Consider the following 112019-nt stretch of genomic DNA (forward strand, 5'->3'; position numbering starts at 1 on the left):
CCGGCTTTCGCCGGCCTTTTCATTGGTCAGGTCATGTCGACCAGGTTTTCGATCTTCACATCCGGATTGACGTCGGCCTCGTAGTCGACGCCCTCCACACCGAAACCGAACAGGCGCAGGAAGTCGGCCTTGTAGCCGGCCAGGTCGCTGATCTCGTACAGGTTCTCGTTGGTCACCTGCGGCCACAGCGCGACCACCTTGCCCTGCACGTCCGCGGCCATTTCCTTGTAATCGGCACGCAGGCGGCCCTCGTCATCGACCAGCGCGACGGTATGGCCATCGCCATCGACCAGGTCGTGGCGCAGGCGATCGATCGCCACGCCGTCGGCCTTGCCGCCGTAGAGAATGTCGTACAGCACGTCGAGCTGTTCGATGCAGCCTTCGTGCGTGCCCTTTTCCTTCATCACCTTGAACAGCAGCGACAGGTACAGCGGCATGGTCGGAATGGCCGAGCTGGCCTGGGTGACCACGGCCTTCAGTACCGACACGCGTGCATCACCACCGATCTTGGCCAGCTTCTCGCGCAGGCCCAGCACCTTGGTGTCCAGATCCTTCTTGGCGGCGCCGATCGAGCCATTCCAGTAGATCGCCTGGGTGATCTCTTCACCCACGTAGGTGAAGGCGGTGGTGGTGCAGCCATTGGCCAGCACGCCGGCGTCGGCCAGCGCGTCGATCCACATCTGCCAGTCTTCACCGCCCATCACCGCGACGGTACCGGCGATCTCTTCCGGGGTAGCCGGCTGCAGATGGGTCTCGGTCAGCACTTCCTTGTCGGTATCCAGGCCACGCAGCGTGATCGGCTCGCCGATCGGCTTCAGCGTGGAGCTGATGATCTCGCCGGTCTTCGGGTGCTTGCGGCGCGGCGCGGCCAGGCTGTAGACGACCTGATCGACCTGGCCGAGATCGGCCTTGATCATTTCGATGGTCTTCGCCTTCACTTCATCGGAGAAGGCATCGCCGTTGATGCTCTTGGCGTACAGGCCGGCTTCGTCGGCGTACTTGTGGAACGCGGCGGAGTTGTACCAGCCGGCCGTGCCCGGCTTGGTTTCGCTGCCCGGGCGTTCGAAGAAGATGCCCAGGGTTGCGGCGCCACTGCCGAAGGCAGCGGTGATGCGCGCAGCCAGGCCGTAGCCGGTGGAGGCGCCGATCACCAGCACGCGCTTGGGGCCGTTCTGGATCGGCGGGCGCGCGCGGATGTAGTCGATCTGCTGCTTGACCGCGGCTTCGCAGCCGGTCGGGTGGGTGGTGACGCAGATGAAGCCGCGGACGCGCGGTTTGATGACCATGGATACCTCGGGTTGGCAGATGCGGCGCGCGGGGCGCTCAGCAGGAATACGGGCGCGCGCCTGCGCGCGCGAACCGCAGGATCGTAGTGCGCGGGGGAAGATTGCACAACCGACGCTGGCGTAGGGTGGTGTTTCTTTTGCAGGGTTGCACCCTGCACCCGCAGAGGCAACGTCAACGGCAGAAGCTGGGTTCCTGTGGGTTGGCGGGGTGGGCCCGGTTGCGGGGGACGCCGTTAACCCATCCTTGGGGGCTTGGCCGCGGCATCCATGCCGCGGACACCCCCGCAACCGGACCCACCCCGCCTTCGACAGATTTCCGCGATCTGTTGGAACGGCGTGCGGCCCTGGTAGGTGTCGACCTTGGTCGACACGGTTGAATTCATTCGATATCTGACAGATGTGTCGACCAAGGTCGACACCCACCAACAGCCGCAGGAATCTGTCAGAGGTGGGGCGGTGTCGGAGTGCGGGGTGTCAGCCGCATGGATGCGGCTGCCAAGCCTCCAGGGACGGATTCACGGCGTCCCCGCACTCCGACACCGCCCCGCCATCCCACGGAATGCACGCTGTTGCTGTTGCCGGCCAGCGGCCGGCACTACCGCGGGTGCAGGGCTGCAAGCCCTGCACACAAAAAACCCCGCTTGCGCGGGGTTCTCTGTGTGCTGCAGGCAGCAAGTGCTTACGGGCGACGGGCCAGAGCCTCGACGTCTTTCGCCTTCGGCAGCAGGTCCTGCTTGCTGACGCGCAGGAAACCGATCGTCAGCATCGGCACCGCCACCAGGATCGAGGACAGCACCACGATCACCGCACCGATCATGTGCGTCTCGGCCAGGCCTTCCATCGAGCTGCCGCCGTACATGTACAGGGCCAGCGCCGACAGGAAGAACATCACCGCGGTGATCACCGTACGCGACAGCGTCTGGTTGATCGAACGATTCAGCACTTCCATCGAGTCCACGCGCAGGCTGCGGAAGTTCTCGCGGACGCGGTCGAAGACCACGATCAGATCGTTGATCGCAAAGCCCATCACCGACAGCAGGCCGGCCAGCACGGTCAGGTCGAACTCACGGCCCAGCAGGGACACGTAAGCGACCGTCACGATCAGGTCGAACATCGCCACGATGCTGGCGGTGACCGCGAACTTCCATTCGAAGCGCACCGCGATGTAGATCAGGAAGCCGGCCAGCATGAAGATGGTGGCGTACAGGCCATTCATCGCCAGATCCTTGCCGATCTGCGGGCCCACGAACTCGTTGCGGAGCACGGTGGCCTGGTTGTCGGCGGTGGACAGTGCCTTCACCACGGCGGCGGCGGTGGCCTTGTCCTCGTGCGCGGCGTCGCCGGTACCGGCAGCGTGCTCACCATGCGGGGCCAGGCGGATCAGCAGGTCGGTGTTGCCACCGACGCTCTGCACCTGGGCACCCTCAAAGCCGTTCTGCTCGAGCTTGGTACGGACCTGCTCGACGTCCACGGCCTTGTCGAAGCGGGCTTCGATCAGGGTGCCGCCGGTGAAGTCCAGGGCGTAGTTGAAGCCCTTGACGCCGATGATGGCGACCGAGGCCAGGAACACGATGACCGTGACGACCATCGCGACATGGCGCCAGCGCATGAAGTCGATCTTGGTATCGTTCGGGAGGATGTGCAGCGGAAACAGTTTCATGTGCGTGTCGTCCCGTCAGATGGCCACGTTCTGGAGCTTCTTGCGGCGGCCGTAGATCAGCGTCGCCAGCGCACGCGACACGGTGATCGCGGTGAACATGGAGGCGAAAATACCGATGATCATGGTCAGCGCGAAGCCCTTCAGCGGACCGGTACCGAATGCGAACAGCGCCACACCGACGATCAGGCCGGTCAGGTTGGCGTCGAGGATGGTGCCGGAAGCACGCTCGTAACCGGTCACGATCGCGGTCTTGCCCGGCACCCCGGCACGCAGCTCTTCACGGATACGCTCGTTGATCAGCACGTTGGCGTCCACCGACAGACCGACCGACAACGCCAGGCCGGCGAAGCCCGGCAGGGTCATGGTCGCGCCGAACAGCGACATCACCGCCACCACGATCAGCAGGTTGAACAGCATCGCGATCGAGGTGATCACGCCGAACATGCGGTAGTAGACGCTGAAGAACACCAGGGTGAACAGGAACGCGAACACCACCGCGCGCATACCGTTCTTGACGTTCTCGGCACCCAGGCTCGGGCCGACCACGCGCTCTTCGACGAAGTCCATCGGCGCGGCCAGCGAGCCCGACTTCAGCAGCTTGGCCAGGTCCTCGGCTTCCTTCTTCTGCAGGCCGGTGGTCTGGAAGTTCTTGCCGAACACGCCGTTGATGTTGGCCACCGAGATCACTTCCTCGTTGACCTTGAAGCCACGCACTTCCTGGCCGTCGACGACGGTCACGGTCGGCACGCGCTCGGTGTAGACCACCGCCATCGGCTTGTTCACGTTGGCGCTGGTGAAGTCGAACATGCGCTGGCCGCCGACGTTGTTCAGCGTCACGCTGACCGCCGGAGAACCGCTGTTCGAATCGGTCACCGCCTGCGCACCGACCATCTGGTCGCCGGTCACGATCACGCGCTTGTTCAGCAGGATCGGACCACGACCATCACGCTGTTGGTAGACCTTGGCTTCCGGCGGGATGCGGCCGGAGGTGATCGCGTCCTGCGCGTTGCCTTCGACCACCGCACGGTATTCCAGGGTGGCGGTGGCGCCGATCATGCGCTTGGCTTCGGCGGTGTCCTGCACGCCCGGCAGCTGCACGACCACGCGGTCGGCACCCTGGCGCTGGATGATCGGCTCGGCCACGCCGAGCTGGTTCACACGGTTACGCAGCGTGTTGATGTTCTGCTCGATGGCACCGTTGGCAATCTGAGCGATCTCGGCATCCGGTACGGTGACCGTGATGCGGTTGCCGCTGACGTCGTAGCCGAGGGTCGGCTGCGCCTTGACCAGCGCGGCACGGGCGCGCTGCGCAGCATCGTCACCCGCTGACGGGCTCAGGTTGGCCACGATGCTGTTGTCAGCGCGTCGTTCCACCGACTGGTAAGGAATGCGCGCGTCACGCAGGGTGCTGCGCACGTCTTCGGTATAGGCGTCCAGACGCTTGTCCAGAGCCGCCTTCTGGTCAACCTGAAGCACGAAGTGCACGCCGCCCTGCAGGTCCAGGCCCAGCACCATCGGGCGACCGCCGAGGTTGGCCAGCCAGTCCGGCACGGTCGAGGCCAGGTTCAGGGCCACGGTGTAGTTCTCACCGACGGTGTCACGCAGGGCGTCGCTGGCAGCGGACTGCGCCTTCAGGTCCGGCAGGCGGACGATCAGGCTTTCCCCTTCCTTCTCGGCGCCGACGGTAGCCACGCCGGCCTTCTTCAGGTCGGCCAGCACACGGTCGCGCAGCGCATCGTCGATCTGCCCGCCACGGTTGGCGGTGATCTGGATGGCCGGGTCCTTCTGGTAGATGTTGGGCAGCGCGTACAGCGCGCTGAGCGCCAGTACGATCAGGATGACGACGTACTTCCAGCGTGGAAATTCGAGCATTGCTTGGGTCCCGCGCGGCGCCATCCCCGGCGCCGCGGTTGTGCATCGGAAAGGGAGTGGCTTACTTGGCCGAATCCAGGGTACCGGTCGGCAGCACGCTGCCCACAGCGCCCTTCTGCACGCGGATGCGCACGTTCTCGGCCACTTCGATGGTGATGAAGTTGTCGCCGATGTCGGTGACCTTGCCGGCGATGCCGCCGTTGGTCAGCACTTCGTCGCCACGCTTGATCTTCTCCAGCATGGCCTTGTGCTCCTTCTGCCGCTTCATCTGCGGGCGGATCATCAGGAAGTACATGATGGCGATCAGGATGATCGGGAACAGCAGCGTGGTCAGGCCCATGCCCTGCGGTTGGCCGCCGGCGGCCTGGGCGTGGGCGGCGGGAATCAGGAAGGCAAGCAGGTTCATCGTTGGTCCTTTGGTTGGGCGGCGCTCCGGCCCTTTCACGGGCACGGGGTGTCGACCGCGGATCTGGGTCAGCCTTGAAGTATGCCACGGCCCCGGGCGTTCGTCCTTGGGCCGTTTGGCAGGGGGCACTCGGGTTACAGGGGGGGAGCTACCGCCCCGCGTGCCGCGTAGAAAGACTCACGGAAGGCCAGGAAGGTTCCCGCCTCGATCGCCGCGCGGATGTCGGCCATGAGCTTTTCGTAATAGAACAGGTTGTGCAGGGTGCCCAACATCGGCGCCAGCATCTCGTTGCAGCGGTCCAGGTGGCGCAGGTAGGACCGGGTGTAGCCGCCGGTGCAGGCCACGCAGCCGCAGCCCGGCTCGATCGGGTCCATGTCGCGCGCGTACTGGGAATTGCGGATGCGGACGGTGCCGAACGAGGTGAAATAGTGGCCGTTGCGGGCGTTGCGGGTCGGCATCACGCAGTCGAACATGTCCACGCCACGTGCGACACCTTCGACCAGGTCTTCCGGCCGGCCCACACCCATCAGGTAGCGCGGACGGTCGCCCGGCAGTTCCGGGTCCAGGTGGTCGAGCATGGCGTTGCGCTCGTGCTCCGGCTCGCCCACGGCCAGGCCGCCGATGGCATAGCCGTCGAAACCGATCGCCTGCAGGGCATCGGCCGAGCGGCTGCGCAGGTCGGTGTGCACGCCGCCCTGGACGATGCCGAACAGGGCCGCGTCGTTGCCCAGCTCGTCATGCGCGTTGCGACTGCGCTGGGCCCAGCGCAGGCTCAGTTCCATCGAACGACGGGCCACGTCCTCGGTGGCGGGGTACGGCGTGCACTCGTCGAAGATCATCACCACGTCCGAGTCGAGCACCTTCTGGATCTTCATGCTCTCTTCCGGGCCCAGGAACACGCGGGCACCGTCGGTGGGCGAGGCGAAGGTCACGCCCTGCTCGGTGATCTTGCGGCGGTGGGCCAGCGAGAACACCTGGAAGCCGCCCGAGTCGGTCAGGATCGGGCCATCCCAGCGGCAGAAGCCGTGCAGGCCGCCGTGGTCGGCGATGATGTCCAGGCCCGGCCGCAGGTACAGGTGGAAGGTATTGCCGAGGATGATCTCGGCGCCCAGCGCACGCACCTGGTCCGGCAGGATGCCCTTGACCGAGCCATAGGTCCCCACCGGCATGAAGGCCGGCGTTTCCACCGTGCCGCGCGGGAAGGTCAGGCGGCCACGGCGGGCACGGCCGTCGCGGGTCTGGAGCTGGAACTGCAATCGGGACATGGAGCGGTCATTCGGGCAAATAGTCGCTCATTGTCTCCCAAAACCGGGTCGACCGCCCATTCAGGCCTGAACGGCACGGCAGTAGAGCCACGCCATGCGTGGCTTTCCTGGCCTCCAGACACCGGCAAGTGCGCACCAACGGTGCGCACCCACCACAAGCAGGCAGAGGTCAGCGCCCTACCCCGCCTGCGGGAACAGCAGCATCGCGTCGCCGTAGCTGAAGAAGCGGTAGCGCTGGTCGATCGCGTGCTGGTAGGCCTCGAATACCCGTTCTTTGCCGGCGAACGCGGAAATCATCATCAGCAGGGTGCTTTCCGGCAGGTGGAAATTGGTCACCATCGCGTCGACGCTGCGGATGCGGTAGCCCGGGGTGATGAAGATCTGCGTCTCGCCGGCGAACGGCAGCAGTTCACCATCGCGCATCGCGCTTTCCAGTGCGCGCACCACGGTGGTACCGACGCCGATCACGCGGCCGCCGGCGGCGCGCGTGCGCCGCACCTGCTGCACCAGTTCGGCACCCACGTTCAGCCACTCGCGGTGCATCACGTGGTCCTTCAGGTCATCGGCACGCACCGGCTGGAAGGTGCCCGCACCCACGTGCAGGGTGACGTGGCCAAAGTCCACGCCCTTGTCCTTCAGCGCGGCCAGCAGCGGTTCGTCGAAATGCAGGCCGGCGGTCGGTGCCGCCACCGCGCCCACTTCGCGCGCGAACACGGTCTGGTAGCGCTCACGGTCGTCAACACCCGGCTCGCGCTGGATGTAGGGCGGTAGCGGCAGGCGGCCGGCATGCAGCAGCCACTGCTCCAGCGATTCCGGCACATGGAACTGCAGCACATAGAACTCGCCATCGCGGCCCAGCACCTCGGCTTCGCCACCGGCATCCAGCGCAATGCGGCTGCCGGCCTTGGGCGACTTGCTGGCCCCCACCTGCGCGCGAGCCTGCTGGCCACCGAGCAGGCGCTCGATCAGGATCTCGACGCGGCCGCCACTGGCCTTCTGCCCGAACAGGCGCGCCGGGATCACCCGGGTGTCGTTGAACACCAGCAGATCGCCCGGCTGCAGCAGCGACGGCAGGTCACGCACCTGCAGGTCGGTGAAGGCATCCGGCGCCGGCGGCACCAGCAGCAGGCGGCTTGCGGAACGTTCGGCCAGGGGCGCCTGCGCGATCAGTTCAGCCGGCAGGTCGTAGTTGAAATCGGACTTCTTCAAGGCAGTGGGCGGCAACAGGTCGACAATGGCGCGCATTGTACGTCCAGCGTCTGCGAGCCGGCGCGCTTCGCGGCGAACGTCGCGCAAAATGCTGCTATGCAGCAGGTTTCTGCGGGGTTATCGCGCAAAAAAACAAGTGCTAGCATCGAGTTGGAAGTCCGCTGCACGAGCCTGCCCCAAGCGCGCGTGATGACGCGCGTTTTGCTTTTGAAGACCCGTGCGACCCATTGTTTCAGGAGATCTGCAATGAGCTTCATCGAACGCCTCGCCCCCCTGCGCAACCAGCCCGGCACCCGCCTCACCTCCGGCCTGGACGATGCCACCCTGACCGCCCTGTCCGCCAACCACCCGCAGCTGATCGCCGCGGTGGACGCCGCCGCCGAGGAATTCGCGCGCGTGCAGGCCGACCTGGGGCCGCTGCTGGCGCAGGACGAACAGGCGCAGATCGACGCGATGCAGGACGGTTTCGTCAATTTCTACGCCGATGACGCGGTGACCCCATACGTGGCACTGGCCGCGCGCGGCCCGTGGGTGGTCACCCTGAAGGGCGCCGTGCTGTACGACGCCGGCGGCTACGGCATGCTCGGCTTCGGGCACACCCCCGACGCCGTGCTGGAGGCGATGGCCCGCCCGCAGGTGATGGCCAACATCATGACCCCCAGCCTGTCGCAGCAGCGCTTCATCACCGCCCTGCGCGCCGAGATCGGCCACCGCCGTGGCGGCTGCCCGTTCGCCCGTTTCATGTGCCTGAATTCCGGTTCCGAAGCGGTCGGTCTGGCCGCGCGCATCGCCGACGTCAACGCCAAGCTGCAGACCGACCCCGGCGCGCGCCACGCCGGCGCTGCGATCAAGCGCGTGGTGGTCAAGGGCAGCTTCCACGGCCGTACCGACCGCCCCGCCCTGTATTCCGATTCCAGCCGCAAGAGCTACATGCAGCACCTGGCCAGCTACCGTGGCGAGGATTCGGTGATCACCGTGGCGCCGTACGACGAAGCCGGCCTGCGCAAGGTGTTCGAGGACGCCGCACGCAACCAGTGGTTCATCGAGGCGGTGTTCCTGGAACCGGTGATGGGCGAAGGCGACCCGGGCCGTTCGGTGCCGCCGTCGTTCTATGCGGTGGCCCGCGAACTGACCCGTGCGCATGGCAGCCTGCTGCTGCTCGACTCGATCCAGGCCGGCCTGCGTGCGCATGGCGTGCTCTCGGTGGTCGATTACCCGGGCTTCGAAGGCCTGGACCCGCCGGACATGGAAACCTATTCCAAGGCGCTCAACGCCGCGCAGTACCCGCTGTCGGTGCTGGCGGTGACCGAGCATGCCGCGCAGCTGTACCGCAAGGGCATCTACGGCAACACCATGACCAGCAACCCGCGCGCGCTGGACGTGGCCTGCGCCACCCTGGCCCAGCTGACCCCGCAGGTACGCGCCAACATCGCCGAACGTGGTGCCGAGGCCGTGCGCAAGCTGGAGCAGCTCAAGAGCGAGCTGGGCGGCCTGATCACCAAGGTGCAGGGCACCGGCCTGCTGTTCTCGTGCGAGCTGGCCCCGCAGTTCAAGTGCTACGGCGCCAACTCCACCGAAGAATGGCTGCGCCAGCACGGCATCAACGTGATCCACGGCGGCGAGAATTCGCTGCGCTTCACCCCGCACTTCGGCATGGACAGCGAGGAGCTGGATCTGCTGGTCGGCATGGTGGGCCGTGCCCTGCGTGAAGGCCCGCGCCGCGAGCAGGCTGCGGCGGCGTAAGCGCCGTTCTTTGTTGAGTCGAGCTTGCTCGACTCAGCCGTAGCCGCGATCTGAACGAAGCGCAGCCGAGCATGGCTCGGCTCTACAGAAGGCCTCTCAAGGCCTCATAATCCTTGGACACCCCGTCCCCTGACCGCCTTGCGGTCGGCGACGGGGCGTTTTCGTTTCCGGCCAAGAGACAGGAAGATCCATGAAATCGATCTGTGTGTACTGTGGTTCCAACGCTGGCAGCAAGCCGGCCTATACCGAGCGCGCCATTGCACTGGGCGACCGCATCGCCCGTGACGGTCTGCGCCTGGTGTACGGCGGCGGCAACGTCGGCCTGATGGGAACCGTGGCCAATGCCGTGCTCGCCGCCGGCGGCGAGGTGACCGGCGTGATTCCGCGCCAGCTGGCCGACTGGGAAGTGGCCCATCGCGGCCTGACTGAACTGGAAATCGTTGGTTCGATGCATGAGCGCAAGTCGCGCATGTTCGACCTCGCCGACGGCTTCGTCACCCTGCCCGGCGGCTTCGGCACCATGGAAGAGATCTTCGAGATGCTGACCTGGCGCCAGCTTGGCATCGGCAACAAGCCGTGCGCCTTCCTCGACGTGGAAGGATTCTATGCCCCGCTGATCGGCATGATCGACCGCATGGTGGAAGAGCGCTTCCTGCACCCGGACCAGCGCCAGGACCTGTGGTACGGCTCGGACATCGAAGAGATGCTGGAGTGGATGAAGAACTACCAGCCGGCGCAGGCCTCGAAGTGGATAGACGAAAAGCGTCGCGCCGCCCTGCGCTGATGCTTTCCTGCGCGGCGGCTCAGACCGCCGCGCAGCTCCACGGTGCGGGCCGCCCCAGCAGATAGCCCTGGCCGTAGTCGCAGCCGAGTTCGCGCAGCGTCTGCTGCTGCGCCTCGGTTTCGATGCCCTCACCGATGGTCTCGATGCCCAGCGTACGCGCCAACGACAGCACGCCCTCGACCAGCGCACGCGTGCTCTGCACTTCCGGCCCATGCAGGCCAGCGATGAAGCTCTGGTCGATCTTCAGCGTGCTGATCGGGAAGCGGTGCAGGTAGGACAGCGCCGAGAAGCCGGTACCGAAATCGTCCAGCTGCACCTGGATGCCACGTTCGCGCAGGCCCTGCAGGATGCGCAGGGTGTGCGGGCCATCATCGAGCAGCGCCACCTCGGTTATTTCCAGGCGCAGCCGCTGCGGATCGGCGCCGTACTCGTCCAGCAGGCCGAACAGTCGGCCGCTGAACTCCGCGGAGCGGAAATGACGCGGCGATACGTTCACCGATACATAGCTGCGCCCGCCTTCGGCCAGGCCGGCGATGACCTGTTCGTAGATCAGCCAGTCAACCTGTTCGATCAGGCCGCTTTCCTCGCCCAGTTCCAGGAACGCGCCCGGCAGCAGCAGGCCACGGCGCTCGTGCTGCCAGCGCAGCAACGCCTCGTGCCCCACTACCTCGCCATCGGACAGACGCACGATCGGCTGGTAGAACGGCACGAAGTCGTGGTTGTTGATCGCACGCCGCAGATCGGCTTCCAGATCAAGGCTGCGCATGGCCTGCTCGCGCATGTCCTCGTCGAAGATCGCGCAACGATCATGACCCTGTGCCTTGGCACGATACATCGCCGCATCGGCGTCGCGCAGCAGCTCCTCACCGGTCCGGTAGCGCGGGTTCCACAAGGCGATGCCAAGGCTGCCGGACGGGAACAGCTCGCGCCCGGCGATCCACATCGATTCCTGCAGGGCCAACAGCAGCCGCTGGCCGAAGTCCAACGCCTGCGCCAGGCCCTGCGGGCACTGCAGCAACACGGCGAACTCATCGCCGCCCAGGCGTGCCACCACGTCCTCGGTGCCGGCCATCGAGACGATGCGTTTGGCCACCTCCACCAGCATGCGGTCGCCCGCAGCGTGGCCAATGCTGTCGTTGACCAGCTTGAAGCGGTCCAGGTCGAGGAACAACACGGCGAACACCGGGCCGCCCTCACGCTTGGCCAGCGCAAGCGCATCCTGCAGGCGATCCAGCAGATGCAGGCGGTTGGGCAGGCCGGTCAGTGCATCGTGCATGGCCTGGTGGGTCAGGCGCTGTTCGGCACGCAGGCGCTCGCCGATCTGGCCGAGCAGTTTCTCGTTCACCTCGGCCAGTTCGCGGGTGCGCTCCTCAACGCGCTTCTCCAACTCGGCGTGCGCCGAACGCAGGCGCTGCTGGTCGCGCTGTCGGGCCAGCCCGGTGCCGATGTTCTGCGCAACGAAGGTCAACAGGCGCTGGTCGTGCACGCTGAAGATGCTGCTCTCGCTGTAGCTCTGCACCACGATCGCGCCAACCACTTCGTCGTCGCGCAGCAGCGGCACGCCCAGCCAGCAATGCGAGCGCGCACCGGATTCACGCACTTCGCCGCTGGCCAGCAGCGCGTCGATCTGCCCGCGCGAGGCCAGCAGCGGGCGCCGGTTGCGAACCACATATTCGGTCAGGCCCCGGCTGAACGGTCGCGGCGCACGACTGGCGTTGTGCTCGTCCACCGAGTAGACGAAATCCAGGCCGTTGCCGGCCGCGTTGACCAGCGCGATGTAGAAGTTGCGCGCGTCGAGCAGACGCCCAACCACGCCATGCACCTGCCCATAGAACTGGGCCAGGCTGTCGGCCGACATCGCCATCTCGGCAATGTTGTAGAGCGCGGTCTGCAGCTGTTCGGCGCGACGTCGCTCGGTTACTTCGTCCTGCAGGCTGTGGTTGGCGCGTCGCAGTTCCTGGGTGCGCCGTTCCACCTGCTGTTCCAGCCGCACCTGCGCCTGGCGCCGGTCCATCGCGGTCTGCACGTGCTGGGCAACGAATCCCAGCAGGGCCCGCTCGGCTTCGCCATAGCGCGCGGCATGTTCATAACTCTGCACCACGATGGCACCGCAGACGCGACCATCGCGCAGCATCGGCACGCCCAGCCAATCGAGACTTTCCGGACCGCGCTGCGGGTCATGTTCCTGATCGACCACCCGCGCCAGCAGCTCGCGCGACGGACCGCTGAGCGGCCGGCCATGGCGTAACAGCGCCACGGTCAGGCTGCGCGGCATTTCGCTGGCGGCGTAGCTCTGCGACGGATCGGCAACGAAGTCATCCACCTGATCGGCGAAGTACAGGAAGCGGATCTGGTCGCGCACGTCGTCGTACTCGACGATGTAGCAGTTTTCCGCATACATCAGTGTGCCCAGCACGCCATGCACGTGGCGCAGCATCTCGCCCATCTCCAGGTCGGCACCGGCCAGGTCTGCGATCTGGAACAGCGCCTGCTGCAGCCGCTCGGCCTCTTCCAATGCCTTGATCTGCCCAGCCTGGCGGCCACGCTGCAGGGCCAGCTCCATCGCCTGCCGGGCCAGCCCCCACCAGGCCGACGAAGGCGCCGCCCCGGCTACCGACAACAGCAACCGCGCTCCGTCGTATTCCCAGCCATGCTGACCCTCGCCGATTCCCGGCTCCACGGCCACCTGGCCGGCACCCACTGGCGGCGGCCAGCCACCCTGGCCATGGCCCAGCTGCGGATCGTCCCAGCCAACGCGGACCACGGCCGAATCCGGCAACAGCGCATGCAACGCGCGCACCAGCGCCGTGCTCAGCACGGCCTCGTGTGGTGGCTCTTCCGCCGGTTCAGCATGCGTGGACAAATGACAATCTCTTGGCGCCGTCAGTGCGTCGCCTCCCCTGAGCCGCCGAGCATAGCGCGCCACCCGGGGGGCAATGGAAGCCCGTAAACCCCGAATCGTGCGCCCGTACGTTTTTCCTGCTGACCGTAGCCCCTTCCGAGCCATGACCCTCGCCCTGCCCGCCCTCGCCACCGGCTATGCGCCATCGCCTGCAGGCCTTACCCTGTACGCCGTGGAAGCCAGCGCACTGCCAACCGATGAAGCCTTGATGCTGGCCTGGGCCGGTGGCGACCTGCGCGCGTTCGAAAGCCTGTATGCGCGCCATCGCAAGCGCCTGTTCGGCTTCCTGCTGCGGCAACTGCGCGACAACGCGCTGGCCGAGGAGATCTTCCAGGACGTCTGGCAGCGGGTGATCAGCGCCCGTGCTGGGTGGCAACCGGACGCGGCGTTCAGCACCTGGCTGTTCCGCATCGCCCACAACCGCCTGAACGACCATTGGCGCGCCGCCCGCCACCGGCCGGCTGCCCCGGCCGATGCCGATCTGCGCCTGGCCGCGATCGAGGATGGACAGACCCCGGAAGGTGAGCTTTCCGAATTCGAACAACGTCGCCGCATCCAGCTGGCGATGGAACAACTGCCGCCCGAGCAGCGCGAAGTGCTGCAGCTGCGGCTGGATCAGGAACTGAGCCTGGAGGAGATCGGCCAGATCACCGGCGTAGGCCGGGAAACCGTGAAATCGCGGCTGCGCTATGCGATGGACAAGCTGCGTGCGGGATTGAACGCATGAACCGAGACGAACCGCTGACGCCGGAAGAACGCGAGCTGGCCCGGCTGCTCGGCCGTCGCGCCGAACAGGCACCGCCCGCCGCACTGGACGCCGCCATCCTGGCCGCGGCCCGCGCTGCCGTGGACGCTCCGGCTGCCGATGCGGTCGCCTCTCCCGAGGCGCCACGTACGCAGCGCACACGCCCGCGTTGGCCGGCGGTGTTCGGCATCGCCGCCTCGATGGTGTTCGCCATTGGCATCGCCTGGCAGCTGCGCCCGGAACCGCCACCGGTCCCGGCCGGTGAGGCCGCTGTTGCGGCGGCACCGGCTGCGGCAGAAGACGTCGCGGCTGCCGATCAGGCCGCTGGGCGCAGTGCAGCCGACAGTGCGGTGGCGGCTGCGGAACCGGCCGCTGCGCCCGCAGCACCCGAGGCAGCCCCGGTTGCCGCTCCGCCGGCACCGGCCATCGCGCGCGCGCCCAGGCCTGCGCCCGCCGAGACCGCTCAAGCGCCGGCCCAGGCTGCACGATCGATGGCTGCGGATGCGGCCGCCGACACCTCCTTTGCGGCCCTCCCGCCCGCCCCGGCCGCAGCGCCGGCAGCAGCACCCCCTGCGCCTCCGGCTCCCACCGCCTACTCGGCACCCGCGCCGCTGATGGCGCCGGTTGTCGCCAGTGGTTCGCTGAAGGCGCGCTCGGCAGGCTCGCCAGAGCCAAACAGTGTGCAGGCCGAACAGGCCGCGGCATTGGACCGGGTAGAAATCACCTCGTTGAAGCGCGAGGCGACCCGCCGTTCGGCGCCCGGTGTCATGCAGCGCAGCAGCGATGCGGGCCTGAGCGCGGATGCGGTGCAGGCCGAAGTGAGCGCCGACGCGCGCCTGCCGCGCCGGCAGTGGCTGGAAAAGATCCGCGAACGCCGCGATGAAGGCCAGCGCGACCTCGCCCGCGCCAGCCTGGAACGCTACATCCAGCAGTACCCGGAATCGCGCCTGCCGCGCGACCTGCGCCCGCTGCTGGACGACTGAGTGCCACGGAAATCGGGAGCAACACCGTAGAATGGTGGGAATGCCCGATACCCTCGCCCAGCCGGTCAGCCATACGCTGGAAGTCAAGCACAGCCGTTTCATCGCCCATGCCGCGCCGATCGACGGGGGTGCAGCGGCGATGGCGTTCCTGCAGCAGGTTGCGGTGGCCGATGCCACGCACAACTGCTGGGCGTACCGGCACGGGCAGGATTACCGCTCCAGCGACGATGGCGAGCCGGCGGGTACCGCCGGGCGACCGATCCTGGCTGCCATTGATGGCCAGGGCTTCGACCGGGTGATGGTGGTGGTGACGCGCTGGTTCGGCGGCATCAAGCTCGGCGCCGGTGGACTGGTGCGCGCCTATGGCGGCGCTGCAGCCGAGTGTCTGCGTACCGCGCCACGCCTGCCGCTGATCGCCATGTCTCGCCTACAGCTGCTGGCTGGCTTCGAGGACCTGGGCACCCTGCATGCCGCCCTGCCCGCCTTCGGGGCCGGGAAGCGCGATGAACAGTTCGATGCCAATGGCGTGTGCCTGCGGGTCGAATTGCCTGCCGATCAGGTCGATGCATTGAAAATCCGCCTGCGCGACGCCACCCGTGACCGTATCCGCATAGAAGACGACAATCAGGATGACTGACAAGGACGACGCCCCCGCTTCGACCCCGCCGCTGCGGCGCCTCGGCAGCCTGCGCACGCTGTGGCCGTTCGTGCGCCGTCACAGCGGCCTGTTCACCGCCTGGCTGCTGGCCCTGGCGGTGTCTTCGGCCGCCACGCTGAGCCTGCCCCCGGCGGTGAAGCAGATGATCGATCACGGTTTCAGCAGTGGCGGCCAGATCAACCGCGCCTTCGCCCTGCTGATGCTGGTGGCAGTGGTGATGGCGCTGGGCACCGCCGCGCGCTTCTACTTCGTATCGCTGCTGGGTGAAAAGGTCGTCGCCGACCTGCGCAGCCAGCTGTATGCCCACCTGATCCAGCTGGGCGCCGGCTTCCACGACCGCAGCCGCAGCGGAGAGCTGGTCTCTCGCCTGACCGCGGACACCGAACTGCTGCGCAGCGTGGTCGGCTCGACCATGTCCGTAGCATTGCGCAGCACGGTCACTGTCATCGGCAGCCTGGCGATGCTGTTCGTCACCAGCCCGCGGCTGGCCGCATGGTCGCTGCTCGGCATTCCGCTGGCGGTGCTGCCGATCATCATCGGCGCGCGCAAGCTGCGCACGGTCGCACGCAACAGTCAGGACCGCATCGCCGACGCCAACAGCCTGGCCAGTGAAACCCTGGGTGCGGTACGCACGGTGCAGGCACATGCACGCGAGCCATACGAACGTGGCCGTTTCGACCAGGCGCTGGGTGATGCAATCGGCGCCGCTCGCCGCCGCATCGGTGCACAGTCGCTGGTCACCGCCAGCGCCATCCTGCTGGTGTTCGGCGCCATTGTCGGTGTGCTGTGGCTGGGCGCGCACGACGTCATCGACGGCCGCCTCAGCGCCGGTACGCTGGGACAGTTCGTGCTGTATGCATTGATCGGCGGCGGCTCGGTGGGCGCTCTGGCCGAAGTATGGAACGAGCTGCAGCGCGCGGCCGGTGGCATGGGCCGCATCGGCGAACTGCTGCAGGAAGACATCGAGATCCGCGCGCCGGCCCAGCCGCACGCGCTGCCGCAACCGTTGCGCGGTGAGATCCAGTTCAACGACGTGGTGTTCCACTACCCGCAACGTCCGGACCAGGCCGCGCTGGACCACTTCAACCTGCATGTGCGCCCGGGCGAGACCGTGGCGCTGGTGGGTCCGTCGGGGGCGGGCAAGAGCACGGTGCTTTCGATGCTGCTGCGCTTCCATGATCCAGCCAGCGGCCGCATCGACGTGGACGGCATCGACGTGCGCCAGGTCGACCCGGCCGAGCTGCGTGCGCAGCTGGCGCTGGTGCCGCAGCAGCCGACGCTGTTCGCTGCCAGCGCCCGCGACAACATCCGCTATGGCCGCCTGCAGGCCAGCGACGCCGAAGTCGAGGATGCCGCGCGTGCCGCCGAGGCCGATGCCTTCCTGCGCGCGTTGCCGCAGGGCTATGACAGTGAGCTGGGCGAGCGCGGTGCCCGCCTGTCCGGTGGCCAGCAGCAGCGTGTGGCGATTGCCCGTGCGCTGCTGAAGGATGCGCCAATCCTGCTGCTGGACGAAGCGACCAGCGCGCTGGACGCGCAGAGCGAGCACAGCGTGCAGCAAGCGCTGGAGCGGCTGATGGCGGGCCGCACCACACTGGTCATTGCCCACCGCCTGGCCACCGTGCTCAAGGCCGACCGCATCGTGGTGATGGACCAGGGCCGCATCGTCGCCGAGGGCACGCACGCGCAGCTGCTGGCCGAAGGCGGGCTGTACGCTGAACTTGCGCGCCTGCAGTTCATCGATTGATGACGTCCGGCTAACATCGGCGCGGCCAAGCTGGCCGCGCAACAGTCGCATCCGCTGAAGGAGGTGCACGATGTCGTTCCGTCAGTTTCCCGCCGTCGACAGCAACGGCGAAAGCCACATCATCATCGAGTTCAAGCCCGAGGCGAATGGCAGCGGGCACCATTCCGAAGCCACGCCGCGCTATGAGCTGGATGACGGGCGGCCGCTGGTGCGCGATGGCCGCGAGTTCACCACCAGTGGCGGTGAGCTGCGACTGACGATTTGAGGTTCGCCGGGCATGGCCCGGCGCTACCGGATTTCGTGCCGCCCCGCTCTGGTAGGTGTCGACCTTGGTCGACACGCTTTTGCCAAGGGCCGTCGAGCATGGCTCGACGCTACAAAAGGCGTGATCAATTTTTGGCCAGACATCTTGACAGCCTTTGCTGCCAAGGCCTGAGCGAGGTTATCCACACCTTTGCTCAGAAACCATCCACACCGCCTGTGGATGAATTCAGCCCAGCACCCGCCCGATGCCACTGGCGTCCACCTGGGCCGCCGCCAGCGCGATCACCACCGGGTCGCTGCCGGCCACGAATCCGATACGGAAATGCACCTCGCCCCCAGGCGTGCGTGAGGAATGGATCGATGCCAGGCTGATGCGGTGCTGCTCGAACACGTTCAGCAGCTCACGCAATGAGCCCGGTCGGTCTTCCGGCAAATGCACCGACAGCGCGTTGCGCTCGGTCAGGTCCGCCAACAGGTAACCCACGCGTTCGAAGGTGTAGTTGCCGTCAGCCAGTGCCTGCTCGCCGAAGGCACTGCGATTGGCCAACAACAGCTGTTCACGGAATGCACCGCGTGCACAGTCGTCGCCCTGCCCGACCTGCGCCTGCAGAGTCTGCAGCTGGCCGATCAACCGCTCCAGCATCGGCGCTACGTACGGGTTGCCGAACTGGATGTCTTCGTAGATCGCCGGGTTGAGCGACAGGATGCGCGAGATGATCGCGGTATCCAGCTCGAACGACGCCGAGCGGTACGGCATCATCGCGGCCAGATCACCCAGCTGCGGCTGGTACTGGCGCAGCACGCCGGCCTGGGCCAGGTGGGTGGCATGCACCATCGCCTGTACCAGCGCCATCATCTGGTCATGATGCTGCGGCGTGGCGCGCACGCACTCGGCCTGCAGTGCCGCGCACAACGCGTCGACCCACGGCTGCCAGTATTGCAGGCGCGCTTCGCAGACCACCATCACCCGGCCCTTCAGGGTCGGCGCCTTGGGTGGCGCGGTCATCGGGTGCAACCCGACCACTTCGGCCTGCGAGGCCAACATCGCCTGCACCGGCGCATCCTTCACCGAGGTCACATCCAGCCACAGCCGGTCCTGCTCGCGGCCGGCCGACTGCTGGACGTACTGTGCGATCAACGCCGGCGTGTGCCGGATCGGTGCCGAGAACACCAGCACATCGGCCTGCGCCAGCAGCTGTTCCGGCGTGTGCGAGTCCGGATCAGCCGGATCATGCCCAATCACCTGCAGCTGCATGTGCTGCTGGAAGAAACGGCTCAGCCAGCGCCCATAGGCGCCGGCACTACCGACGATACCGACCGTGCGCGGCGTACGTTCAAGCAGGCCGCTCATGCCACGCGTTCGGCGCGGAAGCGCGTGCCTTCGGCCAGCGCGGCAGGCGCCGCCGCGATCACGTCGAACTCTTCGAAGCCGTTGTCCAGGGTCGCCTCCAGCGCCGCATGGGTGCCGGCAATCGCACGCGAGATCGCCTGCTGCATCGATTCGCCGCGCAACAGGAACGACACCACCAGTGACATCAGCACGTCACCGGTGCCTGCCACGTCCACCGGCAGCAGGGGCGAGGTCCAGCGCCAGGTTTCCTCGCGGCCAACGGCCAGGGTCACCAGTTCACCCGGATTGCCGCCCACGCTGTGCGCGATCACCCAGTGCGGACCGCGGTCCAGCAGCGTGCGTGCGGCAGCGATGGCATCGGCCTCGGCGAGCGCCGGCATGCCGGTCAGGCGATTCAGTTCAAAAGCGTTCGGCGTCACCAGCCAGGCATGCGGCAACAGGCGCTCGGCGAAGATCGCTTCCAGTCCCGGTTCCACGTAGGGGCCGGTGTGGGTATCACCAATCACCGGATCCAGGCAGTAACGCAGCTGCGGGCAGACGGGCAGGATCTCGTCCAGCCAGTCTGCGAAGGCCGCACCGTTGGCGGTGCTGCCGAAGTAGCCGGAGACGAGCATCTTCGCCCGCTGCGGCAGGCCGCGCTCGTGCGTGCCCAGCAGCAGATCGGCGAACCAGTCGGCGGGCAACACCCGACCGCGCGTGGTGTCGTAGAACGGCGCATTGCTGAGCAGCACGGTCGGGATTTCCGCAACGCGCACGCCGAGGGCGCGCATCGGCGGTACGGCGGCGCTGTTGCCGGCGTGGCCGTAGACCAGTTGCGACTGGACCGAGATGACATCGATCGGCGACGGGCCGTCGGGCCGCTGGCGGCGGCCGTGGACCAGGTGGTTATCAAGGGATTCGCTCATGCCCGCATTCTACGCCCAAGGGGGTTTTCGGCAGGGCTTGCAGCCCTGCACCTGCTCAATGCAACGGCAACCGCAACGGCCGAAGCCAAAGCGGCATTCCGTGGGGTGGCGGGGCGGTGTCGGAGTGCGGGGACGCCGCAAGTACGTCCTTGTAGGCTTGGCAGCGGCATCCATGCCGCTGACACCCCGCAATCCGACACCGCCCCACCTTCGACAGGTTCACACGGCTGTTGGTAACTGCGGCTGTTGTTCCGCGCGGCTGTTGGTAGGTGTCGACCTTGGTCGACACATCTGTCAGACATCGAATGAGTCATCCACGCATGGCGTGGATCTACCGTGTCGACCAAGGTCGACACCTACCAGAGCAGTAAGCCGTTCCGGCAGATCACGGAAAACTGTCGAAGGCGGGGTGGGTCCGGTTGAGGGGGCGTGAGCGCCATGGATGGCGCGACCGAGGCTACAGGGACGTATTTACGCCGTCCCCCTCAACCGGACCCACCCCGCCAACCCACGGAAAGCCAGCTTTTGAATTTGACGTTGCCGTGGCTTGCAGCAGGTGCAGGGCTGCAAGCCCTGCAAACCAAAACCCCTCAGTGAGCAGCAGGCCGCGACGGTGGCAGCCACGCCGCCACGATGCCGAGCAGCGGCAGGAACGCGGTCAGCTGGTAGACGTACTCAATGCTGGTCTTGTCCGCCAGCAGGCCGAGCACCGCAGCACCCAGTCCACCCATGCCGAAGGCGAAGCCGAAGAACAGGCCGGACACCATACCGATGCGGTGCGGCATCATTTCCTGCGCGTACACCACGATCGCCGAGAATGCCGACGACAACACGAAACCGATCAGCACCGCCAGCACCGTGGTCCAGAACAGATCGGCATGCGGCAGCATCAACGCAAACGGGGCCACGCCCAGGATCGAGGTCCAGATGATCGGCTTGCGGCCGATGCGGTCACCCAGCGGGCCGCCGAGGAAGCCACCGGCTGCGGACGCCACCAGGAACGCGAACAGATGCAGCTGGGCCTGTGCCACCGGAATGCCGAAATGGTGAATCAGGTAGAAGGTGAAGTAGCTGCCGATGCTGGCCATGTAGAAGTACTTGCTGAAGATCAGCACCAGCAGGATCGCCAGCACCTTGGCCACGGTGCGCGGCGGATGCCGCGGCGCCATCGCAGCCGTGCTGACCGGTCGTGGCGTGCCCAGATGCAACGCGTACCAGCGGCCGACATAGGTCAGCAGAGCGATGCCGATCAGGGCGGCGCCGGCAAACCACGATGCGGCATGCTGGCCATACGGCACGATCACCGCCGCTGCAATCAGCGGGCCCAGCGCGGTACCGAAGTTGCCGCCGACCTGGAACACCGACTGCGCGAAGCCATGGCGACCGCCCGAGGCCAGCCGCGCGATGCGCGAGGCTTCCGGGTGGAAGATGGCCGAACCAATGCCGACCATCGCCGCCGCCATCAGCACCACCGCGTAGTTCGGTGCGAAGCCCAGCAGGAGCATGCCGCACAGGGTCGAGGCCATGCCGATCGGCAGCGAGTACGGCGCCGGGCGGCGGTCGGTGGCCATGCCGATCAACGGCTGGAAGATCGAGGCGGTGAGCTGGTAGGTCAGCGTGATCAGGCCGATCTGGGTGAAGCTGAGGTTGAAGCCGCCCTTGATCACCGGATAGATCGCCAGGATCAGCGACTGCATCATGTCGTTGACGACATGCGAGGTGGAGATGGCGGCCAGCACGCCGGGGGCCACCGGGCGTGAGGTCGTTGCAGGAGAAGCCAGGGTCGACATGGACACAGTCAGGTTGGGGGCGAGCCACGCATGCTACGGTTGCCTTCCCTTCCCTTCTGCCGCGTTCTGGTCATGGCCTATCGCAAAAAGGACATTGCCGGCGACGTCGACCCGGCTGCGCCATGGCGCGATGTACCGCTGCACCGCCCGGTCACCTACCGGGTTACCCAATACCCGGCCGGTACCCATATCGCGGGGCACAAGCACCAGCGCCACCAGCTGGTCTACGCCATCTCCGGGCTGATGGTGGTGCGCTCGGAAGTGGGGCGCTGGGTGGTGCCCTCCACCCGTGCAATCTGGATGCCAGCGGGCATGGTGCACGCGGTGGACTGCATTGCCGCCGTGCACATGCGCAGCCTGTACATCGATCCATCATTCGCACCGCAACTGCCGGCCGAACCGTTCGCGGTACAGGTGGCACCACTGCTGCGCGAACTGCTGCAGGCAGCCACCCTGATCAAAGGCGAGCACATCGAAGACAGCCGCGATGGCCGCGTGGTGCGCCTTCTGCTGGACGAGCTGCACCGCATGGACGTGCTGCCGCTGCACCTGCCCTCGCCCACCGACCCGCGCCTGCAGCGGATCTGCCAGCACCTGCAGAAGCACCCCGGCGATGACGCCACGCTGCAGGACTGGGCGCAGGCACTGGAGGTGGACGTGAAAACCATCCAGCGCCATTTCGCCGGCGAGCTTGGCATGACCTTCGGCCAGTGGCGGCAGCAGGCACGGTTGCTGGCGGCATTGGAGCGGCTGGCGGTCGGTGACAAGGTCATCGATGTCGCGCTGTCGATGGGCTACGACAGCCCCAGCGCATTCACCAGCATGTTCAAGCGGCAGCTGGGGCAGACACCAGCGGCGTTTTTCCGCTGACCGCAAACGAAAACGCCGGGCATCGCCCGGCGCTGCCGTTCAACGTTTGCGTTGAAAACTCAGGACGTCATCCGGTCCCAGAAGCCCTTCACGCCATCCATGAAGGTGGCCGACTTCGGCGAATGCTTGCGCGCTTCCTCACCGACGAAGGTGGCTTCGAACTGCTCCAGCAGCTTGCGCTGCTCGTTGGTGAGGTTGACCGGGGTCTCCACCACCACACGACAGTACAGGTCACCTTCGCTGCGGCTGCGCACCGAACGTACGCCCTTGCCGCGCAGGCGGAACAGCTTGCCGGTCTGGGTCTCGGCCGGGATGCGGATCTCCGCCTCGCCGCCCAGGGTGGCCACGCGGACGGTGTCGCCCAGTGCCGCCTGCGAGATGCGGATCGGCACTTCGCAGTGCAGGTCGTCGCCATCGCGCTGGAAGATCGCATGCTCGCGCACGCGCACTTCCACGTACAGGTCACCCGGCGGCGTGCCGGCCGGACCGGCCTCGCCCTCGCCCTGCAGGCGGATGCGGTCGCCGGTGTCGACGCCGGCCGGCACCTTCACCGACAGCACCTTGTCTTCCTCGACACGGCCGTTGCCGTGGCAGGTCTTGCAGGGCTTGGCGATGATCTGGCCACGGCCGCCGCAGTTGTGGCAGGCCTGCTGCATGGCGAAGATGCCGCGCTGGATGCGCACCTGGCCACGGCCATGGCACACGTTGCAGGTCTCGACCTTGCCGTCTTCGGAGCCACTGCCATCGCAGTCGCCGCACTCGGCCAGGGTCGGAATCTCGATGCGGCGCTCGACGCCGCGCACGGCCTCTTCCAGGTCCAGTTCCATCACGTAGCCGATGTCGGCGCCGCGACGGGCCTGGCGCGGACCACCGCCGCCACCGCCAAAAATGTTGCCGAAGATATCGCCGAATATATCGTTCATGTCCGGGCCGCCCGGGCCGCCACCGCCCATGCCGTGCTCGAAGGCGGCGTGGCCGTGGCTGTCGTACATGCGGCGCTTGTTGCCGTCGGACAGCACTTCGTAGGCTTCCTTGCACTCCTTGAAGGAGGCTTCGGCCGCCGCATCACCCGGGTTGCGGTCCGGGTGGAACTTCATCGCGCAGCGACGGTAGGCCTTCTTCAGCTCGTCGTCGGTGGCGGTGCGGGCAACGCCCAGCACTTCGTAGTAATCGCGCTTGCTCATATCGTGAATCGGGTTCCGGAAAGTCGGGATTCGTCAAAGCGGAAGAGCGGAACCAGGTCCGCTCTTGCGTCGGGCGCCCCGACACGCCGGTGGGCGGTCAGGACCCTGATGCGACAACGGGACGCTGATGGCCAGCGTCCCGTGTCGGTCCGGATCAGGACTTCTTGTCGTCCTTGACTTCGGTGAACTCGGCGTCCACCACGTCATCCTGCGGCTTGCCCGCATTGCCAGCGTCGGCACCCGGGGCGGCACCGCCCTGGTCGGCCGAAGCAGCGGCGAACAGCGACTGGCCGGCTTCTTCCAGTGCCTTCGACTTGGCTTCGATCTGTGCCTTGTCGTCACCCTTCATCGCGGTTTCCAGGTCGGCCAGCGCCGCCTCGACCTTGCCGATGACATCGCCGCCGACCTTGCTGCCGTGCTCGGTGATGGCGCTTCGGGTGCCGTGGATCAGGGCGTCGGCCTGGTTGCGGGCCTGCACCAGTTCCTGGAACTTCTTGTCTTCTTCGCGGTTGGCTTCCGCGTCGGCGACCATGCGCGCGATCTCTTCCTCGGACAGGCCCGAACCGGCCTTGATCTCGACCTTCTGTTCCTTGTTGGTCTTCTTGTCCTTGGCCGACACGTGCAGGATGCCGTTGGCGTCGATGTCGAAGGACACTTCCACCTGCGGCAGGCCACGCGGGGCCGGCTCGATGCCGGACAGGTCGAACTTGGCCAGCGACTTGTTGAAGCGGGCCTGTTCGCGCTCACCCTGCAGCACGTGCACGGTCACGGCCGACTGGTTGTCCTCGGCGGTGGAGAACACCTGCGAGGCCTTGGTCGGGATGGTGGTGTTCTTCTCGATGATCTTGGTGAACACGCCGCCCATGGTTTCGATGCCCAGCGACAGCGGGGTCACGTCCAGCAGCAGCACGTCCTTGACGTCGCCGCCCAGCACGCCGCCCTGGATCGCAGCACCCAGTGCCACGGCTTCGTCCGGGTTGACGTCCTTGCGCGGTTCCTTGCCGAAGAACTCGGTCACCGCCTGCTGCACCTTCGGCATGCGGGTCTGGCCGCCGACCAGGATCACTTCGCTGATGTCGCTCGAACGCAGGCCGGCATCGTTCAGGGCGACGCGGCACGGCTCGATCGACTTCTTGATCAGGTCTTCCACCAGCGCTTCCAGCTTGGCGCGGGTCAGCTTGATGTTCAGGTGCTTCGGGCCCGAGGCGTCAGCAGTGACGTACGGCAGGTTCACTTCGGTCTGCTGGGCGCTGGACAGCTCGATCTTGGCACGCTCGGCAGCATCCTTCAGGCGCTGCAGGGCCAACGGATCCTTGCGCAGGTCGATGCCCTGGTCCTTGTTGAACTCTTCAACCAGGTACTCGATGACGCGGTTGTCGAAGTCTTCGCCGCCCAGGAAGGTGTCGCCGTTGGTGGCCAGCACTTCGAACTGCTTCTCGCCGTCGACGTTGGCGATCTCGATCACCGAGACGTCGAAGGTGCCGCCGCCGAGGTCGTACACCACGATCTTGCGATCCTTGTTGTCGCCCTTGTCCAGGCCATAGGCCAGCGCGGCCGCGGTCGGCTCGTTGATGATGCGCTTGACGTCCAGGCCGGCGATGCGGCCGGCGTCCTTGGTCGCCTGGCGCTGGCTGTCGTTGAAGTAGGCCGGCACGGTGATGACCGCTTCGGTGACCTTCTCACCGAGGAAGTCCTCGGCGGTCTTCTTCATCTTCTCCAGCACCTTGGCCGAGATTTCCTGCGGGGCCATCTTCTTGCCGTCGCTGGTCGACACCCAGGCGTCGCCATTGTCATGGGCCAGGATGCCGTACGGGACGTGGGCGATGTCCTTCTGCACTTCGGCGTCGGTGAACTTGCGGCCGATCAGGCGCTTCACCGCGTAGAAGGTGTTCTTCGGGTTGGTGACGGCCTGGCGCTTGGCCGAGGCGCCCACCAGGACTTCGCCGTCCTTGGTGTAGGCGACGATCGACGGGGTGGTGCGATCGCCTTCCGAATTCTCGATGACGCGGGCCTTGCCGCCGTCCATGATCGCCACGCACGAGTTGGTGGTGCCGAGGTCGATACCAATGATCTTGCCCATGGGGGAGACTCCTGAGGATGCTTGTTGGGGTCAGTCCGGCCGTTCGGCCGGTGGATGAATACGATGTGGGGGAGGCTCGTGGAACATTCAAGCCATCTCCCGAACGCTGTGTTCAGCGCTTGGAAAACCTTGCCAGGCATGGCCTGGCACGACCGGGACCGGGCATGGCCCGGCCCGGCCGATCAATCGGCAGCCACCACCACCAGCGCCGGCCGCAGCAGGCGCTCGTTGAGCAGGTAGCCCTTCTGGAACACGGTCACCACGCTGCCGGGAGCGGCGCCCGGGGCCGGCACCTGGCTGATGGCCTGGTGGTGCTCCGGGTTGAACGGCTGGCCGGTCGGGTCCAGCAGGACCAGACCATTGTCGGCAGCGACCTTCAGCAGCTGCTTGTAGGTCAGCTCCAGGCCCTCGCGCAGCGGATGCGGGTCGTCGCCCGCGGCCTTCAGGCCGGCATCCAGGCTGTCGAACACCGGCAGCAGCTCGCCCAGCAGCTTCTCGTTGGCGAACTTGCGGGCCTGCTCGATGTCACGGGCAACGCGCTTGCGCTGGTTCTCGAGGTCGGCGCGCTCACGCAGCGCATCGGCCTTGATCTGCTCGACTTCGGCGCGCAGGCGCTCCACTTCGTCGTTGACGCCGGCGGCGGCGGCCGCATCGGCGGCAGTCTGCTGGGATTCGATATCTGGATGTTCGTGGTTCATGTCTGGGTCCCTGGCGGTCAATCTCCGCCTCCACCCACCCTAGTGTGGGCGGGATGCTGCGTTTCAAGCGTCGGATGTTCCGGGAGTACGCCCGGCCGGTGAAAAGGCCGCGCCGAGCACATCGGCAGTGGCCTGGACCAGCGGGATCATGCGGTCGTAGGCCATCCGCTTGGGGCCGATCACGCCCAGCACGCCCAGTACCTGGCCATTGGCGGTGTACGGGGCGGTGACCAGCGAGACGCCCTGTAACGGCATCATCCCGGTCTCTTCGCCGATGAAGATGCGCACGCCCGGGGCCTGGATGGTCCGCTCCAGCAGCTGCAGGATCTCGCGCTTGCTGGAGAACAGCTCGAACAGCTCGCGCAGGCGCTCCAGGTCGGACAGGTCCTGCACCCCCATCAAACGGGTCTGGCCGGCCACCAGCATGTCGTCGGCGGCCGGCTGCAGGGCCTGCTCGGCCAGCTCGATGCTATGCGCCAGCAGCTGCTCCAGCTCGGAACGGGCATCGCGCAGCTCCAGCAGCAGGCGGGTGCGGATCTCGGCCATCGGCAGGCCGGCAAAATGCGCATTGAGGTAGTTGGCCACCTGTTCCAGCTGGCCCGGCGCGAACTCCTGGCGGGTCTCGATGACCCGGTTCTGCACCTCGTTGTCGGCAAATACCAGGATCGCCAGCACCCGACGCCCGTCCAGCGCCACGAAATCGATCTGACGGAAGGCGAACTGCTCGCGCCGCGGCGCGCTGACCACGCCGACGAAGTGGCTCATCGCCGACAGCAGCTCCGAGGCGCTGCCGAGCAGGGCCTGGGTGCTGCCGCCGCCGGCCAGTTCCTGGCGCAACCGGGCCAGCTCGCCCTCGCCCGGCGGCTGCATCTGCAGCAGGCTGTCGACAAACACCCGGTAACCGTGTGCGGTCGGGATGCGTCCGGCCGAGGTGTGCGGCGACGCCAGCAGCCCCAGGTCTTCCAGGTCGCCAAGGATGTTGCGGATGGTGGCCGGGCTGACCTCCAGGCCGGCCACGCGCGCCAGCGTCTGCGAGCCAACCGGCTCACCGTCCTGGATGTAACGCGCAATCAGCGTGCGCAGCAGATGGCGCGCACGCGGGGCAAGCTGGTCGGGAGAACCGTGCATGGAATCAACCTGTGAGACACGGACACTAGATAATGGCGGCGCATCACCTTGGCAAGTCATTGGACCTCCCTCGCGCGCGTGCTAGCGTTGCGCGGCTGCTGATACCCCCTTACCCATGCTCAGACATCTTTCGATCAAGGATTTCGCCGTCGTCCGCGCCACCGAACTGGAGTTCGGGCCAGGCATGACTGTGGTTTCAGGCGAGACCGGCGCCGGCAAGTCGCTCATGGTCGACGCGCTGGGCTTCCTGTCCGGCCTGCGCGCCGACAGCGGCGTGGTCCGCCACGGCGCCGCGCGCGCCGAGCTTTCGGCCGAGTTCGCGCTGGACCAGCTGCAGGCCGCGCGCCAGTGGCTGGCCGACAACGAGCTGGACGACGAGGAACAGTGCCAGCTGCGCCGCGTGATCCGCGCCGATGGCGGTTCGCGGGCGTGGATCAATGGCCGCCCGGTGACCCTGGCCCAGCTGGGCGACCTGGCCTCGCTGCTGGTGGAGATCCACGGCCAGCACGAACAGCAGGCCCTGCTGACGCGCCCGTCGCAGCTGGCCCTGCTGGATGCTTATGCCGGCAACGAGAACGAGCGCCGCCAGGTGCGCCGCGCCGCTGCGGCCTGGCAGGCTCTGGTCGATGAATCGCTGGCGCTGTCGCAACAGGGCGACGTCAGTGACCGGATCGGCTTCCTGGAACACCAACTGCGCGAACTGGACCGCGAAGACCTGGAACCAGAGTCGATCGTGGCACTCGGTGCCAGCCACCGCCGCCAGGCCCATGCCAGCGCCCTGCTGAGCGCCTGCCAGGCGGCCAGCAACCAGCTTAATGGCGACGACGGCAGTTCCGCGCTGGACCTGCTGCAGCAGGTGCGCCACGAACTGTCGCGCCTGATCGAACACGATCCGCGCCTGGGCGAGGTGGACGGCCTGATCGAGAACGCCTCGATCCAACTGCATGAAGCCCTGTCGCTGCTGGACCGGGTGCACGACGACCTCGACGCCGACCCGGAACAGTTCGAGGAGAACGAGCGCCGCCTCGGCCGCCTTCACGACCTGGCCCGCAAGCACCGCGTGCCGATGGACGAGCTGGGCGCGCAGCGCGAGCGCATGCATGCCGAAGTGGAGCAGTTGCGCGGCGCCGACGAACGCCTGCAGCGCCTGGCCGGCGAGATCGACAAGGCCGCCGCCGCCTGGCGCGCACAGGCCGAAGTGCTGACCGCCAGCCGTCGCAGCGCTGCGGCCGAACTGTCGGCCACCACCACCGGCATCATCGCCGAGCTCGGCATGGGCGGCGGCCAGTTCCTGATCGAACTGGAACCACAGGACGCCGGCAAGCCGGACCCGCAGGGTGCCGAACGGGTGGAGTTCCTGGTCGCGGCCAACGCCGGCCAGCCGCCCCGCGCCCTGCGCAAGGTGGCCTCGGGCGGCGAACTGTCGCGCATCTCGCTGGCCATCGAAGTGGCCGCGCTGGACCTGGATGCGGTGCCGACCATGGTGTTCGACGAGGTCGACTCCGGCATCGGCGGCGCGGTGGCTGACATCGTCGGCCAGAAGCTGCGCGCCCTTGGCGAGAAGCGCCAGGTGCTGTGCGTGACCCACCTGCCGCAGGTCGCCTCCAAGGGCCACGCCCATTACCGGGTCAGCAAGGCGCCGGTGGAAGGCATGACCCAGAGCGCGGTGGAAAAGCTGGACACCAAGGCGCGCGAGGAAGAGCTGGCGCGCATGCTGGGCGGCGTGGAAGTGAGCAAGGAAGCGCGCGCCGCCGCCCGCAAGCTGCTGGTCGCGTCGAGCTCGCTGGACTGAGCGCATTGAGCCGAGCATGGGCTCGGCTCTACAACGTGCGCCCGGACGAAACCGACATGTAGAGCCGAGCCCACGCTCGGCTCCCGCGCGTCCGCGCGCGGCGTTACCCCAGCGGCCGCGCCAGATCCACGTGCTCCACCAGAAAATCGAGGAAGGCGCGCACCCGCAGCGGCAGATAGCCACCCTGCCCCAGGAACACCGCGTGCACCTCTTCCAGGTCACCGGGGTTGGCTTCCTCCAGCACCGGCAGCAGGCGCCCGGCGGCGATGTCCTCCTGCACCTGGTAGGTCGCCAGCCGCGCCATGCCCAAGCCCCCCAGCACCAGCTGGCGCAGCGCGTTGCCGTTGCTGGCGCGGGCGTTGCCACTGGGCAGCACCATCCGCTCGCGTCCGTCCTGCAGCAATGGCCAGCCCTGCATCGCACGTGCATGACCGATGTCCAGCCGGTTGTGCGACTGCAGCTCCTCTGCGCTGCGCGGCAGTCCATGACGCTGCGCGTAGGCCGGCGCGGCCACGATCATCATCCGCGTCGCGCCCAGCCGTCGCGCCACCAGGCTGGAGCTCTTCAGCGGACCGGCGCGTACTGCCACATCGGTACGTTGCTCCAGCAGGTCGATCACCTCGTCGTTGAGGGTCAGGTCCACACCCACCTGCGGGTTGCGCTCCAGGAACGCCGGCAGCAGCGGCAACAGGAAGTGCTGGCCAAACGGCACGTTGGAATTGACCCGCAGGCGTCCGCGCGGCTCGGCATGTGCGCTGGCGCAGCGCTCGGCCTCCTCCAGGTCGGCCAGCACGCGCAGGCCACGCTCGTAGAACGCACAGCCTTCCGGGGTCAGCTGCAACTGGCGGGTGGAACGCTGCAGCAGACGCGTACCCAGCCGCTGCTCCAGCCGCGCCACCAGCTTGCTCACCGCTGACGGCGTCATGTCCAGGGTGCGGGCCGCGGCGGAGAAGCCACCGGTCTCGATCACCCGCACGAACACTTCCAGTTCGCCGGATCGGTTGATGTCGGGTCGCGCCATAGCGATGAATCCAGTTCACAGATGATTGTCCATGCGCAGTCTAGTTCACAGATGGACGGAGAATCACCATGGCGCTCCCTCCTCCCGGGATTGCCCGATGAACCGCTTCAGCCAGCTCACCGCGACCGCCTTGATCGCACTGTCCAGCGCAGCCAGCGCCGCCCCCGCCCCGCACTGGGTTGCCAGCTGGCAGGCCAGCCCGCAACCGGTCTGGGGCGCGGAGTTCCTGTTCCCGACCCTTGTCCCAGCCGCACTTCAGGACCAGACCTTCCGCCAGACAGCGCGTATCAGCCTGGGCGGACCTCGGCTGCGGATACGGTTGAGCAACGCCTACGGCACCCAGCCGCTGCGGATCGGGGCGGCGAGCGTGGCCGCACGCGCGGGAGCCACCCCGCAGCCGCTCAGTTTCGACGGCCAGTCCGGGGTGCTGATCGGCCCCGGGCAGGAACGGCTGAGCGATCCGCTGCCACTGGCCACGGATGACCGGCAGGCGCTGCAGGTCAGTGTCTTCGTGCCCGGGCCGACGCCGGTGCAGACGTTCCATTGGGAGGGTCGACAGACCAGTTGGATTGCGCCCGGCGACCAGAGCCAAGCCCAGGCACTGCGCGGGGCCAGCAGCACCACTGCCCGCCTGTTCCTGGCCGGCATCGAGGTCGAGGCCGCTACCAGCGCACGCGGCGTGGTGGTGATCGGCGACTCGATCACCGACGGCGCCACCGCCAGCCTCGACCAGGACCAGCGCTGGACCGACCACCTGGCCGCACGTCTGGCACCGCGGGACATCGCCGTGGTCAACGCCGGCATTTCCGGCGGGCGGCTGCTGCGCGACGGCATGGGCGAGTCGGTTCTGGCCCGCCTGCAGCGCGATGCACTGGATCAGCCCGGCGTGGCCAGTGTGATCGTGCTGATCGGCATCAACGACATCAGCTGGCCCGTCACCGCGTTCGCCCGGAACCAGGCCCGGCCCACGCTGGCCGAACTGCAGGCGGGGTATCGCGCCCTGGCCGAACAGGCCCGCCGCCGAGGCGTTCGGGTCGTGGGCGTCACGCTGACACCGTTCGCCGGCGCCCTGCCCGGCACGCCGCTGGACGACTACTACCACCCGGACAAGGACAGCCTGCGCCAGCAGCTCAATGCCTGGCTGCGCACGGACAGCCCGTTTGACGCGGTGATCGACCTGGACGCCGCGCTGCGTGACCCGGCCGATCCGTCACGGATGGCTGCCGCCTACGACTCCGGCGATCACCTGCACCCGGGCGATGCGGGTAACCGGGCCATGGCCGAGGCGGTGGATCTGGAGGTGTTGATGGGGCCATCCACGCATGGCGTGGATCTACTGTGAACAACGAAAAACCCCGGGCAAGCCCGGGGTTTCGTCGCATCCAGCTGGCCGGAACGGCTTACTTGCGCTTCTTGCGCACGTACAGCACCAGCGAATGCTCTTCCAGCTCGTAACCGTGGTCGGCAGCGATCTTGCGCTGCAGCTCCTCGATCTCGTGGCTTTCAAACTCGATGATCTTGCCGCTGTCCACGTCGACCATGTGGTCGTGGTGGCCGCCACGGTCCAGCTCGTAGACGGCCTGGCCGCCTTCGAAATTGTGCTTCAGCACCAGGCCGGCGGCCTCGAACTGGGTCAGCACCCGGTAGACCGTGGCCAGGCCGATCTCGTCGCCATGCTCGAGCAGCTGGCGATAGATGTCTTCGGCGGTCATGTGGTGCTGGGCATTGCGCTGTTCAAGCAGCGCCAGGATCCGCATCCGTGGATGGGTCACCTTCAGGCCGACTTTTCGCAGGTCGTGGGTTTCCATAGGTCTCCGTTCATTGGCGATTTAGCGCCAGCTGCCTCGGATTGGGTCGCGGTGGCACGCCGGGAGTGTATCATCGGTTTGATTTCCCCAACCGCCAGTCCCGATGCGCAATCTCCTGTTGGTCGCCGCCGTCGCCCTGTTCACCACCGGGTGCGGCATCATCTACAAGCAACCCATCTATCAGGGCAACCTGATCCGGGAAGATGCCGTGGCCAAGCTGCAGGTCGGGCAGAGCAAGCAGCAAGTCACTGCGCTGCTGGGCACCCCGTCCATTCCTGACCCGTTCCACGCCCAGCGCTGGGACTACACCTCCAGCCAGCGCGTGAACCGCCTGGGCCGTACCGAGGTGAAGAACTTCGTGGTGTTCTTCGAGAACGACAACGTGACCCGTTGGGAAGGTGACTACTTCCCGGGCAACGACAAGGCCCTGGCCCAGCAGACCGTGCGCCAGTTCGGCCGCAACCTGCCGAAGGACAAGAAGAAGAAGGGCCGCTGAGGCCCCCTGCCCGTCCCCTGGGACGGGTCGCGGGAATCAACCGCCGAGCGCGCGTCGCCGGCGGTTGTCCTTGGGGTCGGCCTGCAACGGGCGTAGCAGCTCGATGCGGTCGCCATCCAGCAGTACCTGCTGCGGGCGCGCCAGTACCCCATGCACGGCCGCCGCCGGGCAGTCGGCACTGCCTTCCAGCGCAGCAGCGGCAATGGCCTCGGCCACGGTCGCGCCCTCGTCCAGCTGCAACCGGCGCGAGAGCACCCGCTGCGGCCAGGCCAGCACCACCTCGACCTCGATCATCGCTCAGGCCTCGTCGGCAACGCGGATGAAGTCGTTGACCATGCGGTCGGCCAGGCTCTGGAAGCCCAATGCCAGCGCCGGACCGAGCAGGCGCGAACTGGGCTCGAAGTCCAGGGTCAGGGTCACCTTGCAGGCATCTTCGGCCAGCGCATGGAACTCCCAGCGGCCGTGCAGCTGCTTGAACGGGCCATCGCGCAGCTGCATGTCGATGCTGTGCGGGCGCTGCAGGGTGTTTTCAGTCTGGAACCAGGTGCTGAACGACCCCAGGCCCAGGTCCAGACGCGCTACCAGTCGGTCCTCGCCCTGCTCCAGGATCTGGGCAGCCGAACACCAGCGGAAACGGCGCGGATAGGCCTGGACATCATTGACCAGGTCGAACATGCGCGCGGCCGAATGTTCGACCAGGGCGCTGCGGCGGATAGTAGGCATGAATACAGGACGTTTCGGCAATCGACCGGGCGGGCCCGAATCGGAGACAATACGGAAATGAGCAAGAACAGCGGCAAGGATAAAGCAAAGAGCGCGACGGCCAACAAAACCATCGCGTTGAACAAGCGTGCCCGCCACGAGTACCACATCGAAGACCGCTTCGAAGCCGGCCTGGCCCTGCAGGGCTGGGAGGTGAAGTCGATCCGTGCTGGCCGCGGCAACATCGTCGACGCCTACGCCTACGTGAAGGATGGTGAGATCTTCCTGATCGGCGCGCAGATCACTCCGCTGATCCAGGCCTCGACCCATGTCGTGGCCAACGACCGGCGCGATCGCAAGCTGCTGCTGCACCGGAGCGAGATCGACAAGCTGGTCGGCAAGGTCGAGCGCGATGGCTACACGATCGTGCCGACGGCGATGTACTGGAGCAAGAACAAGATCAAGCTCGAAGTCGCGCTGGCCAAGGGCAAGCAGACCCACGACAAGCGCGATGCCGCCAAGGACCGCGACTGGGCGATCGAGAAGCAGCGTGTGATGCGTCGCGGTAACCGCGACGCGTAAGGCGGTTGCGCATCACCCTGTAGAGTCGAGCCGTGCTCGACTGCGGTGAAGCAGCCGAGCATGGGCTCGGCTCTACAACACGATGCGGCTCAGCTGGCCAGAACGCCCTGCCTGCGCATCCGCGGCGCCAGCGCTGCGTGCATCACCGCCAGGTGCATCACCACCGCCAGTTCCGGCGCATAACGGTCATCACCTGCCCGCCATTTCCGGGCCAGTTCGGCAGCATCCGCTGGCAGCAGTGCCAGCAGCTGGGTATCGTCCAGCGCATCGGCCGCGCCCTGCAGCTGGCGGGCCACCTGCCGCGACTGCCACACATGTACGCCGATGCTCAAGCTGGCCAGCGACATCAGGACCACGGCCAGACCGTGCTCGAACCACTGCGACAGCACTTCCGGCCCCCACAGCAGGGCCGCCAGCACCGCCAGGCCCGGCAGGCGCCAGCCCAGCCAATGGGTGCGGCCGCGCTGCGACCAATGCACCACCACCGCGCTGGCGACCAGTGCCGCCGCCGCGGTGGCCGGCAGCTCGGTCAACCAGGTCGCTGCGAGCAGCACCGCCAGCACCGCCCAGACCCAGCCCGGCGGCAGCGCGCGCCGCTGGTAATCGGCACCGACCGGCCCGATCAGCTGCCGCAGGCTGCGTTGTTGGCTTGCATCGGTCACCCACAGTCTCCGTGTCTGTCCTGGCCCGGATGGTCGTCGCCAGTGTGTCGCAAATTCGTGCCCACGAAGTTAGCAATCCGCTATGACAGGCGCTCTACAACAAGTTGCGGATTGACAAGACGCGTGGGCGGCGGCGGCGCTCACCCCGCTGACAGATCCTTGCTGAGGAACACCCTGCAGGTACCGGGCGGGTCGCAAGGCACCCGACCGAATTCGGTCCATCCGTGCTTCACATAGAAGTCCGGTGCCTGGAAGCTGAGGGTGTACAGCACGCCGGAACGGCAACCGCGCCGCCGCGCTTCATCCTCTGCGGCCTCCAGCACACGCGACCCCAGCCCGTTGCCGCGGTAGGCCGCTGGCAGATGGAACAGATCCACAAACCACAGGCCCAGTGACGTTCGCCCGGCAAGGCCCCCTACCACCTCGCCACTGGCCGGATCGGTGACCAGCACCGCCAGCGTGCGCCGATCGGCGTAGCCCGCAGCGTTCAGATTGAACTGGTCCAGGCCACTGCCAATCAGGTCCAGCGCCTCGTCGCTGGGATCATCGGTTACGGCGACTTCAAGCGACATGGCGTCCTTCCATTGGCTGCGGATCGGGAATCCGAATGCTATCAACCCCGATACTCTGCTGCTGGGGTCAGGCAGAACGCCAGGGCCGCCCGTCCCGCCCCCATCAACCGAAGGGTGTCTATACTCGGGACTGGCTCACCTTTTCATGGGAAGTTCGCATGACTGCGACGGCCTCCAATCCTGACGATTCGATCGACCCCACCTACTCCGGCTCTACCACTGAGCGCAGTGTAAAACTGCCGGGTGACCGCGCTTCGATTACCTGGACCGCAGACGGCGCTGTAAAGGTTGCCGGACGTAGTATCGAGAAGACTCAGGCAGAAGTGGCTCTTGCGGGTGCCACGTTGAAGAAGGTGACAGAGGTAACGGGTACGGCAGGCGAGAACCATATCGAGCGCGAACGCATCACCCAGTTCAGCCTTGAGGCGTCGGTTGCAGTTGGCGCACGTGCCGAAGTCGAGGGCAAAGAGCGTCTGGCCGGTGTCGAGCTTGAAGCCGGGTCGCAGGTGGGTGCCCGTGTGCGCTATCGCGTCTCCCTGCCTGACACCAACGCACCTGAAGCGGGAAAATCCACTCCTGCATCGGCTGAGCAAGCTGCCAGAGTGAACCCTTTCAACCCGACCACGCTGCCGATCGGTGGCCGGGTGATGCTGGATAGCCAGCAATTCCAGCAGAGCGAGTTGAAAGTGGCGTTCCGCCACATCGCAACGGTGAACCAGCTCACTGAAGCGGAGGGGGTCGGTGTCGCGATCAGCCGTTTGGACGAACACCATGTACGGGTCGTTACCGGGCCCAACAAGGCAATCGAATCCCTGCAGGGCGCGGGCGTCGATCTAGGCATTGCGCGCGTGATGGCCGGCCGCCAGGATGCGCTTGGACAGTCCAAACTGCAGACCGCCGACTTTGACCTGCGCGACCCGGACGCGCGTGCGGCCTACATCCGAATGCTCGCAACAGGCCAGGTGGCCGATCAGACGCCCGGCGTGAGCAACGTGGCTCAGCTGGAGCGGTTGGACTACAGCTCCCAGCAGCGGCTGCAAGTGGGACTGGTCAATGACCTGGTGAGTGCCGATATCGCGGGGCGCCGCAATACTGGCACGGCGATCCAGAGCACGGCTCCCGACGGCAAGGTCACAGTTACCCAGCAACTGAGCTACGACGACAACGTGAAGCTGACGATTGTGCGCGCCTTTACCCGTGACGGAGAAACGCTCCGCGAGGACGTGGATGCGCGCAGATATCAGTTCCTTGTCGACACGGATGTGCCGACCCCGGGCTTTATGGACAGGGTGATTGGTGGCCGAAACGAAGCCGTTGAGGAGCGCAACATCGCCACCGGGTTGAACCTGGCTTTAACTGGATCGACCGAGGGCCCGGGACAGATCCATCCCGGTGAAAAAGTCTCGGTCAGCTTCAGCGAAGCGCAGATGCAGGAATTCATGCAGCGAACCCAGAAGATGGTCGAGCGCCCCCTCGGACATCTCGATCCATTGGCAGGTATCGCTCGCGCTGGCTATGGCGACCAGCCGCAGCGTGATGGTCTTGAGTTCGCAATCGGGATAGCCCGTAGCCTGCAGGGTAATGCCGATCAGTTCGGCAAGCATCTACAGCGTGTGGCGCAGGACGGTGACCCGCGTGGGCCTGTCCACCCGATCAATGCGCAACTCACGCGTTCAGACGGCACGCTGCTCAATGCGCCGGCTCAATCGCAGCAGCAGGCTCCGGCTCCCCTTTCACCGGCTGGCCGCACCGCCACCCTCGATCCGCGCGATTCGGACCACGAGGCGAATGCCATCTACAAGCAGAATTTCCAAGCGGCAGAAAGGCTGGCGTGCACCCAGGGCGGATTGCCGGATCAGGCAGTTGAGCGTTTGGCGATGGCCGGAACCATCGCAGCCCAGCAGGCTGGGTTGAGTCAGGTGGATCACCTTGTGGTCGGAAATCGTGGCCAAGCATTTGTCGTGCAGGGGGCACTCGACTCCCCGGCACATCTACGGGCGGGTTTCGACTATCAGACTGCGTTGAATACGCCGATCGAGGACAGCTTTTCCAGATTGCAGGTGGCCTCTGAATCGCGTGCACAGAGCGATCTGCGTGTTCAAGAGCACGAGCATGAGACGCGACTGATGGCGGCACGAGGACCATGACCTATCTCCGGGTCAGAAGGGCTTGCGCTGTCCAGGGACGCCGATGAGCTGCCACTGGCGTATGTCTGACCATAGCTGAATCATGCCGCTTTCAGCGGCGTCGGTTCCTGAAGGGGCCGCCGCGGCGGCCCCTTGGACCTTACAGGTCCGGCAGGCCCAATCGTCTCCGCAGCGCCGCCACTAGAATGATCGAGATCTGCGCCAGCGCATGCTGGTCACGCGTCAGCTCGTCATACATATCCAGCAGCTCCGGTGGGATCTTCCCCATCCGGGCTGCCTTGAAGGCCTCCATCGAGACCACCTGAGCCTTATGGCGCTCATCTTCCATGTCCTTCTCCAGCGTCTGGCGGCGAGAGTGCCGCCCTCTGCATGCCTTGGACCCGCCTCCAAGCCTGTTGCAGGGAAAAGAAAAGCAGCACCACCATCCATGGACTAGCCCTTCTCCTCCAATGGCCACCGGTTCTCAGCGTGATGGCTTCACAGAAGGATGACCGTTTGATCTTCCACAGGATTTTTAAGCGGTATGTCATTGATTCAATCGAACATCGAATCGATCTTCAGGGATAGGGGGGCTTGGAGGGTTCGAGCAACGGGTGTGCAACCTCCCTTGACGCCCCTCTGCAAAAGCAGCCCGCCAGGAGGTAAACGTGAAATCGATCAGGACCTTCTCCGCTTTGCTCGTTATCTCGTTGTCCAGTCCGTTCCACTTGGCTTACGCCCAGTCCCTTGTGCAAGGCGGCGGCGCCTCGGTGCCGGCAAATCTCTACAAGGGATCAGCAGACAGCATTCTTCCAAACAGCTTCAGCTACGCCGTAACGGGCTCCGGCAAAGGGAAGAAAGCGTTTCTCAGCAATGATCCCAGTCTCTTCGGGAACATCGGCACAGTACATTTTGCGGCAAGCGATTCCGTTCTTACGGCGACCGAGTTGTCCGACTACACCAACGCCTACAACGTACCCACAACCAACCAAAAATATGGAGCGCTCATCCAGATTCCCACGGCGCTCGTACCAGTCGTAATCCCCTTCAACAAGCCTGGCGCGAAGCTTGACCTGTCCATCAACGAGATCTGTGGTGTCTTCTCAGGCAAGATCGCGGACTGGTCTCAACTATCATCGGGTTTGTCGTCGGGTCAGAGTGGCCCGATCACTGTGGTTTACCGCTCGGAGAGCAGCGGTAGCACTGAAGTTCTCACGCGTTTTCTGTCTGCGGCATGCAAGCCAGTTGACCTGTTCGGGACTAGTCTCAAACCGCAAAGCAACTGGAGTGGATCGGCGCCGGGCTTCTCGATCCAGACGAGCTTCGCCGGCTTGTTCTCAAACAACACGGCGCCCTCAAACTTTCTCCCTGCCGTGGCAACGGGAGACACCTCGCTGCTTGATACCGTCAATTCTGGTAATGGCCGCATTGGATACACTGGCCCAGACGTGATGGCCAACCCGGACGATGCGACGAAAGTGGCCCGCGTGATTGGGTTTTCGCCCAAAGATGTGAGCATTCCCGCAACGATCGGTGCCGTTAGTCCGCCCACAAGCGCGCAAGACATTGCAGACCCCTTGAAATGGGTACCCAACATTGCCTATCCATCCACCGGCTACCCGATTGTCGGCTTCACCAATTTGATCATTGGCCAATGCTACAAGCGTCCGATTGTTGCAAGCGCAATTCGTTCATTCCTTTTCAATCACTACGGAAGCGCAGGTGATTCCAGCCAGGATCAAGGGCCCAATGACGCGACATTACGGGCGCACTGGTTCTACCCACTGGATAGGACTTGGCGTGAGGCGATCCGGACACGATTCGCGCTTGCAAGTAGTTCGACCGGACTGAACAACCCGGGCGCTTGCAATGGAATTGGGCGTCCCTAGCAGGGATTCGACATCACGACGTTGGAAAACAGGGCCGGCTGTCATGCCGGCCTCTGCCCCGCGGCCTGCCGCTGGACAGCAGCGGCGGCTGAACGATTTCAGCGTCGGCCCTGACCGCGCGTGACTGTTCAGGAAGATTGCCGTAAGATCCGTTTCGTTGGGCAGGGTCGGTGTCAGCTTTTTGCCAGCATCGACCCCAGAAGCCTTGCAATGCTTGAAGAAACCGGGGGTGCATTGGTTTCGACGGGGGTTGTGAAGTCGCCTGGCGCATGCCGAGGGGGTAGCTTTCCTCGTAAATCCAGCTGCAAAACTCTAGTTGCCAACGACGACAACTACGCTCCGGTCGCTCTCGCAGCCTAAAAACTGCGGTGTGTGACCTTCTGCCGACTTAGGCGGAGCCTCGAAACTGCTTGTGTCCATGCTCGCAGCGTAGAGTCATTATCATGGAATCGCGCTGGGCGGCTGCCTGTCAGTCCGGCACTAGAACACAACAGGCTGGTTCCCGGGTGCGCTTTGCACACCGTGCTGCTCGGGGATGAGATTCAACGGTGAGCTAAGCATGTAGTGCTGGGGATGGAGTGCCTTCGGACGGCGGTTCAATTCCGCCCACCTCCACCAATACCGGGTCCGCAAGGGTCCACGAAAAGCCGGAATCCCTCGTCAAATAAGGGGTTCCGGCTTTTTCGTTTTCCACCCTTGTCCATGCCGTTCCGTTGCGGGCTATGAGACGGTGGGGGGTATATCTAGGGGTATCGCACCGCCCACGAAAAGCCGATACCCCCATGCCCCTGACCGACGTCGCGATCCGCCGCGCGAAGCCAGCCGACAAACCCCAGAAGCTGTCCGACGCTGGCGGCCTCTACCTCTACATCACCGTGGCCGGCGCCAAGAGCTGGCGCTGGAAGTACCGCTTCGCGGGGGAAGGAGAAGGTGCTGGCGCTGGGCTTGTATCCAGACGTGAGCCTGGCCAACGCCAGGGAGGCGCGAGACGATGCCCAGCGTCTGCTGGCCGGAGGCATCCACCCGGGTGCTCAGAAGAAGGTGCCGTCCTCGCCCACTCCGCCCTCGGTTCAGACACGCAAGCCGATGGATGCTCATGGAGTTCCCTCGCAACTGTGTCTGCAGGTCACCTTTGCCTTCTGGGTTGCCGATTACCCATCCCCTTCGACACACTAACCCTGCATCCAGTTCATACGTCTGGCTTCCCTGGATTCATTCATCCATCACGACTTGTCTTAGGGAGCACTTTCTGCCGATCAGCGACAACTGTCACAAAATCGGGCATCCACGGTTCAGAAGCTCCAGCAAAGGGCCGCTAGACATCCTTGAATCCAAAGCCCAAGTGAAAGTTGACATGAAATCGGCAAAATTCCTATTCCTTGCAATAGCAGTGAGCGCATTAGCCGCCTGCGCCCCAGTCAATCACAATGTTGTGTCTACAGACCCAAGCCTCATTTTTGTGGGCGAGAATCCACCGCCCGGCTTCCCCAAAGAGCACATTGAACACAAAGACCGATTCTGCAGCCGTATCAAAGAGTGGTGGGAACCCGGTCTCATGGTGAAGGGCCAGAAGACTTGGCGAAAGATCTCAAGGGTGGAAACCGTCGAGTGCCCGGCAGGTTGAGATTTTTCTACGAGCAGGGTGGAACAGAACGAAAGGAGCCCACCCGTGAAATCGAGCCACTGGATGACCCCGTACTCGACCTTGTTGGGTAATAGCGGTACCGAACCGGCCGTGGTCGCCGGCCTGCTCTCGTTTATCGGTGCCGACTACGCGTCGCGGAAAGCCTTAACCGCTCTATTCTGTGTTCGGATGACTTGAGGGCTAGAACGCTGTGGCTCGATTGGACCAGCGGCAATAACGGTTCGTCACGAACCGGAGAAGCCCGGAAATTCCACCAACGTGGGTTTCCGGGCTTTTTTATTTCACGATGACTCCAGCACCGAAATTCGCTGGACTACGCCACAGCAAGATACAGCAGGTTTATCAATAACTTAGGCGAGTTCAACATATGCCGGTGCTTTCCGAAACCTGACCTGACTTCCAACCGCCTGACTCCTATCCGGCCCTTGGAACCGGGTCGTTCCAAGGAGTCATCATGGCTAAGATCAAACTCACCAAGTCCGCTGTCGATACGGCGCAACCCCAGGCGGAAGCCGTCGAACTCCGCGACACGCTGGTGCCCGGCTTCCTGTGCAAGATCACCCCGGCGGGACGAAAGGTGTTCATGCTCCAGTACAGGACGAACGCCGGCGAGCGTCGCAAGCCCGCGTTGGGGCTGTACGGAGAGCTGACTGTCGAACAGGCGCGGTCGCTGGCGCAGGAATGGCTCGCCCAGGTTCGCCGGGGCGGCGATCCAGCCGCTGAGAAGGCGCAGGCGCGTCAGGCTCCCACTGTCACGGAGTTGTGCACGAAGTTCATGGAGGACTACTCCAGGAAGCGCAACAAGCTCAGTACTCAGGCCGGCTATCAGGCCGTCATCAATCGCAACATCATCCCGCTGCTAGGCCGCAAGAAGGTTCAGGACGTGAAGCGTCCCGACATTGCCGGGCTCATGGAAAAGCTCTCTTACAAGCAAACCGAGGCGAACAAGGTCTTCAGCGTCTTGCGAAAGATGTTCAATATGGCCGAGGTATGGGGCTATCGGCCCGACGGCACCAACCCTTGCCGCCACGTCCCAATGTTCCCTGCCGGCAAATCCACTCACCTCATCAGCGATGAAGAAATGGGCGACTTGTTCCGGCAGCTCGACAAGATCGAGTCGGAGGGACTAGAGAACTACGTCATCCCTTTGGGCATCCGCCTGCAATTCGAGTTCGCCGGCCGTCGCTCGGAAATCATTGCGCTGGAATGGAACTGGGTTGACTTGCAGAACCGGCGCGTCGTCTGGCCTGACAGCAAGACCGGCGGCATGTCCAAGCCCATGAGCGAGGAAGCCTACCGGCTACTCTCGACTGCACCCCGGCAGGAGGGCAGCCGTTTCGTGCTGCCCTCTCCGAGCCATCCTGGCAAGCATCTGACCACGGGTGAGTATTACGGCGGCTGGAGCCGTGCGCTCAAGGCGGCTGGCGCCAAGCACGTGGGCACGCACGGCATCCGCCACCGCTCTGCGACCGACATTGCCAATTCGGGCATCCCGGTCAAGGTCGGCATGGCGCTGACGGCGCACAAGACCGTCGTGATGTTCATGCGCTACGTTCATACCGAGGACGGCCCGGTGCGGCAAGCAGCCGAATTGGTGGCAAATCGGCGCAAGAACGTGGTGGAGGCGCAGAGCGGCAAGAAGTTACCGTATGACTCGTCGCAAGTCACCAGCCCGGCAATATCGACCCGGCTTGCATCATGAGGGGTTCATTTTGATGTTTGTAATTTATAAGTTACAATGAGGTCTGAGCCATGATTGAAGTCCGGCGATACCAACGCGTGGATGGTGCCGTGCCGCTGGCCGACTGGTTGGTCGATTTGCGGGATGCGCGGGCCCGGGCAAAGCTGGAAATCCGTTTCCGACGGGTGTCCTTGGGCATCTTTGGCGACATCAAGCCGGTCGGCGAAGGTGTCCTGGAACTACGCGAGGACATCGGCCCCGGCTACCGCGTGTACATCGGCCGGCACGGCGCGACGCTGGTCATCCTGCTGTGTGGCGGCGACAAGCGCTCGCAGGATGCGGACATCCAACGGGCCAAAGAATACTGGTTGGATTGGAAACGGAGAAATAAATGAGCAATCGCAAACATGCCGCTTCGGTCTCCCATAACGAAGCCACCATTGCCGAGTTGCGTTCTGATCGAGGCTTTGCGGTGGAGTACCTGAGATCCGCACTGGAGGAACTGGACAGTGCGGAGCATCGCGCTGTCGGCTTGCTCGCTCTGCGCGACGTGGCCGAGGCTTACGGCGGACTGGCAACAGTCGCCCAAGAGGCGGGTATCACCCGTGAAGCGCTCTATCGGGCGCTGTCACCGACAGGCAACCCGACGCTCAAAACCTTATTGGCCGTTTTGCATGCCGTTGGCATGCGGCTGTCTGTTGCGCCGGCTGAGCCGGTATCCGCATACAACTGACCTGTCTCAGGAGTCCGAACGGCCCACGAATAGTTCACTGCCAATGCCAAAATAATTCAGACAGCGGTGGTACCAGATTTGTGCTTCCTACCGCGCCATTAAATAACTAAGAAAAGGGGCGAGAAGATGCACATCCAGCACGTTGAGGTAGGCAACTTCCGGAAACTCAAGGCAGTACGCATAGACTTCTCGGAACAGAAGACCGTTTTTGTTGGCGCCAATAACAGCGGGAAAACTTCCGCAATGGTCGCGCTTCGACGATTCCTCGTGGAACCGTCCGAGTTCAACGTTAATGACCTGACCCTTTCGCATTGGACGAAGATCAATGCATCGGCGGCAGAGTGGGAAACCGCCGTCAAGAACGGTGAACCGCCCCTTGCGCTCGATTGGAGCGATCTTCTCCCGTTCCTGGATGTATGGCTGAACGTCCAGAACAACGAACTGCACTATGTCCAGAAATTGCTTCCTACGCTGGACTGGGCAGGAGGACATCTTGGCGTTCGCCTTCGCCTTGAACCGAAGGATGGCGAAGCGCTGCAGCGAGAGTACCTGAGGGCCAGAACGGCAATCGCCGAACTGCTTGCACAGCCGCTTGCCGTCATCGCCGCCCCCGCTGTCGTGGAATCGGACAATGGCGCCGGCGTGGTCGTCGAAACGGCATCGGTGTCGCCAGCCGTGTCCACCTTTACCTTCTCGCTTTGGCCACAATCCATGATGGACTTCCTCGGCCGCCGATTGCGCGGCTTGTTCACGGTACGCGCCTACCTTCTGGACCCGGCGGAACTCAAAGCTCCACAAGGAGGCTTGGCAACGCCCCAGGTGCTATCCCCCGACAGCGACCCGATCGACGGAGATCCATTCAAGGCACTGATCTGCGTGGATGAGATCAGTGCGCAACGGGGTTTCGGGCATGCCGGTACCACGCGAACTTCCGGTGAGGACGATTCCAAGTTCGATCCGCAGGAGTCGCGCGGCGGAAAAAAACTCTCCGCGCAACTGCGCTCGTACTACCAGCAGCACCTAGACCCACACGACAAGCCGGAACCCAGTGACTTGCAAGCATTACAGGCGCTCCACGAGGCCGAAGCCGCCTTCGAAGCACGTCTCACCGAGGGCTTCGCCGCTGCATTGAAGGAACTAGAGCACATTGGCTATCCAGGCGTCACAGACCCGAAGCTGACGATTACTACCCGGATCAAGCCAACGGATAGCCTGAACCACGGCTCAGCTGTTCAATACGAAGTGCCCACGCATTTGGCAGAGCCCACGAAGGGGCATCGCTTGCCGGAAGACTCGAATGGCCTGGGATACCAGAACCTTGTTTCGATGGTGTTCGGGTTGATGAGCTTCCGTGATAGGTGGATGCGCGTCGGCAAGGCCGGCAGTTCCATCACCGCTGAAGACGGTTTTGTCCCTCCTCTTCACCTGGTGCTCGTCGAAGAGCCAGAAGCACACTTACATGCCCAAGTGCAGCAGGTGTTCATCAAGCAGGCGTATGCCGTACTCCGAAAACATCCCCAACTAGGCGACGCTCCTGCTCTGAAAACCCAACTGGTTGTCAGCACGCATTCCAGCCATCTCGCGCATGAATGTGAGTTCGCTTCCCTGCGGTACTTCCGCAGGCTACCTGCGCCTGCCGAACCGGGTGCAGTGCCGGTTGCGTCTGTAGTCAACCTCTCGGAAGTTTTCGGTGGAACCCTCCCAACTGAGCAGTTCGTCACTCGCTATCTCAAAGCCACACACTGTGATCTGTTCTTCGCAGACGGCGCAGTGCTGGTCGAAGGGCCGGCAGAACGAATCCTCGTGCCGCATCTTGTTCGCGAACGTCTCGACTACGAGTATCTGCGGCGTTGCTACATAACCTGGCTGGAGATCGGCGGAAGCCATGCGCACCGACTTAAGCCGTTGCTGGAGCATCTTGGACTCACCACGTTGATCGTGACCGACATCGACGCGAAAGATGGCACGTCGGGTGCAGCCTTGCCCCCAAAGCGCAACAGCGGCCAAAAGGCGCGGAATGAAACACTGAAGTCGTGGATTCCCGCCGAGGACTCGCTGGATGGCCTGCTCGACAAAACCGACGCTGACCTTGTCAAGGAAGATCCGAGCGGATACGCGATACGGGTGGCCTATCAGCAACCGATCAAGCTGGGCTTCAAATCGAAGCCTCCGGCCGAGGCACTGGCAAATACCTTCGAGGATGCACTCCTTTACGAGAATTCGGCCCTGTTCGCCGACCTGGCCGGCCATGGGCTCATTGCGAAATTCCGGGATGCCCTGGCGAATAGCGCAGACCTGGATGCTTTAGCAGGGGCCGTTCACTCAGCCTTGAAGTCGGGGAATAAAGCTGAATTCGCACTCGACCTTTTGTACAGCGACAAGATCGAAACGCTAAAAGTACCCGCCTATATTCATGAAGGTCTTGCGTGGCTCACAGCTCAGTTGAAGCGCAAGGAACAGGATGTCATTGGCAAGACTAAGGTGGCTGCATGACAGTGGCCGTGGATGCGACAGACAACGATCTGGACAATCCGGCCGATGAGGAGATTGCGGCGTGCCTTGATCTTGCAGCGCCTCGAAGTTTCTTTCTGTTCGCCGGCGCGGGCTCCGGTAAGACGCGCTCACTAGTCAAGGCGCTCGATCATGTGCGACGGGCGCACGGGGAGACGCTTCGGCTCCGTGGCCAGCGGGTCGGGGTTATTACATATACCAACGCCGCGTGTGACGAGATCAACCGCCGCTTGGAATTTGACCAAACCATTGCCGTCTCGACGATCCACAGCTTTGCCTGGTCTCTCATCAGTGGCCTGAACCACGATATCCGCGTGTGGCTGCGGACGAATCTCGTCATGGAAATCGCAGAACTAAACGCACTCGAGGCTAAAGGCCGTAGCGGAACCAAGGCGTCGGCGGAGCGCATCAGCAAGATGGCGTCCAAGGGCAAGCGGCTGGCCAATTTGAATACCGTTCGTCGCTTCGTCTACAGCCCTTCCGGGGACAATCGGGGCCGAGATGCGCTCAACCATAGCGAAGTCATCAAGATATCGGCCGCCTTCTTGCAGACCAAGCCGGCGATGCAGAGCATTCTGGTCGGGCGCTATCCAATCTTGCTTATCGACGAGAGCCAAGACACCAACAAACTTCTGATCGATGCCTTGTTCACGGTTCAGTCCAACCATAAGGCTAGTTTCGCGCTCGGCCTGCTCGGGGACATGATGCAGAGGATCTACAGTGATGGCAAAGAAGGGCTGGGGCAAATCTTGCCGAGTGACTGGGCCAAGCCTGGGAAGCGCCTAAATCATCGCTGCCCCAAGCGCGTAATCAGCCTGATCAACAAGATTCGGAAGTCTGTTGACGGCCAGGAACAAGTTCACCGTACCGACAGTGTCGAAGGCCTGCTCCGGCTTTTTATCATGCCCAGTGACACTGCCGACAAGCCCGCCGCCGAGCGGGCGGTAGCAGCGCACATGGCGATGCTTACGGCGGACGATGGATGGAAGAGCGCCGAGACCTACAAGAGCCTCACCCTTGAGCATCGGATGGCAGCGCGGCGAATGGGATTCCTGGAGATGTTCGTTCCCCTCCACGATGTGGAGGGCTTCCGAACGGGTCTTCTGGACGGCAGCTTATCTCTTGTTCGCTTCTTCTCTGAGCAACTTCTACCACTGGTGGTCGCACAGCGACGCAATGATCGATTCGCTGTCGCGCGTATCATCCGAACGCTGTCTCCACTCCTCAGTGGTGACAACCTTCGGGCCACCGAGGACCAGTCGACGCAATTGCGGCACGCGCAGGAAGCAATCAACAACCTGATGTCACTTTGGCATGCCGGCGCCGAGCCGACTTTTGGCGAGGTGTTGCGCAACGTGGCGTCCAGTGGATTGTTCGCCGTGCCTGACTCCCTCCGACCAAATGTTGACCGCGACGTATCGCTGGATGCCTTACAGGAGGACGGCGAAGATGACGCCGTCGATCGGCAGACCGAAAGAGCAACAGCGATTGAAAAATTTCTCGCGGCGCCTTTTTCACAGATCGAACCCTATGCCACCTATGTTTCCGGCAAGGCGCATTTTGACACGCACCAAGGCGTCAAGGGGCTGGAGTTTCCGAGGGTCATGGTCATCATGGACGACGCCGAAGCCCGAGGCTTCCTGTTTAGCTATGAGAAGCTCTTTGGTGGGAAGGAAGCGGGTGATACCTCGGTTGAATCCACACGACGGTTGTTCTATGTCACGTGCAGCCGAACTGAAGGTAGTTTGGCGTTAGTGGCCTATTCGACGCAGCCGGATCGAGTTCGTCAATTCGTTCTGAGAGAAAAGTGGTTCGAGCCGGAAGAGGTCGTGGTCGGTGTTCCGAATTGAAGAATCATCCCCAGCCGAAATGCTCTACCAGTTGCCGCCGATAGATCGTATCAACTTCGGCAGGCGCGTTCCGAACGTAGTTCTCGGCTTTTCTTAGAGCCGTCTCGTCGAGCCTGCGCAAATGTGCAAGCACATCGTCGATGGACGGCAGCACACCACGGCCGGCTTTGAAGCCACACGGCAAATTGGTCCAGACCACCCCATCAAGCCCCTGAGCCAAACCCCACGCAGCGATGGCATCTGCTTCCATGCCATATTGAGTATCGCTCTCTCGGTCCCAAAAACCAATCGACTCGCTGATCCACTTCGGCGCTGCCTTTGGGTATTCGCGATATCCAAGGTTTCTCACTGCCGACTGAACGTCAGGTTGATTCAAGAGTATCCACCGAGTCGGAACCCGCGCTGCTGTGGGACAAATGACGAGTGTGATGTGTCCGTCGGCGGATTCGCGTGCGAACTCGACAGGCAACAGCGGACCATCGTTGATCCATGACCCAAGGGTCATCAGGCATCCAGGGGTTCCAATCAAGGAGCCCCAGCCGATACAGGCAATTCTGAGTTCTGCTTTGTCGGTCATGGCATCTTCTTACCGCATTGATGGCAACGAAGCGTAGTGATAGTACGTTCGATATTGTTGAAATCCGCACGTCCCCGTCTGTTTCGCGAGCAAGCGCCATGCCTCGTTCCGAGTCACGGCCAACTCGACCGCAAGTCTTGTTGGCGGCATTGCATGCGATGCGTATGCAATGCCTAAGGCACCCGCCGAGCCCGGCGTATTACACCCCTGAACCACTGAATTTCCAGCCCAACAGACATAGCCGCACACTGTTCAAGCACTCCGAATCGTGCCGAGCCAGCGCTCCATCACAAAAATCACAATAGTGTGCGATGCATGGACAGCCAACCGCGCGTCAGAGGCCACGATTCTGGGCGGCTCGATGCCGCGGCCATGTGCTGAACCGATATGTGTTCGGTAGGCGCCGACGCCATCCACAATCGACGCGAGGCCTTGCAATATCCGCTTCTGATCGTCCTGCAACGTAGGATCGACATTGAGGCCCAGATGCAGTTGGACGACCTTCCAAAGGGGGCCGATCGTCTGCTTCGATGGCATCTCCAGCCCGTGCGTCTCGATATACGTCTTGCACAATGCTTCGATAATGGCGCTCGCCGCAGTGATCGCGGCATGTGGATCGCGATCAACTTGCAAGATGGCACGCTCGAACTCTGCCTCGATAGACGAAAAGTCGCCAGCCTTGAAAAAATCCGCGAGTGACTTTGCGGCCGGGCTCGCTCCTGTCAGAGTGATGAACCCGCTCATCTGATAGGTCAACTGGTTCTTAGCCAAACTGGCCCGGATGCGCTCTTGTCCGGGGCCAATCTTCTGGTTCCAGTCGTCGGGTTCCAGGTCCATGAACTTCTGGATGACCTGGCCAAGCACTTGCATGGGATCGACGGTGGAGTCATCGTTGCAACGACTAAGCCAACGACTGCACTTCATTTCGCAGTTTCCTTCGGGCACGTCTCCCGGAGCCCCACTCTCCATAAACAGAGAGTTAAGTGTTGAATGGCTGTAGTAATACTCGGCAAGAACAGAAGATACGGCACCAATCACGGAGTTCGGAATCTTGCTGGTCATGGTTCTTCCGTTTTTCTGATCACGACGATGACCGAGACATCAACGGCCAATCTTCCGGCACTAGTGCGGGCGGTTTGGTCCAAGGCTGCTCGACCAAAGCATCTTGGAACCACTGATCTCGAAGATTAGCGTGTTCAGTCACGATGAGTTGGAAGCCCGGGACATCCTTCTTCGTAAAATTCAGCAACAGTTCGAACAATCGACGGACAGCCGCCAGGTCGGCGTCTGCTTCTGTCTTCTGGACGGTTCCATCCGCTTCTTGATAAATCTTTTCCGATGGGAAATAGACTTGGGTGGGCTGATCGATGAGCAGGAACTGAGGGATAGGGCAATTATTTTTCGAGGCGAAAAGGTGCAGTGCCAACAAAGCTGAGAGGTGGTAGGCCAGATGGTTCTCACCGCCGCCCGTTCGGCTCATGGGAACCGGACGATCCGGACGATCGAAAACGATGGTGAGATGATTTAGGTCGAGTCGCGCGGGGAAGGCACTGAACTCTGCCTCGAAGGTCTGTATGTACCGTGACACTTGAGCCGAGATGTTGTTCAAAATCGAAGTCAATCGGTCGTGGCTGTCGTCGGCACCGACCTTCTTCTCCAGCTCCTCAACCTTGAACTTCAGGCGGCGGTGCTCTGCCTCGCGCGCGGCCAATTCCGCATTGGGCACTAGATTCTCCAGGAATAGGCTGATGCGACCAACAACCCGCGCCGCCGCATTATTGCGCGTCCCCATTTGTGCAATAACTTCGTTCGCGGCGATCGCTGCGGAAAGCTCTGCTTCCTTGCTCTTTATCGCGTCTACAACCTCTCGCACCTTTTCATCCTGTTCCGCTAGGTATGCCTCCAATTTGGGGCGTTGACCAGCGACGATGCTCATTTCCTCGTCGAGTGTCGCCAACTCGTTGAGGAGCATTTTCGCGACAGGAGACTCCAGAGCCAGATTCGCTTCGCAGAATGGCCACTGCCATTCACCCGTCTCCGGATTCTTAGGAAGCGCCTTGATGGACGCGAGCCGGTCTTTTTGCTCCAGCGCTTCACTTTCAAAACCGCCGGCCTGTTTAGAAAACTGACGAGCAGCGTCGATCTTGGATTGGACCTCGCGCCGATCCTTTCGTAGCTGGCCAATCTCCTCCTCAAGCCGGGATATTCTGTGACCATCATCCTCTGGGACTGAGGTCGGCTTCCATTGCAGGGCAGTGCGCAAGGCATCAATCACGCCATCGGCCCCAGCTTGTTGACTCTCCGGCGCAATGATGCCGACTGCCTTGGCCTCCGAGAAAAGACCGATACCCTTCTGCTGGGATGTATCAATGGCATCACGTGCCTGTTCGAGGAGCTTTGCGTTGAGCTTCAGCTCTCGTTGCGCCGCGCGCAGCTTAGCTTCCAACTCGTACCGATCGTTGGAAGAGATACCAAGGAGAATCGGCAGCGTGTCGCGGATCGCTTGTGGCTGAAACCCTTCATTCTGGCGATAGAAAAGTTGATCCTTGTTGGCGACGATGCCTTGCTTCTGGAACAGGTAGTAGTACGTGTGCTTGACATTGGCGTCATAGCTCTCTCGGCTATGCTCCATCGCGACATCCGTGCGATTCTCCGGGATGCCAAGCAACCGCGATAGCAGCGCTACCACCGCATCGTCATCGGTATTAACCACCAGTTCCTGGAAGTCAGGGACTGTCAGTTGATTTCCCCTTCGCTGCATTGCGGTGCTACAGCTTGTACCGCCGGCGGTTGGCGTGGGCTTTGCGATCAATACTTGTTCTTGAGGGAACTGATAGATCACAGCGAACCATGCGACCTTATCGCGAATGATGCCCTCCGGAACATTGAAGGTCGAGCGCCCCATACAGTATTCGATGATCTCGGAGAGCGCCGATTTCCCGGTAGAGGAGCGACCGGTGATCACGTTCAAGCCGTCCACCTTGAACTTTACATCTCGGCGCTGGGCGTCGTGACTGTAGATATGGATCGACTTGATTTTCATGGACGTATCCCAAAGGTCGTGTACACCGTCACGCGGTCTGCGATGCGGGCAAATTCTTTTCCTACGATGCGCGCGACGCGCTGGCAGGAGACGGATTCGTCGGTTCCTGTTACGGATTTTCGAACACGTTTCGCCACGATTTTCAATCGACCATCCTGCGATACGACAAAGCATCCCCGTTCCATCAGTACGCCAAAAGCTTCGAGGGCAAATGGCAGCAAGTCACTGACGCGTTCAGCGAAGCCAACCAGCAACTGAGGGTTTTTTTCGACAGTCTTCAGAAGATAGCTACGGGAACTGCCCGCAATCACTTCACGAGAGTCTTTTTGCAAACACAACGGCAAGACCAACAGCGCAAGAGAGAATGGCATGCCATCCGCGTTCTCCTCTTCGTAGCCTTGCAACGCTCTGAACAGCACCAGGCCGCAGAAAGCGGGATTAAAAAGATTTTTGACTTCGAATGGCCGTTGATCCCATCGTTTCATTCCGCGGCCCCCAATAACTGGCCGACACGATTGAGGAAACGAGGATGCCAATACACCCTCGGAAGCGGTCGGCTGTTCGCAAGAATATGAAATCCTCCCCGAACAACATAGGGTTCGGTCACACGCTCCCGAATGCGCAGCGTGCTGCTGTCGCCAATCTCCAAGTCAACCCATCGATACAGCGCTTTTCCCGCTTCCAGGAGAACCGCGTCGGCACTTTCCTCATCGAGCTCTTCGAAGACAACGTCTCGGTAGCGGCTCCACTCATCGACGAGACGGTCTTCGTACTCTTCCATTTCTCCTGAGATCAAGAGGCTTTCGCGAGCCCAGGAGGACCGCTGCTCGAACGCCCTGTAATAGTCCAGAATGGCATTGCGGATACGGTTGGAGGCGATACCGATTTCTCGCAATTGCACAACGAAAAGGCGTGGATCGTTGTCCGCATCGATTTCTCCAGTGGGTACCTTGCCTCTGAATGTGATCGGGAGGTTGTCCGATTTGTACTCCTCGGCAAACGCGGAAAGTTTGTCCGAGATCTCGTAGCCAAAGATTGCATCAGTGCGCTTTCCGACCAACAGGTTGACGATGGTGTCATTCCACCATCCTTCTAGGCGCTCGAAGATAGCGTCCCGATTGTCGCGTCGGATGCTGCGCATATGCTGATCTTTGATAATTGAAGGCACTTCCTGGATGCGCGGCCCGCCATCAAATATCACGATGCGTGAGAGAAAATCATCCTTCTCATCATCATTGAGTTTATGGAACTCGGCCGCGATTTCACTGATGAGTTTCGACTCAGATTTGGCAAGAACATCGGCTGCAATCTGAGACAACGACACCGCCTCGTCGTCTACTGCCGGTGGTTCAAGCAGAAAGCGTCGTAAGAACGAGGTATCTGAAACAATGCCCGTCGAAAATAGAAAGAAGCGAAGATTGGCCTCGCTTCGACCATCACGGTTATAGCGAGCCAGCCAGATTCGCACAGACTTCCAGAAGTCTGTGGACAGGTCTGTCAAGCGATCACCGACTCCCTTGTGCTTGAGGGAGGCCAGCGTTTTGACACCGTCCTTGTCGATAAAATCAAGATCGTCGTCCTTCTCAATCAAGACGGACGTGCTTTCGGGGAGCTGCAAGAGTTTGAGTAAGGCGAAGCGTGGCTGATAGATATATCCGAGACCTTGCTCGCCAGCTGAATACTGATCGGTGGAAGGCTCTGCCATGCTCAAGTCCTTGCATCGATTTTCTGCAGCCAGAATGCCGCGTTTCTTGCACCGAATAGAAACGGTACCTGCAACAGCGATTCAATATCGGCTAACGAGATTTCCATTTGTCCCCCGGAGTTTTGGCTGCGAACCACCGTTTTAGTGACTAATTATCTCTGAATAGTAACAAATCGCTTCAAACAATTTGAACGAAATCGCTTCGCCGTCCCTTTTCTCGGGTAAGCCCGAAGACGGGTGTGTCTTATAAGCTAGCTCATTCTGGGGGGAGCGTCCCCGGCCCGCAAAAACATGGCCGGGCGCGCTGTCGTGCTGCGCATCGAGCCTCGCTGCGCGAGTCGCGCCCCCTTCGGGCTTCCATCGCTGACGCCTACGGCCCGGCTTCCAGCTTCGGGCCTGCGCGCTTCGCTTGCGTGCGGTCGGCACAAAGGGATGGCCGTTGCCTTGTTCAGCCGTCTTTCCTGACTCCATCACCTTGCTCGCGACTGTAGCCCGCGGCCGTGTGCCGTCAAGGCGCGCAGGGCCGTGTCCTCGGCTGCGCCTGTGGGCCGCACCAACCCTGCGCTTGTCTCCTTGACGGCCCCCGTCCACGGACTCCCTTCCGTCGCGGGCGATGAACTCAGGAAAGACGGTGGCAACGAGGCCAACCGGGTTCTTCGTGCCGACCGCACCGAACAGCCGAAAGGCTGGGCTCCGAATCTTGGAATCCGGTGTGCGGTTTGAACAGCCAACCCTTTTTTTGTCAGGAGAAAGACCATGCAACTCGCCTCCCGTTTCGCTTCCCATTCCCCAACGCTGCGCAGCGACTACCCGCTGTCCGACGACCAAATCCGCCGCGTGGCCCCGTCCATCTTCGCGGACGCCCCGCACGAAAGCCGCTCGGAACGGTATGCCTACATCCCTACCGCTGCCGTGCTGGCCGAATTGCGCAAGGAAGGGTTTGAACCCTTCATGGCAGCGCAAACCCGCGTGCGGCACGACGACCGCCGCGACTACACCAAACACATGCTGCGCCTGCGCCATGCCAGCCAGATCAACGGCGCGGAAGCCAATGAAATCGTGCTGCTGAACTCCCATGACGGCACGAGCAGCTATCAGATGTTGGCCGGGATGTTCCGGTTTGTATGCAGCAATGGCCTTGTCTGCGGCGACACGGTGGCGGACGTGCGCGTGCCACACAAAGGCGACGTGGCCGGACACGTCATCGAAGGCGCTTACGAAGTGTTGAGCGGTTTCGACCGGGTGAAGGAATCCCGCGATGCCATGCACGCCATCACCTTGAACGATGGCGAATCCGAAGTGTTCGCCCGTGCCGCGCTGGCCCTCAAGTACGACGACCCCGATAAGCCTGCGCCCGTCACGGAATCGCAAATTTTGATGCCGCGCCGCTTCGACGATCGCCGCCCGGACTTGTGGAGCGTGTTCAACCGCACCCAAGAAAACCTGACCCAAGGCGGTTTGCGCGGGCGCAGCGCCAACGGACGCCGCCAGCAGACCCGTCCGGTGCAGGGCATCGACCAAAACATCCGACTGAACCGCGCGCTTTGGCTGCTGGCCGATGGCATGCGCCAGTTGAAAGCCTGAATCCCCACGCGGCAGGGGCAGGCAGCAGCCCTTGCCGCTTCTCTCGCTGCTGCATCCCAACCGCTAGGAGTTATCACCATGAACGCTGTACTCAAAACCGAAACCATCGCCATCGAAACCGCCGCGCCGCTGGAAGTGGCCGACCCGACCAAGAACCTGATCTTGGTTCCGCTGTCGCAACTGTTGCCGCGCCGCTCCAAGCGCAACGTGCGCACGACCCCGCGCCAGTCCATCCCCGAACTGGCCGCGAGTATTGCCCGTGTCGGGCTGCTGCAAAACCTCATCGTCATCCTGTCCGCCGATGGCGGGCAGTACGAAGTCGTCGCAGGCGACCGCCGACTAACCGCCTTGAAGCTGCTGGCGAAGAAGAAGCGCATCGCCGCCGACTACGAGGTGCCGTGCCTGCTGGTGGCCGATGCGTCCGCCCGTACCGTGAGCCTTGCCGAGAACGTGCAGCGCGAGGCCATGCACCCCGCCGACCAGTTCGCGGCCTTCGCCGCGCTGGTCAAGGAAGGTCGCCCGGTGGAAGACATTGCCGCCGACTTCGGCGTGTCCCCGCTGGTGGTGCAGCGCCGCCTGAAGCTGGCGAATGTCTCGCCGCGCCTGCTGACCGACTACCGCGCCGGAGCCGCAACGCTGGAACAGTTGATGGCCTTGACCATCACCGACGACCACGGCGCGCAGGAAGCCGCGTTCTATGGTGCGCCCGAATGGCAACGTGGTGCGTCCGCACTGCGCGAACGCCTGACCGAGCGCGAAATCGACGCCACGCATCCGCTGGTGCGCTTCGCCGGGCTGGACGCCTACACGGCGGCGGGCGGCGGCATCCGCCGTGACCTGTTCGCCGAAGGCGATGCCGGAACCTACCTCACAGATGCCGCGCTGCTGGAAACGCTGGTGCGCGCCAAGCTGGACGCGCTGGCCGAGGACGTGCGCAGCGAAGGTTGGGCGTGGGTGGAAGCCGTGCCGCATTTGAGCCATGCCGAGCGGCAGGCTTTCCAGAACGCACCGCGCCAGCGCCGCGAACCGAGCGCCCGCGAATCCCGCCGCATCGCTTCGCTGCAAACTCGGCTCGACAAGATCGACGCCGAACTGGAAGAAGCCTACGACGCCGAGGACGAGGGCAAGGCCGAGGCGCTGGAACCGCGCCGCGAGCAGGTGGCCGAGGAACTGCAGGCCATCGAAGAAGCCTTGCGGGGCTATGCCCCGGACGTGCGCGCCGTGGCTGGTGCCGTCATCACTCTCGACCGCGAAGGCGAAACCGTGATTCATCGCGGGTTGCTGCGCGAAGCCGAAGCCAAGGCGCTGCGCACGCTGGAAAAGCTGCGGCAGGGTTTCGGCACAGGCGAAGGCGAGAACGACGAGGAAGGCGACGACGCCGACGAAACGTCTAAGACCGCGAGCCTGTCCGACCGGCTGGCGCAGCGATTGAGCGCACACCGTACCGCCGCGCTGCAAATCGAAGTCGCCCGGCATCCACACATCGCACTGGCCGCGCTGGTGCATGGCATGGTGCAGACCGTCTTGCAGGATGGCTATGGCAACGGCCTGCCGCTGGGCGTGCGCCTGACCGTGAAAGACCGGCTCGACACCTTGGCCCCAGACTGGCCGGAATCGCCTGCCGCCGTGGCGCTGCGCGAGTTGCAACAGGTCGCGGGCGAGGTGTTGCCGCAGGACAGCGCCGAACTGTTCACGGTGCTGCTGGCGAAGCCGCAGGACGAGCTGGTGCGACTGCTGGCCCTGTGCGTCGCGTCCACCGTGGACGTGGTGACGCCCCGTGCAGCGCAGCGCCAGCCCGGCGCGGAACTGGCGCAGGCCGTGGGCCTCGACATGGCCGCATGGTGGAAGCCGACCGCCGAAGGCTATTTCCGGCACATCGCCAAGCCCGCGATTCTGGAAGCAGTGGGGCAGTTCGCCACGGCACACGCCACCCGGCTGGCGAAGTTGAAGAAGAGCGACATTGCCAGCGAAGCCGAGCGGCTGGCGGACGGCACCGGCTGGATGCCTGCCGTGTTCCAGACCGGGCACGATACGGAGCCGCAGGAAAGCGTGCCGGAGGCGGCGGGCGAAACGGATGCGCCAGAAGATACCGCCGACGAAGTGGAAGCCCACGCGCTGGCCGCGTGAGGGTGCAGCATGGCCCCGGCGCGTTGCGCCGGGGTTTCCCGCTGAACCGGTCGCAGCAGAAATGCCGCGCCCGGTTTCAACGTCCACAACAAAATCGCCACGTCGCCGCCTTTAACCAGGCGGCGACGTGGCGAGCGCACAAGTGCCTTGCGCGCGATACGGCGATCGATGCCCGCCGATGCGGGCAAGGTTTCGATGACGCCCCGCCGCAATGGGCGAGGCATGTGGGGCTACGCCCCGGCTTGCTGCGGCAGGTTGCGCAAAAGCGTGCCGTCCATGACGCTGGCGGTTCATCGCCTGTACGTCACGAAGGACGGTTCACCGACACGCGCCCGGCCTCACTTATGGAACTTCCACGCCACGCCTCAAGCTCGGGGTCGCAAGCTGCGGCAAGGGTGTTTTCGCCTTGTCGCTGGAGTGTTGGCCTTGCCGCATCAGGGCACAAGCCGGTGAAACCGTCGCGCGGGGATGTCGAGTCGGCCATGTCTCCTTTCGGGAGCGGTCGGCCTGTATGTCCTTGGGCTGTTGTGAATCCTGGCGAGGGCACGGCTGCGCCTTGGGCTTCATGGCCGCAACCTTCCAGCGCAAACAATTTCCCCGCCGCTGCGCGGCTTCCTCGCGAGACAAATTGTTTGCGCTTCCAGGTTCTCCACGGTGTTGCGACCGCTGCGCGGTGCGGCTCGCCCATTCCCCGCCAACCGGATCACAACAAGGACGCACTGGCGCGATCTTGTTTCAACCCGAAAGGAAAATCATCATGGCTAACATCGGCAACTTCACCGCAGACAAAGACGGTTTCACCGGCACGCTCCGCACCCTGACGCTCAACGTCAAGGTCAAGCTGGTTCCCAACGACAAGGGCAACAACGAAAACGCCCCCGACTTCCGCCTGCAGGCGGCAAGCCACGACATCGGCGCGGCGTGGAAAAAGACCAGCGAAGCCGGGCGGGATTACCTGTCAGTGACCCTCGACGATCCTTCGTTCCCGGCAACGGTCTATGCCCGCCTGATTGAAGGCGAGGACGGCACGCGCGATCTGATCTGGTCGCGCAGCAAACCTCAAGCGGCCTGACGGCCGCCACTTCGCCCCGCCCATTGCGGCGGGGCGAAGTGCTGCTAGTCGCAGCACCGCGCGCGCCTACGGCGCGTCGCGCTTCTTCAAGATTGCCTCCAGCTCCTGGCGCACCTGCGCCTGAAGCTGATCGGCCTTGTGCGGGCTGTCGCCGGCGTAGGCCAGCGTCAGCAGCGTGAGCGGATGCACTTCCATGACCTCGCACAGCTCGGTCAGTTTGTGCAGAGTCGGACTTTTCAGATCGCGTTCTAACGAACTCATATAGGTGCGGCTCGACACGTCAGAAAACGCTTCCTGGCTTAAGCCGCGCGCTTTTCTGACCGTCCGTATTGCCGTTGCCAATGAGTTTTTAGCCGCCACCAATGGTTTTTCCTATAAAACCAAGATGACAACCCATTGCGCCCTATAGGGCTACAATCTATAGTGTTCAATTGGTGTTGTTGTTTTCCGTATTTGTGCCTTTAAGGAAATCCGCATCTGAGGATTTCGCCAGAACCGGGGAGCCGCATTCGTGCCTTTCCTGACATCCACAATTCCGCATCTGCGTTTCTGTGCATGGTCGGATTCGATAGCTTGCGCATCCGTGCTTGCGCACGAAAGCGCATATCCGGCTTGGCGGTTCCGTGCTTCGCCGGAAAAGCGTGTTTGTGCATTCGCAGATACGTGGGATTTCCACCCATGACCCAGCCACTCACCACCGCCGACGAACGCGCCCAGCTGCTCGCCAACGGCGCGGCGCGCGCCGCCGGCCAGAGCATCGACCCGTTGCCGGTGGTACGCCTGTTCACGCCGGATGCGCACGCGACCTGGTTGCTGGCCGCGCTCGACCCGGCCGACGGCGATACCGCCTGGGGGCTGATCGACCTCGGCATTGGGATGCCGGCGCTGGGGACGATCAAGCTGTCCGACCTCGCGGGCATCGTCGGGCCGCAGCAGCGACCCATCCTGCGCGACCTGTATTTCCGCGCCTCGCGACCGTTATCGGAGTACACCCAGTTGGCGCAGCGCGATGGTTCGATCCCCGATTGACGCGCCGCACGCTCCCTATGACGGGCCATCCAGACACAGACCGTTGCAGCGCATTCTGTCTTTCTCAGTCTGACTCAAGACCGCTGGGGTCTCAATCGGCACTCTTGCACCAAGAGGGTGCTGCTTGACCGAGAAAGACATGATGTGTGTCGCGGGCTGCGGCACGGTGTCAGTGCCGCGCCCCATTTCCGGGACACGCGGCCGTCGCACTCGGACGACCCGAGCAAGGTTTCGGAGCTAATCGGTCTTGACACTCTCTCCACTGCTTAAGTTACGCCATTCCCAATGGCGCTTTGATGTCTTGATGCCGTAGCTATTCGCACCCGAGGTCGTGGCGACGTTCCTGTCGAACAGGAGGTCGCGTCATGGCTGATCGAAGCGCCGATTTCTGGTACCCAACCGCCGCGTATCTCTACGTGCTGCATCTGGACGGGCTCGCGCTGGCCTGGGAGTATCTGCGTCGCCATCCCGACTACCGGCGCGACTGGCTGCGCCGTCGCAACCGGCCGGATGCGGCGCACGCCTGGGGGCTGCGCCTGCTGGAAGACCCGGCGCTGGACGCGCGGGACGCGCATCCAGCCTGGTTCCCCGACCATGGCGCCGTGCTCCAGCTCTACCCGGACGCCGACCCACCACCCGATGCCGACGCCTTCGAATTCTGGCGCATCCCCGGCCACAAACACCTGATCCACGACGGCAAGCGCTTGGTGCTGGTGGCACGCTGGCCCGGCTGCTGCGTGCGGCTCGCACTGGCACCGGCACTGGCCGATGGCATGGCCTATCTCTACGCAGTCCGCGCGTGCGCTGCACCCTGCGGGCGCTACCGCACGATGGCGTTCGAACTGGAGAAGCTGGCCGTGGTCGCCGAGTCCGCGCCTGCGGCGGCGGTCCGCTCCCGGCCCACGCCCGCCGCGCTGCTGGAGCTGCACACGTTGCAGGCACTGGACGCGACCCTCGCGGGCGCGTCCTTGCGCGAAACCGCCGTTGGGCTGTTCGGCGCCGAAGCCGTGGCTGTCGGCTGGTATGCCGACGGCGGCCTGCGCTCGCGCTTGCGCCGCCTGGTGCGGCGCGGCCAATCGCTGATGCGCGGCGGCTACGGCCGCCTTGCACAACTCGATTGACCTGCGCAGGGTCGTTTGCCTGCACTGCAAAACGACCCTCTGCGCAACGCATCGCTTTCCCAAGACTGCCTCCATCCGGTCGCGTTGTGTGGCCGGGCGTTCCTGACCGATGGAGGTTCAAACGATGCGTCCTGCTCCCTTGCGGCCTGCTGCCGCACCCGTCGCTACGACCCCGCAACCCCAACGCTACCTCACCAACGACGAAGCCGCCGAGTACCTGCGGCTGTCGCCGCGCACGCTCGAAAAGCAGCGCGTAATCGGCAACGGGCCGAAGTTTCGGAAGTTCGGCCGGCGCGTCATGTACGCGGTGGCCGACCTCAATGCCTGGGCCGACCAGCGCAGCTACGAAACTACGTCCGACCCGGAATACGCCGAGCACCACTCGGCCGACAGCCGTGCGCGCTGATCGGTGGCTCGCCGGTGGACATCGCCCTGTCCAACCCATCGCGGGAGCGGGAACAGCTCGATCTGTTCCGCGCCTTGCCGGGCGACATGGCGCCGCGCGATGCCCAGGACTTGATGGCCTTTCCGTTCTTCTCGTTGGCGAAGTCGCGGCGCACGGCGCCGATCGACTTCCGCAGCGGCAATGTCACGATACGCGTGGAAGGGACACTGGAGCATGGCATCGCCACCATTTGGGATGCGGACATCCTGATCTGGACCGCTTCGCAAATCGTGGAAGCGCGCGATGCAGGCTTGCGCCCATCGCGCCGGATGCAAGCAACACCCTACGAGATCCTGCGCTTCATCGGGCGCGGAACGTCGCTGCGCGACTACCAGCGCCTCAAGGCTGCACTGGATCGCTTGCAATCGACGACAGTGGCCACGTCCATTCGCGAAACGACGGGGCGGCGGCTGCACCGCTTCTCCTGGATCAACGAGTGGAAGGAGTTGGCCGACGCCCGCGGCACGCCGCTGGGCGTCGAGCTGATCCTGCCGGACTGGTTCTATGCGGGCGTGCTCGACGCGGCGCTGGTGCTCACCATCGACCCGGCGTATTTCCGGCTCACAGGCGGCATCGAACGATGGCTGTATCGGCTGGTGCGCAAGCATGGCGGTCGACAGGAGGCTGGCTGGCAGTTCGACTTCCAACATCTGTATCGCAAGTCTGGCAGCAGCTCGCGGTTTTCGGACTTCACCTACGACTTGCGCGTTTTGGTGGCGCGGCAATCGCTGCCAGGCTACGTCCTGGGCATCGAACGAATGCCGGGCGATCGCAGGGAGCTACTGACCTTCCGGCCCGTGCCGTTCACGGCACGGGGATAACGGCGGCACAACCTTTGGACGGGCTCGTGCTATCAGGAGTAGCGGGTATCGTGCTATCGGGAGTACGACTATCGTGCTATCAGGAGTACGCATCGCCCGCAAAGCGAATAACGGCGCGGGTTTCGACGCCCCTTAACTTACCTAACTTAAATTCTCTAACTTTTAGTAGAAGCGCGCCGTTTCGGTGGACAACTGCCGAAAGGCAAAAACCGAAGCAACCCCGAAAGCAAAAACAACTCCGGTTTTCAGGGCAAAAACAGGCTGGCTTTCCAGATCGGAGGGCCGCGCCATGATCGTTGCCTTGCTCAATCAGAAAGGCGGCGTAGGCAAGACCACGCTCGCCACGCACATCGCGGGCGAACTGGCGCTGCGCGGGCAATCGGTCATCCTGCTGGATGCCGATCCCCAGGGTTCATCGCTGGACTGGACACAGCGCAGAAGTCAGCAAGGTCTGCCCAGGCTGTTCAGCGCCGTGGGCCTGGCCCGCGAAACGCTGCACCAGGAGGCCCCAGAACTCGCCAGGCGGGCCAATCACGTCATCATCGACGGCCCACCTCGTATCGCCGCCTTGGCGCGCTCCGCGCTGCTGACGGCCGAGCGTGTGCTGATCCCGGTGCAGCCCAGTCCTTACGACCTGTGGGCCAGTGCCGAGATGGTGGCGTTGATCCGCGAAGCGCAGGTGTTCCGGCCTGCGCTCCACGCGGCCTTCGTCATCAACCGGCGCGTCAGCACCACCATCATCGGCCGGGAAGCGCGGCAGTCGCTTGCCGAACAACCGCTTCCGGCGCTGCGCTCGGAAGTGCATCAGCGCATCGTGTTCGCTGACAGCGTTGCCGCCGGCCGGCTCGCCCGCGAGACGGCGCCTGACAGCGCCGCCGCGCGCGAGATCGCCGCACTCACCGACGAACTGCTGCGGTGGCCGACATGACGAGTACGCGCGGCAAACGCATCGGCATCGGCGCTCGTCCGCCGGCGAATCCGCACGCTGAGGCGTGGATTCGCCAGGGCGACGCCGATGCTTTGCAAAAGGGCGACCTCTACACCGCGCGCCTGACCCTCGACATCACGCCCGCCATGCGGGCGCGCATCAAGGTGTTTGCCTTCACGCGTGGCGTGACGGTAGCCGAACTGCTGCGCGCACTGCTGGAACGCGAGTTTCCGGAGAACTCCCAATGAACGGACAACTTTCGGCGGCCACGGCTGCCACAACCAACGCGAATGCACCTTCGCTTGCGGTGCTCGGCAGACGGGCCGGCACCGTGCCGTTAACCCGCGTATCGCTCGCCTACGTCGAGCGGCGCATTGACCTCTATCTGCGCTTCGGTGAACCGTCACGCATCGTCCGGCTTGACCGCTGGCGCCGTGTCGCCGTGTTCTTGTCGGGGGCCGTGTTTTGTCGCATCCGGTGGCAGGCAAATGACTACGGCACGATCCGCTGGGAACTCATGGTGATGCACGCCTGCACGTCGCTGGATGAGGCGCAGCGCATCCCCGGCGTGCTGCCCGGCGCGCGGTTGCTGCTGCAGGCCGAAGGCGAACCAGCTGTCCGCGCTGTGTTTGCGCAGATTGACGCCATCGAGGCGCTGGGCATCGCACTAGCCGACGTGTCGCTCGCGTACTGGCGCACGCTCGGCAACCGGCTTGCTGCGCGCTTGCCGCTACCCGGATACACCGCCGAGCGACATGCGGCCTGGCTGGGGGGGAGGGCGTTGCCATGACCACGCTTTCCACATCCAGCATCGCGCCGCATCCTCGCTCGCGCTTGCGCGCTCGCATCGTGCTGACGGGCTTTACCGCTGCCGGCCTCGCTGCGCTGGCCTGGGCCGCGTTCGTGTCGCCGCTGCCACGCCTGACCTACAACCCGTCAGACAGTGTGGCGGTCGGCTGGTATCGCATCGAACCGTTCAGTCATCGGGCCGCCTCGCTGCCACATCCGTTGTCCGTGGATAGCATCGTGCTTGTCCCACTGCCGGCTGAAGCCGCCGCACTGGCTGCGCAGCGTGGCTACCTGCCGACGCGCGTTCCGCTGCTCAAGCGTGTGGGCGCCGTGTCACCGCAGGAGGTGTGCATGGCTGGCGGCATTGTCCGTATCGACGGCGTGCCTGCGGCCGCCGTGTTGCTGAGTGACCGACTGGGTCGGCCGCTGCCATCGTGGCACCAGTGCCGCCGCCTCGAACCAGGCGAACTGTTCCTATTGAGCGCGACCAATCCGGCGTCGTTCGACAGCCGCTATTTCGGCCCGGTCAGTGCGGCCACCGTGATCGGTGTCGCGTATCCGCTCTGGCTGGAGACAGGCCGATGATGACCACCGACTCGCTGCACGTTCCCGTGCATCTCATCGTGTCGTCCGGCGTGTCGTTGCGCTGGCATATGTTGCACTCTTGGCCGTGTCGTCGCGCGTGCAGTGCGAGCGCATCCGCGCCGCACTTCGCGCAACATCTGGCGCTGTTTTCCCACGTGCAGGCATCTTGCCTTGAACGCGCCCGGCCTTTGGCCGTGGCTGCGTTCCTCGGCGTGTTGGCTGCGAGCAGCGCAGCACCGCCGGGACGCCGAGGCCCGGAGCGAAAGCGAAGGGCAAAGGCGGAAGGCAAGATAAAAGGTCGCGGCACATGGCCGCTTGAAAACCTTGTCTGCACATGGGGGTGGCGCGGCACGCGCCAGGGAGCGGCAGCGTGCCGCGAAGGTGTGCAACGCCGCATCGGCGTTGGCGAAGCCGCGTGCCGCGTCCGCTGGACTGCGCCGGCCTTGGATGGAACTGCACCATGAGCAGCCGTGACGATGACCGATTCCGCGTCCGGCCTGGTGCGCCGAAGCAGCGTGGCGATGCCTACGTCAACAAGGTACTGCGGCAGGCCAACAAGGCCGGCGCGAAGCTCGGCAAGGCAGCCGGCAAGGTCGGCCAGCGCCCCGGTTCCCGGCTGGGACGCGGCCACGTCGCGGCGCGCTTCGCCGGGCAGGGACTTGGGGCGAGCGCGCGGCGCGTGACGATCAAGGCCCGGCTGGTAAATCTGGCGAAGGCTGGGCCGCGTTCGACCGCCGCGCACCTACGCTACATCGAGCGCGAAGGCGTCGATCGTCAAGGCGGGCCGGGCCAAGCCTACGGGCCGACGACCGACGATGCCGACCTCGAAGCGTTCAAGGGACGCGGTGAAGGCGACCGCCACCAGTTCCGGTTCATCGTCTCGCCGGAGGACGCCGAACAGCTCGACGACCTGCGCACCTACACCCGGCACCTGATAGCGCGCATGGAAGCCGACCTGGGCACGCGGCTGGAATGGGTGGCCGTCGATCACTGGAACACCGACAACCCGCACACGCACGTCGTCTTGCGCGGCAAGGACGACACCGGTAAAGACCTCATCATTTCCCGCGACTACATCGCCGAAGGAATGCGCCGGCGGGCGTCGGAGCTGGCAACCGAATGGCTGGGGCCGCGCACCGAGCTGGAGATGCAGCGCGCCATGCTGCGCGAGGTGGAACAGGAGCGATGGACGGGGTTGGATCGCACTTTGCAGCGCGAGGCCGGCGATGACGGCTTGGTGCGCGTCGAACGCTTCGCCGAACCCCGGCTGCAAAGCCAGCGGCCTGCGCTGGTCGGCCGCCTGCAACGCTTGCAGCGCATGGGGTTGGCGACCGAGCAGCAGCCCGGCGCATGGGCCGTCCATGCCGACGTCGAACCGACCTTGCGGGCGATGGGCGAGCGCGGCGACATCATCCGCACCATGCAGCGTGCCATGAGCGGCAAGTCTCGCGAGCTGGCCGTGTTCGAGCCGGGCAACGACGGCCGCACGCTGATCGGCCGGGTGGCCGGCAAGGGGCTGGCCGAAGAGCTGTACGACAAGGGCTACTTGATCGTCGATGGCACCGACGGCAAGGCCCACTACGTCGCGCTACCGCCGCGGTCGGAGCTGGAGCAGTACCCGACTGGCGCCGTGGTGGAGGTGAAAGGCGCGGCCGACGTGCGCGCCGCTGATCACAACATCGCCGCGCTAGCCGTCGATGGCGTGTACCGCACCGATCATCACCTGGCGGTGGCGCAGGGGCAGGCCACGCCCGACCGCGACCCGCGCGAGGTGGTGGCCGTGCATGTGCGTCGGCTCGAAGCCCTGCGTCGTGCCGGCATCGTGGAGCGCGAGGCCGAAGGCGTCTGGCGTATCCCCGACGACCTGGCCGGACGAGGCCGCCAGTACGACGCGCAACGGCTCGGCGGCGGCGTAGCGGTGGAGCTGAAATCGCACTTGCCGATTGAACGACAGGCGCGCGTAATCGGGGCCACTTGGCTCGATCAGCAGTTGATCGGCGGCGGCAAGGGGCTGGGCGACAAGGGCTTTGGGGCCGAGGTCAAGGACGCGCTACGCGAGCGCGCTGACTTCCTGGCCGAACAGGGATTGGCCGAACATCGGGGGCAGCGCGTCGTCGTTGCTCGCAACCTGCTGGCGACGCTGCGCGGGCGCGAGCTGGCGCAGGCCGCGAAGGACATTGCCGCCGAAACTAGGCTGGAGCATCGGCCCGTGGCCGACGGACAGCGCGTGGCCGGCATCTACCGGTGCAGCGTCATGCTCGCCAGCGGGCACTACGCGATGCTTGATGACGGCATGGGCTTCTCGCTGGTGCCGTGGAAGCCGGTGATCGAACAACGGTTGGGGCAGCACCTCGCCGTAACCATACGCGGCAGCAGCGTGTCTTGGGACATTGGTCAACATCATGGACCTACCATAAGCTGAAGTCTTGGCTCGTTGGTAGGCACGGAGGCCGCACAAAGACCGCATTGCTAATTTTGACTTTCGCGTCATATAATGAATGAATATACATTCATTTAAAGAAAGTGATGGCTAGACCGCTCAGTCCCGAAAAACGAACGGCGATTCTGAACGCTGCGACGATCGCAGTGGCGGAAGTTGGTTTGGGCGCACCGATCGTGAAGATCGCTAAGGCTGCTGGTGTCGCAGACGGAACCGTATGCGTCTATTTCCCTACCAAGGACGAACTGCTGAATCAGCTCTACCAACACATCAACACCGATCTCCGATCCGCCATCAACCCAGAGCCGGACGAACAGGCCGACCTGGAAGCTCGCCTGCGGCCGTTTTGGGACGGCTATATCGCTTGGGGGCTCAAGAGCCCGGAAAAGTACAAGGCATCTCGCCAACTTAATGCGTCGACCGTCCTGACGACCGAGACGCGGGCGGAGATTCGCAAGATCTTTGCCGACTTCGACCGAATAATCGCAGGAGCCATCAGCAAGGGCGAATTGCGTGAATTTCCCGAGGTTTTCGTCTGCGGCCTGATGGACGCGGTGGCTGGCATGGTGCTGGAACTTTCGGAAAAAACCCCTTCGCAAGCCGACGCCTATAAGCGGCTCGGTTGGGATGCACTGTGGGCCGCGATCGTTGCGGCCTGAACCTTTGCTGGCGTACTCGATAAATGAGTGCCACGGTCTTTTATGGAGAAAGTGATGGCAAACATCATCCTGCACCAGTTCGACGCCTCGCCGTTCGCGGAGAAGCTACGACTCATTTTCGGTCTGAAGGGCCTGGCTTGGCAGGCTGTCGATGCTGAAATGATTGTCCCCAAGCCGAAACTGACGGCGTTGACGGGGGGCTATCGCAAGACACCCGTGATGCAGATCGGTGCGGACATCTATTGCGATTCCAGGCTGATCGCGGTCGAACTGGAATCGCGCTATCCCACGCCAACGCTGTTTCCCGGAGCGAACCGTGGACTGTCACTCGCACTCTCGGCTTGGAGCGATCGGGACTTCCACGTCGCCAGCTCGGGTTCTGCGATTGGCTTCAACAAGCATTTGTTTCCTGCGGACCTGATGCGCGACCGCAAGGCATATTTCGGTGACTTCATGAACGTGGACACGCTCGATGCCGACATTCCGCACCTGACAACGCAACTGCGCGCCCATGCGGACCTCGTGGAACAACAGCTTTCCGATGGCCGCCAATTCTGGCTCGGCGACGAACCCGGCTTGGCCGACTTTCACGCTTACGTCGAAATATGGACCGCCCGCGCGCATTTGCCCTATTCGGGCGGGCTGTTTGAGTCCTTCACGCATATGGCGCAGTGGGAAAAGCGGGTAGCCGCCATCGGGCACGGCGAGCGCGGCACGCTTGACGCCGACGGTGCCCATGCCGTTGCACGGCAAAGCACGCCGGTTCCGGCTAAGGGCGTCGATACCTCCGACGCGATGAACCTCGGTGCAGGCGACTTGGTGGAAGTGATGCCCGACGACTACGGTCGCGTCCCTGTCCGAGGCAAGCTGGTGACGCTCACCACGCATGAGGTCGCAGTCGAGCGCGACGATCCTATCGCGGGAACGGTCGTAGTCCATTTCCCGCGCATCGGTTTTCGTATCGCGGCGGTATAACCCGACGGGTTTTCCGTTCTGACTATGGGTATAAGAAAAATGACAAAAACGGTACTGATAACCGGAACGTCCAGCGGCATCGGAGAGGCAGCAGTACGGGTGTTCCTTGCCGATGGCTGGAACGTCGTCGCAACTGCGCGTGACCCGGCAGCGATCTTGCGCGGGACGGACAATCCTAACCTCTTGGCTGTCCGCCTTGATCTTACGGATACTGGAACCATTGCGGCGGCCTTCGAGGCGGCTGAAACTCGTTTCGGTTCGATAGACGTTGTGGTGAACAATGCAGGCATTGGCTTGGGCGGCCCCTTGGAGGGGGTGAGCCTGATGCAGCTCCGCGAACATTTCGAGGTCAATGTGATCGGCGTTGCGGCCGTGTGCCAAGTGGCAGCGTCGCACATGCGATCACGCAGCCACGGGTTGATTATCAACATCACGTCGCTTACCGGCCGCGCCGGCCTTCCGTTCCTCGCCCCCTATTCGGCGAGCAAATTTGCGGTCGAGGGTATGACCGAGTCTTTGCACTATGAGCTTCGGCCGTTCGGAATCCGCGTCAAACTGGTCGAACCAGGTGGCGCACGCACCCGATTCACTCACCCGTGGGCGAACCACCCTGCATATTCGCCCACAGCCGACAAAGTGCGAGAGATGATGACAAAGGGTGCCCAGGTCGCAGCCCCACCCGAAGATGTTGCCAAAGTCATCCTGACTGCCGCCAACGATTCTGGCGATCGACTGCGCTATGCGGCAACAGATGCCGTGCCAATGCTTCGTATGAAGCGGGTGTTACCGGAGTGGGCGTGGCGCAAGATGTTGGCACGGGCCTTTGGACTTTCTATATGAAGCGAGTTGGTGCGAGGTCGGCCATGTCGGCAGCTTTGCGTGCTGAAACTGTTGAGTAAAGCACAATGGAACTTCGGCATCTACGCTGCTTCCTGGCCGTGGCCGAAGAACTCCATTTCGCCCGTGCAGCCGAGAAGTTGCACATTGAGCAATCGCCGTTGTCCAGAGCGATTAAAGAACTGGAAGAAGACCTCGGTGTGCAGCTTTTTGTGCGTACAACACGCAGCACACGATTGACCCGAGCAGGAAAGCTGTTCGTGGAGCATGTGCCGCGTGTGTTCACCGCGTTACAGCAAGCACGCGATAGTGTGAAAGCCGCTGCCAACGGTTTTCACGGTCAATTACGAGTTGCGCTTTCGGACGGCATTACGCCCTCGCGTTTCTCCACCTTCCTTGCGTTGTGTCGTCAGGAGGAACCGGAGATTGAGATTCGCTTATCCGAAGTCCCATTCGCACATCAGATCAAAGGGCTGCAAGGCGACCTCTATGACATAGGGTTTGCGCAATCGGATGACGTGGACGACGGAATCATCGTCGAACCCGTTTGGGACGATCCGCTAATGGTGGCGGTGCCTGCCCGGCATCCGTTGTTAGCCTATAAGCATCTGCCGTTGCAAGACGTATTGTGCTACCCGTTGGTGCTTGGCGACCCGCGAGCCTGCGAGGGCTTTGCCCGACAGGTTGACCGCATTTTGCGTCGAGTGGATCGAGAGCCGCTCGTTGCCGAACGGGTCGCATCCATCGACCTGATGATGGCTTTGGTGTCAGCGGGTTTTGCTTTGGGTCTGGCGGGCGCCTCGCAGATTGTAGCCAGCCGAGAACCGGGCATCGTCGCACGGCCACTGGCTGGACAGACTCCCGTGCTCACCACCTACCTGCTGCGTTCCGACAATGAGCCGTCGCAGGTGCTGGCCCGTTTCATTGAGAGAGTGAGCAATCTTGAATCACTTTCGGAAAAGAAGGGCGCCGTACCATCTGATCCCGACACGACGGAGGAATAGGGTCATGAAACCGATCATGCTGATTCTCCTCATTGCACTACTGACCGCCTGCGAAAAATCCGAGCCGACCGAAACGGTAGATTCTCTCGTCGCTAATCCCGAGCACTTGAAGGAACTGCGCCAGCAGTGCAGGACGGATCGCGCCACACTTGGCGACGAACTTTGCAATCGTGTCGCCGAAGCGACGAACCGGCGTTTTCTAGGCGACGGCAAAACACCTTATACCCCGCCGAAAGACACACCGAAATTCTGATCATCGTCGATCGACACAATACTTCGGTTTTCCAGCTCGATACGCCGCAACGCGCTTTCGCTTGCGGCGTTTTTCATTCATTCGCCCCTGCGTGAAATATTGCTTTTCCCTCGATCTTTCTGCCGATAACGGTCTTTGACCGACCCTTGACCTGACGCCAATCCTCGCACCTGCGGCACGCATTTGTGCCGCGTATCGCGCAGGAAAAAGCGGAGGCCGGGATGCAAGGTCAAGGCGTGCTGTTCGGGCAGATTGCCGTCGTGTTCGGCATCGCGTTCGCCGGCGTGTGGACTGCCACACAATGGACAGCCGCTGCCCTGGGCTATCAGCTTCGCCTTGGCTCGCCGTGGTTCGACTTTCTCGATACGCCGGTCTATCACCCATGGCGACTGTTCGAGTGGTGGTTCCTGTTCGATGGCTATGCGCCGCACATTTTCAGCATAGGCGGTGCCATCGCGGGCAGCGGTGGCCTGGTTGCCGCGCTGGTCGCCATCGCCATGTCGGTGTGGCGCTCGCGGCAATCGAAGCTCGTCACGACCTACGGCTCGGCACGCTGGGCCGAAGCCGCCGACATTCACAAGGCCGGACTCGACAAGCCTGCGGGCGTGTTCCTCGGCCTGTATCGCGGTCAGTACCTGCGCCATGAAGGCCCGGAACACGTCCTGACCTTCGCGCCGACGCGCTCCGGCAAAGGTGTCGGCCTCGTGGTGCCGGCGCTGTTGAGCTGGCCCGCGTCCGCCGTCATCCACGACATCAAGGGCGAGAACTGGAGCATCACTGCGGGCTGGCGCTCGCGCTTCTCGCATTGCCTGCTGTTCAACCCGACCGATGCGAAATCGGCCGCGTACAACCCGCTGCTCGAAGTCCGGCGCGGCGCGCATGAAGTACGCGACGTGCAGAACATCGCGGACATTCTGGTCGATCCAGAAGGCGCGCTCGAACGTCGCAACCACTGGGAGAAGACCTCGCACGCGCTGCTGGTCGGCGCCATCCTGCATGTGCTCTATGCAGGCGAAGACAAGACGCTGCGCGGCGTCGCCAACTTTCTGTCCGATCCGGCATGCCCGTTCGAGCTGACGCTGCACCGGATGATGACGACGCGACATCTCGGCGATGCACCACATCCCGTCGTCGCGTCGGCCGCGCGCGAAGTGCTCAACAAGTCGGACAACGAACGGTCGGGCGTGCTGTCCACGGCCATGTCGTTCCTCGGCCTGTACCGTGATCCCACCGTGGCTGAAGTCACGTCGCGCTGCGACTGGCGCATCGCCGACCTGATCGCATCCGAACATCCCGTCTCGCTGTACCTCGTCGTGCCGCCGTCCGACATCAGCCGCACGAAGCCGCTGGTGCGCCTGATCCTCAACCAGATCGGCCGGCGCCTGACCGAATCGCTCGATGGCAGCGACGGCATCGAGCGCCGTCACAAGCTGCTGCTGATGCTCGACGAGTTCCCCGCGCTCGGGCGTTTGGATTTTTTCGAGACGGCGCTTGCCTTCATGGCGGGCTACGGCATCCGCAGCTTTCTCATCGCGCAGTCGCTCAACCAGATCGACAAAGCCTACGGCCAGAACCATTCCATCCTCGACAACTGCCATGTGCGCGTGACATTCGCCACCAACGACGAACGCACGGCCAAGCGCATTTCCGAAACGCTCGGCACCGCAACCGAACTGCGTTCGCAGCGCAACTACGCCGGCCACCGGCTCGCGCCGTGGCTCGGGCACCTGATGGTGTCGCGCCAGGAAACCGCGCGCCCGTTGCTGACGCCGGGCGAAGTGATGCAGCTCCCGCCCGACGACGCCGTGGTGATGGTGTCCAGCGTGGCACCGATCCGCGCGAAGAAGCTGCGCTACTACGCTGACGCCAATTTCAGGCGCCGCGTGCTGCCGCCGCCCGCGCTCACCGCCGGGCGCTACGCCGACATGCCGCCGGCTCGCCCCGACGACTGGAGCGCGCTGGCGATTGCCGCCATGCAGGCTGCGCCAGCCGTTGCCGCAGACCTGTCGGGCACCGGCACCGCCGACGACGGTGGCCCGCGCCGGCAGCCGGAACTCTCCGAGGTCGCTGAATACAGCCCCGAACCGCAGGCCGCCGGCACCGACCTGGCGCTGCTCGATGACGACGACGACCTTCCGTTGCCCGCTTTTCCTTCTTCCCCCCGCCAGCTCGATCCGGCCATGCAGCGCACGGCCCGGCTGGCGTCTCTCGACCAACAGGACGGGATCGAGCTATGAGCCAGTATCGCCTCAACCTGTTTATTCCGCGCGAGCACGCCAAACGCCTCGACGAGCTGGCGACGAAGAAAGGCGTCTCCAAATCCAGCATCGTCGCGGCGGCACTCGCATCCTGGCTGTCGCCCGATGCGGGCGACCAGCGCGAGGCGGCCATCGCCAAGCGCCTCGACCGGCTGACGCGCCAGTTCGAGCGACTGGAGCGCGACCAGAACATCGAGATCGAGACGCTGGCGCTGTTCGTCCGCTACTTCCTGACCGTCAGCACGCCGGTTCCCGAAGCGCATCAGGACGCGGCTCGCGCACAGGGCAAGGCACGCTTCGAGCAGTTCGTCGAACAGCTCGGCCGTCATTTGATGCGCGGGCGCAGTCTCGTGCGCGACGTGGTGGACGAACTGAACCCGGATGCTGCGCGGCTCGACGATGCGGCGGCGCAGGCCGAAGCTCATGAACGTGATGCGGAGCGTGCCTCATGAGCGCCGTTCCCCAATCCTTCGCCAGCACCTCGCTCGACCGGCGCATCCGCATGTTGCGCACGGCGATGGGGCCGGTTATCGCCGCCGCGCTCGAAGACCCGGACGTGGTGGAAATCATGCTCAACCCCGATCGCTCCCTGTGGGTCGATCGGCTGTCGTCTGGTCGCGCGCCGCTGGGCGTGGAGCTGTCCGAAGCCGATGGCGAACGCATCATCCGCCTGGTCGCCGCACACGTCGGTGCGGAAGTGCATCGCGGCCAGCCGCTCCTGACCGCCGAGCTGCCCGAAACCGGCGAACGCTTCGAGGGCATCCTGCCGCCGGCGTCTCCCGGCCCGGCCTTCGCGCTGCGCAAGCGCGCGTTCGGTGTCATTCCGCTGGAGCGTTACGTCGCAGACGGAATGATGACCGCCGAACAGGCGGCGTTCCTGCGCGACGCCGTGCGCGACCGGCAAAACATCCTCATCGCCGGCGGCACCAGCACCGGCAAGACCACGCTCGCCAATGCCTTGCTCGCCGAGATCGCCGCCACCGGCGACCGCGTGCTGGTGCTCGAAGACACGGTAGAGCTGCAATGCGCGGCACGCGATCACGTCCCGCTGCGCACGCGCGCGGGCGTCGTGTCGATGACCGAGCTGGTGCGCGCCACGATGCGCCTGCGTCCTGACCGCGTGATCGTTGGCGAGGTACGTGGCGGCGAGGCGCTGGATCTCATCAAGGTGTGGGGCACGGGCCACCCCGGCGGGATCGCCACGATTCACGCCGGCTCGGCCGTGGGCGCGCTGCTGCGCCTCGAACAACTGATTCTCGAAGTGGCCGTGAATCCGCCGCGCGCGCTCGTCGCCGAGGCGGTCAACGTCGTCATCCACATCGCCGGGCGCGGACGCAAGCGCCGCATCGAGAGCATCGCCCGCGTCATCGGTTTCGACGGCGTGGGCTATCGCCTCGCGGACGCGCTCGAACCTCCGCCGCATCCCGAGCTGCCGCTGTCCTTCCCATCCTCTGACCACGCTGGAGAACTGCCATGACGCAGATGCACGCCGCTGCTTTCCGTTTTTCCGTAAATCCGGTTTTCATCCTCGCACGCCTGCGCCGTCTGGCCCGGCCGGCGCACCACGGTCTGCTGTCGGCCGCCGTCATGGTGATGGCGGCCGGCACGGCGAAGGCGTCTGGTTCGTCGATGCCGTGGGAAACGCCGCTGCAATCTATTCTCGATTCGATCCAGGGGCCGGTCGCCAAGATCGTCGCAGTGCTCATCATCATTTCGACCGGCCTGGCGCTGGCTTTCGGCGACACCAGCGGTGGCTTTCGCAAGCTGATCCAGATCGTGTTCGGCCTGTCCATCGCGTTCGCGGCATCGAGCTTCTTCCTGTCGTTCTTCAGCTTCTCCGGCGGGGCCGTCGTATGAGCACGGCCAACGACCTGCCGGGCTTCGAGGTGCCGCTGCATCGCTCGCTGACCGAGCCGATCCTGATGGGCGGCGCCCCGCGCACCGTGGCGATTGCCAACGGCACGCTGTCCGGCGCGGTCGGGTTGGGCCTGCAACTGTGGATTCCTGGTATCGCGCTCTGGATCGTCGGCCATTCGCTCGCCGTATGGGGCGCGCGCGTGGACGCGCAGTTCATGCAGGTGTTCGCGCGGCATCTCCGGCACAAGCCGCTGCTGGACGTGTAACGGGAGACGCCGCGATGCTGAACCTCGCCGAATACCGTCATCGTCCGGCCTTGCTCGCCGACTGGCTGCCGTGGGCGGGCCTTGTCGCGCCCGGCGTCGTGCTCAACAAGGACGGTTCGTTCCAGCGCACGGCGCGCTTTCGTGGCCCCGACCTCGATAGTGCGACGCAAGGCGAACTGGTTGCCACGACCGCGCGCCTGAACAATGCGCTGCGCCGGCTCGGTGCCGGCTGGGCGCTGTATGTCGAAGCCGAACGACGGACGGCGGCCGACTATCCGCACTCGGATTTTCCCGAACCGTTGTCGTGGCTGGTGGACGAGGAGCGCCGCGCGACCTTCGAGGAATCGGGCAACCACTTCGAGAGTGGCTATCACCTCACGCTGCAATACCTGCCGCCGGAGGAGTCCCGCGCACGCGCGGCCAAGTTGCTCTACGAGAACACGCCGACTACTGGCGTGGACTGGCGCGAGCGCCTGACCGCGTTCGTCGCGGAAACCGCGCGCGTCTTCGATCTGCTCGATGGCGTGATGCCGGAAATCGACTGGCTGGATGACGCCGAAACGCTGACCTATCTGCACGCGACCGTCTCGACGCGACGCTTTCGCGTCGGCGTGCCTGAAATACCGTTCCACCTCGATGCGCTGTTGGCCGACGTGCCGCTGATCGGCGGCCTCGCGCCCATGCTCGGCGACCAGCACCTGCGCGTCGTGACCGTGCGCGGGTTTCCGACCTCGACCTGGCCGGGGATTCTGGACGACCTCAACCGGCTCGGCTTCGCCTACCGCTGGAGCACGCGCTTCCTGTGCATGGACAAATCGGAGGCCGAAAAGGAGCTGGGCCGCCTGCGTCGGCAGTGGTTCGCCAAGCGCAAGAACGTCCTGGCCTTGCTGCACGAGACGATCTTCCAGCAGGAGAGCCCGCTGGTCGATACCGACGCGAGCAACAAGTCGGCCGACGCTGACGCCGCGATGCAGGAGCTGGGCAGCGATCAGGTCGCTTTCGGTTTTGTCACGGCGACCGTGACCGTGTTTGATGACGACGCTGACACGGCCGACGAAAAGCTGCGCCAGGTGGAGCGCGTGATTCAGGGCCGGGGCTTCGTGACCATTCCCGAAACCCTCAATTCGGTGGAGGCATGGCTGTCGTCGGTGCCGGGCAATGCCTACGCCAATGTCCGCCAGCCCATTGTTTCGACGCTGAACCTCGTGCACCTGATGCCGGTGTCGGCCGTGTGGGCCGGGCCGGAGAAGAACGCGCACCTCGACGGCCCGCCCTTGATCGTCACCCGCACCGAAGGCGCGACGCCGTTCCGGTTGGTCACGCACATCGGCGATGTGGGCCACACCCTGATTGCTGGCCCGACCGGCATGGGCAAGTCCGTCCTGCTCGCCACGCTGGCGATGCAGTTCCGCCGCTATCCCGGTTCGCGCATCTTCGCCTTCGACATGGGCCGCTCGATGCGCGCAACGGCGCTGGGCCTCGGCGGCGAGTATTACGACCTCGGCGCGGATGGCGATGGGTTGGGCAACACCCTGGCGTTCCAGCCGCTCGCCCGCATCGACCACGAGGGCTATCGCACCTGGGCCGCCGAATGGGTTGAAGGCCGCCTGACGCACGAAGGCGTCGCGGTCGGCCCTGACGAGAAGGCGGCCATCTGGTCGGCGCTCGGCAGCCTTGCCGGTGCGCCGCTCGAACAGCGCACGCTCACGGGCCTGTCGGTGCTGCTGCAATCGAACGCGCTGCGCCAGGCGCTCGCGCCGTATGTGCTGGGTGGCGCACACGGCAAGCTGCTCGACGCCGACCACGACCGGCTCGGCATGGCCGAAGTGCAGTGCTTCGAGATGGAAGAACTGATGCACAGCAAGGCCGCCGTGCTGGCCGTGCTGGGTTATCTGTTCGCGCGCTTCGATGCGCGATTTGACGGCGCACCGACGCTGCTGATCCTCGACGAATCCTGGCTGTTCCTCGATGACCCGGTGTTCGCAGCACGCATCCGCCAGTGGCTCAAGACGCTGCGCAAGAAGAACGTCAGCGTTATTTTCGCCACGCAGTCGCTTGCCGACATCAAGGATTCGACCATCGCGCCGGCAATCATCGAGAGCTGCGCGAGCCGCATCTTCCTGCCGAACCCGCAGGCGACCGAGCCGCAGATTCGCACGATCTACGAGGGCTTTGGCCTCAACAGCCGGCAGATCGAGATCGTCGCCACCGCACAGCCCAAGCGCGACTACTACTACCAGTCGCGCGCAGGCAATCGCCTGTTCGACCTCGACCTGGGGCCGGTCGCGCTCGCGTTCGCGGGCGCATCCACACCCCAGGACCAACGCGCGATGGATCAAATACGCGACCGCGTGCTGACACAGGCCGGCGTTCCCGGCTTCGCCGGTGCATGGCTGCGTCATCGCGGTCTCGATTGGGCGGCCGACCTGTTGCCCGAGTTTCCCAAACCGGCGCCATCCGCCGCGTCCTTCCTTGCTTCACAACCCCAGGAGATTGCGCCATGAAGATCCGTCTTCTCGCCCTTGCTGTCGCGGCGTTCGTCGGCGTCATGCCGGCGGCGCACGCGCAATGGGCCGTCATCGACTCGACCAACCTCGTGCAGAACACGCTGACCGCGGTTCGCACGATGCAGATGATCGAAAACCAGATCAACCAGCTCCAGAACGAAGCGCAGATGCTCGTCAATCAGGGGCGCAATCTGGCGAGCTTGCCGTTCAACGTCGTCAGTCGGCTGCAATCGACGCTGGCGACGACCCAGCAGCTCATCACGCAAGCGCAAGGGCTGGCGTTTCAGGTGCAGAACATGGATCAGCAGTTCGCGCAGTTGTACCCGCAGCAGTACGCCGCGACCGTGAGCGGCAACCAGATGTACCAGGACGCGCACCAGCGTTGGCAGAACACGCTCACCGGCTTGCAGACCGCGATGCAGATGCAGGCGCAGGTGTCGCAGAACGTGACCAGCGACGAAGGCGTGCTGACCGACCTCGTGGGCCAGAGCCAGTCCGCGACCGGCGCACTGCAAGCGCAGCAGGCGACCAATCAGCTTCTCGCGTTGCAGGCCAAGCAGTCGATCCAGGCGCAGCAGCTCCAGCTCACGCAGGGCCGCGCGTCCGCGCTGGAACTGGCGAGGCAGGCCGCCGCCGTCGAGCAAGGCCGCGTCATCACGCAGCGGTTCCTCGGCACCGGCACGCCGTACACGCCGGAAACCGTGAGCTTCTACGGGAACTGACGGCCATGAACCGCGTGCCCGTCCTGTTCGTCATCGCGTGCCTGCTGGCCGGTTGCGACCGGCCGCAGGCGCTGTCGGTCGATGCGCTCGCCGCCGACCCCGCACGATTGCACGCGCTGCACGGGCAATGCCTGCACGGCCAGCACGATGCCGCGTTCTGCGCGCAGGTCGAACAAGCCAACCTGCGGCGCTTTTTCTCCGGGCGCGTTGGCCCCGGCGAGTACCAGACGCTCGCCGACTTGCCGCCCATTCCGGCCAGCTTCGACGGCCTCAGCGAATCGACGGAGCAACGTCCATGAACGATGTTTCGATCATCGACCATTTCCTTAACGTCTTTTCCACCTACATCGACTCGGGCTTTGGCCTGCTGCGCGGCGAGGTCGGATTCCTGACCGCGACGCTGGTGGTCATCGACATGACGCTGGCGGGCCTTTACTGGTCGCTCGGCCACGCCACCGGCCAGGGCGAAGACGTGATGGCGAAGCTCATCCGCAAGGTGCTGTACGTCGGCGCCTTCGCCTACATCATCGGCAACTTCAACATGCTGTCCGGCGTCGTGTTCCGTTCTTTCGCCGGCCTCGGCCTGACCGCCACCGGCTCGGCCGTGAGCATGGAGACGTTTCTGCAACCGGGGCATCTCGCCAAGACCGGCATCGACGCCGGTATGCCGATCCTCGAACAGATCAGCGACATGGCGGGCTTCCCCGAGGTGTTCATCAACATCACGCCCATCGTCGTGATGTTCCTCGCCTGGCTGACCGTCATCGTCTGTTTCTTCGTGCTGGCGGTGCAGCTTTTCATCACGTTGATCGAGTTCAAGCTGACCACGCTGGCCGGCTTCGTGTTGGTGCCGTTCGCGCTCTGGAACAAGACGGCGTTCCTTGCGGAAAAAGTGCTCGGCAATGTGGTGTCGGCGGGCATCAAGGTGCTGGTGCTGGCGGTCATCGTTGGCATTGGTACGGGGCTGTTCGCGCAGTTCCCGACCACACCCAGCGAGCCGTCCATCGACCACGCGCTGGTGGTGATGTTGGCCTCGCTCGCCTTGCTCGCGCTCGGCATCTACGGGCCGGGCATCGCTACCGGCCTCGTGTCCGGTGCGCCTCAACTCGGCGCGGGCGCGATGGCGGGCGCCGCCGTGGGCGCAGCCGGCACCGCCGTTGCCATCGGTGCAGCCGCTACGGGCGTCGGCGGCGCTGTCGCGGCCGGGGCGCGCATGGCGCCGGCCGCCGCCAGCGCGCTCGGCAAGGGCGCGCGCATGGCTGCATCCACGGCCAGCAGTGCCGGCTCGGCATTCCAGGCGGGTTCCGCTGCCGCCGGCGGCGGCGCGAAAGGCGCGATGGCGGGCTTTGGCAATGTCGCCAAGACCGGCGCGCAGGCCGTCGGCCAGAAGGCCGCCGCTGGCGCGCGTTCGTTCGGGCAACGCGCTGCTGCTGCCTTCCGGTCGGACAGCGCAGGTGCGTCTAGCGGCAGCGCATCGCCCGGCGTGGCTGCATCCGGTGAATCCGCCGCCAATTCCACCAACTCCGCCACCGACCAGCCGCAACCGGCGTGGGCCAAACGCCTGCACCGCCGCCAACAGATCACCCATGCCGCGACCACCGCCGCGCACACGCTGCACGGCGGGGACGGCGGCGGTTCGGCGCAAGGCCCGAGCCTGGGCCAACCCGACGAATGAACGCCCCTTGAGGAGAACCCGCCATGCGATTCAAGCGACCGCAGGTGCGCTACGCCAGTACGCCGCAGCCTGCCACTCCGTACCAGTCCGCCGCGCAGGTGTGGGACGAGCGCATCGGCTCGGCCCGCGTGCAGGCGAAGAACTGGCGCTTCATGGCCTTTGGCTGCCTCGCGCTTGCGCTGCTGATGGCAGGTGGCCTCGTGTGGCGCTCGGCGCAGTCCATCGTCACGCCCTACGTGGTGGAGGTGGACAAGACCGGGCAGGTGCGCGCGGTCGGCGTGGCCACCACGCCGTACCGGCCCGCCGACGCGCAGATCGCCTATCACCTGGCGAACTTCATCACGCTGGTTCGCTCGCTCTCCATCGACCCCATCGTGGTGCGGCAGAACTGGCTCGACGCCTACGACTACACCACGGACAAGGGCGCGGCCGTGCTCAACGACTACGCGAGTAAGAACGATCCGTTCGCGCGCGTCGGCAAGGAGTCGGTGACGGTGCAGATCACCAGCGTCACGCGCGCCAGCGATGCGTCATTCAACGTGCGCTGGACGGAACAGCACTTTGCCAACGGCGCACCGACTGGCGCCGAACGCTGGAACGCCGTGGTGTCCATCGTCCTGCAAACCCCGCGCACCGAACAGCGGCTGCGCAAGAACCCGCTCGGCATCTACGTCAACGGCCTGTCGTGGAGCCGCGAGCTGGATGCGTCCGAAGGAGCCAAGCCATGAACCTGTCTTTCCGCTTTTACGCTTTTGTGCTGACCGCGGCAGTCCTGTCGGGCTGCGCCTCACAGGGCAAGCCACCGCCGCACATCTCGCTCGACGAGCCGGTGCAGGCACAGAAGCAGCCCGATCCACCCAAGCCGATCGAAGTGGTGGAGGTGCCGAAGGTGCTGCCGATGCCGGCGCAGATGAAGCCGCTGCCGGACGTGGATGACGCCAAACCCGCACCGGAACCGGCCGACGAAACCGCGCGCGTCTCGCGTGCGAATGCCGAGGCACGTATGGCCCCCACGCGCGAGGGCTTCGTCAACGCGATCCAGGTTTGGCCCTTCACCGACGGCGCGCTGTATCAGGTCTATGCCGCGCCGGGTCGCGTCACTGTGATTTCGCTTCAGCCCGGCGAGGAGCTGGTGACGGTCGCCGCGGGCGACACTGTGCGCTGGATCGTCGGCGACACCTCCAGCGGGGCTGGCAACGATCTGCGCGTGAACGTGCTGGTCAAGCCGATCCGTTCGGGCCTCAAAACGAACCTCGTCATCACCACCAGCCGGCGCACCTACCTGATCGAGCTGACCTCGACCGATAAGGCATGGATGGCCTCGGTGTCGTGGGAGTACCCGAAAGACCAGATGCTCGCCTTGCAGCGGCAGGATCAAGCCGCGCAGGCAGCGGCACCCGTCGATACCGGCCTGTCGCTGGAGAAGATCCGCTTCCGCTACGCGATCAGCGGCAGCAATCCGCCGTGGAAGCCGCTGCGCGCCTTCGACGATGGCGAGAAGGTTTATATCGAGTTTCCGCCCGGCATCGCCCAGGGCGAACTACCGCCGCTGTTCGTCATCGGCGCGCAGGGCGACGGCCAGCTCGTCAACTACCGTTTCCGTTCGCCGTACTACATTGTGGATCGGCTGTTCGGCGCAGCCGAACTGCGTCTCGGCGGCGACAAGGGCGACGTGGTGCGTATCGAGCGCACGGACGGCACGCGGGGGAACTGACCATGAGCCAGGACGAAACCCCGGCCGTGCCGGTTCCCGATGCCACGCCCGAAGTCGCACCCAAGGTCGCGCCGGAAAACGTGACGCTGCGGGCGCAGCCGCGCCCGGTAACGCGCCTCAACCGCCGCACGCTGGCGCTGCTGGCCGGTGGCCTCGGCGTTGCGGTGCTCGGCGCAACGATGTGGTCGTTGCAGCCGAAGCACTCGCGCGGCAACACCGATGCGAGCGAGCTTTACAACGTCGATCGCGTATCGAAGTCCGAAGAACTCGGCCAGCTTCCGGCCGATTACTCGAAGCTGCCGCCGCAGCCAACACCGCTACCGGCGAAGGTGCCGGAGCTGGGGCCGCCGTTGCCGGGCGATCTCGGCCCGGCTATCGTCCAGTCGCAGCAGCCGGCGGTGGCGAACTACGCGCCACCCGGTCAGGACGCGGCGGCGGCCGAGCGCGACGCGCTACGCAAGGAGGCCGAAGCGGCAGCGGGTTCGTCGGTGTTTTTCCGTTCCAGCAACACGCAGCGCGCCGCTGCCGCGACCGCTGCGCCCACGCAGACCGCTTCGGCTGCGCCCGCATCCGGTCTGGCGGGCTTCGACCCGCAGGCCGCCGGGCCGGCCTCGACAGCGGCGCAGCCGGCCGATCCGACCGCCGTGCAGAACCGGCAAGACCAGAAAGAGGCGTTCCAGAAAGCCGGAACTACGCAAACCCGTAATTCCGGCAGTCTGCAAACGCCGGCCTCGCCGTATCAGGTGATGGCCGGCACCGTGATCTCGGCGGCGCTGGTGACGGGTATCAAGTCCGACCTGCCGGGCGACGTGATCGGCACCGTGACGGCGCCGGTGTACGACACAGCGACGGGCCGCTATCTGCTGATTCCGCAGGGTTCGCGCATCCTCGGCAAATACAGCAGCCAGGTCGCCTACGGGCAGAGTCGCGTGCAGATCGTGTGGAACCGCATCATCCTGCCGGACACGTCTTCGCTCACGCTGGACAACCTGGCTGGTGCCGATCCCGCCGGCTATGCCGGTCTGGAGGATGGTGTTGATTGGCATTGGGGACGCATTCTGGCGGGTGCCGCGCTGTCCACTATATTGGGCGTGGGTTCCGAGCTGACCGTCTCGAACCAGGGCAATGCCAACGGCAATACCGTGATCGCGTTCCGAGATAGCGCTCAGGACACGGCCAATCAGGTCGGCCAGGAGTTCACGCGCCGCAACCTCAACATTCAGCCGACCTTGACCGAACGGCCGGGCCTGCCCGTCAGCATCATCGTCAACCGCGACATCGTGCTGCGGCCGTACCAGCCGCTGTTCTTCAATCGGGGGACTTCACCATGAGCACGGCCAAGAAGCTGCGGCTGGGGCCGCTGCCCAAGACCGAGAGCATCAAGCTGACCTTTACCTGCCCAGCCAGTTTAAAAGCCGACCTCGACCGCTACGCCGCGCTGCACGCGCAGGCGTATGGCGAGACTGTTGGTGCCGTAACGCTGATCCCGCACATGCTGGAGGCGTTCATGGAGGGAGATCGAGGGTTCAAGAAGGGAGCGGGGAGCTGATCGTCAGCAAGGATTTGGATGGTTGTCGTTGTCGTTGCCAGGCTACGACTGCCTCGTGATGATGAAATTCGTGTGCCAAAGTCCGGCAGCGTGGTAAAGAGCGGGCGATCAAAACCAGGCCCGGCGATAGCCGTTGTGGGTAGAAGCTCCCCATGATATTTGGTTGAACCTGCCCCCAATGTTGCGCCGCCCCCTTTTATGCCATTTCTATCCCGAAGCTGTACCGCTGCTTGAAATTTTCTGACATTCATCAGTTGTCTGTGACCAAGGCGTTGTCGGTGGGGGCAAGGACGGAAAAGAGGGCAGCACGAACTCGGCGAGTTCCTGCATGACTTCATTGGCAGGCCGCGTGCTGTGCCGTAGGTTGAAGGCGACGTGATGCACGCATGCTCCCGCGAATCCTGTCAGCTCCTCTAGCAGACGATGGCGACCGAGCCGGTAGCCCAGAAAGATCGGAGACGGAGCTGTATCTGGATCTTCGGTAAGGTCGATAAACATCGACTCGGTAAAAGGAAGGAAGGCGCCCTCGGTAGTGGATTGGACGGTGCGATTCCAGGCGTCAATCCGGGGCCGCTGCTGCTCCAGCGGACGAAAATAGGTGACCCACCCGTCAAGATGGCGGGCGATCCATTGCAGGCTCTGCTGCGCGCTGCCGACCGCGAGTAGTGGCAGATGCCGTCCGGTTGCTTTGGGCAACAGATCCAGGCCGTGCAGGTTGCCGAACGTGCCCGAGAGTTCCGGGTAATCCTCGGAGGTGCTGCGGCGGATGACCTCGATATATTCGCGGTAGGCCTCGCCACGCGATGCATGCGACCGGTCGAAAGCGGGGTATTCGCTTGCACGGTCACCTGATGCCGCCCCCAGCAAAAATCGTCCGCCGCTGACTGCATCAACCGACGCGGCCGCCTTCGCGGTGTGCAGTGGGTGCCGCAGCGGGAGCACGATGCCGGCGCTGCTCAGGGCAATCCGCTGGGTCACGGCCGCCAGCTGGCCGAGCCAGACCCAGGGATCGTAGATTTGTCCGGCGTCATTGAACTGTGGGTCGAACAGCGGGACGTCGCGCACCCATAAGGCCGCGAAACCCAACGCGTCAGCCCGGGCGGCCAGCGCGAGTTGACCCGCCATGTCCGGGACACCGTTGATCAAAGGCGCCATGGGTTGCATCAATCCAAGCGTCAGCCGGTCGGGCTGAAACATCCGGGCAAAGCCCGGATGCTGCGTAAGTGTTGAAGGGCGCATCGTCGTGTCCCTCAGCCGATCGAGCAGGCGCCGCCAGTGCAGGCGTCATCCTGATCCATGGCGTGCTGTAGGGCAGTGGTGAAGGTCTGTACGGATTGCGCACCACTGATGATCTCCCCGCCGATGTCGAACAGCGGAACGCTGCGAACGCCCCGGCCCTGGCCATCCCGCTCGGCGGCGCGGACCTCTTCCACTCCTTCTTCTCCAGCCAGAAAGGCCTCTGTTTGTTGACGGTCCAGACCGTTCTCCGTCGCTATGTCGACCAACGTGGCGACGTTGCCGATGTCACGACCGTGCTCGAAGTAGGCGGAAAACACGGCACGGGCGACTTCCGTTGCCAGCCCATGGTGTTCGGCGAACCGTATCAACCGATGCGCAAGGAAGGTGTTGGGTGTCTTCTCCATCGCGTCGTAGTTGAAGGCGATGTCGTCGCCGCGGGCGGCGACTGCGGTTTGTGCATCCATTAGCTGGCTGCGTTCCCAACTACCGAACTTCAGCGACCGATAAGTCTTGCGGTTTAAACCCTCAGAACGCATATCGGGATTCAACTCAAATGGGCGCCATTTCAACTCGACGGCGGTGTCAGCTGGCAGGGCCTGGATCGCCTTGGCTAAACGGCGTTCGCCGATGAAGCACCAGGGGCAAATGAAGTCGGACGTGACGGTGATGTGAATGGTCATGATGGTTCTCCTGTTTGCAGTGGAGTCATCTTGCTCGCATTCACTTGAGTTGATAATTCAGTAAAATTAGACTTCTTCATTGCGTGGAGTGCAAAGGTCGCCATGGATCGTTTTGCAGCATTGAGCGCGTTTGTGGCGGTGGTCGAACAAGGCGGCTTCGCTCCGGCGGCGCGCCGACTGGGCGTCGCGCCTTCGTCGCTGACGCGGCAACTGAACGCCTTGGAGGAACACCTTGGGGCACGGCTGATGAACCGCTCGACCCGTAGCGTGACGCTGACTGAGGAGGGTCGCCAGTATTACGAGGATGCCCGGCGCATCTTGGAGGAGTTGGAGGGTGCCGATCGGACGGTGAGCGAGGTGTCCGGCCCCCCTGCCGGCTTGTTGCGCGTCGCTATGCCGGTCGCATTCGGACGTTTACACGTGGGACCCATACTGCCCGGATTCCTGCGGGAGTACCCGGGCATCCAGCTCGACATCCGCTTGTCTGACACGGTGGCCGACTTGGCGATGGAGCGCATCGATGTGGCGATCCGCCTCGGACCCATGGCATCCACAGAATTGATTGCCCGCAAGCTGGCGCCGCATTGCCGGGTGATCTGCGCGAGCCCCGACTACCTTGGCCAGCATGGTGCCCCGGCTAAGCCCTCCGAACTGGCGCAGCACAACTGCCTTCAATTCGACTATCTCAATGGCAGTCCTACGTGGATTCTCGCGCGCGACGGCAAAAGCGAAAAAGTGACAGTATCGGGCAATCTAAAAGCCAATGGCTCGGAATTGCTGCGCGAGGTCGCGATCGGCGGTGGCGGTCTGCTGTTGATGCCAACCTGGCTGGTCGGTGAGGATTTGGCGGCGGGTCGGTTGGTTCAAGTGCTTGAGGACTGGACGGCTACGCCCGGCGCCAGCGAGGGCGCCATCTGGGCGGCTTATCTGCCCAACCGGCGTGGATCAAAGAAGTTGGCCTGCTTCCTAGATTTTATGGAGAAGCATTTCGGCAGTCCGCCGTATTGGGACCGCTACACGCAGACGGCTTCCTTGTCGGCTGTCGGTTCAGCCTAAGGCTGGCAGAATCGATCTTTGCGCGTAGCGCAAAGGAGAGGATGAAAAGCTCCTGATTATCATTGTTGATGGTTCGGAGCAAAGTGGCAACTCCGAAACGGAGCTGCCCATGAACACCTCGACACCCACACCTTCCCGTAGTCTCCGAGCGCTGATTGTTGGTGGCTCGCTCGGCGGTCTTTTTGCCGCCAACTTGTTGCGTCGGATCGGCTGGGACGTCGACGTCTTCGAGCGCTCGGCCAACGACCTGGACAGTCGCGGCGGCGGCATCGTCCTGCAGCCCGATGTGGTCGAAGTATTCCGGCGCAGCGGCATCGATCTTGGTTCGTTGAATCTGGGCGTCCAGTCGGCCTTCCGCACCGTATTCCGGCCGGACGGCTCGATACAGTCCAAGCACTATTCGCCGCAGGTCCAGACCTCCTGGTCTTTGATCTACACCACGCTGCGCGCGGCGTTTGGCGATGCGCACTATCACCAAAGCAAGACGCTTGAGCGAGTCGAGCAGGATCGAGATGCTGGAACCGTCACGGCCCACTTCAAGGATGGCTCGGTAGAAGTCGGTGATCTGCTGATCGGGGCCGACGGCGGCAACTCGTCCGTGCGCCAGCAGTTCTGGCCCGAGATGCAGCCCAGTTATGCCGGCTACCTGGCTTGGCGCGGACTGGTGCCGGAAGACGAAATGCCACTGCCGGCGCGCCAAGGCTTGCATGGCGATTTCGGCTTTGCCAACAATGCTGGCTCGCACATCCTGGGCTACCTCGTCCCTGGCGAAAACAACGACGTGCGCGAAGGCCACCGCCTGTACAACTGGGTGTGGTACCGCGTTGCCGACAGTGCGTTGCTCGGCGAGATCATGACCGACCAGCAGGGACGCCAGCGCGGCTATTCGATCCCCGAAGGCCGACTGGCCGAACGATGGAAAACGCAGATTCTGCGCGACGCCGAAGCACTGTTGCCGCTGCCGTTCCGTAGCATCGTCGAAGCAACCAAAGAGCCCTTCGCCCAAGCCATTCGAGACCTGGCCTCGGACCACATGGTGGCCGGGCGAGTGCTCATCCTGGGCGATGCCGCCGCGATTCCACGGCCTCACACCGCCGCGAGCACCTCCAAGGCCGCTGCCAACGCGCTGGCGCTTGCCGATGCTTTGCAGGCAACGCCAAACGATGTGGAGGGCGCGCTGAGGCGCTGGGAGCCTGCACAGATCCGCTATGGCAAGTATCTGGAGACTCAGGGACGCCAGAGCGGGGACCACCTGCTGTTCAAGCAGCCACCGGCCGCCCGGATCGGCTAGAACGGCCAGCCTGTGCGACTTCACACATCAATGTTCCATCCCACTGTTTTTCAACCCAGGAGAATCACCATGAGCTTTATCACCACCCAAGACGGCACCCGGATCTTCTACAAGGACTGGGGCAGCAAAGATGCCCAGCCGTTCGTGTTCTCGCACGGTTGGCCGCTGAGCGCGGACGCCTGGGACGGGCAGATGCTGTTCCTGGTACAGCAGGGTTACCGCGTGATCGCTCACGACCGGCGCGGCCACGGACGTTCGGATCAACCCGCAGTCGGCAACGACATGGACACGTGGGCCGATGATCTGTCTACCGTCATCGAATCGCTTGATCTGAAGGAGGCCATCCTGGTCGGGCACTCGACCGGCGGTGGCGAAGTGGCCCGCTACATCGGTCGACATGGCACCAACCGCGTGGCCAAGGTGGTGCTCCTGGGGGCGGTGCCGCCGATCATGGTCTCCACAGAACAGTGGCCCGACGGCTTGGACATTTCCGTGTTCGATGGCATCCGCAAGCAGGTCTTCGACAACCGCTCCAATTTTTACCTGGACTTGGCCATCCCATTCTTCGGGTTCAATCGCGAAGGCTTAGAGATCAACCAGGGCTTGCGCCAGGGCTTCTGGCAGCAGGGCATGAACGGCGGCATTCTTGCCCAGTACGCCAGCGTGCATGAGTTCTCCGAAGTCGACTACACCGAAGACCTGAAGAAAATCGACGTGCCGACACTGGTGATCCACGGCGACGATGATCAGATCGTGCCGATCGCCCATGCCGGGGAGCTAACGTCCAAGGTTGTGCCGAACGCTACGTTGAAGGTCTACACTGGCGCACCGCACGGCTTGGCGGCAACGCACCAAGATCAGTTAAATGCTGACCTGCTTGCTTTTGCCAGAGCGTGAAGGATTAGTCGCCGCGCCCTGGCTTAAGCCGAAGCGCGGCGAGTGGCGGCGTTCAGAATGAGAACGCATGATCGCGCGTTTCAACTCACAGACCAGGAGGGTTGATTGTTGCGGGTGCACTGGTCGGACAAGACACAGCCGCGAAGCCAATCGTTCCCGGCCAGCTGCAGCGCACTAAGATGCAACCTGATCGACAATAAGCTGATTGGCGATGGCGATAATAACAGTCTGTAGCCTGCTGCCAGGAATCACTCCGATGTCGTACGCCCAGGCTTCGTACGGCGAGGCTCTTATGTGGCTCCTAGCCCACAAACTCGCCACTTCGGAAAGCGGTCCGAAATAGATCTAAACCCTCATCCCTATAGAAAATTTCGGTCTTTAAGGAATCTTCAGAAGAACTTGACGCCAGCCATTTTTTATTGGCTGCTCTGCGCCGCTGCGAAGTTCGACGCCCGGGCGCAGTCGCGATCCGATGCCGTCAAACGGTGTCGGCACCGCACATCTTCTCTCGCCTTCGACATCACTAAATCACTTCAGAATTTTCCACCTCTCTCATTGGGGGGGATGTGTCCACGAAGCCGTTCGTCCATGGTCGCCATCGAAGAGGAGGCCACCGGACACACCTGCATGCTTCACATCGAGCCGCGCCGCAGAGGCACGGCCTGTTCGACACATCTTCCACAAAGGAACTGTATCCATGCGTACGTCGCTTCGGGTTTCCCTTGCCAGTGCCATCACCCTGGTCCTGGCCAGTGCCCCCGCCTTCGCCCAACCCACCGAACGGGTATGGACGCGAGGCATGGCCAGCAACGAGCAGTACAGCAGTTTCATCGTCAAGTACCGGGACGGCAGCAGCAAGCGCGTCTCCGCCACCACCGCGCAGGATGCGCTGAAGAAGCGCCTCGGCATCCAGCAACGCAGCAAGCGCTCGATCGGTAGCGCGCCAACCTCGACCGCAGCCGTAACCCACCAGCGCCGGATGGGCGGTGGTGCCGACGTTGTCACCACGGACAAGGCCCTGGACCTTCCGGAAGCGCAGATCCTGATGCAGCGCATCGCCGACGATCCGGATGTCGAGTATGTGCAGCCCAACTACATGATGAGCGCGTTCGCCACACCGAACGATCCGCGCTACGGCGAGCAGTGGCACTACAGCAATCCAGCCAGTGGTGCGCGCCTGCCAGCTGCGTGGGACCGCTCCACCGGCCAGGGTGTGGTGGTGGCCGTGGTCGATTCGGGCTATCTCAACAACAACGACCTGCAGGCGAACCTGTTGCCGGGTTACGACATGATCTCGTCCACCCGTCCGTTCAGTGATTGGCAGTGCATCATCGGGGGAATGAATCCCGGTTGTGGTGGCTCCGATGATGGCGACGGACGCGACGCCGATGCCTTCGATGCGTCCGGCATCGCACACGGCACCCACGTCGCCGGAACGGTCGCTGCGGTGACCAACAACCAGATCGGCGTGGCCGGCGTAGCCTACAACGCGAAAGTGGTGCCGGTGCGCGTACTCGGCAACCAGGGCAATGGCGGTTCCGCCGACATCATCGACGGCATGCTCTGGAGTGCCGGTATCAACGTGCCCAACGTCCCGGCCAATGCCAACCCGGCCGAAGTCATCAATCTCAGCCTGGGCGGCCGCCGGGCCTGCTCGCCGGCCGAGCAGGACGCAATCGACGACATCACTGCGCAAGGCACGATCGTGGTGGTCGCCGCCGGCAACAGCAATCTGGATGTGTCCGAGTTTGCCCCGGCGAACTGCAAGGGCGTGATCGCGGTGGCTGCCAACGACCAGGGCGGGCGCCGTGCGTTCTACTCCAACTATGGCGCAGGCATCCACATCACCGCGCCCGGCGGCGAGACATGGTCGTGCCGCGCCTCAGTGGGCGAGTTCCTGCCACTGGCCACGCCGCCGAACCAGACCAACTGCGCGCCGACCCGCCAGCACCCGGCACAGGGCATTCTGTCCACCGTGGGCAACAACGCGTTCGACTTCATGTCCGGCACCTCGATGGCGGCGCCCCATGTCGCTGGCATCGTCGCGCTGATGCAGGCCGTGGCGCCGGTGCCCAAGACCACCGATCAGGTCAAGGAGATCCTGCGTCGAACCGCGCGCCCGATCGCGGCAGCAAACTGCCCGGGAGGCTGCGGGCCAGGCATCGTGGACGCGGCGGAAGCCGTGAAGGCAGCCAGCAACTGATGGCATGGCGCAGCGGCCCAACAGGGTCGCTGCGCCGTTCAAGCACGCATTCGCTTCGTACACGTTCGTGACACCCGCTTCGGCTCATAATCATCGCGTGCGCGCCCCACCCGGTGCCTCGCCCCGTCACGAACAGAAGGATCTGCAATGAAATCCCAAGCCGGCGTATTGGTCCTGGTATTGGCCGCACTCTCCGCAGGCGCCACAGCCCATGCCGCCATCGCCCCCACCGGCACCGCAACGCTCGAAGCGCTGCTGGCCTGCAAGGCAGGTTCCAACTTCAGCGAAGCCGAGGCCATCGATGCCCTGCAGGCCGCCGGCCTGGCCAGGAAGCCCGGCGGCACGTTCGAGCCGGAAACTACGCCGGTCGCCCTGTTCGGCGGTACCGTCACCAATGTCGATGTGAATGTCGCCGAAGGTGAGAAGAGCATCTTCGTGTATCTGAACGGTGTCGACCCGAAGCGCCTCGCCAAGACCTGGTCGGTGACCACGGTGAACGAATACGCCAACACCGAAGCGCCCTCGTACGTGAAGCGCATCGACAAGCGCCACACCCTGCATGTCATCGCGGGTGACGACTATGAGGGCTATTCCGCTGCGGTGAAGTGCCAGATCACGCCGTAGTGGCCTGATCCGTGCTACAGCCAGCGTCGTACTCGCTGGCGGAAGGCGGCGTATGCCTCGGGAAAGCGGACCGACAGCGCCCGCTCTTCCGGCACGATCTGCAGCCGCGTGATGTACAGCACGAACAGCGGGACAGCCAGCAACGCGACCGGGCTCCGCAGGTACAACATGACGCCTGCCAGCACCGTGGCCTGCCCCAGATACATCGGATTGCGCGTGTAACGGTACACACCCTGCGTGACCAGCGCGCTCGCCACTGCGGGGCGCAGCGGGTTCACCGTGGTACGCGCACGACGGAAAGCCAGCTTCGGCAGCAGGTTCAACGTCACGCCGATGGCCACCAGCCCACCGGCCAGCAGTGCCGGCATCGGCAGCGGCACCACCGGTCCCGCTGCCAGCCGGCTTGCCAGGTAGCCGATGGCGCCACACAGGAGCATCACCAGCGGCGGTGGAACACGGGTCTCAAGCCAGCGCATCGCAGTTCCTGCATTCGTCCATTCACCCCAGTGTCACACGGGAATGCCTGAATCGCTTGCATGGCAGGGCTTTCACGGCACAAACCGACCGCCCGGTATCTTCCGCTTTGACATGCCGACCGCTAGAGTGGCGCCACCGCGCAGGAGGATCGTATGGCTACCACGGGCTTGGGCTTCATCGGCCGCACGACCCTGATCATCACCGTGCTGCTCACTTTGGGCGGCTGTGCCACGTTGCGCCAGTTCGGACCGTCGGTGCAGGTCGCCTCGGTCACGCCCGGCCAGTACATCGCGCTCAAGCGCGGTGACATCCTCACCACCGGCAAGCTCAGCTCGGCGACGACGGAAACGCTGCGCGTGGCCGGGCTCGATGAAGGCGTCTGTGCCAAGCCGGGCCTGCCCTGCATCGAGGCAATGGAAGCCAGCATCGTGGTGCGCGAGGAAGACAAACGCTCGAGCCTGGCCGAGTTGTGGGTGCAGTACGCAATGACCCTGCCCTCCCCAAAGCGCGAGTACTCCACCTCAGGCCGTGCCAAGACCGCAATCACCGAACTGGATGCCGACTTCCAGCCGCGCCTGGATGCATGGATGCAGGTTGCACGCCAGGCCTACGCCTATCTGTTCTTCACCGAGCGCACGGCCAACCAGCGTGGCTTCGAAGACCGCCAGACCCAGGTGCGCGACTACTACAACCTGGCCGTGCAGGAAGCCTCGGTGCAGTTGTACAACGCGTATGCCACTGGGCGCGTCCGTAACGATGCCAGCCACCTGACGCTGGGGCGCTGGACCTTCGTGCTGACACCGTCCACCGATGCATCACCGTTGGACACACGAACGCCGACCGAACTGGTCCCCGCCGCATTGCTGTCGTTCACCGGCACGCTGCGCAGTGTGCATCGCCGCGATGGATTCGGTGCCGAACTGGTGGCGGTGATGAACGACCCGGCCAGCACCACGGCCACCCCGGCAGCGACGCCTGCTACGCAGTCCACCGCTTCGCCGCAGCAGAGCTGGAGCGAGATGCCTTCGCCGTCGATGACAGTGCTGCTGCGCTTCTCTGGAAAGAACCTCTGGGAAGTGCTGCACGACGATGAGCCGGAACTGGAAATCCACGATCCCTACCAGGTCACGGAAGTCACCCTGCACGGACAGGAAGTGCCGCTGGCCGCGAACTTCACCGCTGGCTATGCGCTGTGGCTGGCCCGCTCCAACTTCAGCCACCAGTCGCTGCGCTCGCTGTTCGGCGGCAAGGGCGGCATCGAAACACCGCATCTGTACATGATGCAGCCCTACGACCCGAACCGCCGCGTGCTGCTGATGATCCATGGCCTGGCCAGCAGCCCGGAAGCCTGGGTCAACGTCGCCAACGAGCTGATGCGTGACGACGAGATCCGCCAGGATTTCCAGATCTGGCAGTTCTACTACCCGACCAACATGCCCATCGCGATGAGCCACGATGCGATGCGCCATACGCTGGCCGAGGTGTTCAAGCACTTCGACCCCAGTGGCAAGGCGCAGGCCTCGCATGACATGGTGCTGGTGGGGCACAGCATGGGCGGCGTGATCGCACGGCTGATGATCTCCTCTTCCGGCGATCACCTGGTGGACACCCTGCTGGCCACTGCGCAGATGACGCCGGCGCAGCGCGAACTGCTGCGTACCAAAGGCGCACCGGTACTGACCTTCCTGCCGGAACCGGAAGTATCGCGCGTGGTGTTCATTGCCACCCCACACCGCGGTACCGACGTGGCAGGTACCCGCCTGGGCCGCTGGATCGGGCGCCTGGTGCGCTTGCCCCTGACCGTACTGGAAGACGTCGCCACCATCGCCAACGACGGCCAGATCGATCGCAATGACGGCAAGCACGGCTATCAGATGAACAGCATCCAGAACCTGGACAAGGACGATCCTTTCGTCCGCGCCGTGGCCGACCTGCCGATGTCGCCGAAGGTGCACTACCACTCGATCATCGCGCGCGCCAAGGCCGACGGACCGCTGGAGAAGACTGACGACGGGCTGGTGCCCTACTGGAGTTCGCACCTGCCGCGCGCGGAATCGGAGAAGGTGATCGTATCCGGGCACAGCGTGCAGGAAGCCACGCCGGCCATCGTCGAGCTGCGCCGGATCCTGCATGAGGACATGCAGGAACACGGGCGAACGGAAAAGTAAGCCGCCGCCCGGGCAGATCAGGCAGCCGCCGTGCGACGCGAGAACGTGCCATGCAGCGCCGCCGGGATCGCGAAGCCCTCCATGCGCACCTCGGGCCGGTAGTCGGCGCTGGGGGTGAAACGGAACTCGCGTGCCAGCAGCGCACACAGCAGTACCAGTTGCGCGTTGCCCACCGCCGATCCAACGCAGGAGCGCGTGGGGAAGCCATAAGGCACATAGATGCCGGCGGTGCGCTTGCGCCGCTCGGGCAGCCAGCGATCGGGATCGAACTGCAACGGGTCATCCCAGTACTTCGCCGAGCGATGCTGGATGAACGAGCTCAACTCGAACACGGTGCCTTCGGCAATAGCCTGCCCTTCCACCTGCAGATCGCAGGCGGCCACGCGCCGGTTGTTGAAGGGCGTGGAGTACAACCGCATCACTTCCTTCAGGAAACGCATGGTGCAGGGAATCCTGGCCATCGGCAGCGCGTGGATCTCCGCATCCGAGAGCGGCGCGAATTCCTCCTCGATGCGCTGGCGCCATTGTGGATGCATCTGCATCGCCAGCAGCAGACAGGCGGCCATCATGCCGGGCACGCCGGAAATGGCGATCAGCTGCACGGTGACCAGGTAGGTGACCTTGTCCAGGCCGATGCGCTCGCGCAGGGTCAGCAATGACTGCGCGTAGTCCAGCGCCGAACGTCCGCTGCGGACCCTGCGCTTGAGCTCGGCTGCAATCGCCCGCGATTCGCCACGACCGATAAGGAAGTTCCGCAACAGATGGCGCCGATGGATGACCTGCTCGACCTGGGTGGTGTAGCGCAGATGCAGGGCACGTTCGATGGCCGCGTTGCCGCGCGCGTCGAGCCCGTCGATCACCAGCGGCACCAGCGGATGTGCCATCACCTTCCACACAGCTGGCGTGGCATCCAGCTCGCTCCCGCACAAGGCGTCCATTGCCTGCCGCATGCGCGACTGCAGCGCCTCCAGGGTCTGTGCTCCGGTGAGCTCGGCACTGCGGGTGGCGATCAGGCTGCGTACTTCGGTCCAGCGCACGCGTTCGTGCCGGCGGAACAGGTCGGCCAGCGACTCGACCACGAACAGGTGCTCGGAATTCTCTTTGTCGACCTTGCCGGCCAACTCCGGGCAGAACACCCCGATACCGCCAGTTTCCAGTTTCAGCACCGGTCCTTCGCGCTCCACGCGCGCAGCCAGGCGCTCGGCAGCAATGGCGCTGCCTTCATTCGACATCCCTTGCATGCAGTGCGTCTCCGGCAGGAAGGGACTCGAAAGACGAGTCCCTTCGTCTTGCTACCGCTCAATTGCGGGGTTGCCCCGCAGGATCAGAACTCGACCCAGAGCGGCCAGGTATTCCACACACTGCTCTTCTCGTTCGGATGGATATTCAGAGTGACGCGCAATGCTCGGGCGAATCTTTTCATTTTCATTCCTTTGCTTGCTGTGTGGTTATGCCGGGATTATCCCGGCACCGGCTAGATAACACGACATAATCCTGCTGTCCAACCGGGTCGGTGGCGCGATGCAACATCGGGGTGGTAATGCATTGAGGGGAATCCCTCATCGCGCCTGCGCACGCGGCCTCCTATGCTGGGCTCACTTTCCCCCAACGGAGGTCCGCATGAACACGCAAGAGCCCAGCCGCCAGCCCAGCCCCGATCCGGCCGAGCGCGATGCCTTCTTCCCGTCGCCATACTCGCTGTCGCAGTTCACCTCGGCCAAGAGCAACCTTGCCGGTGCCGACTATCCGGATGCGCGCCGCGATGGCCGCTGGAAGGTGCTGATGATCGCCGCCGACGAGCGCTACCTGCCCACCGCCAATGGCCACCTGTTCTCCACCGGCAACCATCCGGTGGAAACCCTGCTGCCGATGTACCACCTGGACAAGGCCGGCTTCGACATCGATGTGGCCACGCTGTCCGGCAACGCCGCCAAGTTCGAGTGGTGGGCGTTCCCGCAGGAGGACAAGGAAATCGGAGAACTGTACGCGCGTTATGAAGAACGCTTCCGCCAGCCGCTGCCGCTGGACGAAGTGGTTGCCGGCCTCGCTGCGGATTCGGACTACGCGGCCGTGTTCATTCCCGGTGGTCATGGTGCGCTGATCGGCCTGCCGCAGAGCCGCGCCGTGAAGTCGGTCCTGCACTGGGCAATGGCCGAGCAACGCCACATCATCACCCTCTGCCACGGCCCGGCCGCGTTGCTGGCTGCGGGCGTCGACGAGGCCGATGGTGGTTCGCTGTTCCGCGGCTACCGCATCTGTGCCTTCCCCGATGCGATGGACCGGCAGACACCGGAGATCGGCTACATGCCCGGGCAACTGACGTGGTTCTTCGGTGAGCGCCTGGCGCAGCAGGGCGTGCAGATCGTCAACGACGGCATCGATGGCAGCGTGCTGCAGGACCGCCTGCTGCTGACCGGCGACAGCCCACTGGCCGGCAACGCGCTGGGCAAGCTGGCTGCACGTACCCTGCTCGACGCGCTGGCCGGGCGCTGACCCGGATGAGCGATCTGCTGCAGGCATTGTTGGAGCTGGAGCGCGCCCGCTCGCTGAGCGAAGTGGGCGCGGTCCTGCGCAGCATCGCGGTCCCCCTCGGCTACGACCGTGTGCTGGTGTTCGCCACTGGCACCGGGCTGGAACGCGGCACGCAGCGCGTGTACTGGATCGAGGGCGACTGGTTCGGCGATGGCAGCGACACCGACCTTGCCCGCTACCTGCACGCCTGCCCGGTCAATCGCCACGTGTTGGACAGCGACGCGCCATTCTTCTGGAGCAAGCGCCAGGGCGTGCGCGGCGAACGCTATCAGGTAGTGAAGCAACCACGTGGCGAAGGCCTGCATGGCCTGCAGGTGCCGGTGTTCGGTACCACCGGTCTGGAGGGCGCGATCAGCGTTGCCGGGACTTCGATCGATGCATCTCCCAGCGCGCGCCTGCAGCTGGAAACTGTTGCAACCGCAGCCTTCCGTGCCGCGCGCCGTCTGGCCGAGTCCCCTGCGGAGCTGTCAGGGAGTGCGCTGAGCACGCGCGAGCGCGAGGTGCTGCGCTGGGTGGCCGCCGGACGTCGGCAGGCAGAAATCGCCGCCACGCTTGGGCTTTCTGCACGCACGGTGGAAAACCACCTGCGACGCGCACGCCAGCGCCTGGGTGTGGCGACCACCGCGCAGGCGGTTCGCGCCGCCAGCCGCCGCGGCGAGATCGAAGACTGATCGCAAAGATGGCGCAGCACGTCCAGCCGCCCATCCCGGCATACCGCTGCCCTTGCCTTCCATGGCATGCTCCGTGAAACCGTTTTCATGGAATGGAGGGATTCCACGATGTTGTCGCGTTTCCGCCGCCCTGCGCTGTGTGCGCTGCTGGCGCTTGCTCTGCCTGCCGTCGCCTGGGCCGCTACGCCGGCGCCACTGAAGGTGATGTCGTTCAACGTCCGCACCCCGGCTGATACCGAACCGGGCAAGCGCTGGCCCGATCGCCGCGACGCGATGGTCAAGGTCATCCTCGATGCGCACCCGGCGGTGATCGGCACCCAGGAACTGGTGCAGGAACAGGCCGACTACCTGTCCGAACACCTGCCCGGCTACCGCTGGTTCGGCGAAGGCCGCCGCGGTGGCAGCGGCGATGAGCACATGGGCGTGTTCTACGACAGCAAGGTGCTGGCCATCGAGGAGTCCGGCAACTTCTGGCTGTCCGATACACCGGACCTGCCCGGCAGCATCACCTGGGGCAATCTGTATCCGCGCATGGTCACCTGGGCCGTGTTCCGGCGCCTCGACGATGGTCGCCGTTTCTACTTCATGGATACCCACCTGCCCTACCGCGACGAGGACGAACCGCGTCGCGTGAAGGGTGCCGAACTGATCGGAAAGCGCCTGGCGACGCTGCCGGCTGATCTGCCGGTGGTGTTGACCGGTGACTTCAACAGCGAGCCCGGCGGAGACACCTACAAGGCGTTCACCCGCGTGCTGCAGGACACGCGCACCCAGGTGAAGGCGCCACAGGGCCCGCACCCCACCTTCCATGATTTCACCGGCAAGGCCACCGTGCAGCTGGACTGGGTGCTGGTGCGCGGCTTCCATGCCCGCAGCTTCCTCACCGATGACCGCCGCATCGACGGTGTGCTGCCTTCGGATCATTTCCCGCTGGTGGTCGAACTCGACTGGCCCACGCCGTGATCCTGCACGGCAGCCGCGCCTACGGTGGCGGCTGCCGTGACAACAACCGGTACAGTGCCTGGTGCTGATTGCGCGCCTGGCAGATACGGGCACCGACAGCGAGAAACACGGCGATCCCGATCAGGCCCAGCCCCAGCATCGGATCCGGCAGACGCACGAAGCCGATCGCCGCAGCCATCGCCCCCAGTACCAGCAGCACCACAACGGCCACCGACAGCCCGGCATCGGGTGGCCCCGGATCACCAAACAACATGCGCTGGGTATCCCGTTTGTTGCCGGTCATCGTCTGTCCTCCCAAGAGCCTGCCTCACTAGTTACACGGCGGGCTCCAGTTTCGGCAGAGTCAGAAACGTCACAGACGTGAAGATGTTCGCGAAATGCCCGCGTTACCCTGCCGCATATTCCCCACACTGTGGAGCAGGACATGGCACACCAGAGCCGGCTGGCCGGATTCATCATCGACTGCCAGGACCTTCCCGCCGACGAAGGCGCCCGCTTCTGGGCTGCCGCGCTGGGCCTGCAGGCACAGGCGGCGCATGTCGAAGGGGGCGCCGAATATGCCGACCTGCTGGGTGCGCCGGCGGGCTTGAACGTGGAAGTCCAACGGGTCGATCACCCGTCACGGGTGCACCTGGACATCGAGAGCGACGACATCGATGCCGAGGCCGACCGCCTGGAGAAGCTCGGCGCGCGCCGGATAGGCTTCGTCAAACGTTGGTGGGTGATGGAAGCACCGACCGGCCATCGCTTCTGCATCGTGCGCATGCGCGAGCGCGAGTTGCCGGCCAATCACTGGCCTTGAAAGAAGAAGGGGACGGAAGCCATCGCTTCCGTCCCCTGCGGTTACTGCACCTGCGCCACACTCGGCGCCTGCGGTGATTGACCCCAACCACCCAGCGCCTTGTACACCCCCACCACGCTGACGTTGACCTCGGACTCGGCCGCGGCCAACGCATCATCGGCTGCCAGCTGCGTACGCTGCGCATCCAGCAGCGTCAGGAAGTCCTCCGAGCCCTCGCGGTAGCGGATCTGCGCCAGCGATTCGGCACGCCGTGCCGCCTGCGCCTGCTCGACCACGATCGCCAACCGCGCCTGCTGCTTGGAATAGCGGGTCAGCGCGTTCTCGGTGTCTTCCAGGGCCAGCAATACCGCCTGCTCATACTGCGCGGCCACGCCTTCGGCTTCAGCCTTGCTGGCACGCAGGCGCGCACGCACGGTACCGAAGTCGAATGCGGCCCAGCTCAGCGATGGGGTCAGCGACCAGGCCTTGTTGTTGCCATTGACCAGGCCACTGGCATCGCCGCCGAGGAAGCCGACGAAGCCGGACAGCGACAACCGCGGGAACAGGTCCGCGGTGGCCACGCCCACACGTGCAGTCGCGGCCGCCAGGCGACGCTCGGCCACGCGCACGTCGGCGCGCTGGCGCAGCAGCTCGCGGGTATCACCCAGCGGCAGCGCCTTGGCGAAGGCCGGCACGTCATGCGGTGCGAGCATGTCGGTCAGCACTTCCGGGCGCTGGCCCAGCAGCACGGCCAGTCGGTTGCGTGACTGCGCCTCGGCCACTTCCAGTAGCGGAATGTCAGCCTCGATCGCCTTCAGGCGGGCACGGCTGCTCTGCACATCCAGCTCGCTGCCGGCGCCCAGTTCCCAGCGCGCCTCGGTCAGCTTCTGCGTATCGCGCAGGTTTTCCAGCGTGTGCTGGGCCACCGCGATGCGCTTCTGCGTGCCGCGCAGCTCGAAGTAGTTGCGTGCCACTTCGGCGGCGACCAGTACCTGCGCATCGGCCAGGTTGGCCTGCTCGGCACCGAGGTCGGCACGTGCGGCTTCAGCAGCACGGCGCTTGCGGCCGAACAGATCCAGCTCCCAGCCGGCGTCGAAGCCTAGCTGGTAGCTTTCACTGAACACCCGCTGCCCACCCAGCTGCGGATCGGGTTGCTTGCGGCGGTCGTAGCTGCCGCCTGCGGTGATGTGCGGGGCCTGGTCGAAGCGGCTTTCGACGAACACCGCGCGGGCCTGGCTGACGCGGGCCACGGCCACGCGCAGGTCCAGGTTGTCCGACAGTGCGCCGTGAACCAGTTCTTCCAGCACCGGGTCATCGAACTGCGCCCACCAGCTGGCCACCGGCGAGGTGGTGCTGAACACCGGCTGCTGCGCCCCCTGCAGCACCACCGGTTCCTGCACCGGGGCCTTGTAGTTCGGGCCGACGCTGACACAGCCTGCCAGCACCAGACTGGAGACGGCCATCGCCAACGTACGGATCACCATGGCAGCACCTCGCCCAGGTAAGTGAAGCTGCCGTTCGGGCCTTCATGGCCGATCAGTGCCATCTGCACGCTGGAACGCGCGCCCTCGGCGATTTCGATCTCGCCGTGGCCGCCGTTCATGTCGGTTTTCACGTAGCCCGGATGCACGGTGTTGACCTTGATCTGCGTGCTGCGCAGTTCGTGCGCCAGCGCCAGGGTCCAGCTGTTCACCGCTGCCTTGGAGGCGTTGTAGGCCGGAACCTTCATGTCGTAGATGCCGGACGCCGGATCGGCATGCAGGGTCTGCGAGCCGAGGATGCTGGAGACATTCACGATGCGGCCGGCCTTGGCCTGCTGCAGCAGCGGCAGGAACGCCTGGGTCACCGCCACCAGCGCATAGACGTTGGTGTCGAAGGTGCGGCGCCAGGTGTCCAGCGACTGCTCGGACGGCCGCTGCGCCGGGTTTTCCAGCAGCACGCCAGCGTTGTTGACCAGGATGTCGAGACGGCCATGGCGCTCACGCACCTGCTGCACGGCCTCGGCGATGCTGGCACCGTCGGTGACGTCCAGCTGCAGCGCTTCCACCGGCAGGCCCTCGGCCTGCAGCTTCAGTGCCTGCTCCACGGTGGTCTCGCGCTTGCGGCCGGCCAGCAGCGTGTGCACGCCGGCCTGTGCCAGCTGGCGCACGGTCTCGGCGCCGATACCGCGGGTGGCACCAGTGACCAGTGCGATCTTGTTCTGATGGGTGTTCATGGAGTCATGCCTTTGGAGGGGGAAATCCGACACCGGTTGGGGGACCGGTGCCGGTGGAGTTCCATGTCAGTGATGGATGGTCGGCTCGCCGTGCTGCACCAGCTGGCCGCCACCGTTGCGGGTGACGAACTTGCGCAGGGCCACGTAGAACACCGGGGTGAGGAACAGGCCGAACAAGGTCACGCCCAGCATGCCAGCAAACACGGTGATACCCGTTACCGAGCGCACCTCGGCACCCGCGCCGTGCGACAGCACCAGCGGCACGGTGCCGGCGATGAACGCGATGGAAGTCATCACGATCGGACGCAGACGCAGGCGGCAGGCTTCCAGCGCGGCTTCAACGATGCCCTTGCCGCCCATCTCCAGCTCTCTGGCGAATTCGACGATCAGGATCGCGTTCTTGCACGCCAGACCCATCAACACCACCAGGCCGACCTGCACGAACACGTTGTTGTCACCACCGGTCAGCCACACGCCGAACAGTGCGGACAGCAGGGTCATCGGCACGATCAGGATCACCGCCAGCGGCAGCGACCAGCTCTCGTACAGCGCAGCCAGCACCAGGAAGGCCAGCATGATCGCCACCGGGAACACGATGAAGGCGGCCTTGCCCTGGGTTGCCTGCTGGTAGCTCAGGTCGGTCCATTCGGTGGTCATGCCTACCGGCAGCACCTTGCCGGCGATCTCGGTCAGCTTGTTCATCGCCTCGGCCGAAGACAGCAGACGCGGGTCGGCTTCACCGGCCAGATCAGCCGCCGGATAGCCATTGAAGCGCAGCACCGGGTCCGGGCCGAAGGTCTGCTTGATGGTGACCATCGAACCGATCGGCACCATCTCGCCACGGTCGTTGCGGGTACGCAGCTTGCCGATGTCCTCGACCGTCTCGCGGTACGGACCGTCTGCCTGGGCGATCACCTGCCAGGTACGGCCGAACTGGTTGAAGTCGTTGACGTAGGCCGAACCGAGGTAGGTCTGCAGCGTGTCGAACAGTTCAGTGAGCTGCACGCCCTGGGCCTTGGCCTTGACGCGGTCCACCTCGGCATCCAGCTGCGGCACGTTGGCCTGGTAGCTGGAAATCGGGAAGGCCATGCCCGGCGTCTGCGCAACGGTGCCCTGCATCGCCTGCACGGCATTCTGCAGCGCGCCGTAGCCCAGGTTGCCGCGGTCCTCGATGAACATCTGGTAGCCGTTGCCGTTGCCCAGGCCGAGGATCGGCGGCGGCATCATCGCGAAGGCGAAGCCCTCCTGCAGGCCAGCGATCTTCTGGTTGATCTCGGCATTGATCTGCGCGGCGGTGCGGCCATGGCGCTCGGCGAACGGCTTGAGCGGAATGAACGCCACACCGGTGTTCGGCGTATTGGTGAACTGCAGCGCGTTCAAACCCGGGAACGAGATGGTGTGGGCTACGCCATCGGTTTCCTGGGCGATCTTGGCGACCTTGCGCAGCATTTCATCGGTACGCGCGATCGACGAACCTTCCGGCAGCTTCACACCGGCAATCAGGTACAGCTTGTCCTGGGTCGGGATGAAGCCCGGCGGCACCAGCTTGAAGATCACACCGGTACCGACCAGCAGGATCGCGTAGACCACGAACACCGCACCGCGACGGCCGAGGATGCGGGCGACGCCACGCTCGTACTTCTCCGAGCTGGACTTGAAGAAGCGATTGAACGGACGGAACACCCAACCAAACAGGCGGTCGATCAGACGGCTCGGGCCATCCTTCGGCGCACCGTGGGCCTTCAGCAGGCGCGCGGCCAGAGCCGGCGACAGGGTCAGCGAGTTGATCGCCGAGATCACCGTGGAGATGGCGATGGTGACCGCGAACTGCTTGTAGAACTGTCCGGTGACACCGGACAGGAACGCCATCGGCACGAACACGGCACACAACACCAGCGCGATCGCCACGATCGGGCCGGACACCTCGCGCATGGCCTGGTGGGCCGCTGCGGTGGGCGACAGCCCTTCCTCGATGTTGCGCTCGACGTTCTCCACCACCACGATCGCGTCATCGACCACGATGCCGATCGCCAGCACCAGGCCGAACAGACTCAGCGTGTTGATCGAGAAGCCCAGCAGGTACAGCGCAGCAAAGGTACCGACCACCGACACCGGCACCGCGATCAACGGGATGATCGAGGCACGCCAGGTCTGCAGGAACAGGATCACCACCAGCACCACCAGGGCGATGGCTTCCAGCAGCGTGGAGACCACGGCCTTGATCGAGTCACGCACGAAGATGGTGGTGTCATACACGGCTTCGTACTTAACGTCGGCCGGCATGGTCTTCTGCATCTCGTCCATCGTCGAGATGACCTGGTCACGGATCTCCAGCGCGTTGGCACCGGGCGACTGGAAGATACCGATACCGACCGCGTTCTTGCCGTCCAGCTGCGAGCGCAGGGTGTAGTCGCCGGCACCCAGTTCCAGGCGGGCCACGTCGGCCAGGCGCACGATCTCGCCATCCACACCGCTCTTGAGCACGATGTCGCCGAATTCCTTTTCGGTCTTCAGGCGGCCCTGGGCATTGATCAGGGTCAGGAACTGGCTGTTCGGCAGCGGTTCGGCACCGAGCTGGCCGGCCGAAACCTGCACGTTCTGCTCGCGCATGGCACGCACCACGTCGCTGGCGGTCAGACCGCGCGAGGCGACCTTGTCCGGGTCCAGCCAGGCGCGCATGGCGTAGTCACCACCACCGAAGATCTGCGCGTCACCCACGCCTGGAATACGCGCCAGCGCATCCTTGACGTGCAGGCGGGCGTAGTTGCGCAGGTACAGGGTGTCGTACTTGCCTTGCGGCGAGGTCAGGTGCACCACCATCAGGAAGGTCGGTGACTGCTTCTGCGTGGTCACGCCCTGCCGGCGCACGTCCTCGGGCAGGCGCGCCTGCGCCTGCGCCACGCGGTTCTGCACCTTCACCGCCGCCGCGTCCGGGTCGGTGCCCGGGCGGAAGGTGACGGTCATCTGCAGCACGCCGTCGGAACCGGCAACCGACTTCAGGTACATCATGCCTTCGACGCCGTTGATCGCTTCTTCAAGCGGCGTGGCAACGGTCTCGGCAATGACCTTGGGGTTGGCGCCCGGATACACCGTGCGCACCACCACCGACGGCGGCACCACTTCCGGGTACTCGCTGATCGGCAGGATTGGAATCGTGATCAGGCCTGCGGCGAAGATCACGATCGACAGCACCGCCGCGAAGATCGGCCTGTCGATGAAGAAACGGGAAAAGTCCATGGAGGAATTCCTGGGAAAGGCATTCGGCGGGCAACAGCCACCCTGCCCCTCGCCGAGATGACGAAGGCAGGGAAGGCTGCCGCTGGCGCCGGCAGCTAAGCGGGGACGCGGATCAGTGGTTCAGTGCGGCAGTCGCATCACGGCCCGGTGCCGGCGGCGCAGCCTGCGGCTGCATCGCCACGGCCTTGGCCTGCACCGGCATGCCCGGCATGAAGACCTTCTGCACGCCGTCGATGATCACCTTGTCGCCGGCGGCCAGGCCGTGTTCGACAATGCGCAGGCCGTCGGCGGTGCGGCCGAGCTGGATGTCACGGCGCTGGGCCTTGCCATCCTTGTCGACCACGTACACGTACTTGCGGTCCTGGTCGGTCAGCACGGCCTTGTCGTCGATCAGCAGGGCCTGGAACTGGCCGCTGCCGAGCAGCTGCACGCGAGCGAACAGGCCCGGGGTGAACTGGCGGTCGGCATTGTCCAGCAGCGCGCGGACACGGATGGTGCCGGTGCTGCGCGCCACCTGGTTGTCGAGGAAGTCGACCTTGCCGGAGTGCGGGTAGCCCTCTTCACCGGACAGCCCGACCTTCACCGGCAGGTCGCTGTCACGCTCGCTCGGGCGTTCGCCCTTGCGCGCCATCTGTGCATAGCGCAGGAAGGTGCTTTCATCGGCATCGAAGTAGACGAACACGGTATCCAGCGAGACCAGCGTGGTCAGCACACTTGCGCTGTCGCCGGCGGTGACCAGGTTGCCGGCGGTGACCATCGCACGGCCGGCGCGGCCGTCGATCGGCGCACGCACCTTGGTGAACTCCAGGTTGAGGCGGGCCGCATCCAACGCAGCCTGCGCCGCCTGCACGGCGGCACCGGACTGGTCGGCGGCAGCGCGACGCTGCTCGGCCGTCTCGGTGGAGATTGCCTGCTGCTCGGACAGTCGCTTGGCACGCTCCGATTCGCTGCGGGCCAGCGTTGCCTGGGTGCGGGCGCGGGCCAGTTCGGCAGCAGCGCGATCGTACTCGGCCTGGTAGCTGCGCGCGTCGATGGTGAAGAGCACTTCGCCCTTCTTCACTTCCTGGCCTTCGACGTAGTTGACCTTGTCGATGTAGCCGGACACGCGCGGACGCAGTTCAACGCTCTGTACCGCTTCGACGCGGCCGCTGAACTCGTCCCACTGGCTGACCTGCTTGACCAGCACCGGTGCAGCGCTGACCTGCGGCGGCGGCGGTGCACCGGCTTCTTCGGCGTGGCCGCCGCTGCAGGCCGCAAGCACGGCTGCGGCGAGGATCGACACGCCGACCATCGCAATGCGATGACCGAAACGATGTGGGGTGGAATTGGGGGAAGTCATGGCATGCATCCGTACGGAGGGGTGGTACAGCTAGATGAGAACGTGTTGCAAAAACAGGCGGCGTATCCTGCGACCTCAACCATGGTCGAGGTCAAGCTACGCCTGCGGTATCGCGCCAGAGGGGAGGAACGTCCAGGTGCAGCAGGCCGCGCGGCAGTTCGGCATCACTGCTGTCGCAGCGGACGATGGCGCGGTTGTCGCGGCAGCCGTCGAGCAGGGAGACCACGCGACGGCCGACCAGCAGTGAGCTGGGCCACTCGATGCAGGCATTGGCCGCGTTGGCCGGCGTACACACCGGGCTGCAGACTTCCAGCATCTGCGCGCGCACGCCCAATGCCTGGGCTTCCTGGTGCACCACCTGTGCGTACATACGCAGCGCCGCAGTGGTGATCGAGGTTTCGCCGTAGCCCGCCCATGGCTTGGCATTGGCCGGGCTGCCGATCATCACGTAGCGGCGCGCATGCACGTTGTCCTGCAGCAGCGGCAGCAGATGACGCACTGCGTGCACGTGCGGCATCAGATCGGCCTGCATCGCGCCCAGCAGTTCATCACCGTTGCGGTCGGTCACCCGGCCGCGGCGGTAAGGGCCGCCCATTGCGGCGATCACCGCGGCCAGCGGGCGCGGGCGATGCGCGATGCGTTCGGCCAGTGCGCGTGCCGAGCCGTCATCGCTGAGCGAACCCAGCAGCGTCTCCAGGCCCGGCTCGTCAGCGAACTGCTCATGCAGCGCCGCCAGCCGGCCCGGATCGCGACCGACCACCAGCACCGGGCTGCCGGCTTCCAGCAATGCGCCAACCACGCCCTGCCCCACGGCACCGGTGCCGCCGAGGACCAGGACTTCGGGCGTCAGCATCCCATTCACGGGACATTTCCTCCCAAATCCGGGATAGTCCCGATTCGACGCAGCCGGTCGCCCTTGTGCGGGACCAGGCGGATGGCACCGCCACGCTGCTGACGCATGGGCGCGGTAAACTCACGGAAGTCCTTGTGTACCAAGGAACTTGGGCGGACTTCAACGGTCATTGCCAGGTCCAGGGTGCTCTGGCCGGCGTTCCGGAGACGGGCAAGAATGTTGCGCAGGCTCATGGCGGACGGGCTCCAAATAACGAATGGCGCCACGATAGACCTCAAACCTTTACTTGATTAGTCCTGATTAAGGGGAATAATCATCCCGCTCCCGGTCCAATCGTTCTGTCACGATTGTCCCATCCCCGACGTCCAGGATCCCCGACCATGTCCCACGATCTCAACGAGACGCTGATCTTCGTCAAAGTGGTCGAGCAAGGCAGCTTCATTGCCGCTGCCAAATCGCTCGGCCTGCCCAAGACCACGGTCAGCCGCAAGGTGCAGGAGCTGGAAACGCGCCTGGGTGCGCGCCTGCTGCACCGGACCACGCGCCGCCTCGGCCTGACCGAAGCCGGCTCGATCTACCACGAGCATTGCCAGCGCATCGCGCGCGAGCTTGAAGAAGCCGAGAGCGCGGTGAGCCAGTTGCAGTCCGGCCCGCGCGGCTGGCTGCGCTTCACCGTGCCCTATTCGATCGGCATCACCCGGATCGCCCCGCTGCTGGGCCAGTTCCATGCGCAGTATCCAGAGATCCGCCTGGACATGCACATGGGCAACGAGAAGCTGGACCTGATCGCCGGCGAAGCCGATCTGGCGCTGCGCGTCGGTGCCCTGCCCGATTCCAACCTGGTGGCGCGCAAGCTCGGCAGCCTGCGCACGCAGGTGTTCGCCAGCCCGGCCTACATCGAGCGCTATGGCGAGCCGCTGCATCCGGAAGAGCTGCAGTTCCATCGCATCCTGGCGATGCGCAAGCCGTACCACACCGGCAATTCGCCGCGCTTCACCTGGCAGCTGGGCGAGAACGGCGGCGAGCTGCGTGACTTCCCGGTCACCCCGCTGATGACCGCCAATGACATGTCTGCGTTGAATGGCGCATTGGTCTGTGGCGAAGGCCTGCTGCTGACCGGCGATGTGATGGCCAAGCCGTTCGTTGAATCGGGCATGGTGCGCCGCGTGCTGGCCGGCTGGACCGGGCCGGAGGTGGACTTCAATGCGGTGTTCGCCGGCGGCCGCCTGGTCTCGCCGAAGGTGCGTGCGTTCGTCGACTTCCTCGTAGAGAAGCTCAACTTCGACGCCAACTACATGCTGGCGCAATGCCCGGGCGCGAAGCTGGCGCAGCAGCAGAAAGAAAAGGAAGACGCTGCGCTGGAAAGCAGCGGCAAGCGGATCCTGGAGAAGGTCGCGGCTTCGGCGGCATGACCGAGGGTATCCACGCATGGCATGGATCTACCCGGACGCGCGATGCCGCTTTCTGTAGAGTCGAGCCATGCTCGACTGCTTTTCGAACGGCGCCGACCAAGGTCGGCATCTACCAGAAGAGGTAGCCGAGCGTGGCTCAGGTCTACAGGCGCTATCGGCGTGCCGAGCAACGCTCGGCACCTACAGAAGATGCCGCCTGCAAGGGCGGCATTTTCGTTCCGGTTGCGTGGCTTCCGGTAGATGCCGACCTTGGTCGGCGCCGTTCGGAGAAGCCGCGACCGGAAGCGCTATCGGTGTGCCGAGCAAGCTCGGCACCTACAGAAAATGCCGCCTGCAAGGGCGGCATTTTCATTCCGGCGGCTTGGCCTTCGGTAGATGGCCACCTTGGTCGGAGCCATTCGGAGAAACCGCGACCGGGAGCGCTATCGGCGTGCCGAGCAACGCTCGGCACCCACAAAAATGCCGCCTGCAAGGGCGGCATTTTCGTTCCGGCCGATGGCCGGACCGGCTCAAGCAATAACGCGTAGCGTTATTGCTTGAGCGGAATCACACGAATCTCGACGCGGCGGTTCTTGGCGCGGCCGGCATCGGTGCTGTTGTCGGCAATCGGGTACGACTTGCCAGCGCCCAGCGTTTCGATGCGCACGCTCTGCACGCCCTGGCCGATCAGGTACTGCGCGACCGAGTCGGCGCGCTCCTTCGACAGGCGGTTGTTGACCGCGTCGCTGCCGATGCTGTCGGTGTGGCCGACCACTTCGATCATGGTCTGGTTGTAGTCGCGCAGGGTGCCTGCCACGCCGTTGAGCGAACCGTAGAACTGCGGCTTCAGTGTCGCCTTGCCGAAGTCGAAGGTGATGCCGTCCGGCAGGTTCAGCATGATGTTGTCACCCTGGCGCTGCACATCGATGCCGGTGTTGGCCGTGCGCTCGCGCAGTGCGCGTTCCTGGCGATCCTGGTACTGGCCGACGGCGGCGCCGCTGAGCGCGCCGATACCGGCACCGATCAGCGCGTGCTGACGACGTTCGGTGGCGCTGTCGCCAGTCAGCAGGCCGGCGGCCACGCCGATGGCGGTACCGATCAGCGCGTTGCGGCCGGTGCGGTTCTGCTGCTCGGTCGGGTTGCCGTACTGGTCACTCTGCACATAGGAGCCGCCGGTGGCGCAGGCCGACAGGACGGCCGCACTCATCAGGGCCAGTGCGACGTTGCGGGTGGTGTTGCGGATCATGTGGTTCTCCTTGGTTTCCGGTCGGGCCGGCGGCTGCGGGCGCAAAGAGAATAAACAGCCCGATGCGATGCCGGAATGATGATTCGGCATTGCGACAGGGCCGCGTTCAGCTAACTGACTGAATCACTCAGCCGCCACTTTACCCTGCTCCCGACTGGCGGTAAGCCGCCAACGCCGCATCGCGGCCAACCGCCAGATCCACCACCGGGGTACGCGGATAGCCCGGGGCATGCGCAGCCAGCAGCAGCGGATGCTGCCACGGCGCGAAGCGCGCCTTCACCGGCAGCGCCGCCAGTTCCGGCACCCAGCGGCTGATGTAGCGGGCCTGCGGGTCGAACTTCTCGGCCTGGGTGACCGGGTTGAACACGCGGAAGTACGGCGCGGCATCGGCACCGGTTCCCGCCACCCACTGCCAGCCCATCGTGTTGTTGGCCAGGTCGGCATCGACCAGCGTGTCCCAGAACCAGCGCGCGCCATGCAGCCAGTGCGCGCGCAGGTGCTTGCACAGGTAGCTGGCCACGATCATCCGCACCCGGTTGTGCATGTAGCCGGTGTGCCACAGCTCACGCACGCCGGCATCGACGATCGGCACACCGGTGTTGCCGCGCTGCCAGTCGTGCAGCTGTACGGCGCTCGGCGTGGCCCACGGGAAACGGTCAAAGCGCGGGTTGAGGTTGTCGGTCGGCGTCTTCGGGAGGTGATGCAGCAGGTGATAGGCGAAATCACGCCAGCCGAGCTGGCGCAGATAGCCGTCGATGTCGGCGTCGGTGCCGGCGCTGCGCAGGCCTTCCAGCGCATGGGCAATGCGCCACGGCGCGATCTCGCCGAAATGCAGGTGCGGCGACAGTCGCGAGGTACCGACCCGATCCGGCAGGTCGCGCTGCTCGCGGTAACCGCGCAACGCGCCGTCCTCGAACACGGAAAGTGCCTCCAGCGCACCAGCCTCGCCCGGCTGCCAGTGCTCCCAGAAGCCGGTATCCCAGCCCAGCGTAGGCGCCAGCCGCAGCTCGTCCAATGCGAGGCTGTCGACCGTGTGCGCCGCCAGTGCCTTCGGCGCGGCCTGCAGCGCGGGCAGGCGCCAATGGCTGAGCACGTTGCGCCAGTAAGGCGTGAACACCTTGTACGGCTGGCCTTGCTGGGTGGCGATATCCCACGGCTCGAACAGCAGGCTGCCATTGCAGCTCTGCGCGTCGATGCCCTGCTCGCGCAGCGTGCGCTTGATGGTGGCGTCGCGAGGCTGGGTGCCCGGCTCGTACTTGCGGTTCCAGTACACCGCCTCGGCGCCGGTCTGCTGGATCAGCAACTGCAGGCTCGGCAAGCTGTCACCACTGCGCAGCACCAGCGACGAACCGTGCGCGCGCAGGTCGGCGTCCAGTGCATCCAGTGAACGGTGGCGCCACGCATCGGAGGCCGCGCCGGGCACCCACTCGCCTTCCTCGTGCGGCGCATGGATGTAGACCGGCACCACATCGTGACCCGCGTCCAGCGCCGCCTGCAGGGCCGGATTGTCCTGCAACCGCAGATCACGGCGGAACCATACCAACGCTACCGACACATGCACCGCCTTCGTTGTGGAAGGCGGACATGATAGCCAGCGGCGGTGAAGGAGATGCGCGCAGGCGGCCATCCACGTAAGGCGTGGATCTACTGCTTGAACCGCTCCATCGCTTCACTGATCAGCGCGCGGGCTTCGGCGGCATTGCCCCAGCCATTGAGCCGCACCGGGTTGCGCCCCGCCGGCAGGTCCTTGTAGACCCGGAAGAAGGCCTCGATGCGCTGGCGCTCGACCTCCGGCAGATCCTTCAGATCGCGGATATCGGCATAGGTCGGGTCGACCTTGTCGGTGGGCACCCCGATGATCTTCTCGTCATGCTCGCCGCCATCGATCATCTTCAGGTAACCGATCGGCCGGAAGCGCACGATCACGCCTGGGTGCAGGGGTTCGCGGGTCAGCACCAGCGCATCCAGCGGATCGTTGTCACCGGCGAGGGTGCGCGGCATCGAACCGTAGTTGGCCGGATAGACGACCGGCATCGACTGGAAGCGGTCCACATGGACCAGGCCGTCTTCCTTGATCTCGTACTTGGTGAAGCTGCCGGCCGGAATCTCCACCGCCAGATTCACCTCCTGTGGGGCCTGCTTCGGCTGGGCCACCAGGAACGGATGCAGCACCGTATCGGCAGCGGTCACCGCACTGGCCAGCAACAGCAGGGCGGCACCGATGGCAGCGAGAGGAACGATGCGACGGGGCACGGTCATATGCGTCTCCTCATTCCCAGCAGCGGTCGGCACGACCCTTGGCGGTCTGCGCGCGCGGGCAGTCGCGTGGCGTGATGCGGCCTTCGGTCAGCTCCGTGCGCTGCTTGCCACCGTTGGCATCGCGACGCAGCTCGAAGGCGTCGTACAGACGCCCGGTCACCGTGCGCGCTTCGTAGCGCAGGTGCTGCGAATCGATGTTCAACACCTGGAACAGCTGGGTGTCCTCGGCTACCGGATCCATCGTCTTGCGTGCCTCGTCGGAAAGGCGATACTGCTTCGGTCCGGCCACGGTCACCACGTACTGCGGCGTTGCGGCCTGCCCTTCGCCACGGCGGCCATAGGTGTGGTCGTGGCCCTGCAGCACCAGATCGACGTTGTGGCGGCGTACCACCGGCAGCAGCACGTCACGCAGCGCGGCGTTCTCGCGTCCTTCGCGCGGCGAGTAGAACGGCTGGTGCAGCAGCACGATGGTCCACGGCTGCGGATTGCCGCTCAGCACCTTCTCCAGCCACAGTGCCTGTGCCTTGGCCGTGCCCAGGTCGAGTGCCGACGTGCCATCGACCACAGCCACACGCACGCCCTGCGCATCGAACCAGTAGCTGGTCTGCTGTGCTGCGCTGGCGCCATTGCCCGGCAGCGCGAACGTCACCGGCCAATGTTTGCCCAGCACGCGGCGTTCCTGCGGAGTGTCTTCGAATTCCTCGAAGTACTCGTGGTTGCCGATGGCCGGGGCCACCAGGGTTTCCTGCGCCAGCCAGCTGGTCGCAGCAAACCACTCGCCCCACTCGCTGTCATCCATGTTGTCGCCGCCGCTGACCAGGTCGCCGGCAAACAGGCTCATGCGCGCCTGCGGCGCAGCCTTCTGCGCGGCACGCACCACGCGGCTGACATGGCTGACGTTCTTGTTCTGGGTATCACCGAAGTACAGCAGGGTCAGCGGCTGGTCGGCCGCGGCGAGCGTGCGCAGCTGGTTCCAGGCGCTCCAGCTGCCATTGCCCTGCACGCGGTAGACGTACTGGGTATCCGGCTGCAGGCCGCTGATGTCGGCGCGATGATGATGCGACAGACCGTTCTCGGTCTGCAGCGCACGGCTCGTTGCGCGCACCTGGCGGATGCCCTCGATGGCCGGCGAATCACCGGCGAGAGCAATTTCCAGCAGCGGTGCCTGCGCACTGCCGTCAGTGCGCCAGGCCACGGCGAAACCGTGGCTGGGATCGGCCGACGGCGAGGCGACGATACGGTCCGGCACCGATGTCGCTGCATAGTGGCGGCTACCCTCCGGCACCTGGGTATTCGGTTCGGCCGCCGCGAACGACAGCGACGGCAACGCCAGCAGCAGGCCCAGCGCCAGCGCGCGCATCACGCACTGCCGGCTCATGCGCCGCACTCCAGCGGCAGCGCGAGCTGCTTGGCGATGCTCTCCCAGTCGAAGGCCACCACGCCCTGGTCGTCATGCACCGCATACAGCGCACCGTGCGGGAAGCGCGCGCTGGATTGCTGCATCAGCCAGATGCCATCGGTGTTGGCCACGGTATTGCCCTGGAACGCGCCGACCGGCTTCAGCGTGTGCCGGTCGAACAGGTGGAACACGCTGCGCTGCTTGCCCTGCTCGGTGGTGATCCACCAGCCGTCCTTGCCGCAGGTGCGCAGGGTCACGCCTTCGGCCTGTGCCTTGAACACGTCGCGGCCGAAGGTAGTGCCAGTGAAGCGTCCGGCCAGGGTGTAGACCTTGAACTCGCTGGCGTAGCTCTCGTCCTC

Annotated in this window: 105 protein-coding genes, 1 other RNA gene and 2 pseudogenes (1 of these 108 running past the window's edge); 64 read left to right on the plus strand and 44 right to left on the minus strand. The window is 64.4% G+C overall.

The features are described 5' to 3' along the window. Window positions 1-26: 26 nt before the first annotated feature. From fabV to queA, 6 genes are all read right to left on the minus strand, one after another. Window positions 27-1286 (minus strand): enoyl-ACP reductase FabV, encoded by a 1260-nt coding sequence (gene fabV, locus ACJ7C5_RS16680; RefSeq protein ID WP_088025705.1) that lies wholly within the window; start codon window positions 1284-1286, stop codon window positions 27-29. A gap of 679 nt (window positions 1287-1965) precedes the next feature. Beyond that, entirely contained in the window at window positions 1966-2946 is a 981-nt protein-coding gene (secF, locus tag ACJ7C5_RS16685; protein ID WP_014036869.1) for a protein translocase subunit SecF, read from the minus strand. Window positions 2947-2961: 15 nt separating this feature from the next. After that, on the minus strand, window positions 2962-4818 hold the full coding sequence (gene secD, locus ACJ7C5_RS16690) for a protein translocase subunit SecD (protein ID WP_412704529.1): 1857 nt from the start codon (window positions 4816-4818) through the stop codon (window positions 2962-2964). Window positions 4819-4879: 61 nt separating this feature from the next. After that, window positions 4880-5224, minus strand: a complete 345-nt coding sequence (yajC, locus tag ACJ7C5_RS16695; RefSeq protein ID WP_087922285.1) for a preprotein translocase subunit YajC — start codon at window positions 5222-5224, stop codon at window positions 4880-4882. Between the two features lie 134 nt (window positions 5225-5358). Beyond that, on the minus strand, window positions 5359-6489 hold the full coding sequence (tgt, locus tag ACJ7C5_RS16700) for a tRNA guanosine(34) transglycosylase Tgt (protein ID WP_097047897.1): 1131 nt from the start codon (window positions 6487-6489) through the stop codon (window positions 5359-5361). A gap of 177 nt (window positions 6490-6666) precedes the next feature. Next, a complete protein-coding gene (gene queA, locus ACJ7C5_RS16705) occupies window positions 6667-7734 on the minus strand; it encodes a tRNA preQ1(34) S-adenosylmethionine ribosyltransferase-isomerase QueA (RefSeq protein WP_412704530.1) in 1068 nt (355 codons plus the stop codon). 210 nt (window positions 7735-7944) lie between these two features. On the opposite strand from queA, the gene ACJ7C5_RS16710 reads away from it, so the two are divergent. Together ACJ7C5_RS16710 and ACJ7C5_RS16715 are read left to right on the plus strand one after the other, a co-directional pair. After that, window positions 7945-9441: an aminotransferase class III-fold pyridoxal phosphate-dependent enzyme gene (locus tag ACJ7C5_RS16710; protein WP_099588491.1), complete on the plus strand. Its 1497-nt coding sequence runs from the start codon at window positions 7945-7947 to the stop codon at window positions 9439-9441. A gap of 190 nt (window positions 9442-9631) precedes the next feature. Then, the gene (locus ACJ7C5_RS16715) at window positions 9632-10225 is read left to right on the plus strand and encodes an LOG family protein (protein ID WP_049428514.1); all 594 of its coding nucleotides are present in this window, start codon (window positions 9632-9634) and stop codon (window positions 10223-10225) included. Window positions 10226-10244: 19 nt separating this feature from the next. On the opposite strand, the gene ACJ7C5_RS16720 is transcribed toward ACJ7C5_RS16715, so the two are convergent. Continuing rightward, window positions 10245-13088: a bifunctional diguanylate cyclase/phosphodiesterase gene (locus ACJ7C5_RS16720; protein WP_412704531.1), complete on the minus strand. Its 2844-nt coding sequence runs from the start codon at window positions 13086-13088 to the stop codon at window positions 10245-10247. Window positions 13089-13230: 142 nt separating this feature from the next. Here ACJ7C5_RS16720 and ACJ7C5_RS16725 point away from each other — a divergent pair, with 142 nt between their 5' ends. The 5 genes from ACJ7C5_RS16725 to ACJ7C5_RS16745 all read left to right on the plus strand — a co-directional run bounded on the left by ACJ7C5_RS16725 (window position 13231) and on the right by ACJ7C5_RS16745 (window position 17522). Beyond that, window positions 13231-13854 (plus strand): RNA polymerase sigma factor, encoded by a 624-nt coding sequence (locus ACJ7C5_RS16725; RefSeq protein ID WP_080291766.1) that lies wholly within the window; start codon window positions 13231-13233, stop codon window positions 13852-13854. Further along, entirely contained in the window at window positions 13851-14855 is a 1005-nt protein-coding gene (locus tag ACJ7C5_RS16730; RefSeq protein WP_412704532.1) for a hypothetical protein, read from the plus strand. The genes ACJ7C5_RS16725 and ACJ7C5_RS16730 overlap by 4 nt, the downstream gene beginning before the upstream one ends. 40 nt (window positions 14856-14895) lie before the next feature. Beyond that, a complete protein-coding gene (locus ACJ7C5_RS16735; protein ID WP_093999968.1) occupies window positions 14896-15492 on the plus strand; it encodes an IMPACT family protein in 597 nt (198 codons plus the stop codon). After that, the gene (locus tag ACJ7C5_RS16740; protein WP_412704533.1) at window positions 15485-17257 is read left to right on the plus strand and encodes an ABC transporter transmembrane domain-containing protein; all 1773 of its coding nucleotides are present in this window, start codon (window positions 15485-15487) and stop codon (window positions 17255-17257) included. Before ACJ7C5_RS16735 ends, ACJ7C5_RS16740 begins: the two co-directional genes overlap by 8 nt. Before the next feature lie 70 nt (window positions 17258-17327). Next, the gene (locus ACJ7C5_RS16745; protein WP_005409247.1) at window positions 17328-17522 is read left to right on the plus strand and encodes a hypothetical protein; all 195 of its coding nucleotides are present in this window, start codon (window positions 17328-17330) and stop codon (window positions 17520-17522) included. 225 nt (window positions 17523-17747) lie between these two features. Here the strand turns inward: ACJ7C5_RS16745 and ACJ7C5_RS16750 are convergent, their stop codons facing one another. From ACJ7C5_RS16750 to ACJ7C5_RS16760, 3 genes are all read right to left on the minus strand, one after another. After that, complete coding sequence (locus ACJ7C5_RS16750) at window positions 17748-18872, minus strand: prephenate dehydrogenase (RefSeq protein ID WP_412704534.1); 1125 nt, start codon at window positions 18870-18872, stop codon at window positions 17748-17750. Continuing rightward, window positions 18869-19777, minus strand: a complete 909-nt coding sequence (pdxY, locus tag ACJ7C5_RS16755) for a pyridoxal kinase (RefSeq protein ID WP_088025695.1) — start codon at window positions 19775-19777, stop codon at window positions 18869-18871. The genes ACJ7C5_RS16750 and pdxY overlap by 4 nt, the downstream gene beginning before the upstream one ends. Window positions 19778-20367: 590 nt before the next feature. Beyond that, window positions 20368-21567, minus strand: a complete 1200-nt coding sequence (locus ACJ7C5_RS16760; protein WP_097047888.1) for an MFS transporter — start codon at window positions 21565-21567, stop codon at window positions 20368-20370. A gap of 72 nt (window positions 21568-21639) precedes the next feature. On the opposite strand from ACJ7C5_RS16760, the gene ACJ7C5_RS16765 reads away from it, so the two are divergent. Further along, window positions 21640-22437, plus strand: coding sequence for an AraC family transcriptional regulator (locus ACJ7C5_RS16765; RefSeq protein ID WP_412704535.1), 798 nt, complete (start codon window positions 21640-21642; stop codon window positions 22435-22437). 59 nt (window positions 22438-22496) lie between these two features. Here the strand turns inward: ACJ7C5_RS16765 and dnaJ are convergent, their stop codons facing one another. From dnaJ to hrcA, 4 genes are all read right to left on the minus strand, one after another. Continuing rightward, window positions 22497-23621, minus strand: a complete 1125-nt coding sequence (dnaJ, locus tag ACJ7C5_RS16770; protein WP_014036853.1) for a molecular chaperone DnaJ — start codon at window positions 23619-23621, stop codon at window positions 22497-22499. 154 nt (window positions 23622-23775) lie between these two features. Next, window positions 23776-25701: a molecular chaperone DnaK gene (gene dnaK / locus ACJ7C5_RS16775; protein WP_032128291.1), complete on the minus strand. Its 1926-nt coding sequence runs from the start codon at window positions 25699-25701 to the stop codon at window positions 23776-23778. A 182-nt stretch (window positions 25702-25883) separates the two neighbouring features. Next, window positions 25884-26399, minus strand: a complete 516-nt coding sequence (gene grpE / locus ACJ7C5_RS16780) for a nucleotide exchange factor GrpE (protein ID WP_412704536.1) — start codon at window positions 26397-26399, stop codon at window positions 25884-25886. Between the two features lie 63 nt (window positions 26400-26462). Next, entirely contained in the window at window positions 26463-27527 is a 1065-nt protein-coding gene (gene hrcA / locus ACJ7C5_RS16785; RefSeq protein WP_008266321.1) for a heat-inducible transcriptional repressor HrcA, read from the minus strand. 115 nt (window positions 27528-27642) lie between these two features. On the opposite strand from hrcA, the gene recN reads away from it, so the two are divergent. Beyond that, window positions 27643-29319 (plus strand): DNA repair protein RecN, encoded by a 1677-nt coding sequence (gene recN, locus ACJ7C5_RS16790; RefSeq protein ID WP_412704537.1) that lies wholly within the window; start codon window positions 27643-27645, stop codon window positions 29317-29319. Window positions 29320-29422: 103 nt separating this feature from the next. Here the strand turns inward: recN and ACJ7C5_RS16795 are convergent, their stop codons facing one another. Then, the gene (locus tag ACJ7C5_RS16795; RefSeq protein ID WP_412704538.1) at window positions 29423-30340 is read right to left on the minus strand and encodes a LysR family transcriptional regulator; all 918 of its coding nucleotides are present in this window, start codon (window positions 30338-30340) and stop codon (window positions 29423-29425) included. Between the two features lie 97 nt (window positions 30341-30437). Between ACJ7C5_RS16795 and ACJ7C5_RS16800 the strand changes: the two genes are divergently transcribed. After that, complete coding sequence (locus tag ACJ7C5_RS16800; protein WP_412704539.1) at window positions 30438-31682, plus strand: SGNH/GDSL hydrolase family protein; 1245 nt, start codon at window positions 30438-30440, stop codon at window positions 31680-31682. 58 nt (window positions 31683-31740) lie between these two features. Here ACJ7C5_RS16800 and fur read toward each other — a convergent pair whose 3' ends face one another. Beyond that, window positions 31741-32148, minus strand: a complete 408-nt coding sequence (fur, locus tag ACJ7C5_RS16805) for a ferric iron uptake transcriptional regulator (protein WP_005409235.1) — start codon at window positions 32146-32148, stop codon at window positions 31741-31743. Window positions 32149-32251: 103 nt separating this feature from the next. Here fur and ACJ7C5_RS16810 point away from each other — a divergent pair, with 103 nt between their 5' ends. Beyond that, window positions 32252-32644: an outer membrane protein assembly factor BamE gene (locus tag ACJ7C5_RS16810; RefSeq protein ID WP_412704540.1), complete on the plus strand. Its 393-nt coding sequence runs from the start codon at window positions 32252-32254 to the stop codon at window positions 32642-32644. Window positions 32645-32680: 36 nt separating this feature from the next. Here the strand turns inward: ACJ7C5_RS16810 and ACJ7C5_RS16815 are convergent, their stop codons facing one another. Next, window positions 32681-32938 carry an RnfH family protein gene (locus ACJ7C5_RS16815; RefSeq protein WP_088025688.1) on the minus strand — a complete coding sequence of 86 codons (258 nt, stop codon included), beginning with the start codon at window positions 32936-32938 and terminating at the stop codon, window positions 32681-32683. Window positions 32939-32941: 3 nt separating this feature from the next. Continuing rightward, complete coding sequence (locus ACJ7C5_RS16820) at window positions 32942-33367, minus strand: type II toxin-antitoxin system RatA family toxin (RefSeq protein ID WP_010484449.1); 426 nt, start codon at window positions 33365-33367, stop codon at window positions 32942-32944. A 57-nt stretch (window positions 33368-33424) separates the two neighbouring features. Here ACJ7C5_RS16820 and smpB point away from each other — a divergent pair, with 57 nt between their 5' ends. Beyond that, on the plus strand, window positions 33425-33928 hold the full coding sequence (gene smpB, locus ACJ7C5_RS16825) for an SsrA-binding protein SmpB (protein WP_010484447.1): 504 nt from the start codon (window positions 33425-33427) through the stop codon (window positions 33926-33928). 89 nt (window positions 33929-34017) lie between these two features. On the opposite strand, the gene ACJ7C5_RS16830 is transcribed toward smpB, so the two are convergent. Next, window positions 34018-34590: a hypothetical protein gene (locus tag ACJ7C5_RS16830; protein WP_093999978.1), complete on the minus strand. Its 573-nt coding sequence runs from the start codon at window positions 34588-34590 to the stop codon at window positions 34018-34020. 140 nt (window positions 34591-34730) lie between these two features. Beyond that, window positions 34731-35162: a GNAT family N-acetyltransferase gene (locus ACJ7C5_RS16835; protein ID WP_088025685.1), complete on the minus strand. Its 432-nt coding sequence runs from the start codon at window positions 35160-35162 to the stop codon at window positions 34731-34733. Window positions 35163-35320: 158 nt separating this feature from the next. On the opposite strand from ACJ7C5_RS16835, the gene ACJ7C5_RS16840 reads away from it, so the two are divergent. Next, window positions 35321-37309, plus strand: a complete 1989-nt coding sequence (locus ACJ7C5_RS16840) for an XVIPCD domain-containing protein (RefSeq protein ID WP_412704541.1) — start codon at window positions 35321-35323, stop codon at window positions 37307-37309. 139 nt (window positions 37310-37448) lie between these two features. On the opposite strand, the gene ACJ7C5_RS16845 is transcribed toward ACJ7C5_RS16840, so the two are convergent. Then, entirely contained in the window at window positions 37449-37637 is a 189-nt protein-coding gene (locus ACJ7C5_RS16845) for a hypothetical protein (RefSeq protein ID WP_295555065.1), read from the minus strand. Between the two features lie 319 nt (window positions 37638-37956). Between ACJ7C5_RS16845 and ACJ7C5_RS16850 the strand changes: the two genes are divergently transcribed. The 9 genes and pseudogenes from ACJ7C5_RS16850 to ACJ7C5_RS16890 all read left to right on the plus strand — a co-directional run bounded on the left by ACJ7C5_RS16850 (window position 37957) and on the right by ACJ7C5_RS16890 (window position 47597). After that, a complete protein-coding gene (locus ACJ7C5_RS16850; protein WP_412704542.1) occupies window positions 37957-39177 on the plus strand; it encodes a substrate-binding domain-containing protein in 1221 nt (406 codons plus the stop codon). 225 nt (window positions 39178-39402) lie between these two features. Continuing rightward, window positions 39403-39795: a transfer-messenger RNA gene (gene ssrA / locus ACJ7C5_RS16855) on the plus strand. 164 nt (window positions 39796-39959) lie between these two features. Then, window positions 39960-40079 (plus strand): annotated as a pseudogene (locus ACJ7C5_RS16860) (Arm DNA-binding domain-containing protein); the annotation flags it as partial. Continuing rightward, entirely contained in the window at window positions 40027-40353 is a 327-nt protein-coding gene (locus ACJ7C5_RS16865; RefSeq protein WP_412704610.1) for an Arm DNA-binding domain-containing protein, read from the plus strand. The pseudogene ACJ7C5_RS16860 and the gene ACJ7C5_RS16865, both read left to right, overlap by 53 nt. Window positions 40354-41276: 923 nt before the next feature. Next, a complete protein-coding gene (locus tag ACJ7C5_RS16870; RefSeq protein WP_412704543.1) occupies window positions 41277-42524 on the plus strand; it encodes a tyrosine-type recombinase/integrase in 1248 nt (415 codons plus the stop codon). Window positions 42525-42574: 50 nt separating this feature from the next. Then, window positions 42575-42898 (plus strand): type II toxin-antitoxin system RelE/ParE family toxin, encoded by a 324-nt coding sequence (locus ACJ7C5_RS16875; RefSeq protein WP_412704544.1) that lies wholly within the window; start codon window positions 42575-42577, stop codon window positions 42896-42898. Then, on the plus strand, window positions 42895-43236 hold the full coding sequence (locus ACJ7C5_RS16880; RefSeq protein ID WP_412704545.1) for an addiction module antidote protein: 342 nt from the start codon (window positions 42895-42897) through the stop codon (window positions 43234-43236). Before ACJ7C5_RS16875 ends, ACJ7C5_RS16880 begins: the two co-directional genes overlap by 4 nt. Window positions 43237-43362: 126 nt before the next feature. After that, a complete protein-coding gene (locus ACJ7C5_RS16885) occupies window positions 43363-45729 on the plus strand; it encodes an AAA family ATPase (protein ID WP_412704546.1) in 2367 nt (788 codons plus the stop codon). Then, window positions 45726-47597, plus strand: coding sequence for a UvrD-helicase domain-containing protein (locus tag ACJ7C5_RS16890; protein ID WP_412704547.1), 1872 nt, complete (start codon window positions 45726-45728; stop codon window positions 47595-47597). Before ACJ7C5_RS16885 ends, ACJ7C5_RS16890 begins: the two co-directional genes overlap by 4 nt. Window positions 47598-47601: 4 nt before the next feature. On the opposite strand, the gene ACJ7C5_RS16895 is transcribed toward ACJ7C5_RS16890, so the two are convergent. The 5 genes from ACJ7C5_RS16895 to ACJ7C5_RS16915 all read right to left on the minus strand — a co-directional run bounded on the left by ACJ7C5_RS16895 (window position 47602) and on the right by ACJ7C5_RS16915 (window position 52922). Continuing rightward, on the minus strand, window positions 47602-48174 hold the full coding sequence (locus ACJ7C5_RS16895; protein WP_412704548.1) for a hypothetical protein: 573 nt from the start codon (window positions 48172-48174) through the stop codon (window positions 47602-47604). 252 nt (window positions 48175-48426) lie between these two features. Further along, window positions 48427-49236 (minus strand): abortive infection family protein, encoded by an 810-nt coding sequence (locus tag ACJ7C5_RS16900; RefSeq protein WP_412704549.1) that lies wholly within the window; start codon window positions 49234-49236, stop codon window positions 48427-48429. A gap of 19 nt (window positions 49237-49255) precedes the next feature. Continuing rightward, window positions 49256-51217 (minus strand): DUF3732 domain-containing protein, encoded by a 1962-nt coding sequence (locus ACJ7C5_RS16905; RefSeq protein WP_412704550.1) that lies wholly within the window; start codon window positions 51215-51217, stop codon window positions 49256-49258. Next, window positions 51214-51702, minus strand: coding sequence for a three component ABC system middle component (locus ACJ7C5_RS16910; RefSeq protein WP_412704551.1), 489 nt, complete (start codon window positions 51700-51702; stop codon window positions 51214-51216). Before ACJ7C5_RS16910 ends, ACJ7C5_RS16905 begins: the two co-directional genes overlap by 4 nt. Next, entirely contained in the window at window positions 51699-52922 is a 1224-nt protein-coding gene (locus ACJ7C5_RS16915; RefSeq protein ID WP_412704552.1) for an ABC-three component system protein, read from the minus strand. Before ACJ7C5_RS16915 ends, ACJ7C5_RS16910 begins: the two co-directional genes overlap by 4 nt. 756 nt (window positions 52923-53678) lie before the next feature. Between ACJ7C5_RS16915 and ACJ7C5_RS16920 the strand changes: the two genes are divergently transcribed. From ACJ7C5_RS16920 to ACJ7C5_RS16930, 3 genes are all read left to right on the plus strand, one after another. Then, window positions 53679-54506 carry a DUF932 domain-containing protein gene (locus ACJ7C5_RS16920; RefSeq protein WP_412704553.1) on the plus strand — a complete coding sequence of 276 codons (828 nt, stop codon included), beginning with the start codon at window positions 53679-53681 and terminating at the stop codon, window positions 54504-54506. A 78-nt stretch (window positions 54507-54584) separates the two neighbouring features. Then, window positions 54585-56633 (plus strand): ParB/RepB/Spo0J family partition protein, encoded by a 2049-nt coding sequence (locus ACJ7C5_RS16925; protein ID WP_412704554.1) that lies wholly within the window; start codon window positions 54585-54587, stop codon window positions 56631-56633. Window positions 56634-57390: 757 nt separating this feature from the next. Beyond that, complete coding sequence (locus ACJ7C5_RS16930; protein ID WP_412704555.1) at window positions 57391-57705, plus strand: DUF736 domain-containing protein; 315 nt, start codon at window positions 57391-57393, stop codon at window positions 57703-57705. Between the two features lie 66 nt (window positions 57706-57771). Here ACJ7C5_RS16930 and ACJ7C5_RS16935 read toward each other — a convergent pair whose 3' ends face one another. Further along, the gene (locus ACJ7C5_RS16935) at window positions 57772-58065 is read right to left on the minus strand and encodes a helix-turn-helix domain-containing protein (RefSeq protein WP_412704556.1); all 294 of its coding nucleotides are present in this window, start codon (window positions 58063-58065) and stop codon (window positions 57772-57774) included. Window positions 58066-58383: 318 nt separating this feature from the next. Between ACJ7C5_RS16935 and ACJ7C5_RS16940 the strand changes: the two genes are divergently transcribed. The 4 genes from ACJ7C5_RS16940 (at window position 58384) to ACJ7C5_RS16955 (ending at window position 61121) form a co-directional block, all read left to right on the plus strand. Further along, window positions 58384-58734, plus strand: coding sequence for a DUF2958 domain-containing protein (locus tag ACJ7C5_RS16940; protein ID WP_412704557.1), 351 nt, complete (start codon window positions 58384-58386; stop codon window positions 58732-58734). A 365-nt stretch (window positions 58735-59099) separates the two neighbouring features. Further along, complete coding sequence (locus tag ACJ7C5_RS16945; RefSeq protein ID WP_412704558.1) at window positions 59100-59855, plus strand: DUF7011 domain-containing protein; 756 nt, start codon at window positions 59100-59102, stop codon at window positions 59853-59855. A 124-nt stretch (window positions 59856-59979) separates the two neighbouring features. Continuing rightward, window positions 59980-60261: a helix-turn-helix transcriptional regulator gene (locus tag ACJ7C5_RS16950; protein ID WP_412704559.1), complete on the plus strand. Its 282-nt coding sequence runs from the start codon at window positions 59980-59982 to the stop codon at window positions 60259-60261. Between the two features lie 14 nt (window positions 60262-60275). Further along, a complete protein-coding gene (locus ACJ7C5_RS16955; protein WP_412704560.1) occupies window positions 60276-61121 on the plus strand; it encodes a replication initiator protein A in 846 nt (281 codons plus the stop codon). A gap of 162 nt (window positions 61122-61283) precedes the next feature. On the opposite strand, the gene ACJ7C5_RS16960 is transcribed toward ACJ7C5_RS16955, so the two are convergent. Then, a complete protein-coding gene (locus ACJ7C5_RS16960; protein WP_412704561.1) occupies window positions 61284-61412 on the minus strand; it encodes a hypothetical protein in 129 nt (42 codons plus the stop codon). On the opposite strand from ACJ7C5_RS16960, the gene parA reads away from it, so the two are divergent. The 24 genes from parA (at window position 61411) to ACJ7C5_RS17080 (ending at window position 82139) form a co-directional block, all read left to right on the plus strand. Then, complete coding sequence (gene parA / locus ACJ7C5_RS16965; protein WP_412704562.1) at window positions 61411-62049, plus strand: ParA family partition ATPase; 639 nt, start codon at window positions 61411-61413, stop codon at window positions 62047-62049. The genes ACJ7C5_RS16960 and parA overlap by 2 nt on opposite strands. Continuing rightward, window positions 62046-62297: a chromosome partitioning protein ParB gene (locus ACJ7C5_RS16970; RefSeq protein WP_412704563.1), complete on the plus strand. Its 252-nt coding sequence runs from the start codon at window positions 62046-62048 to the stop codon at window positions 62295-62297. Before parA ends, ACJ7C5_RS16970 begins: the two co-directional genes overlap by 4 nt. Then, a complete protein-coding gene (locus ACJ7C5_RS16975) occupies window positions 62294-62839 on the plus strand; it encodes a DUF2840 domain-containing protein (protein ID WP_412704564.1) in 546 nt (181 codons plus the stop codon). The genes ACJ7C5_RS16970 and ACJ7C5_RS16975 overlap by 4 nt, the downstream gene beginning before the upstream one ends. Continuing rightward, complete coding sequence (locus ACJ7C5_RS16980; RefSeq protein WP_412704565.1) at window positions 62836-63423, plus strand: S26 family signal peptidase; 588 nt, start codon at window positions 62836-62838, stop codon at window positions 63421-63423. The genes ACJ7C5_RS16975 and ACJ7C5_RS16980 overlap by 4 nt, the downstream gene beginning before the upstream one ends. After that, complete coding sequence (locus ACJ7C5_RS16985; RefSeq protein WP_412704566.1) at window positions 63420-63887, plus strand: hypothetical protein; 468 nt, start codon at window positions 63420-63422, stop codon at window positions 63885-63887. Before ACJ7C5_RS16980 ends, ACJ7C5_RS16985 begins: the two co-directional genes overlap by 4 nt. Further along, on the plus strand, window positions 63884-65845 hold the full coding sequence (locus ACJ7C5_RS16990; RefSeq protein ID WP_412704567.1) for a relaxase/mobilization nuclease domain-containing protein: 1962 nt from the start codon (window positions 63884-63886) through the stop codon (window positions 65843-65845). Before ACJ7C5_RS16985 ends, ACJ7C5_RS16990 begins: the two co-directional genes overlap by 4 nt. A 104-nt stretch (window positions 65846-65949) precedes the next feature. Continuing rightward, window positions 65950-66522, plus strand: coding sequence for a TetR/AcrR family transcriptional regulator (locus tag ACJ7C5_RS16995; protein ID WP_412704568.1), 573 nt, complete (start codon window positions 65950-65952; stop codon window positions 66520-66522). A 54-nt stretch (window positions 66523-66576) separates the two neighbouring features. Next, window positions 66577-67497, plus strand: coding sequence for a glutathione S-transferase family protein (locus ACJ7C5_RS17000; RefSeq protein WP_412704569.1), 921 nt, complete (start codon window positions 66577-66579; stop codon window positions 67495-67497). Window positions 67498-67536: 39 nt separating this feature from the next. Next, window positions 67537-68337, plus strand: a complete 801-nt coding sequence (locus tag ACJ7C5_RS17005; protein WP_412704570.1) for an SDR family oxidoreductase — start codon at window positions 67537-67539, stop codon at window positions 68335-68337. A gap of 98 nt (window positions 68338-68435) precedes the next feature. Further along, window positions 68436-69338, plus strand: coding sequence for a LysR family transcriptional regulator (locus tag ACJ7C5_RS17010; protein WP_485873432.1), 903 nt, complete (start codon window positions 68436-68438; stop codon window positions 69336-69338). A gap of 4 nt (window positions 69339-69342) precedes the next feature. Then, on the plus strand, window positions 69343-69591 hold the full coding sequence (locus tag ACJ7C5_RS17015) for an EexN family lipoprotein (protein ID WP_412704572.1): 249 nt from the start codon (window positions 69343-69345) through the stop codon (window positions 69589-69591). Between the two features lie 185 nt (window positions 69592-69776). After that, window positions 69777-71828, plus strand: coding sequence for a conjugal transfer protein TraG (locus tag ACJ7C5_RS17020; protein WP_485873433.1), 2052 nt, complete (start codon window positions 69777-69779; stop codon window positions 71826-71828). After that, complete coding sequence (locus ACJ7C5_RS17025; protein ID WP_412704573.1) at window positions 71825-72301, plus strand: CopG family transcriptional regulator; 477 nt, start codon at window positions 71825-71827, stop codon at window positions 72299-72301. Before ACJ7C5_RS17020 ends, ACJ7C5_RS17025 begins: the two co-directional genes overlap by 4 nt. Continuing rightward, the gene (gene trbB, locus ACJ7C5_RS17030) at window positions 72298-73326 is read left to right on the plus strand and encodes a P-type conjugative transfer ATPase TrbB (protein WP_412704574.1); all 1029 of its coding nucleotides are present in this window, start codon (window positions 72298-72300) and stop codon (window positions 73324-73326) included. The genes ACJ7C5_RS17025 and trbB overlap by 4 nt, the downstream gene beginning before the upstream one ends. Continuing rightward, window positions 73323-73706, plus strand: a complete 384-nt coding sequence (locus tag ACJ7C5_RS17035) for a TrbC/VirB2 family type IV secretion system protein (RefSeq protein WP_412704575.1) — start codon at window positions 73323-73325, stop codon at window positions 73704-73706. The genes trbB and ACJ7C5_RS17035 overlap by 4 nt, the downstream gene beginning before the upstream one ends. Continuing rightward, entirely contained in the window at window positions 73703-73972 is a 270-nt protein-coding gene (locus ACJ7C5_RS17040) for a VirB3 family type IV secretion system protein (RefSeq protein ID WP_054470432.1), read from the plus strand. The genes ACJ7C5_RS17035 and ACJ7C5_RS17040 overlap by 4 nt, the downstream gene beginning before the upstream one ends. 14 nt (window positions 73973-73986) lie before the next feature. Then, on the plus strand, window positions 73987-76476 hold the full coding sequence (gene trbE / locus ACJ7C5_RS17045; RefSeq protein ID WP_412704576.1) for a conjugal transfer protein TrbE: 2490 nt from the start codon (window positions 73987-73989) through the stop codon (window positions 76474-76476). Further along, a complete protein-coding gene (gene trbJ, locus ACJ7C5_RS17050) occupies window positions 76473-77201 on the plus strand; it encodes a P-type conjugative transfer protein TrbJ (RefSeq protein WP_412704577.1) in 729 nt (242 codons plus the stop codon). The genes trbE and trbJ overlap by 4 nt, the downstream gene beginning before the upstream one ends. 5 nt (window positions 77202-77206) lie before the next feature. Then, window positions 77207-77500, plus strand: a complete 294-nt coding sequence (locus ACJ7C5_RS17055; RefSeq protein WP_412704578.1) for a hypothetical protein — start codon at window positions 77207-77209, stop codon at window positions 77498-77500. Continuing rightward, entirely contained in the window at window positions 77497-78876 is a 1380-nt protein-coding gene (gene trbL / locus ACJ7C5_RS17060) for a P-type conjugative transfer protein TrbL (RefSeq protein ID WP_412704579.1), read from the plus strand. The genes ACJ7C5_RS17055 and trbL overlap by 4 nt, the downstream gene beginning before the upstream one ends. A 23-nt stretch (window positions 78877-78899) precedes the next feature. Beyond that, complete coding sequence (trbF, locus tag ACJ7C5_RS17065) at window positions 78900-79604, plus strand: conjugal transfer protein TrbF (protein WP_412704580.1); 705 nt, start codon at window positions 78900-78902, stop codon at window positions 79602-79604. Further along, a complete protein-coding gene (gene trbG / locus ACJ7C5_RS17070) occupies window positions 79601-80590 on the plus strand; it encodes a P-type conjugative transfer protein TrbG (RefSeq protein ID WP_412704581.1) in 990 nt (329 codons plus the stop codon). Before trbF ends, trbG begins: the two co-directional genes overlap by 4 nt. 2 nt (window positions 80591-80592) lie before the next feature. Continuing rightward, the gene (locus ACJ7C5_RS17075) at window positions 80593-81921 is read left to right on the plus strand and encodes a TraB/TrbI/VirB10 family type IV secretion system protein (RefSeq protein WP_412704582.1); all 1329 of its coding nucleotides are present in this window, start codon (window positions 80593-80595) and stop codon (window positions 81919-81921) included. Further along, on the plus strand, window positions 81918-82139 hold the full coding sequence (locus tag ACJ7C5_RS17080) for a DUF2274 domain-containing protein (RefSeq protein WP_412704583.1): 222 nt from the start codon (window positions 81918-81920) through the stop codon (window positions 82137-82139). Before ACJ7C5_RS17075 ends, ACJ7C5_RS17080 begins: the two co-directional genes overlap by 4 nt. 207 nt (window positions 82140-82346) lie before the next feature. On the opposite strand, the gene ACJ7C5_RS17085 is transcribed toward ACJ7C5_RS17080, so the two are convergent. Both ACJ7C5_RS17085 and ACJ7C5_RS17090 read right to left on the minus strand, forming a co-directional pair. Continuing rightward, window positions 82347-83378: an LLM class oxidoreductase gene (locus tag ACJ7C5_RS17085; RefSeq protein WP_412704584.1), complete on the minus strand. Its 1032-nt coding sequence runs from the start codon at window positions 83376-83378 to the stop codon at window positions 82347-82349. Window positions 83379-83389: 11 nt separating this feature from the next. Continuing rightward, window positions 83390-84058: a DsbA family oxidoreductase gene (locus ACJ7C5_RS17090; RefSeq protein ID WP_412704585.1), complete on the minus strand. Its 669-nt coding sequence runs from the start codon at window positions 84056-84058 to the stop codon at window positions 83390-83392. 102 nt (window positions 84059-84160) lie between these two features. Here ACJ7C5_RS17090 and ACJ7C5_RS17095 point away from each other — a divergent pair, with 102 nt between their 5' ends. From ACJ7C5_RS17095 to ACJ7C5_RS17115, 5 genes are all read left to right on the plus strand, one after another. Continuing rightward, window positions 84161-85114 carry a LysR family transcriptional regulator gene (locus ACJ7C5_RS17095; RefSeq protein ID WP_412704586.1) on the plus strand — a complete coding sequence of 318 codons (954 nt, stop codon included), beginning with the start codon at window positions 84161-84163 and terminating at the stop codon, window positions 85112-85114. A 109-nt stretch (window positions 85115-85223) separates the two neighbouring features. Then, on the plus strand, window positions 85224-86405 hold the full coding sequence (locus ACJ7C5_RS17100) for an FAD binding domain-containing protein (protein WP_412704587.1): 1182 nt from the start codon (window positions 85224-85226) through the stop codon (window positions 86403-86405). 69 nt (window positions 86406-86474) lie between these two features. Further along, window positions 86475-87302, plus strand: coding sequence for an alpha/beta fold hydrolase (locus ACJ7C5_RS17105; protein ID WP_412704588.1), 828 nt, complete (start codon window positions 86475-86477; stop codon window positions 87300-87302). A 697-nt stretch (window positions 87303-87999) separates the two neighbouring features. Continuing rightward, entirely contained in the window at window positions 88000-89505 is a 1506-nt protein-coding gene (locus ACJ7C5_RS17110; RefSeq protein ID WP_412704589.1) for a S8 family serine peptidase, read from the plus strand. 147 nt (window positions 89506-89652) lie between these two features. Continuing rightward, a complete protein-coding gene (locus tag ACJ7C5_RS17115) occupies window positions 89653-90129 on the plus strand; it encodes a hypothetical protein (protein WP_412704590.1) in 477 nt (158 codons plus the stop codon). Window positions 90130-90143: 14 nt separating this feature from the next. Here ACJ7C5_RS17115 and ACJ7C5_RS17120 read toward each other — a convergent pair whose 3' ends face one another. Next, window positions 90144-90605, minus strand: coding sequence for a methyltransferase family protein (locus tag ACJ7C5_RS17120; protein WP_093999984.1), 462 nt, complete (start codon window positions 90603-90605; stop codon window positions 90144-90146). A gap of 153 nt (window positions 90606-90758) precedes the next feature. On the opposite strand from ACJ7C5_RS17120, the gene ACJ7C5_RS17125 reads away from it, so the two are divergent. Further along, on the plus strand, window positions 90759-92774 hold the full coding sequence (locus ACJ7C5_RS17125; protein ID WP_412704591.1) for an esterase/lipase family protein: 2016 nt from the start codon (window positions 90759-90761) through the stop codon (window positions 92772-92774). Window positions 92775-92791: 17 nt separating this feature from the next. Here ACJ7C5_RS17125 and ACJ7C5_RS17130 read toward each other — a convergent pair whose 3' ends face one another. Continuing rightward, window positions 92792-94015, minus strand: a complete 1224-nt coding sequence (locus tag ACJ7C5_RS17130; protein ID WP_232460621.1) for a cytochrome P450 — start codon at window positions 94013-94015, stop codon at window positions 92792-92794. Window positions 94016-94394: 379 nt separating this feature from the next. On the opposite strand from ACJ7C5_RS17130, the gene hchA reads away from it, so the two are divergent. The 3 genes from hchA (at window position 94395) to ACJ7C5_RS17145 (ending at window position 96940) form a co-directional block, all read left to right on the plus strand. Beyond that, window positions 94395-95267, plus strand: a complete 873-nt coding sequence (hchA, locus tag ACJ7C5_RS17135; RefSeq protein WP_093999987.1) for a glyoxalase III HchA — start codon at window positions 94395-94397, stop codon at window positions 95265-95267. Between the two features lie 5 nt (window positions 95268-95272). Then, entirely contained in the window at window positions 95273-95977 is a 705-nt protein-coding gene (locus ACJ7C5_RS17140; RefSeq protein ID WP_097047875.1) for a PA1136 family autoinducer-binding transcriptional regulator, read from the plus strand. Window positions 95978-96085: 108 nt separating this feature from the next. Then, window positions 96086-96940: an endonuclease/exonuclease/phosphatase family protein gene (locus ACJ7C5_RS17145; protein WP_412704592.1), complete on the plus strand. Its 855-nt coding sequence runs from the start codon at window positions 96086-96088 to the stop codon at window positions 96938-96940. A 19-nt stretch (window positions 96941-96959) separates the two neighbouring features. On the opposite strand, the gene ACJ7C5_RS17150 is transcribed toward ACJ7C5_RS17145, so the two are convergent. Further along, window positions 96960-97223, minus strand: a complete 264-nt coding sequence (locus ACJ7C5_RS17150; RefSeq protein WP_412704593.1) for a hypothetical protein — start codon at window positions 97221-97223, stop codon at window positions 96960-96962. Between the two features lie 141 nt (window positions 97224-97364). Between ACJ7C5_RS17150 and ACJ7C5_RS17155 the strand changes: the two genes are divergently transcribed. Further along, window positions 97365-97742: a VOC family protein gene (locus tag ACJ7C5_RS17155; protein ID WP_412704594.1), complete on the plus strand. Its 378-nt coding sequence runs from the start codon at window positions 97365-97367 to the stop codon at window positions 97740-97742. Window positions 97743-97783: 41 nt separating this feature from the next. On the opposite strand, the gene ACJ7C5_RS17160 is transcribed toward ACJ7C5_RS17155, so the two are convergent. The 6 genes and pseudogenes from ACJ7C5_RS17160 to ACJ7C5_RS17185 all read right to left on the minus strand — a co-directional run bounded on the left by ACJ7C5_RS17160 (window position 97784) and on the right by ACJ7C5_RS17185 (window position 105598). Then, window positions 97784-99205: an efflux transporter outer membrane subunit gene (locus ACJ7C5_RS17160; protein ID WP_412704595.1), complete on the minus strand. Its 1422-nt coding sequence runs from the start codon at window positions 99203-99205 to the stop codon at window positions 97784-97786. Beyond that, entirely contained in the window at window positions 99199-99936 is a 738-nt protein-coding gene (locus tag ACJ7C5_RS17165; protein ID WP_014036829.1) for an SDR family oxidoreductase, read from the minus strand. The genes ACJ7C5_RS17160 and ACJ7C5_RS17165 overlap by 7 nt, the downstream gene beginning before the upstream one ends. A gap of 66 nt (window positions 99937-100002) precedes the next feature. Beyond that, the gene (locus ACJ7C5_RS17170; protein ID WP_049446274.1) at window positions 100003-103173 is read right to left on the minus strand and encodes an efflux RND transporter permease subunit; all 3171 of its coding nucleotides are present in this window, start codon (window positions 103171-103173) and stop codon (window positions 100003-100005) included. A 112-nt stretch (window positions 103174-103285) separates the two neighbouring features. Then, window positions 103286-104392: pseudogene (locus ACJ7C5_RS17175) on the minus strand (efflux RND transporter periplasmic adaptor subunit); the annotation flags it as partial. Window positions 104393-104603: 211 nt separating this feature from the next. Then, on the minus strand, window positions 104604-105365 hold the full coding sequence (locus tag ACJ7C5_RS17180) for an SDR family NAD(P)-dependent oxidoreductase (protein ID WP_219631271.1): 762 nt from the start codon (window positions 105363-105365) through the stop codon (window positions 104604-104606). Window positions 105366-105370: 5 nt separating this feature from the next. Further along, window positions 105371-105598, minus strand: a complete 228-nt coding sequence (locus tag ACJ7C5_RS17185; protein ID WP_012510726.1) for a hypothetical protein — start codon at window positions 105596-105598, stop codon at window positions 105371-105373. 147 nt (window positions 105599-105745) lie between these two features. Between ACJ7C5_RS17185 and ACJ7C5_RS17190 the strand changes: the two genes are divergently transcribed. Then, window positions 105746-106777, plus strand: a complete 1032-nt coding sequence (locus tag ACJ7C5_RS17190; protein ID WP_412704596.1) for a LysR family transcriptional regulator — start codon at window positions 105746-105748, stop codon at window positions 106775-106777. Between the two features lie 529 nt (window positions 106778-107306). Here the strand turns inward: ACJ7C5_RS17190 and ACJ7C5_RS17195 are convergent. The 5 genes from ACJ7C5_RS17195 to ACJ7C5_RS17215 form a co-directional block, all read right to left on the minus strand. After that, entirely contained in the window at window positions 107307-108002 is a 696-nt protein-coding gene (locus tag ACJ7C5_RS17195) for a YiaD family glycine zipper/OmpA-like lipoprotein (protein ID WP_008267948.1), read from the minus strand. 139 nt (window positions 108003-108141) lie between these two features. Next, on the minus strand, window positions 108142-109557 hold the full coding sequence (locus ACJ7C5_RS17200) for a cryptochrome/photolyase family protein (RefSeq protein ID WP_412704597.1): 1416 nt from the start codon (window positions 109555-109557) through the stop codon (window positions 108142-108144). A gap of 89 nt (window positions 109558-109646) precedes the next feature. Next, the gene (locus tag ACJ7C5_RS17205; RefSeq protein WP_412704598.1) at window positions 109647-110261 is read right to left on the minus strand and encodes an inorganic diphosphatase; all 615 of its coding nucleotides are present in this window, start codon (window positions 110259-110261) and stop codon (window positions 109647-109649) included. A 10-nt stretch (window positions 110262-110271) separates the two neighbouring features. Continuing rightward, complete coding sequence (locus ACJ7C5_RS17210; RefSeq protein ID WP_412704599.1) at window positions 110272-111639, minus strand: purple acid phosphatase family protein; 1368 nt, start codon at window positions 111637-111639, stop codon at window positions 110272-110274. Beyond that, on the minus strand, window positions 111636-112019 hold the end of the coding sequence (locus ACJ7C5_RS17215) for a hypothetical protein (protein WP_412704600.1). The gene runs 732 nt beyond the window's last position; only the last 384 of its 1116 coding nucleotides appear in the window; the start codon falls outside the window, past its right edge — the gene reads right to left on this strand; its stop codon occupies window positions 111636-111638. Before ACJ7C5_RS17215 ends, ACJ7C5_RS17210 begins: the two co-directional genes overlap by 4 nt.

Source organism: Nocardiopsis yanglingensis, assembly GCF_045809185.1.
Lineage (GTDB): Bacteria > Pseudomonadota > Gammaproteobacteria > Xanthomonadales > Xanthomonadaceae > Stenotrophomonas > Stenotrophomonas yanglingensis.

What these genes read in the sequence shown, in the direction of transcription:
- fabV (WP_088025705.1), bottom strand. Translation starts at nt 1,286, where the DNA reads ATGGTCATCAAACCGCGCGTCCGCGGCTTCATCTGCGTCACCACCCAC.
- secF (WP_014036869.1), bottom strand. Translation starts at nt 2,946, where the DNA reads ATGAAACTGTTTCCGCTGCACATCCTCCCGAACGATACCAAGATCGAC.
- secD (WP_412704529.1), bottom strand. Translation starts at nt 4,818, where the DNA reads ATGCTCGAATTTCCACGCTGGAAGTACGTCGTCATCCTGATCGTACTG.
- yajC (WP_087922285.1), bottom strand. Translation starts at nt 5,224, where the DNA reads ATGAACCTGCTTGCCTTCCTGATTCCCGCCGCCCACGCCCAGGCCGCC.
- tgt (WP_097047897.1), bottom strand. Translation starts at nt 6,489, where the DNA reads ATGTCCCGATTGCAGTTCCAGCTCCAGACCCGCGACGGCCGTGCCCGC.
- queA (WP_412704530.1), bottom strand. Translation starts at nt 7,734, where the DNA reads ATGCGCGCCATTGTCGACCTGTTGCCGCCCACTGCCTTGAAGAAGTCC.
- ACJ7C5_RS16710 (WP_099588491.1), top strand. Translation starts at nt 7,945, where the DNA reads ATGAGCTTCATCGAACGCCTCGCCCCCCTGCGCAACCAGCCCGGCACC.
- ACJ7C5_RS16715 (WP_049428514.1), top strand. Translation starts at nt 9,632, where the DNA reads ATGAAATCGATCTGTGTGTACTGTGGTTCCAACGCTGGCAGCAAGCCG.
- ACJ7C5_RS16725 (WP_080291766.1), top strand. Translation starts at nt 13,231, where the DNA reads ATGACCCTCGCCCTGCCCGCCCTCGCCACCGGCTATGCGCCATCGCCT.
- ACJ7C5_RS16730 (WP_412704532.1), top strand. Translation starts at nt 13,851, where the DNA reads ATGAACCGAGACGAACCGCTGACGCCGGAAGAACGCGAGCTGGCCCGG.
- ACJ7C5_RS16735 (WP_093999968.1), top strand. Translation starts at nt 14,896, where the DNA reads ATGCCCGATACCCTCGCCCAGCCGGTCAGCCATACGCTGGAAGTCAAG.
- ACJ7C5_RS16740 (WP_412704533.1), top strand. Translation starts at nt 15,485, where the DNA reads ATGACTGACAAGGACGACGCCCCCGCTTCGACCCCGCCGCTGCGGCGC.
- ACJ7C5_RS16745 (WP_005409247.1), top strand. Translation starts at nt 17,328, where the DNA reads ATGTCGTTCCGTCAGTTTCCCGCCGTCGACAGCAACGGCGAAAGCCAC.
- ACJ7C5_RS16750 (WP_412704534.1), bottom strand. Translation starts at nt 18,872, where the DNA reads ATGAGCGGCCTGCTTGAACGTACGCCGCGCACGGTCGGTATCGTCGGT.
- pdxY (WP_088025695.1), bottom strand. Translation starts at nt 19,777, where the DNA reads ATGAGCGAATCCCTTGATAACCACCTGGTCCACGGCCGCCGCCAGCGG.
- ACJ7C5_RS16760 (WP_097047888.1), bottom strand. Translation starts at nt 21,567, where the DNA reads ATGTCGACCCTGGCTTCTCCTGCAACGACCTCACGCCCGGTGGCCCCC.
- ACJ7C5_RS16765 (WP_412704535.1), top strand. Translation starts at nt 21,640, where the DNA reads ATGGCCTATCGCAAAAAGGACATTGCCGGCGACGTCGACCCGGCTGCG.
- dnaJ (WP_014036853.1), bottom strand. Translation starts at nt 23,621, where the DNA reads ATGAGCAAGCGCGATTACTACGAAGTGCTGGGCGTTGCCCGCACCGCC.
- dnaK (WP_032128291.1), bottom strand. Translation starts at nt 25,701, where the DNA reads ATGGGCAAGATCATTGGTATCGACCTCGGCACCACCAACTCGTGCGTG.
- grpE (WP_412704536.1), bottom strand. Translation starts at nt 26,399, where the DNA reads ATGAACCACGAACATCCAGATATCGAATCCCAGCAGACTGCCGCCGAT.
- hrcA (WP_008266321.1), bottom strand. Translation starts at nt 27,527, where the DNA reads ATGCACGGTTCTCCCGACCAGCTTGCCCCGCGTGCGCGCCATCTGCTG.
- recN (WP_412704537.1), top strand. Translation starts at nt 27,643, where the DNA reads ATGCTCAGACATCTTTCGATCAAGGATTTCGCCGTCGTCCGCGCCACC.
- ACJ7C5_RS16795 (WP_412704538.1), bottom strand. Translation starts at nt 30,340, where the DNA reads ATGGCGCGACCCGACATCAACCGATCCGGCGAACTGGAAGTGTTCGTG.
- ACJ7C5_RS16800 (WP_412704539.1), top strand. Translation starts at nt 30,438, where the DNA reads ATGAACCGCTTCAGCCAGCTCACCGCGACCGCCTTGATCGCACTGTCC.
- fur (WP_005409235.1), bottom strand. Translation starts at nt 32,148, where the DNA reads ATGGAAACCCACGACCTGCGAAAAGTCGGCCTGAAGGTGACCCATCCA.
- ACJ7C5_RS16810 (WP_412704540.1), top strand. Translation starts at nt 32,252, where the DNA reads ATGCGCAATCTCCTGTTGGTCGCCGCCGTCGCCCTGTTCACCACCGGG.
- ACJ7C5_RS16815 (WP_088025688.1), bottom strand. Translation starts at nt 32,938, where the DNA reads ATGATCGAGGTCGAGGTGGTGCTGGCCTGGCCGCAGCGGGTGCTCTCG.
- ACJ7C5_RS16820 (WP_010484449.1), bottom strand. Translation starts at nt 33,367, where the DNA reads ATGCCTACTATCCGCCGCAGCGCCCTGGTCGAACATTCGGCCGCGCGC.
- smpB (WP_010484447.1), top strand. Translation starts at nt 33,425, where the DNA reads ATGAGCAAGAACAGCGGCAAGGATAAAGCAAAGAGCGCGACGGCCAAC.
- ACJ7C5_RS16835 (WP_088025685.1), bottom strand. Translation starts at nt 35,162, where the DNA reads ATGTCGCTTGAAGTCGCCGTAACCGATGATCCCAGCGACGAGGCGCTG.
- ACJ7C5_RS16840 (WP_412704541.1), top strand. Translation starts at nt 35,321, where the DNA reads ATGACTGCGACGGCCTCCAATCCTGACGATTCGATCGACCCCACCTAC.
- ACJ7C5_RS16845 (WP_295555065.1), bottom strand. Translation starts at nt 37,637, where the DNA reads ATGGAAGATGAGCGCCATAAGGCTCAGGTGGTCTCGATGGAGGCCTTC.
- ACJ7C5_RS16870 (WP_412704543.1), top strand. Translation starts at nt 41,277, where the DNA reads ATGGCTAAGATCAAACTCACCAAGTCCGCTGTCGATACGGCGCAACCC.
- ACJ7C5_RS16875 (WP_412704544.1), top strand. Translation starts at nt 42,575, where the DNA reads ATGATTGAAGTCCGGCGATACCAACGCGTGGATGGTGCCGTGCCGCTG.
- ACJ7C5_RS16880 (WP_412704545.1), top strand. Translation starts at nt 42,895, where the DNA reads ATGAGCAATCGCAAACATGCCGCTTCGGTCTCCCATAACGAAGCCACC.
- ACJ7C5_RS16885 (WP_412704546.1), top strand. Translation starts at nt 43,363, where the DNA reads ATGCACATCCAGCACGTTGAGGTAGGCAACTTCCGGAAACTCAAGGCA.
- ACJ7C5_RS16890 (WP_412704547.1), top strand. Translation starts at nt 45,726, where the DNA reads ATGACAGTGGCCGTGGATGCGACAGACAACGATCTGGACAATCCGGCC.
- ACJ7C5_RS16895 (WP_412704548.1), bottom strand. Translation starts at nt 48,174, where the DNA reads ATGACCGACAAAGCAGAACTCAGAATTGCCTGTATCGGCTGGGGCTCC.
- ACJ7C5_RS16900 (WP_412704549.1), bottom strand. Translation starts at nt 49,236, where the DNA reads ATGACCAGCAAGATTCCGAACTCCGTGATTGGTGCCGTATCTTCTGTT.
- ACJ7C5_RS16905 (WP_412704550.1), bottom strand. Translation starts at nt 51,217, where the DNA reads ATGAAAATCAAGTCGATCCATATCTACAGTCACGACGCCCAGCGCCGA.
- ACJ7C5_RS16910 (WP_412704551.1), bottom strand. Translation starts at nt 51,702, where the DNA reads ATGAAACGATGGGATCAACGGCCATTCGAAGTCAAAAATCTTTTTAAT.
- ACJ7C5_RS16915 (WP_412704552.1), bottom strand. Translation starts at nt 52,922, where the DNA reads ATGGCAGAGCCTTCCACCGATCAGTATTCAGCTGGCGAGCAAGGTCTC.
- ACJ7C5_RS16920 (WP_412704553.1), top strand. Translation starts at nt 53,679, where the DNA reads ATGCAACTCGCCTCCCGTTTCGCTTCCCATTCCCCAACGCTGCGCAGC.
- ACJ7C5_RS16925 (WP_412704554.1), top strand. Translation starts at nt 54,585, where the DNA reads ATGAACGCTGTACTCAAAACCGAAACCATCGCCATCGAAACCGCCGCG.
- ACJ7C5_RS16930 (WP_412704555.1), top strand. Translation starts at nt 57,391, where the DNA reads ATGGCTAACATCGGCAACTTCACCGCAGACAAAGACGGTTTCACCGGC.
- ACJ7C5_RS16940 (WP_412704557.1), top strand. Translation starts at nt 58,384, where the DNA reads ATGACCCAGCCACTCACCACCGCCGACGAACGCGCCCAGCTGCTCGCC.
- ACJ7C5_RS16945 (WP_412704558.1), top strand. Translation starts at nt 59,100, where the DNA reads ATGGCTGATCGAAGCGCCGATTTCTGGTACCCAACCGCCGCGTATCTC.
- ACJ7C5_RS16950 (WP_412704559.1), top strand. Translation starts at nt 59,980, where the DNA reads ATGCGTCCTGCTCCCTTGCGGCCTGCTGCCGCACCCGTCGCTACGACC.
- parA (WP_412704562.1), top strand. Translation starts at nt 61,411, where the DNA reads ATGATCGTTGCCTTGCTCAATCAGAAAGGCGGCGTAGGCAAGACCACG.
- ACJ7C5_RS16960 (WP_412704561.1), bottom strand. Translation starts at nt 61,412, where the DNA reads ATGGCGCGGCCCTCCGATCTGGAAAGCCAGCCTGTTTTTGCCCTGAAA.
- ACJ7C5_RS16970 (WP_412704563.1), top strand. Translation starts at nt 62,046, where the DNA reads ATGACGAGTACGCGCGGCAAACGCATCGGCATCGGCGCTCGTCCGCCG.
- ACJ7C5_RS16975 (WP_412704564.1), top strand. Translation starts at nt 62,294, where the DNA reads ATGAACGGACAACTTTCGGCGGCCACGGCTGCCACAACCAACGCGAAT.
- ACJ7C5_RS16980 (WP_412704565.1), top strand. Translation starts at nt 62,836, where the DNA reads ATGACCACGCTTTCCACATCCAGCATCGCGCCGCATCCTCGCTCGCGC.
- ACJ7C5_RS16985 (WP_412704566.1), top strand. Translation starts at nt 63,420, where the DNA reads ATGATGACCACCGACTCGCTGCACGTTCCCGTGCATCTCATCGTGTCG.
- ACJ7C5_RS16990 (WP_412704567.1), top strand. Translation starts at nt 63,884, where the DNA reads ATGAGCAGCCGTGACGATGACCGATTCCGCGTCCGGCCTGGTGCGCCG.
- ACJ7C5_RS16995 (WP_412704568.1), top strand. Translation starts at nt 65,950, where the DNA reads ATGGCTAGACCGCTCAGTCCCGAAAAACGAACGGCGATTCTGAACGCT.
- ACJ7C5_RS17000 (WP_412704569.1), top strand. Translation starts at nt 66,577, where the DNA reads ATGGCAAACATCATCCTGCACCAGTTCGACGCCTCGCCGTTCGCGGAG.
- ACJ7C5_RS17005 (WP_412704570.1), top strand. Translation starts at nt 67,537, where the DNA reads ATGACAAAAACGGTACTGATAACCGGAACGTCCAGCGGCATCGGAGAG.
- ACJ7C5_RS17015 (WP_412704572.1), top strand. Translation starts at nt 69,343, where the DNA reads ATGAAACCGATCATGCTGATTCTCCTCATTGCACTACTGACCGCCTGC.
- ACJ7C5_RS17025 (WP_412704573.1), top strand. Translation starts at nt 71,825, where the DNA reads ATGAGCCAGTATCGCCTCAACCTGTTTATTCCGCGCGAGCACGCCAAA.
- trbB (WP_412704574.1), top strand. Translation starts at nt 72,298, where the DNA reads ATGAGCGCCGTTCCCCAATCCTTCGCCAGCACCTCGCTCGACCGGCGC.
- ACJ7C5_RS17035 (WP_412704575.1), top strand. Translation starts at nt 73,323, where the DNA reads ATGACGCAGATGCACGCCGCTGCTTTCCGTTTTTCCGTAAATCCGGTT.
- ACJ7C5_RS17040 (WP_054470432.1), top strand. Translation starts at nt 73,703, where the DNA reads ATGAGCACGGCCAACGACCTGCCGGGCTTCGAGGTGCCGCTGCATCGC.
- trbE (WP_412704576.1), top strand. Translation starts at nt 73,987, where the DNA reads ATGCTGAACCTCGCCGAATACCGTCATCGTCCGGCCTTGCTCGCCGAC.
- trbJ (WP_412704577.1), top strand. Translation starts at nt 76,473, where the DNA reads ATGAAGATCCGTCTTCTCGCCCTTGCTGTCGCGGCGTTCGTCGGCGTC.
- ACJ7C5_RS17055 (WP_412704578.1), top strand. Translation starts at nt 77,207, where the DNA reads ATGAACCGCGTGCCCGTCCTGTTCGTCATCGCGTGCCTGCTGGCCGGT.
- trbL (WP_412704579.1), top strand. Translation starts at nt 77,497, where the DNA reads ATGAACGATGTTTCGATCATCGACCATTTCCTTAACGTCTTTTCCACC.
- trbF (WP_412704580.1), top strand. Translation starts at nt 78,900, where the DNA reads ATGCGATTCAAGCGACCGCAGGTGCGCTACGCCAGTACGCCGCAGCCT.
- trbG (WP_412704581.1), top strand. Translation starts at nt 79,601, where the DNA reads ATGAACCTGTCTTTCCGCTTTTACGCTTTTGTGCTGACCGCGGCAGTC.
- ACJ7C5_RS17075 (WP_412704582.1), top strand. Translation starts at nt 80,593, where the DNA reads ATGAGCCAGGACGAAACCCCGGCCGTGCCGGTTCCCGATGCCACGCCC.
- ACJ7C5_RS17080 (WP_412704583.1), top strand. Translation starts at nt 81,918, where the DNA reads ATGAGCACGGCCAAGAAGCTGCGGCTGGGGCCGCTGCCCAAGACCGAG.
- ACJ7C5_RS17085 (WP_412704584.1), bottom strand. Translation starts at nt 83,378, where the DNA reads ATGCGCCCTTCAACACTTACGCAGCATCCGGGCTTTGCCCGGATGTTT.
- ACJ7C5_RS17090 (WP_412704585.1), bottom strand. Translation starts at nt 84,058, where the DNA reads ATGACCATTCACATCACCGTCACGTCCGACTTCATTTGCCCCTGGTGC.
- ACJ7C5_RS17095 (WP_412704586.1), top strand. Translation starts at nt 84,161, where the DNA reads ATGGATCGTTTTGCAGCATTGAGCGCGTTTGTGGCGGTGGTCGAACAA.
- ACJ7C5_RS17100 (WP_412704587.1), top strand. Translation starts at nt 85,224, where the DNA reads ATGAACACCTCGACACCCACACCTTCCCGTAGTCTCCGAGCGCTGATT.
- ACJ7C5_RS17105 (WP_412704588.1), top strand. Translation starts at nt 86,475, where the DNA reads ATGAGCTTTATCACCACCCAAGACGGCACCCGGATCTTCTACAAGGAC.
- ACJ7C5_RS17110 (WP_412704589.1), top strand. Translation starts at nt 88,000, where the DNA reads ATGCGTACGTCGCTTCGGGTTTCCCTTGCCAGTGCCATCACCCTGGTC.
- ACJ7C5_RS17115 (WP_412704590.1), top strand. Translation starts at nt 89,653, where the DNA reads ATGAAATCCCAAGCCGGCGTATTGGTCCTGGTATTGGCCGCACTCTCC.
- ACJ7C5_RS17120 (WP_093999984.1), bottom strand. Translation starts at nt 90,605, where the DNA reads ATGCGCTGGCTTGAGACCCGTGTTCCACCGCCGCTGGTGATGCTCCTG.
- ACJ7C5_RS17125 (WP_412704591.1), top strand. Translation starts at nt 90,759, where the DNA reads ATGGCTACCACGGGCTTGGGCTTCATCGGCCGCACGACCCTGATCATC.
- ACJ7C5_RS17130 (WP_232460621.1), bottom strand. Translation starts at nt 94,015, where the DNA reads ATGCAAGGGATGTCGAATGAAGGCAGCGCCATTGCTGCCGAGCGCCTG.
- hchA (WP_093999987.1), top strand. Translation starts at nt 94,395, where the DNA reads ATGAACACGCAAGAGCCCAGCCGCCAGCCCAGCCCCGATCCGGCCGAG.
- ACJ7C5_RS17140 (WP_097047875.1), top strand. Translation starts at nt 95,273, where the DNA reads ATGAGCGATCTGCTGCAGGCATTGTTGGAGCTGGAGCGCGCCCGCTCG.
- ACJ7C5_RS17145 (WP_412704592.1), top strand. Translation starts at nt 96,086, where the DNA reads ATGTTGTCGCGTTTCCGCCGCCCTGCGCTGTGTGCGCTGCTGGCGCTT.
- ACJ7C5_RS17150 (WP_412704593.1), bottom strand. Translation starts at nt 97,223, where the DNA reads ATGACCGGCAACAAACGGGATACCCAGCGCATGTTGTTTGGTGATCCG.
- ACJ7C5_RS17155 (WP_412704594.1), top strand. Translation starts at nt 97,365, where the DNA reads ATGGCACACCAGAGCCGGCTGGCCGGATTCATCATCGACTGCCAGGAC.
- ACJ7C5_RS17160 (WP_412704595.1), bottom strand. Translation starts at nt 99,205, where the DNA reads ATGGTGATCCGTACGTTGGCGATGGCCGTCTCCAGTCTGGTGCTGGCA.
- ACJ7C5_RS17165 (WP_014036829.1), bottom strand. Translation starts at nt 99,936, where the DNA reads ATGAACACCCATCAGAACAAGATCGCACTGGTCACTGGTGCCACCCGC.
- ACJ7C5_RS17170 (WP_049446274.1), bottom strand. Translation starts at nt 103,173, where the DNA reads ATGGACTTTTCCCGTTTCTTCATCGACAGGCCGATCTTCGCGGCGGTG.
- ACJ7C5_RS17180 (WP_219631271.1), bottom strand. Translation starts at nt 105,365, where the DNA reads ATGCTGACGCCCGAAGTCCTGGTCCTCGGCGGCACCGGTGCCGTGGGG.
- ACJ7C5_RS17185 (WP_012510726.1), bottom strand. Translation starts at nt 105,598, where the DNA reads ATGAGCCTGCGCAACATTCTTGCCCGTCTCCGGAACGCCGGCCAGAGC.
- ACJ7C5_RS17190 (WP_412704596.1), top strand. Translation starts at nt 105,746, where the DNA reads ATGTCCCACGATCTCAACGAGACGCTGATCTTCGTCAAAGTGGTCGAG.
- ACJ7C5_RS17195 (WP_008267948.1), bottom strand. Translation starts at nt 108,002, where the DNA reads ATGATCCGCAACACCACCCGCAACGTCGCACTGGCCCTGATGAGTGCG.
- ACJ7C5_RS17205 (WP_412704598.1), bottom strand. Translation starts at nt 110,261, where the DNA reads ATGACCGTGCCCCGTCGCATCGTTCCTCTCGCTGCCATCGGTGCCGCC.
- ACJ7C5_RS17210 (WP_412704599.1), bottom strand. Translation starts at nt 111,639, where the DNA reads ATGAGCCGGCAGTGCGTGATGCGCGCGCTGGCGCTGGGCCTGCTGCTG.